The 115,343-nt window shown below is 61.8% G+C and carries 98 protein-coding genes, 1 tRNA gene, 1 other RNA gene and 2 pseudogenes (1 of these 102 only partly in view); 38 read left to right on the top strand and 64 right to left on the bottom strand.

Annotated features, from left to right (window positions below; all coding sequences use genetic code 11):
* Window positions 1–676: 676 nt before the first annotated feature.
* The 11 genes from ACZ5U1_RS02865 to ACZ5U1_RS02815 form a co-directional block, all read right to left on the bottom strand.
* Window positions 677–1,459, bottom strand: coding sequence for a DUF2569 domain-containing protein (locus tag ACZ5U1_RS02865; protein ID WP_464779285.1), 783 nt, complete (start codon window positions 1,457–1,459; stop codon window positions 677–679).
* 216 nt (window positions 1,460–1,675) lie between these two features.
* Entirely contained in the window at window positions 1,676–3,334 is a 1,659-nt protein-coding gene (locus ACZ5U1_RS02860; RefSeq protein WP_464779284.1) for a sensor histidine kinase, read from the bottom strand.
* Window positions 3,335–3,698: 364 nt separating this feature from the next.
* Window positions 3,699–5,615, bottom strand: coding sequence for an excinuclease ABC subunit UvrC (gene uvrC, locus ACZ5U1_RS02855; RefSeq protein WP_464779283.1), 1,917 nt, complete (start codon window positions 5,613–5,615; stop codon window positions 3,699–3,701).
* A gap of 476 nt (window positions 5,616–6,091) precedes the next feature.
* On the bottom strand, window positions 6,092–6,706 hold the full coding sequence (locus ACZ5U1_RS02850; RefSeq protein WP_464779282.1) for a F0F1 ATP synthase subunit B family protein: 615 nt from the start codon (window positions 6,704–6,706) through the stop codon (window positions 6,092–6,094).
* On the bottom strand, window positions 6,699–7,193 hold the full coding sequence (locus tag ACZ5U1_RS02845) for a F0F1 ATP synthase subunit B family protein (protein ID WP_464779281.1): 495 nt from the start codon (window positions 7,191–7,193) through the stop codon (window positions 6,699–6,701). The genes ACZ5U1_RS02850 and ACZ5U1_RS02845 overlap by 8 nt, the downstream gene beginning before the upstream one ends.
* 82 nt (window positions 7,194–7,275) lie before the next feature.
* The gene (locus tag ACZ5U1_RS02840) at window positions 7,276–7,503 is read right to left on the bottom strand and encodes a F0F1 ATP synthase subunit C (RefSeq protein ID WP_021240110.1); all 228 of its coding nucleotides are present in this window, start codon (window positions 7,501–7,503) and stop codon (window positions 7,276–7,278) included.
* A 54-nt stretch (window positions 7,504–7,557) separates the two neighbouring features.
* Window positions 7,558–8,343, bottom strand: a complete 786-nt coding sequence (locus ACZ5U1_RS02835; protein WP_196225809.1) for a F0F1 ATP synthase subunit A — start codon at window positions 8,341–8,343, stop codon at window positions 7,558–7,560.
* A 46-nt stretch (window positions 8,344–8,389) separates the two neighbouring features.
* Complete coding sequence (locus ACZ5U1_RS02830; protein WP_449473288.1) at window positions 8,390–8,713, bottom strand: AtpZ/AtpI family protein; 324 nt, start codon at window positions 8,711–8,713, stop codon at window positions 8,390–8,392.
* A 174-nt stretch (window positions 8,714–8,887) separates the two neighbouring features.
* The gene (locus tag ACZ5U1_RS02825; protein ID WP_449473290.1) at window positions 8,888–9,289 is read right to left on the bottom strand and encodes a DUF1318 domain-containing protein; all 402 of its coding nucleotides are present in this window, start codon (window positions 9,287–9,289) and stop codon (window positions 8,888–8,890) included.
* Window positions 9,286–9,474, bottom strand: coding sequence for a YnbE family lipoprotein (locus tag ACZ5U1_RS02820; RefSeq protein WP_196225806.1), 189 nt, complete (start codon window positions 9,472–9,474; stop codon window positions 9,286–9,288). The genes ACZ5U1_RS02825 and ACZ5U1_RS02820 overlap by 4 nt, the downstream gene beginning before the upstream one ends.
* Complete coding sequence (locus tag ACZ5U1_RS02815; RefSeq protein WP_464779280.1) at window positions 9,471–12,692, bottom strand: intermembrane phospholipid transport protein YdbH family protein; 3,222 nt, start codon at window positions 12,690–12,692, stop codon at window positions 9,471–9,473. The genes ACZ5U1_RS02820 and ACZ5U1_RS02815 overlap by 4 nt, the downstream gene beginning before the upstream one ends.
* A gap of 130 nt (window positions 12,693–12,822) precedes the next feature.
* On the opposite strand from ACZ5U1_RS02815, the gene radC reads away from it, so the two are divergent.
* Complete coding sequence (gene radC / locus ACZ5U1_RS02810; protein WP_464779279.1) at window positions 12,823–13,518, top strand: RadC family protein; 696 nt, start codon at window positions 12,823–12,825, stop codon at window positions 13,516–13,518.
* A 46-nt stretch (window positions 13,519–13,564) separates the two neighbouring features.
* Here the strand turns inward: radC and ACZ5U1_RS02805 are convergent, their stop codons facing one another.
* Both ACZ5U1_RS02805 and ACZ5U1_RS02800 read right to left on the bottom strand, forming a co-directional pair.
* Window positions 13,565–14,911, bottom strand: coding sequence for a DEAD/DEAH box helicase (locus tag ACZ5U1_RS02805; protein ID WP_464779278.1), 1,347 nt, complete (start codon window positions 14,909–14,911; stop codon window positions 13,565–13,567).
* Between the two features lie 122 nt (window positions 14,912–15,033).
* Complete coding sequence (locus ACZ5U1_RS02800; protein ID WP_449473298.1) at window positions 15,034–15,468, bottom strand: hypothetical protein; 435 nt, start codon at window positions 15,466–15,468, stop codon at window positions 15,034–15,036.
* A gap of 77 nt (window positions 15,469–15,545) precedes the next feature.
* Here ACZ5U1_RS02800 and ACZ5U1_RS02795 point away from each other — a divergent pair, with 77 nt between their 5' ends.
* From ACZ5U1_RS02795 to ACZ5U1_RS02775, 5 genes are all read left to right on the top strand, one after another.
* Window positions 15,546–16,985 carry an FAD-binding oxidoreductase gene (locus tag ACZ5U1_RS02795; RefSeq protein ID WP_464779277.1) on the top strand — a complete coding sequence of 480 codons (1,440 nt, stop codon included), beginning with the start codon at window positions 15,546–15,548 and terminating at the stop codon, window positions 16,983–16,985.
* A 127-nt stretch (window positions 16,986–17,112) separates the two neighbouring features.
* Window positions 17,113–17,901: a SapC family protein gene (locus ACZ5U1_RS02790; protein ID WP_449473299.1), complete on the top strand. Its 789-nt coding sequence runs from the start codon at window positions 17,113–17,115 to the stop codon at window positions 17,899–17,901.
* 287 nt (window positions 17,902–18,188) lie between these two features.
* Window positions 18,189–18,263 (top strand) — tRNA-Glu (locus tag ACZ5U1_RS02785).
* 92 nt (window positions 18,264–18,355) lie between these two features.
* On the top strand, window positions 18,356–19,375 hold the full coding sequence (locus ACZ5U1_RS02780) for a DUF6538 domain-containing protein (RefSeq protein WP_464779276.1): 1,020 nt from the start codon (window positions 18,356–18,358) through the stop codon (window positions 19,373–19,375).
* A gap of 60 nt (window positions 19,376–19,435) precedes the next feature.
* Complete coding sequence (locus ACZ5U1_RS02775; RefSeq protein WP_464779275.1) at window positions 19,436–20,032, top strand: TetR/AcrR family transcriptional regulator; 597 nt, start codon at window positions 19,436–19,438, stop codon at window positions 20,030–20,032.
* Between the two features lie 13 nt (window positions 20,033–20,045).
* Here the strand turns inward: ACZ5U1_RS02775 and ACZ5U1_RS02770 are convergent.
* A protein-coding gene (locus tag ACZ5U1_RS02770) for an IS5 family transposase (protein WP_464778136.1) occupies window positions 20,046–20,803 on the bottom strand; the annotation gives its coding sequence in 2 pieces (ribosomal slippage) (window positions 20,046–20,485 and window positions 20,485–20,803; 759 coding nt in all).
* Between the two features lie 382 nt (window positions 20,804–21,185).
* Between ACZ5U1_RS02770 and ACZ5U1_RS02765 the strand changes: the two genes are divergently transcribed.
* On the top strand, window positions 21,186–23,483 hold the full coding sequence (locus ACZ5U1_RS02765; protein WP_464779274.1) for a TonB-dependent receptor: 2,298 nt from the start codon (window positions 21,186–21,188) through the stop codon (window positions 23,481–23,483).
* Between the two features lie 23 nt (window positions 23,484–23,506).
* Entirely contained in the window at window positions 23,507–25,255 is a 1,749-nt protein-coding gene (locus ACZ5U1_RS02760) for a hypothetical protein (RefSeq protein WP_464779273.1), read from the top strand.
* A 9-nt stretch (window positions 25,256–25,264) separates the two neighbouring features.
* Here ACZ5U1_RS02760 and ACZ5U1_RS02755 read toward each other — a convergent pair.
* Window positions 25,265–25,513 (bottom strand): annotated as a pseudogene (locus ACZ5U1_RS02755) (site-specific integrase); the annotation flags it as partial.
* Window positions 25,514–26,565: 1,052 nt separating this feature from the next.
* On the opposite strand from ACZ5U1_RS02755, the gene ACZ5U1_RS02750 reads away from it, so the two are divergent.
* The 6 genes from ACZ5U1_RS02750 to ACZ5U1_RS02725 all read left to right on the top strand — a co-directional run bounded on the left by ACZ5U1_RS02750 (window position 26,566) and on the right by ACZ5U1_RS02725 (window position 31,490).
* Window positions 26,566–27,105, top strand: a complete 540-nt coding sequence (locus ACZ5U1_RS02750; RefSeq protein ID WP_464779272.1) for a VOC family protein — start codon at window positions 26,566–26,568, stop codon at window positions 27,103–27,105.
* 51 nt (window positions 27,106–27,156) lie between these two features.
* Complete coding sequence (locus ACZ5U1_RS02745) at window positions 27,157–27,948, top strand: glucose 1-dehydrogenase (protein ID WP_464779271.1); 792 nt, start codon at window positions 27,157–27,159, stop codon at window positions 27,946–27,948.
* A 68-nt stretch (window positions 27,949–28,016) separates the two neighbouring features.
* Complete coding sequence (locus tag ACZ5U1_RS02740; RefSeq protein ID WP_464779270.1) at window positions 28,017–29,417, top strand: aromatic ring-hydroxylating oxygenase subunit alpha; 1,401 nt, start codon at window positions 28,017–28,019, stop codon at window positions 29,415–29,417.
* Window positions 29,418–29,550: 133 nt separating this feature from the next.
* Window positions 29,551–30,024, top strand: a complete 474-nt coding sequence (locus ACZ5U1_RS02735; protein ID WP_464779269.1) for a TonB-dependent receptor domain-containing protein — start codon at window positions 29,551–29,553, stop codon at window positions 30,022–30,024.
* Window positions 30,025–30,038: 14 nt separating this feature from the next.
* Complete coding sequence (locus ACZ5U1_RS02730) at window positions 30,039–30,461, top strand: TonB-dependent receptor domain-containing protein (RefSeq protein WP_464779268.1); 423 nt, start codon at window positions 30,039–30,041, stop codon at window positions 30,459–30,461.
* Window positions 30,462–30,980: 519 nt separating this feature from the next.
* Window positions 30,981–31,490, top strand: coding sequence for a MarR family winged helix-turn-helix transcriptional regulator (locus tag ACZ5U1_RS02725; protein ID WP_464779267.1), 510 nt, complete (start codon window positions 30,981–30,983; stop codon window positions 31,488–31,490).
* 429 nt (window positions 31,491–31,919) lie between these two features.
* Here ACZ5U1_RS02725 and ACZ5U1_RS02720 read toward each other — a convergent pair whose 3' ends face one another.
* From ACZ5U1_RS02720 to ACZ5U1_RS02710, 3 genes are all read right to left on the bottom strand, one after another.
* Window positions 31,920–32,606 carry a glutathione S-transferase family protein gene (locus ACZ5U1_RS02720; protein ID WP_464779266.1) on the bottom strand — a complete coding sequence of 229 codons (687 nt, stop codon included), beginning with the start codon at window positions 32,604–32,606 and terminating at the stop codon, window positions 31,920–31,922.
* 587 nt (window positions 32,607–33,193) lie between these two features.
* Window positions 33,194–33,643, bottom strand: a complete 450-nt coding sequence (locus ACZ5U1_RS02715; RefSeq protein WP_464779265.1) for a nuclear transport factor 2 family protein — start codon at window positions 33,641–33,643, stop codon at window positions 33,194–33,196.
* 291 nt (window positions 33,644–33,934) lie between these two features.
* Window positions 33,935–34,462: a VOC family protein gene (locus ACZ5U1_RS02710; protein ID WP_464779264.1), complete on the bottom strand. Its 528-nt coding sequence runs from the start codon at window positions 34,460–34,462 to the stop codon at window positions 33,935–33,937.
* Window positions 34,463–34,832: 370 nt separating this feature from the next.
* Here ACZ5U1_RS02710 and ACZ5U1_RS02705 point away from each other — a divergent pair.
* Window positions 34,833–35,066 (top strand): annotated as a pseudogene (locus tag ACZ5U1_RS02705) (HAD hydrolase family protein); the annotation flags it as partial.
* Window positions 35,067–35,099: 33 nt separating this feature from the next.
* On the opposite strand, the gene ACZ5U1_RS02700 reads toward ACZ5U1_RS02705, so the two are convergent.
* The gene (locus tag ACZ5U1_RS02700; RefSeq protein WP_464779263.1) at window positions 35,100–36,314 is read right to left on the bottom strand and encodes a glycosyltransferase family 4 protein; all 1,215 of its coding nucleotides are present in this window, start codon (window positions 36,312–36,314) and stop codon (window positions 35,100–35,102) included.
* Between the two features lie 244 nt (window positions 36,315–36,558).
* Between ACZ5U1_RS02700 and ACZ5U1_RS02695 the strand changes: the two genes are divergently transcribed.
* The 5 genes from ACZ5U1_RS02695 to ACZ5U1_RS02675 all read left to right on the top strand — a co-directional run bounded on the left by ACZ5U1_RS02695 (window position 36,559) and on the right by ACZ5U1_RS02675 (window position 40,692).
* Window positions 36,559–37,332, top strand: coding sequence for a metallophosphoesterase family protein (locus ACZ5U1_RS02695; RefSeq protein WP_464779262.1), 774 nt, complete (start codon window positions 36,559–36,561; stop codon window positions 37,330–37,332).
* Window positions 37,329–38,312, top strand: coding sequence for an ATP-grasp domain-containing protein (locus tag ACZ5U1_RS02690; protein WP_464779261.1), 984 nt, complete (start codon window positions 37,329–37,331; stop codon window positions 38,310–38,312). The genes ACZ5U1_RS02695 and ACZ5U1_RS02690 overlap by 4 nt, the downstream gene beginning before the upstream one ends.
* Window positions 38,309–39,229, top strand: a complete 921-nt coding sequence (locus ACZ5U1_RS02685) for an NAD-dependent epimerase/dehydratase family protein (RefSeq protein ID WP_464779260.1) — start codon at window positions 38,309–38,311, stop codon at window positions 39,227–39,229. The genes ACZ5U1_RS02690 and ACZ5U1_RS02685 overlap by 4 nt, the downstream gene beginning before the upstream one ends.
* Window positions 39,230–39,616: 387 nt before the next feature.
* Entirely contained in the window at window positions 39,617–39,907 is a 291-nt protein-coding gene (locus ACZ5U1_RS02680; RefSeq protein WP_464779259.1) for a hypothetical protein, read from the top strand.
* A 407-nt stretch (window positions 39,908–40,314) separates the two neighbouring features.
* Window positions 40,315–40,692 (top strand): energy transducer TonB, encoded by a 378-nt coding sequence (locus ACZ5U1_RS02675; RefSeq protein ID WP_464779258.1) that lies wholly within the window; start codon window positions 40,315–40,317, stop codon window positions 40,690–40,692.
* 8 nt (window positions 40,693–40,700) lie between these two features.
* Here the strand turns inward: ACZ5U1_RS02675 and ACZ5U1_RS02670 are convergent, their stop codons facing one another.
* The 13 genes from ACZ5U1_RS02670 to ACZ5U1_RS02610 all read right to left on the bottom strand — a co-directional run bounded on the left by ACZ5U1_RS02670 (window position 40,701) and on the right by ACZ5U1_RS02610 (window position 52,687).
* A complete protein-coding gene (locus ACZ5U1_RS02670) occupies window positions 40,701–41,450 on the bottom strand; it encodes a prepilin peptidase (RefSeq protein ID WP_464779257.1) in 750 nt (249 codons plus the stop codon).
* A complete protein-coding gene (gene gspN / locus ACZ5U1_RS02665) occupies window positions 41,447–42,169 on the bottom strand; it encodes a type II secretion system protein N (RefSeq protein WP_464779256.1) in 723 nt (240 codons plus the stop codon). Before gspN ends, ACZ5U1_RS02670 begins: the two co-directional genes overlap by 4 nt.
* Window positions 42,166–42,654, bottom strand: coding sequence for a type II secretion system protein GspM (gene gspM / locus ACZ5U1_RS02660; protein WP_464779255.1), 489 nt, complete (start codon window positions 42,652–42,654; stop codon window positions 42,166–42,168). The genes gspN and gspM overlap by 4 nt, the downstream gene beginning before the upstream one ends.
* Window positions 42,651–43,760: a type II secretion system protein GspL gene (gene gspL, locus ACZ5U1_RS02655; RefSeq protein WP_464779254.1), complete on the bottom strand. Its 1,110-nt coding sequence runs from the start codon at window positions 43,758–43,760 to the stop codon at window positions 42,651–42,653. The genes gspM and gspL overlap by 4 nt, the downstream gene beginning before the upstream one ends.
* Window positions 43,757–44,746 carry a type II secretion system minor pseudopilin GspK gene (gene gspK / locus ACZ5U1_RS02650; RefSeq protein ID WP_464779253.1) on the bottom strand — a complete coding sequence of 330 codons (990 nt, stop codon included), beginning with the start codon at window positions 44,744–44,746 and terminating at the stop codon, window positions 43,757–43,759. Before gspK ends, gspL begins: the two co-directional genes overlap by 4 nt.
* The gene (gene gspJ, locus ACZ5U1_RS02645; protein WP_464779252.1) at window positions 44,739–45,386 is read right to left on the bottom strand and encodes a type II secretion system minor pseudopilin GspJ; all 648 of its coding nucleotides are present in this window, start codon (window positions 45,384–45,386) and stop codon (window positions 44,739–44,741) included. The genes gspK and gspJ overlap by 8 nt, the downstream gene beginning before the upstream one ends.
* Window positions 45,386–45,712: a type II secretion system minor pseudopilin GspI gene (gspI, locus tag ACZ5U1_RS02640; protein WP_464779946.1), complete on the bottom strand. Its 327-nt coding sequence runs from the start codon at window positions 45,710–45,712 to the stop codon at window positions 45,386–45,388. The genes gspJ and gspI overlap by 1 nt, the downstream gene beginning before the upstream one ends.
* A gap of 112 nt (window positions 45,713–45,824) precedes the next feature.
* Window positions 45,825–46,232 carry a GspH/FimT family pseudopilin gene (locus tag ACZ5U1_RS02635; protein WP_464779945.1) on the bottom strand — a complete coding sequence of 136 codons (408 nt, stop codon included), beginning with the start codon at window positions 46,230–46,232 and terminating at the stop codon, window positions 45,825–45,827.
* Between the two features lie 106 nt (window positions 46,233–46,338).
* Window positions 46,339–46,854 (bottom strand): type II secretion system major pseudopilin GspG, encoded by a 516-nt coding sequence (gspG, locus tag ACZ5U1_RS02630; protein WP_464779944.1) that lies wholly within the window; start codon window positions 46,852–46,854, stop codon window positions 46,339–46,341.
* Window positions 46,855–46,881: 27 nt separating this feature from the next.
* Window positions 46,882–48,099 (bottom strand): type II secretion system inner membrane protein GspF, encoded by a 1,218-nt coding sequence (gene gspF / locus ACZ5U1_RS02625; RefSeq protein ID WP_464779251.1) that lies wholly within the window; start codon window positions 48,097–48,099, stop codon window positions 46,882–46,884.
* Window positions 48,092–49,630 (bottom strand): type II secretion system ATPase GspE, encoded by a 1,539-nt coding sequence (gene gspE, locus ACZ5U1_RS02620; protein ID WP_464779250.1) that lies wholly within the window; start codon window positions 49,628–49,630, stop codon window positions 48,092–48,094. The genes gspF and gspE overlap by 8 nt, the downstream gene beginning before the upstream one ends.
* A gap of 52 nt (window positions 49,631–49,682) precedes the next feature.
* Complete coding sequence (gene gspD / locus ACZ5U1_RS02615) at window positions 49,683–51,860, bottom strand: type II secretion system secretin GspD (RefSeq protein WP_464779249.1); 2,178 nt, start codon at window positions 51,858–51,860, stop codon at window positions 49,683–49,685.
* Window positions 51,857–52,687, bottom strand: coding sequence for a type II secretion system protein N (locus tag ACZ5U1_RS02610; protein WP_464779248.1), 831 nt, complete (start codon window positions 52,685–52,687; stop codon window positions 51,857–51,859). Before ACZ5U1_RS02610 ends, gspD begins: the two co-directional genes overlap by 4 nt.
* A gap of 147 nt (window positions 52,688–52,834) precedes the next feature.
* Between ACZ5U1_RS02610 and ACZ5U1_RS02605 the strand changes: the two genes are divergently transcribed.
* Window positions 52,835–53,479, top strand: a complete 645-nt coding sequence (locus ACZ5U1_RS02605; RefSeq protein WP_464779247.1) for a prolyl hydroxylase family protein — start codon at window positions 52,835–52,837, stop codon at window positions 53,477–53,479.
* 3 nt (window positions 53,480–53,482) lie between these two features.
* Here the strand turns inward: ACZ5U1_RS02605 and ACZ5U1_RS02600 are convergent, their stop codons facing one another.
* The 7 genes from ACZ5U1_RS02600 to ACZ5U1_RS02570 all read right to left on the bottom strand — a co-directional run bounded on the left by ACZ5U1_RS02600 (window position 53,483) and on the right by ACZ5U1_RS02570 (window position 61,702).
* Window positions 53,483–54,937, bottom strand: coding sequence for a CYTH and CHAD domain-containing protein (locus ACZ5U1_RS02600; RefSeq protein ID WP_464779246.1), 1,455 nt, complete (start codon window positions 54,935–54,937; stop codon window positions 53,483–53,485).
* Window positions 54,938–55,059: 122 nt separating this feature from the next.
* The gene (locus ACZ5U1_RS02595) at window positions 55,060–57,738 is read right to left on the bottom strand and encodes a TonB-dependent receptor domain-containing protein (RefSeq protein WP_464779245.1); all 2,679 of its coding nucleotides are present in this window, start codon (window positions 57,736–57,738) and stop codon (window positions 55,060–55,062) included.
* Window positions 57,739–57,829: 91 nt separating this feature from the next.
* Window positions 57,830–59,422, bottom strand: coding sequence for a hypothetical protein (locus tag ACZ5U1_RS02590; RefSeq protein ID WP_464779244.1), 1,593 nt, complete (start codon window positions 59,420–59,422; stop codon window positions 57,830–57,832).
* A gap of 267 nt (window positions 59,423–59,689) precedes the next feature.
* A complete protein-coding gene (locus ACZ5U1_RS02585; RefSeq protein ID WP_464779243.1) occupies window positions 59,690–60,073 on the bottom strand; it encodes a tetratricopeptide repeat protein in 384 nt (127 codons plus the stop codon).
* A 297-nt stretch (window positions 60,074–60,370) separates the two neighbouring features.
* Window positions 60,371–60,715: a transfer-messenger RNA gene (ssrA, locus tag ACZ5U1_RS02580) on the bottom strand.
* A gap of 5 nt (window positions 60,716–60,720) precedes the next feature.
* Window positions 60,721–61,233: a hemerythrin domain-containing protein gene (locus ACZ5U1_RS02575; protein ID WP_464779242.1), complete on the bottom strand. Its 513-nt coding sequence runs from the start codon at window positions 61,231–61,233 to the stop codon at window positions 60,721–60,723.
* Window positions 61,234–61,300: 67 nt separating this feature from the next.
* Window positions 61,301–61,702: a DUF6766 family protein gene (locus tag ACZ5U1_RS02570; protein WP_464779241.1), complete on the bottom strand. Its 402-nt coding sequence runs from the start codon at window positions 61,700–61,702 to the stop codon at window positions 61,301–61,303.
* A gap of 118 nt (window positions 61,703–61,820) precedes the next feature.
* Here ACZ5U1_RS02570 and ACZ5U1_RS02565 point away from each other — a divergent pair, with 118 nt between their 5' ends.
* From ACZ5U1_RS02565 to ACZ5U1_RS02545, 5 genes are all read left to right on the top strand, one after another.
* A complete protein-coding gene (locus ACZ5U1_RS02565; RefSeq protein WP_464779943.1) occupies window positions 61,821–62,411 on the top strand; it encodes an anthranilate synthase component II in 591 nt (196 codons plus the stop codon).
* Between the two features lie 65 nt (window positions 62,412–62,476).
* A complete protein-coding gene (gene trpD / locus ACZ5U1_RS02560) occupies window positions 62,477–63,469 on the top strand; it encodes an anthranilate phosphoribosyltransferase (RefSeq protein ID WP_464779240.1) in 993 nt (330 codons plus the stop codon).
* Window positions 63,466–64,257 (top strand): indole-3-glycerol phosphate synthase TrpC, encoded by a 792-nt coding sequence (trpC, locus tag ACZ5U1_RS02555; RefSeq protein ID WP_464779239.1) that lies wholly within the window; start codon window positions 63,466–63,468, stop codon window positions 64,255–64,257. The genes trpD and trpC overlap by 4 nt, the downstream gene beginning before the upstream one ends.
* The gene (moaC, locus tag ACZ5U1_RS02550) at window positions 64,254–64,724 is read left to right on the top strand and encodes a cyclic pyranopterin monophosphate synthase MoaC (protein ID WP_464779238.1); all 471 of its coding nucleotides are present in this window, start codon (window positions 64,254–64,256) and stop codon (window positions 64,722–64,724) included. The genes trpC and moaC overlap by 4 nt, the downstream gene beginning before the upstream one ends.
* Entirely contained in the window at window positions 64,721–65,899 is a 1,179-nt protein-coding gene (locus tag ACZ5U1_RS02545; protein WP_464779237.1) for a molybdopterin molybdotransferase MoeA, read from the top strand. The genes moaC and ACZ5U1_RS02545 overlap by 4 nt, the downstream gene beginning before the upstream one ends.
* Window positions 65,900–65,953: 54 nt before the next feature.
* Here the strand turns inward: ACZ5U1_RS02545 and ACZ5U1_RS02540 are convergent, their stop codons facing one another.
* Window positions 65,954–66,106: a hypothetical protein gene (locus ACZ5U1_RS02540; RefSeq protein WP_196225777.1), complete on the bottom strand. Its 153-nt coding sequence runs from the start codon at window positions 66,104–66,106 to the stop codon at window positions 65,954–65,956.
* A gap of 151 nt (window positions 66,107–66,257) precedes the next feature.
* Here ACZ5U1_RS02540 and lexA point away from each other — a divergent pair, with 151 nt between their 5' ends.
* Window positions 66,258–66,929, top strand: a complete 672-nt coding sequence (gene lexA / locus ACZ5U1_RS02535; RefSeq protein WP_464772071.1) for a transcriptional repressor LexA — start codon at window positions 66,258–66,260, stop codon at window positions 66,927–66,929.
* Here the strand turns inward: lexA and ACZ5U1_RS02530 are convergent.
* A complete protein-coding gene (locus ACZ5U1_RS02530) occupies window positions 66,890–69,064 on the bottom strand; it encodes a ComEC/Rec2 family competence protein (RefSeq protein ID WP_464779236.1) in 2,175 nt (724 codons plus the stop codon). The genes lexA and ACZ5U1_RS02530 overlap by 40 nt on opposite strands.
* A gap of 36 nt (window positions 69,065–69,100) precedes the next feature.
* Between ACZ5U1_RS02530 and gltX the strand changes: the two genes are divergently transcribed.
* On the top strand, window positions 69,101–70,564 hold the full coding sequence (gltX, locus tag ACZ5U1_RS02525) for a glutamate--tRNA ligase (RefSeq protein WP_464779235.1): 1,464 nt from the start codon (window positions 69,101–69,103) through the stop codon (window positions 70,562–70,564).
* A gap of 10 nt (window positions 70,565–70,574) precedes the next feature.
* Complete coding sequence (locus tag ACZ5U1_RS02520) at window positions 70,575–71,861, top strand: citrate synthase (RefSeq protein ID WP_464779234.1); 1,287 nt, start codon at window positions 70,575–70,577, stop codon at window positions 71,859–71,861.
* A 52-nt stretch (window positions 71,862–71,913) separates the two neighbouring features.
* Here ACZ5U1_RS02520 and ACZ5U1_RS02515 read toward each other — a convergent pair whose 3' ends face one another.
* From ACZ5U1_RS02515 to ACZ5U1_RS02500, 4 genes are all read right to left on the bottom strand, one after another.
* Window positions 71,914–73,296 (bottom strand): sensor histidine kinase, encoded by a 1,383-nt coding sequence (locus tag ACZ5U1_RS02515; protein WP_464779233.1) that lies wholly within the window; start codon window positions 73,294–73,296, stop codon window positions 71,914–71,916.
* A complete protein-coding gene (locus tag ACZ5U1_RS02510; RefSeq protein WP_464779232.1) occupies window positions 73,296–74,387 on the bottom strand; it encodes a DUF2336 domain-containing protein in 1,092 nt (363 codons plus the stop codon). The genes ACZ5U1_RS02515 and ACZ5U1_RS02510 overlap by 1 nt, the downstream gene beginning before the upstream one ends.
* Window positions 74,388–74,432: 45 nt before the next feature.
* Window positions 74,433–75,599, bottom strand: a complete 1,167-nt coding sequence (locus tag ACZ5U1_RS02505) for a hypothetical protein (RefSeq protein WP_464779231.1) — start codon at window positions 75,597–75,599, stop codon at window positions 74,433–74,435.
* A gap of 78 nt (window positions 75,600–75,677) precedes the next feature.
* Complete coding sequence (locus ACZ5U1_RS02500) at window positions 75,678–75,980, bottom strand: Hpt domain-containing protein (RefSeq protein ID WP_464779230.1); 303 nt, start codon at window positions 75,978–75,980, stop codon at window positions 75,678–75,680.
* 79 nt (window positions 75,981–76,059) lie between these two features.
* Here ACZ5U1_RS02500 and ACZ5U1_RS02495 point away from each other — a divergent pair, with 79 nt between their 5' ends.
* Window positions 76,060–78,732 carry a coiled-coil domain-containing protein gene (locus tag ACZ5U1_RS02495; RefSeq protein ID WP_464779229.1) on the top strand — a complete coding sequence of 891 codons (2,673 nt, stop codon included), beginning with the start codon at window positions 76,060–76,062 and terminating at the stop codon, window positions 78,730–78,732.
* A 129-nt stretch (window positions 78,733–78,861) separates the two neighbouring features.
* On the opposite strand, the gene ACZ5U1_RS02490 is transcribed toward ACZ5U1_RS02495, so the two are convergent.
* From ACZ5U1_RS02490 to wecB, 4 genes are all read right to left on the bottom strand, one after another.
* Window positions 78,862–80,973: a GumC family protein gene (locus tag ACZ5U1_RS02490; protein ID WP_464779228.1), complete on the bottom strand. Its 2,112-nt coding sequence runs from the start codon at window positions 80,971–80,973 to the stop codon at window positions 78,862–78,864.
* Complete coding sequence (locus ACZ5U1_RS02485) at window positions 80,973–81,683, bottom strand: polysaccharide biosynthesis/export family protein (protein WP_464779227.1); 711 nt, start codon at window positions 81,681–81,683, stop codon at window positions 80,973–80,975. The genes ACZ5U1_RS02490 and ACZ5U1_RS02485 overlap by 1 nt, the downstream gene beginning before the upstream one ends.
* A gap of 122 nt (window positions 81,684–81,805) precedes the next feature.
* Window positions 81,806–83,101, bottom strand: coding sequence for a UDP-N-acetyl-D-mannosamine dehydrogenase (gene wecC, locus ACZ5U1_RS02480; RefSeq protein ID WP_464779226.1), 1,296 nt, complete (start codon window positions 83,099–83,101; stop codon window positions 81,806–81,808).
* A gap of 136 nt (window positions 83,102–83,237) precedes the next feature.
* Window positions 83,238–84,383, bottom strand: a complete 1,146-nt coding sequence (gene wecB / locus ACZ5U1_RS02475; RefSeq protein ID WP_464779225.1) for a non-hydrolyzing UDP-N-acetylglucosamine 2-epimerase — start codon at window positions 84,381–84,383, stop codon at window positions 83,238–83,240.
* A 160-nt stretch (window positions 84,384–84,543) separates the two neighbouring features.
* On the opposite strand from wecB, the gene ACZ5U1_RS02470 reads away from it, so the two are divergent.
* Together ACZ5U1_RS02470 and ACZ5U1_RS02465 are read left to right on the top strand one after the other, a co-directional pair.
* Window positions 84,544–85,860, top strand: coding sequence for a UDP-glucose dehydrogenase family protein (locus ACZ5U1_RS02470; RefSeq protein ID WP_464779224.1), 1,317 nt, complete (start codon window positions 84,544–84,546; stop codon window positions 85,858–85,860).
* A complete protein-coding gene (locus ACZ5U1_RS02465; RefSeq protein ID WP_464779223.1) occupies window positions 85,860–85,985 on the top strand; it encodes a hypothetical protein in 126 nt (41 codons plus the stop codon). The genes ACZ5U1_RS02470 and ACZ5U1_RS02465 overlap by 1 nt, the downstream gene beginning before the upstream one ends.
* 12 nt (window positions 85,986–85,997) lie before the next feature.
* Here ACZ5U1_RS02465 and ACZ5U1_RS02460 read toward each other — a convergent pair whose 3' ends face one another.
* On the bottom strand, window positions 85,998–86,846 hold the full coding sequence (locus tag ACZ5U1_RS02460) for an ABC transporter permease (protein WP_464779222.1): 849 nt from the start codon (window positions 86,844–86,846) through the stop codon (window positions 85,998–86,000).
* Window positions 86,847–86,961: 115 nt separating this feature from the next.
* Between ACZ5U1_RS02460 and ACZ5U1_RS02455 the strand changes: the two genes are divergently transcribed.
* The 3 genes from ACZ5U1_RS02455 to ACZ5U1_RS02445 all read left to right on the top strand — a co-directional run bounded on the left by ACZ5U1_RS02455 (window position 86,962) and on the right by ACZ5U1_RS02445 (window position 90,863).
* A complete protein-coding gene (locus ACZ5U1_RS02455; protein ID WP_464779221.1) occupies window positions 86,962–87,642 on the top strand; it encodes a GcrA family cell cycle regulator in 681 nt (226 codons plus the stop codon).
* 103 nt (window positions 87,643–87,745) lie between these two features.
* Window positions 87,746–89,719, top strand: coding sequence for a DNA topoisomerase IV subunit B (gene parE, locus ACZ5U1_RS02450; RefSeq protein ID WP_464779220.1), 1,974 nt, complete (start codon window positions 87,746–87,748; stop codon window positions 89,717–89,719).
* A 118-nt stretch (window positions 89,720–89,837) separates the two neighbouring features.
* Window positions 89,838–90,863 (top strand): transglutaminase-like cysteine peptidase, encoded by a 1,026-nt coding sequence (locus tag ACZ5U1_RS02445; RefSeq protein WP_464779219.1) that lies wholly within the window; start codon window positions 89,838–89,840, stop codon window positions 90,861–90,863.
* A 13-nt stretch (window positions 90,864–90,876) separates the two neighbouring features.
* Here the strand turns inward: ACZ5U1_RS02445 and ACZ5U1_RS02440 are convergent, their stop codons facing one another.
* The 12 genes from ACZ5U1_RS02440 to recO all read right to left on the bottom strand — a co-directional run bounded on the left by ACZ5U1_RS02440 (window position 90,877) and on the right by recO (window position 110,612).
* On the bottom strand, window positions 90,877–92,151 hold the full coding sequence (locus ACZ5U1_RS02440; RefSeq protein WP_464779218.1) for an HlyD family type I secretion periplasmic adaptor subunit: 1,275 nt from the start codon (window positions 92,149–92,151) through the stop codon (window positions 90,877–90,879).
* Entirely contained in the window at window positions 92,148–93,125 is a 978-nt protein-coding gene (locus ACZ5U1_RS02435) for a cell wall hydrolase (RefSeq protein ID WP_464779217.1), read from the bottom strand. The genes ACZ5U1_RS02440 and ACZ5U1_RS02435 overlap by 4 nt, the downstream gene beginning before the upstream one ends.
* Before the next feature lie 38 nt (window positions 93,126–93,163).
* Window positions 93,164–95,323: a type I secretion system permease/ATPase gene (locus tag ACZ5U1_RS02430; protein WP_464779216.1), complete on the bottom strand. Its 2,160-nt coding sequence runs from the start codon at window positions 95,321–95,323 to the stop codon at window positions 93,164–93,166.
* 54 nt (window positions 95,324–95,377) lie between these two features.
* Window positions 95,378–96,772 (bottom strand): TolC family protein, encoded by a 1,395-nt coding sequence (locus ACZ5U1_RS02425; RefSeq protein WP_464779215.1) that lies wholly within the window; start codon window positions 96,770–96,772, stop codon window positions 95,378–95,380.
* 13 nt (window positions 96,773–96,785) lie between these two features.
* On the bottom strand, window positions 96,786–97,493 hold the full coding sequence (locus ACZ5U1_RS02420) for an OmpA family protein (RefSeq protein WP_464779214.1): 708 nt from the start codon (window positions 97,491–97,493) through the stop codon (window positions 96,786–96,788).
* Window positions 97,494–97,540: 47 nt separating this feature from the next.
* Entirely contained in the window at window positions 97,541–104,995 is a 7,455-nt protein-coding gene (locus ACZ5U1_RS02415) for a beta strand repeat-containing protein (RefSeq protein ID WP_464779213.1), read from the bottom strand.
* 716 nt (window positions 104,996–105,711) lie between these two features.
* Window positions 105,712–106,275: a tetratricopeptide repeat protein gene (locus ACZ5U1_RS02410; protein WP_464779212.1), complete on the bottom strand. Its 564-nt coding sequence runs from the start codon at window positions 106,273–106,275 to the stop codon at window positions 105,712–105,714.
* A 64-nt stretch (window positions 106,276–106,339) separates the two neighbouring features.
* Window positions 106,340–107,131: a LysR family transcriptional regulator gene (locus ACZ5U1_RS02405; RefSeq protein WP_464779211.1), complete on the bottom strand. Its 792-nt coding sequence runs from the start codon at window positions 107,129–107,131 to the stop codon at window positions 106,340–106,342.
* On the bottom strand, window positions 107,128–107,526 hold the full coding sequence (apaG, locus tag ACZ5U1_RS02400) for a Co2+/Mg2+ efflux protein ApaG (RefSeq protein WP_196225748.1): 399 nt from the start codon (window positions 107,524–107,526) through the stop codon (window positions 107,128–107,130). Before apaG ends, ACZ5U1_RS02405 begins: the two co-directional genes overlap by 4 nt.
* A 33-nt stretch (window positions 107,527–107,559) precedes the next feature.
* Window positions 107,560–108,768 carry an O-succinylhomoserine sulfhydrylase gene (gene metZ / locus ACZ5U1_RS02395; RefSeq protein WP_464772054.1) on the bottom strand — a complete coding sequence of 403 codons (1,209 nt, stop codon included), beginning with the start codon at window positions 108,766–108,768 and terminating at the stop codon, window positions 107,560–107,562.
* A gap of 10 nt (window positions 108,769–108,778) precedes the next feature.
* Complete coding sequence (leuB, locus tag ACZ5U1_RS02390; protein WP_464779210.1) at window positions 108,779–109,825, bottom strand: 3-isopropylmalate dehydrogenase; 1,047 nt, start codon at window positions 109,823–109,825, stop codon at window positions 108,779–108,781.
* A gap of 52 nt (window positions 109,826–109,877) precedes the next feature.
* Window positions 109,878–110,612 (bottom strand): DNA repair protein RecO, encoded by a 735-nt coding sequence (gene recO / locus ACZ5U1_RS02385; RefSeq protein WP_460987708.1) that lies wholly within the window; start codon window positions 110,610–110,612, stop codon window positions 109,878–109,880.
* Window positions 110,613–110,775: 163 nt separating this feature from the next.
* On the opposite strand from recO, the gene ACZ5U1_RS02380 reads away from it, so the two are divergent.
* The 3 genes from ACZ5U1_RS02380 to ACZ5U1_RS02370 all read left to right on the top strand — a co-directional run bounded on the left by ACZ5U1_RS02380 (window position 110,776) and on the right by ACZ5U1_RS02370 (window position 113,998).
* Window positions 110,776–112,452, top strand: coding sequence for a sensor histidine kinase (locus ACZ5U1_RS02380; protein WP_464779209.1), 1,677 nt, complete (start codon window positions 110,776–110,778; stop codon window positions 112,450–112,452).
* Window positions 112,449–113,105: a response regulator gene (locus ACZ5U1_RS02375; RefSeq protein ID WP_464779208.1), complete on the top strand. Its 657-nt coding sequence runs from the start codon at window positions 112,449–112,451 to the stop codon at window positions 113,103–113,105. Before ACZ5U1_RS02380 ends, ACZ5U1_RS02375 begins: the two co-directional genes overlap by 4 nt.
* 135 nt (window positions 113,106–113,240) lie before the next feature.
* A protein-coding gene (locus tag ACZ5U1_RS02370) for an IS5 family transposase (RefSeq protein ID WP_464778136.1) occupies window positions 113,241–113,998 on the top strand; the annotation gives its coding sequence in 2 pieces (ribosomal slippage) (window positions 113,241–113,559 and window positions 113,559–113,998; 759 coding nt in all).
* Between the two features lie 66 nt (window positions 113,999–114,064).
* Here ACZ5U1_RS02370 and ACZ5U1_RS02365 read toward each other — a convergent pair.
* A complete protein-coding gene (locus ACZ5U1_RS02365; protein WP_464779207.1) occupies window positions 114,065–114,325 on the bottom strand; it encodes a DUF1467 family protein in 261 nt (86 codons plus the stop codon).
* Between the two features lie 11 nt (window positions 114,326–114,336).
* Window positions 114,337–115,343, bottom strand: the 3' portion of a protein-coding gene (locus ACZ5U1_RS02360; RefSeq protein ID WP_464779206.1) for a ribonuclease J. The gene runs 631 nt beyond the window's last position; 1,007 of the gene's 1,638 nt are visible here — the last part of the coding sequence; its start codon lies off the right edge, out of view — the gene reads right to left on this strand; it ends in the stop codon at window positions 114,337–114,339.

Here is a 115,343-nt window from a genome sequence, read left to right as displayed (position 1 = left end):
CGGAAACCATTTTCCCGGCTGCTCTCGCACAGTTCTGCGGAGGGGCCTTTGCCACCTGGCGACCCTAGCGGTGTTTCTCCACTCGCCAGGCAGTTGGGCAGTTTCCCGTAGAACTTGCCCCCAAATTGGCTCAAAGACGGGGCAAGTCAACATGGTAAAAAAAGACTATATTTTACAATATCTTACGCCAATTTTTTGTTAACCATTTTTGATTTCCATACCCATATCCGCAAGTAATGATACAGAATTATTTAGTATATCCTTGGTTATATATCGATTGAAATCAATAGAAATAGATCTATTTACTGTAGGACATTTTTTCGTTTCTACTAATATATCTTGTGAAACTAACAGTAAAACCACGAAAATCGGAAATCTATACTTTTGCTTCTTAACAGTATAAAGGTCTAATTAACGATATATATCCATGGCTCTTGGTGGTCCGCCTGGCCCCATGCTCGCCGCCAATAGCTCCACCGACCCTTCCGCCCTATCACCTTTTAAGGGTACAGTCTCACACCGTCACGCGGCGTCGCACCTCACGCTCCATCGCGAATCAGCAACAACCCGCCGCGCTTCATAGCCCGCGAATCGCCCGCATCTTTTTGGAAACGAATCAGCTTGGCTCGCCGCCTTGCCGAACCACGCGATCTGCTCGGCATCACCCCAAAGGCTTTCAGGCGCTCACCCGGTTGCGAAAAGTGATGTTCACCCGCTCCGACAGCAGCAGATAGGGCAGCCACAGCGCCGCGCTGATCAGCACCTTCTTGATATTGCCGGTCAGCAAGTCGACCAGCGCCAGCTCAACAGCATGGGGCACATCCCCGATGCGCGCCACCAACTGCGCAATGCCCAACTGCGCCATCAGGTCCACGCCCCACACCATCACCAGAAACCGGGGGAACAACGGCACCATGCGCAACGCCATGGCAAAGGCGAACATGTAAAGGCAGGACAGCAGCATCACGTCCGCCAGCATCACCGCATACAGGCTGACGAACCATGTCGGCGCATAGCTGCCCAACGCAGGCACCGCGCTCAAAAACTCCAGCGTCCGCACCGGCACGTTGAGCGCGATACCCAGCAGCAACGACGCCATCACGCCATACAAGCCGAATTGCGACATCTCGCGCGCCTTCAGGCAATCGATCTTGCGCCACCGGCCGACCTTGGCCAGCCGAATGCTCGGCTGCGCATGCATGCGCCCGGCCGGAAACAGCTTCAGGCCCAGCAGCAGCGTCGCCACCGGACCGCCGACGACCAGCAGGTAAGGCAACAGCCCCGCCTCGCTCGCCCAGGGAACGCTGGCATAGGGCGTCGCGGGAAAGGCCAGCCGCACCCCACAGGCAAAGGCCGCGATCACGACCCAAGCTGCAATGATGCGCTCCAGGTTCAACTGCAACGACAGCACCAGCGCCACGCTCTTGCGGTAAAGATGATCCTGAACCAATCGCACCATGGAAACCCGGACCTCCGCCCACCGCCAACTAGAAGGGCCGACTATCAACCATTCTGGTTAACCCCCGGTAAAACGCCCCGCCCCCAATTTAGTTCTGCCCTTAAATCCTCCCCATGCTTGCATGGGGAGGGGGACCAGCGAAGCTGGTGGAGGGGAAAACGCGCAACATCCCCCAAATGCCCACCCTAACCTCAACTCCCCCAACACCACCCCCCCTCACTTCCGCGGCACGGTAATCTGGATCATCGTCCGCCCGCCCAGATTGTGCAGATACACCTCGCCCCCCAATCCCTGTATCCGCCGCGTCAACGACCGCGATTGCACCGCGCCGGTCGATCCCAGCCTTGCCAGATTGGGCACGCCATCATCCGTCACATGCAACGCGATCCGGTTGCCCGCCGGTCGCAGGGAAAATTCCATCGTTCGCGCCCCGGCATGGCGCACGGCATTGGCGACGATCTCCCGCACGGCAAAGCTCAGTTCCCGGCCGATCATCGCGCTGGTGGCGCAATTACCCTCCTCCACGCGCAGGTCGCACTGGATTCCCCATTGCTGCGCCAGTGACCGGACGACCATCGACAGCGTTTCGGGCAGATAGGCCAAATCCTCCTCATCGCGCACCGGATTGATAATCCACCGGATGGTGCCGATCTGATCCTTCGCAATCTGATCAATAGTACGCAGCACGGGAATGGCGTCTTCCACCGATCCGTCCAGCACCGGCGCGGCCTGATAGCGAATGCTGGCCAGCGCCTGCAACACACTGTCATGCAATTCCCGCTGCAACCGTTCACGCTCCCGCGCGCCTGCGATGACATGGGCCAGGTCCAGGCTGTTGCGAACCGTCAGTTCCTCGCACGCGCTCTCGAACACCCGCTGCGCGATCGCCGCCACATCCTCATGCGTCGGGTCGTCCAGCTGAACCGCGCCCACCGCCTCGAACGTGCCCAGCGAAACGTGCAGCGTCATCACCGTTTCAGCATCCAGCAGGGCCGCCCAGGCCCGGCCACTCCGCGTCAGGGGCTCGATCTGGCTGACGCCGTCCTGCGACAGGCTGATCGACGCGCCACGGCGGCGGTCATGCCATCCCGTCTCAACCGCCAGCAATGCGTCGCTGCCCTCCGGCACCTTCTCCCCGGAACGGCTTGATGCAAAGCGATAGGCTTCCGTGCTGGCGGTACGGAACAGCAGCGCGCCATTTTCACCGCCCGTCGCGATCTTCAATGCCTGCAACAGAAAGGCGCCAGCGCTACCCTTCACCAGTTGCAGGCTGCCTTCCGTCAGCCTCCTTGCCCGCTCCTCCTGAAGCAGCTTTTCGCGGCGCGGGCCAAGCAGCATGCCCGTCACCGCTATCACCACCGCAAGGTATAGCACGCGCAACGCCACCCATTCCGCCTGTGGTTCCGATGGAACCGCGACCACATCATTTACCCATATGGTCAGCAGCGCGGTGCTCGTGGCGAACGCCCCGACCAACAGGTGGAAACGCCGCCGCACGATCAGCGCGATCTCGACCGCCACGAACAGGCTGCCCGGATAATAGGGGCTGGTCGACGCGTTGGTGACGACCAGCAGCCCCAGAAACAGCAGAGCATCCAGGCACACCACCGGCTTGCGGATACGCATTTCCGTGACCCATGACCGTCCGGACAGGATCAGTGCGCCCATGGCGAGCAGCAGCATCGCAGCGATGATGCCGTTCTCCGCCGCCTCGGCCCAGGACCGGGGCGTCGCGAAAACGAAGCTTGCAAAGCCATAGACGCTGGCGAGCAAAAGCCGCGTGACGTCCAGCATGCGCCATGGCCGAAGCGAGGACAGGGCGCACGAGCGCCGCCCGCCCAAGGTCCGCAGCAGTTCGGCATGTCTTCTGATCATGCTCTCACAACTCCGCCCGCCCATCCTATATGGATGGACATATGTCTTCGGATAAGTATCTGTTGATTTCACTCAATAATGATGAAGTGAACCTAAATGATATATCCGAACAAGAGCAATCATAGATTGCAACGGACGTAGTAAATTAGCAAAAATAGTTGGTGATGATGAACGAAAGCTCATCTTTCTTACGACCCTCTCTCCTGAACCCGCGCCATGATTGTCAGCGTCTGACCGAACCATCGCAGGCCCGCCTTCATTACGCAAGGGCAGGAGGAAAAATCAGGGGCAAAGTCAATCACATGCCCCCGATCATTGTTTCGACCCCGAAACAAAATTTCAGAAGTTCATTCTTCTCACCATCTCATCCATGAAAATAATCAAAAATCTGCTGCGCCACAGCCTTCGAAACGCCCGGCGCTTTCAGCAAATCCTCCAGCGCCGCACTTTTCACCGCCTTCGCCGTTCCAAAATGCATCAACAGCGCCCTTTTCCGCGACGGACCAATTCCCGGCACCTCATCCAGCGAACTGGTCGAAATCGCCTTGCTCCGCTTCTGCCGATGCGCCCCGATCGCAAAGCGGTGCGCCTCATCCCGCAATCGCTGCAGGTAGAACAGGACGGGATGATTGATCGGGAAACTAATCTCCCGACCATCGGGCATATGGAAGACTTCCCGGCCATCACGCCCATGATGCGGCCCCTTCGCGATGCCGATCATGCAGATATCCTCGATCCCCAAATCTTCCAGGATCGCCCGCGCCGCCGACAACTGCCCCTTACCACCGTCGATCAACACCAGGTCCGGCCATTCTCCGCTATCGCGATCAGGATCTTCCCGCGCCGCCCGGCCGAAACGCCGCTCAAACATCTCCCGCATCATCGCGAAGTCGTCGTTCGATATTTCGGGGTTCTTCATGTTGAACTTGCGATAGGCATTCTTGCGGAAACCTTCCGGCCCCGCGACCACCATCGCACCCAGCGCATGGCTTCCCTGGATATGGCTGTTGTCATAAATCTCGATGCGGTCGGGCACGCCATCCAGCCCGAATGTCTCGACCATCTCTTCCAGAATCTTAGCCTGCGTCGTCGTCTCCGCCAGCCGCCGGTCGAGCGCCTCAACCGCATTGCGCTGCGCCTGCTTGATCAGCCGTGTCCGCGCACCTCGCTGCGGCACCTCAATCCGCACCTTGCCCCCGGCTCGTTCTCCCAGCGCCTGCGCGATAAGTTCACATTCCTGCGGAGCACGATCCGACAGGATCAGCCGGGGCGGCGGCACTTCTTCATAAAATTGCGCCATGAAGCTCGCCAGCACCTCATCCTCCGCCACTTCAGCCGTGTGGACAGGGAAGAAGCTGCGATGTCCCCAATTCTGGCCGCCCCGAATGAAGAAGGCCTGGATGCACATCGACCCACCCTTCGTCGCCAGCGCGAAAATGTCCGCATCGCCCAGCCCTTCGGCGTTAATCGCCTGGCTACCCTGAATGAAGGTCAGCGCCTTCAGCCTGTCGCGCAGAACCGCAGCCTGTTCAAAATCCATCGCCTCCGAAGCGGCCTGCATCGCCTCGCCCAGCTTCTTCTGCACGGCGGTCGATTTGCCGCCCAGGAAATCCTGCGCATCCTTCACCAGCTCTGCATAACCCGCCTCATCGATCCGCTGGACACAAGGCGCCGAACAACGCTTGATCTGAAACAGAAGGCAGGGCCGCGACCGATTGGCAAAGAAGCTGTCCGTGCAACTGCGCAGCAGGAACAGCTTTTGCAGCGCATTGATCGTCCGCGTTACCGACCCCGCGCTGGCAAAGGGGCCATAATAGCGCCCCTTATACTTGCGCGCGCCACGATGTTTCTGGACCCGAGGAAAATCATGATCTTCCCGCAGCAGGATGAAGGGAAAGCTTTTGTCGTCCCGCAGCAGCACATTGTAAGGCGGCCGAAACCGTTTGATCAGTTGCGCTTCCAGCAGAAGCGCCTCGGCCTCGCTGTTAGTCGTCACGATCGTCATCGACCGCGTTTGCGCCACCATGCGCTGCAACCGCTTTGGCAAGCGATCCACCTGCGTATAATTCGCCACCCGGTTGCGCAGCGCCCGTGCCTTGCCGACATAGAGGACATCACCGCGAGCGTCCTGCATCCGGTAGACACCAGGCCGCGTCGGCAGGGTGTTCAGCGTGGTACGGATCGCCTCAACGCCTGCCTCGATATCCGGCGTACCTGCTCCGCGTACGGTGAAGCTGGCCTTGTCCTCATGAAAGCGGTCGGGAGATTGGGGATGCGACATTGGTGAAGAGATAGCGGTGACACAGACAAGCGCAATGGCTGGGCGCCGCTTCCTGAACCTTGGGGCCTAAATCAGCGCGAACCACCTTGACCATCTTCGGGGTTTTTCACGCGTGGTTTGGCGTCCGCGACATCCGGCCCCCTTTCCAACATCAGAGCGCGGATGGCTGGAAATAATCGTAGAGACTTTGATCCCCGGCAACCCGGAGATGCACGACATCCGCGCGGACAGGGAATCGTTTCCGAGATCGGGATCGTCGCCGTGCACGATATTCAAACTGCTTATAATCGGACGCAGAGGAGCACGCCAAATTCCGCTTCATCACCGACAACAGCAGGCATGCTGATCGATCTTCTCCGGCTCGCACATCGCGCGAAATATTACCTGGTAACAAACAAGGCCGATCCACATCCAGACATGAAAAAGGGCCGGTGCGACAAACCGCATCGACCCTTTTCGAGACGAAATCGTCAGCTTCAGACGCTGGGGCCAAGACCCTTGATTGCGCTATCCACCAACTGCCGATCCGCGCCCGCGTCATGGTTCTGCGCGATTAGCGTTGCAGCCGCGCTGGTGGCAGCGTTGACGGCCTTTGTACGGATGCCCGCAATGGCAGCGCGTTCTGCCGCACCGATCTTGTCCTCGGCCATCTTTTGGCGACGGGCAACCAGCGCCACCGCATTGGCCTTGGCATCTTCAAGCAGCGTTGCCGCTTCGCTCTCGGCCGACTTGCGCATCGCTTCGGCTTCACCAGCCGCATTGGCCAGCTTCGCCTCATATTCAGCCTTCAGCGCGTCAGCCTCGGCGCGCAGCTTGGCAGCTTCCGCCAGCTGTTCCTTGATCTGGGCGATCCGGCCATCGAGCACATTGCCGATCAGCGCGGGGACCTTCTTGATCAGGAGAATGAGGATGAAGACCGCCATCGCCAGGCTGACCCAGGCGGTCGCGTCCATGCCGACGGCCTTCGGATCAGTATGCGGCGCTACCCCTTCATGCGCGACGGTGCCTACCGGCTCCATCCCTTCGGAGTGAATTGCGTCGTCAAGATGCGGAGGCGTACCTTCGCTATGCTGTGCTGCTGCCTCAGCCATGGGCCAGTGCCGCCTTTACTGCGTTGCGGGCCGCTTCGTCCGACGCGTTCACGCCGGATATACGAGCCACCATGTCGCGCGCCGCTTCGGCGGCGACGGTTTCAATCTCTGCCATCGCTGCCTGGCTGGCCGCCTGGATGCGGGCTTCAGCAGCACCGATCCGCGTGGCGATTTCAGCGTCGGCGGCAGCAAGCTGTCCTTCGGAAGCCTTCGCAGCTTCCGCTTTGGCGCGGGCCAGCGTCGCCTGAGCAGCAGCTCGACTTTCGGCGTTACGGGTGCGATAATCCGCCTCTGCCTCATCGGCGCGGGCGAAGGCAGCCTTGGCCGCGTCCAGATCACCTGTGATCTTCGCGTCGCGCGCGTCGGCCGTCGCCTGAACCTTAGGGACCATACCCTGGCCAATGACGAAGAAGACAAAGCCGAACGTCAGCAGCATCCAGAAAATCTGCGATGCATAAGTTTCGGCAATTTGCGCGATTTGAGGCATTTTAGGTCCGTCCGATCAGGGCACCGTCAATTCATACGTGCGGACGGGACGGCGAAAGCCGCCCTGTCCGCTCGCCAAGCGGTTAGGCCACGAACACCAGGATCATGGCGATAACGAACGCCAGCAGACCCAGAAGTTCGGCCGCGGCGAAACCGATGAACAGGCGGCCCTGCTGGCCGTCAGCAGCACCCGGATTGCGCAGCGCGCCTTCCAGGAACGAAGCGAACACGTTGCCCACACCGAGCGAGGCGAGGCCCGCACCAATCGCGGCCAGGCCAGCACCGAGCAGCTTTGCGGCTTCTGCGTCCATGTCGTAAACTCCCTTTTCTAAACTCGAACAAATGGTTGGAAAAATAGTGGAAACTTAGTGCAGGTTCTCGGCGTCGTTCAGATAGACCGAAGTCAGCAGCGCGAACACATAGGCCTGGATCACCGCGACCAGCACTTCCAGGGCGCTGATGCCGATCATCAGGATGAAGCTGGCGGAACCAACGGTCAGGCCGTATCCGGCACCCGCGTTGGAGCTGTTGATGACGAACCCGGCCAGCACCTTGAGCAGAACGTGCCCAGCGGTCATCGCAACGAACAGTCGCAGGCCAAGGCTGAACGGCCGCACCATGAAGGACACCAGCTCGATCGGGAAGATCACCGGGATCATAGGCAGCGGCGTACCATGGGGCACGAACAGCGAGAAGAAGTGCAAGCCATGCTTCCAGAAGCCAACAATTAGCACGATCGAGAAGCTCAGGATCGCGAGAACGCCGGTAGCCGTGAAGTGGCTGGTAAAGGTGAACGGATGCAGGCCGATCAAACCAAGCGGGAGCAGGCCAAGCAGGTTCGCCAGCAGGATGAACATGAACAGCGAGAAGACGTAAGGAATATATTTCTTGCCGCCTTCACCCACATTGGCGATCAGCAGGCTCTTGATGAAGCCGGTCATATATTCGACCGCCATCTGCCAGCGGCCGGGCACCAGCTCACGCTTCATGCCGCCGATCACGAAGATCCACAGCACCACAGCAGCAGCCACCATGTAGAGCGCGCTGTTGGTGAAAGCGATGTTGAAGCCGCCAAGCGACAAGTGATCCGTACCGAACAGCGGTTCGATCGCAAACTGGTGCATCGGATCGATTTTGCCGGATTCTGCCACGTTGACCCCTGTAACGTCTGGTATTCGGACTAAGATAAAAGCGCCCCTATTCGCCGGGACGCTTCGTCGTCGTCAATCTGATGATGTTCCTGAAAGCAACCACGATCCCAAGACCGAGGAACGCCAGCAGGAGCCAAGGGGATGTCCGCAGAAAGTAGTCCAAAGTCCCACCAACAACGGCACCACCGGCAAGACCGCCGATCAGTTCTGCGAGAACCCTGTTGCCCAGGCGCGATCCATCATCGCCCTGTTGCTTAGTGGTCCCCTGCCTGACCTTTTCGGCTCGTTCGGCCTTCGCGATCCGCTCCTCAAGGGAAGTGATGCGCTCGTCCTCATTTGCCGGGTCTTGCCCGGGCACATCCTGCGTCATGGCCGTTCCTTTTCGTTCAGGCAGATAAGCCAACGTCAGGCGGCATGGCGCGTGCGGTTGCACCCGTCAAGGCGCGGCCCGTTTAGAAAGGGCTTTCGGGATAGTCAACCGTAGTTGGACAGGAGAATTGCGCTTCCGCCTGGCCCGGCGGCGAAACACCCCGCAGTCGCGTAATTACCCTGCGGTCGCGCAATAGCTCGGCAGGGCGATCGGCCCGGCGCCCTTGGTTTGCCAGGGTCCCGCGCCCACGCGATAAACCTGCCCCTGCTTCACGCGATTGCTCAATGTCTGGCAACCCGTGGCTGCCGCCATATCCTGAACCGTGACGCCTCGCTTGCTGGCAAGGTCGGTGTAGGCCGCACGCCGCTTGATGTTGATCGATTCGACTTCCGATCGCACCGCCGCGCTCACCGATCCAGCGATGCCCAGATAGCCGTCCGCCTGTTCGCCCACCGCGCCCTCCGCCATTGCAGCGGCAACCGCGCCCGACTGCGCGCGAGCGGGCGCGCTCGCGACAAGGCCCGTGGCCAGCACGACGGCGGCACCTGCGACGATCATCAAAAGCTTGCGTGTCATTGCGGGAACAACTCCGGGTTATTCTGGATGAGATCCTGTGCATCGCGCTGAAGGCGTACCACGACCTCCTGCTGCACCTTTACATTCAGGTTGATTTCGATCGGCTTGTCCGGTGCCTTCACCTGGATGCAGCCCGTCAGGGCCAAACCGGCGAAACCCGCCGCAAAGATAGCTTGTGTCTTCATTTCTGTTCCCTGTTTCTCACAGTGTCGCTTTCCGCAGGGTTAACTGCAATCCCTTCGCGAATCTTCTCCTGCATCTGATCCCCTATGCTGTTCTGGATAAGCGTTGTCGGATCGATGAAGGACTTTGCCGTGCCCAGCAGGCCGCGAAATGGCGCCGCAATCCGCACATTGAAGATGAAGGGCAATCCGGTCAGGTTGCGCGCCATACCCGCCGGAACGTCGCCCAGCTTCCCCCGGTTGACGCCGTTGAACACGACATTGGTCACCATCTCTCCATCCAGCGCTCCGTCCATCAGGATGGTGAGGCATTTATATTGCAGATTCTTGAGCGCATCGAAGGCCAGCTTGCCCATCACGCCCAATTGCTCGTTCGAAACTGGCCCGACATAGGACAGCGTCCCCGACTGGCGGTTGGGATCGCACGGTACCGTGGGCAGCACACCTTCGGGCATGATGAGCGGCGGCATGCCCTGCTGCCTTGCGGTCAGCACGCCCCCCGCGACGCGCCCGCCCTGGGCATTGAAGATCAGCGGCATGATCCCATCAAACGTGCCCGTAGCCGATATATTCTCAAGCTCCATCGTCTGGATGAAGGCACCGGCATCAATGCCGATAACGCGGAACGTCAGATAGCGGTCCACATCGGCACTGAAGTCCATGGTCGTCGGCAACAAAACCAGCTGCCCGCCGGAAAACGGCCAGCCGCCGCCCTCGACGCGGACCTTCTGCCCAGGCTCCAGCCTGTAGCGGACAAGGCCATCGCGCACTTCAACGCCAGGATTGACCATGCTCATCCGCACTTCCTGCCCCGGCGCGCTCACCAGCCCCAACAGATCGGTAAAGCGCAATTCGCCGGACATTCCCTCAACCGGGCCGAACGCCGCCGCTAGCTTGGCGTTGTCGGTGCGGAACACGCCATCGCTGGTCACCGCCGTCCCGTTCCAGCGGATATGCCCTTCGCCAGTTACCGTCGCATCGACGTTGGCCACGACTCCCAGCGCCAGGCGGCTCACATCCTCGGGCTGCAAATTGGGACCGAACACCAACCCCGGCACGGTCAGGTCAGCCTTGCCCCGGCCAGAGCCCAGATCATGCGCGATGTCCGCACGCGCCACCAGGGCATCGTTGCGCGGCGCCCGCAACGTTCCTGTCGCCAGGATTCGACCGTCCCGCAAGCTGAGAGCGAAGTCCGGCACCTTCAACGGCTCGAACCGTCCCGGCGTTTGGGCATCGCGCACCATCACCGCTGCGGTGAGCTTCAACGCTCCTTGGGCGAAGCTCCATTCGCCCGCGCCATCCTCCACGATCAGCGGAACGGAACCGATTCGCGCGTTGGTCCCTGCCAGCTTTCCGGTCAAACCCTGCGCCGTAGCCCCGCCTGTCAGCGTTTGCGCGACCAGCCGTACCGGAGATGCTTCAGGCCCGATCGCCAGTTCCGCCCGAGACAGCGAAAAGCCCTCCTGACCGATGGCGACCCTTGCCCGCTCTGCCGACAGCCGCATTGGACTTTGGCCGCTATGTCCTCGCAGGTCGAGATTGCGAATCTCGGCCCCCGCGCTCACCCCGCCCGGCCCCGTCGCCACCAGAGCGCCACCGCCGATTGGACACAGCGTCTGCCAGGTGCGCCCGACCGAAAAGCTGCCGTAGCGCGCCTCTTCCAACGCCAACGGCACGCAGCGTCGGTTGATAGCGATCGACCCATCAGCATTCAGCTGCCCCGCAACCGGCAGCACAAGCCCGCGCAGACGTCCGCCGGGCAGTGGGCCGTCCAGCCTTGCCACTGTTGAAAAGAGCGTATCTCCCCCAGGTCCGGCGGTGAAACGTACAGGATCGAGCGCCAGCCTGGCGTCACGAGCCGCATATGGGTCGATGAAAAGCTGTCCACCCAATCCGCCACCCTGACGCCGTGCCAGCCGCAGTGCAGCCTTCGGTAGCCCACCCCCGTCCGTCGTGAGCGCGCCATCCAGCGCCCAATCGACAGCCGCTCCCGCCTTGCCCGGCCAGGCAATGGTCACCCTGCCCTCGCCCGGAATCGCCACGCGCGCGCCGCTGCGTGATTCGAATCTACTGTTCGTCAGCACCACGCTTCCACCCTGGCCGCTTTGCGCCAAGGCCAGGCTGGTTCGCAGCACATTATCCTCCCCCGCGCGGCGCACCGCATCGGCCAACCGTTCGGCCAGCGGCGCCAAAGGCGTGCCCGCCGCAGACCGCTTCAACCCCGCCAGAGGATCACGTCCGGGAAAGCTCAGTTGATGCGCCGACAAACGCCCGCTGGCCTGTGACTTACCTTTTGCGACGCTCCAAGCCCCGACAATCTCCGACTGACCTGCCTTGAGGCCCGCCATACCCAGTGCCGCCGCGCCGATTCGCGCACGGCCAGCCGTCGCCGACGCATTGCCATCAAAGTCGATCCGTCCGACGGGCTTCGCCAGCACCATGCCAGAGGACTTCAACGCCTCCGCGCCCAGCACGACATGGCCGTTCCATCGATCCAGCGCCTTGCCGATCCAGACGTCCATGTCTACCCTCGGCTTCGCCGCGCCGGTCGCGCCGCTCCTGCATCCAAGAGCCGTCGCCTGCGCCGGTCCAACTAAGTGCGGTCGCTCATTCCTTATGGCGACATCCAGCAAGGCGGTCATACCGGCGAGCTTGCACCCCGCGAACGCCGCCCGTGGCATGGCAGCGGCAAGGCGCCCGTCGAAGCCCGATCTCAGATTGCCCTTGCCGTCGATCTGCATGCCGACCACTCCGGCGTCGGTATCAAGCCGCATGCGCGCATCGCGCAGCGCAAGGGCGATGTCCGGCAGACTGAACGGTGCTTTGGAGGCTGGATCGCGGAACTTGTCCAACTCTCCCAACCGTAACACCCCATCACGATAAGAACCGCGCAGCCGCACGCCGCCAGCCCTCACAGCCGCCACATGCGGGGACAGGCCTGTGAAGCCCAGATCCACTTCCACCCACCGGGCAGTCAGATCGGGATTCGCGGGATCGCCAAGGACGATATTCTCGATACGCTGGGTGCGCAGGCCGATCTCCCTGAGGTCATAGCTCGCCTGGACGCCGCGCCGGTTCATCTCCCGCCCGATGAAATTTTCTGCGATCGGGGCTCGTTGGGTCCACAACGCCACAAAGATCAGCGCCAGGGACCCCGTCCCTACGCCCAGCCAGCGTAACCAGCCACGGCGAGTTTCCACTTCGCCGTCCTCAACTTCCATGCTTATGGCCAACCCCGGCTTTCACACTTGATCCGTAACGCCTGCATAACGTCTGACGCTCCCTAAATATCCTTGCCCGATATTTGCGCAACGCATAGGTCATTTTCTCTGAACGGGGGATTATAAGGCATTGGCGGACAGGGATGTTGTGGTCAGCCATGACGGCGTGGGGCATCGCGCCCGGCTGCGGCAAAAGCTGGCGGAAAGCGGCGGCGATGCGCTGCACGATCATGAGCTTATCGAATATCTGCTAGCCCTCGCCATTCCGCGCCGCGACACCAAGCCGCTCGCCAAGGCGCTGCTGCGCGAATTTGGCGGCATCGGCGGCTTGATGACCGCCGATTGGCAGGCGATCGCGCGCGTCCCCGGCATGGGCGACACCAGCATCGCTGCCGTCAAGATCGTGCACGCCACCCTGCTGCGCATGCTCCGCAATGAGGTTGCACAACGCCCGGTCCTTGCAAGCTGGCAGGCCCTGCTCGACTATCTGCGTGCCGACATGGCCTATCTGCCGGTGGAGCGCGTGCGCGTGCTTCACCTGAACAGCCGCAACATGCTGATCCGCGACGAACATATGGGCGACGGCTCCATTGACCAGGCCGCTATCTATACGCGTGAAGTCATACGCCGCGCCATCGACCTTGGCTCATCAGCGCTGATCCTGGTCCACAACCACCCCAGCGGTTCGCCCGAACCCAGCCGTCAGGACATCGAAATCACGCGCCAGATCGCCGAAGCGGGCAAGCGCCTCAACATCGCGGTGCATGATCATATCATCATTGGATCGCAGGGGCACAGCAGCCTGCGCGCGATGGGGCTATTGTAGGATCGTCCTTCTTACCCACCGGCAGGAAGGATGTTCCACGGACGTCCTAACCCTCGAATCCCACCGAAAGAAATTCAGGCACAGGTCCGTTCCAGCCCTCATCCGGACCTTCGTCCCGAACATCGGGGCGACGTGACTTTGCGCCATTACCTTGCTGGCGGGCAGGACGAGGCTCTTCCCGCCGTTCGTCGTCCTTGCGCTTGGCGGGCTTGCGTTCCACCTTCCGCTCACTATCCCGGCGCGGCTCTTCGGCCGCATCCACCTTTGCAGAGGCACCCACAGGAGCTGCGATCGTTTCGATCTTCTGCCCGATCAGCTTCTGAATATTATCGATCGCCTCGGCATCTTCCGGGGTCACGAAGGTATAGGCGACACCCGATGCCCCCGCGCGCCCGGTCCGGCCAATGCGATGCACATAGTCATCGGGATGCCACGGCGCATCGAAGTTGAACACGTGGCTGACACCCTTGATATCCAGCCCGCGCGCAGCGACATCGGACGCTACCAGGATATTCACCGATCCCGCCCGGAATCGTTCCAGTTCGGCAATTCGCGAAGACTGATCAATGTCGCCATGAATCTCGCCCGACTTGAAACCGTAGCGCTGCAGGCTCTTGTTCAGTTCACGAACCGTCGTCTTGCGGTTGCAGAAGATCACCGCGCTCAGCACTTCCTCATGCTCCAGCATCGCGCGCAGGGCTTCGCGCTTCTTGCGCGAATCAACCTTCACCAGCCTCTGGGTGATGTTGGTGGAGGCAGTGGCGGGCCGCGCCACCTCGATCGACTTGGGATTGCTCAGGAACCGATCCGCCAGCTTCTTGATCGGCGCGGGCATGGTCGCTGAAAACAGCAGTGTCTGCCGCTGCGAGGGCAATTTGGTACAGATTTCCTCAATGTCCGGGATGAAACCCATATCCAGCATGCGGTCAGCTTCATCGATGACCAGCATTGAACAGCCGTTCAGCAATATCTTGCCGCGCTGGAACAGGTCCATCAGTCGGCCCGGCGTGGCGATCAGCACATCGACGCCCTTTTCCAGGGCTTTGAGCTGATCGCCCATCTGCACGCCGCCGATCAGCAGCGCCATGTTGAGCTTGTGATATTTTCCGTACTTCTCGAAATTCTCGGCAACTTGCGCCGCGAGTTCGCGCGTCGGCTCCAGAATGAGCGAGCGCGGCATCAACGCTCTGGCGCGGCCATGGGCCAGAATGTCGATCATCGGCAAAACGAAGCTGGCGGTCTTGCCCGTCCCCGTCTGCGCGATGCCGATAATGTCCTTCATCATCAGCACGGGGGGGATCGCCTGCGCCTGAATCGGCGTGGGCGTATCGTATCCGGCCTCGTTAACGGCCTTCAACAGTTCATCGGAAAGGCCGAGATCGGCAAAAGTCATTCAATTGTCCGGGACAGAGGCTCTCCGCAACGCGCTCATGCGTCACGGAAATCGCGCGCGCCTTGCGGAAATATTGGCATCTTGTCAAGAAAATCGCGCATCGGAGCGCGTTTCGACAGGGGTCAATCGTCCCCGTCCGCCTCTTCCAATCGCCGGAAACTGTCGATCACGCAACTAAGCCCACTGCGCGCCTGCAATTCATCGCGCCCGGAACAAAGCGACCCATCCTCATCCGGCTCGACATAAAATCCCGAGTAGAAGCCTGTCGAACTGCACCCCCGCTCCAGCCGAGCCCTATAGCGGTGATTATCGGCCAGCAGCAGATCGACGCCATTATCCACAATGACGCTGGCTGACCGGATCGACCGCAAGGCGATGCAGCGCGGCCCCTTCTTTTCCTTCCACGCACGCCCCGCCTGCGGAGCAATGCGCGCGGGCGCTCGTCCCTTTTTCGCCATTGGCACGCGAATGATGATCCGTTGCTCGATCGACATCTGCGCCAATTGCACGGGCTCACTCACGGGCGCGACAAGGAGCAACAGGACGGAATGAAGCAAATCGAACCCCTTTTGGGGCGGCACGCTATGGGCCGGTGGTTGAACCGTCGATGAATTCCGGGGCATAGCATTGCAGTATGATAGGGCAAGACATCATCGACAGGTTCATAGCCTTGCTGGGACCGAAGGGCGTCGTCACCGATGCGGACGACATCGCTCCCTGGCTCACTGATTGGCGGGGACGTTTTCACGGCGCCGCTGCCGCCATTCTCCAGCCTTCCAGTACGGAGGAAGTTGCCGCGACCGTCGCACTCGCAGCCGATCTTCACGTGCCCCTGGTTCCTCAGGGCGGCAATACCTCAATGGTCGGCGGCGCGACTCCTCCGGATGACGGGTCGGCACTTATCCTGTCTCCGCGCCGGATGAATCGCATCCGCTCCCTTTCTCCCGACGACAATCTCGCAATATGCGAAGCAGGCGTCATCCTCGAAACCCTGCACGATGCTGCGGAGCAAGCCGGGCGCCGCTTCCCGCTCAGCCTCGGCGCGAAGGGATCGGCGACGATCGGCGGCCTGATATCGACTAATGCCGGCGGCACTCAGGTGCTGCGCCATGGCACGATGCGCGCACTTGTCGAGGGGTTGGAGGCAGTCCTCCCCGACGGCGCCATCCTGCATGGCCTCGACGCGCTCAAAAAAGACAATCGCGGCTATGACCTCAAACAATTGCTGATCGGCGCGGAAGGTACGCTCGGCATCATCACCGCCGCCTCGCTCCGCCTCGTCCCTGCGATCGCGATCCGCGCAGTCGGCTGGGTCGGCGTCCGATCGCCCGCCGACGCGCTTGCCCTGCTCCGCCTGACCGAAAGGCAATTGGGCGACAGCGTCGAAGGGTTCGAGATTATCGCCGACGATGGCCTGGGCCATGTCCTGTCCCACATTCCCGGCACCCGCTGCCCGATCGAAACGCGCCCGCCCTGGCATGTGCTGATCGAAGTCGATCATGCCGACCTGTCCAGCCCATCTCCGGGCGAGCGCCTTGAAGGAGCGCTGGCGCAAGCGCTCGAACAAGGACTCGCTGTCGATGCCACGATCGCCGCCAATGATGCTCAGGCAGCGGCGTTCTGGCGCTTGCGCGAATCACTGTCCGAAGCGGAGAGGGCGCAAGGACCGGCGCTGCAATTTGACATCAGCGTGCCCGTGGCCCGCATGCCCTCCTTCATGATCGACATGGCCGCGGCGGCCGAACGCACCTTCGCGGGAACCACCGCCTCCTCCTTCGGTCATCTTGGCGATGGCAATGTCCACTTCCATGTCCGCGCGCCCAAGGGAACGACGGACGGCCCTGCCTGGATCGCGGCAGAAGGGAAGTCGATCAACGCCTTCGTCCATGATGCCGTCGTCGCGGCGGGCGGCTCCATTTCGGCGGAACATGGCATCGGCCAGATGAAACGGGCCGAACTCGGCCGCCTTGCCAGTCCTGCCCGGCTACATGCCCTGCGCGCGATCAAGGCTGCGCTTGATCCCCTTGGCCTCATGAACCCGGACAAGCTGATCCCCCGTCCCGAAGAGGGCTAGAGGGGGCTGGGCTGGCTCGACAAAGCAATTGCCTCCCACCCACAAGGTCTTTATCGCCCACACCCAGTTTTTAGGAAAGGTAGCGCAGCCAACATGCGCTGCTTCGATAGGATGGAAGAACAACATCATGGCTAGCGCGCCCGCCAACAATCTCCCCGTGTTTTACAACGACCTGCTGCCGCTCAGCAGCGTCGATCATGCGAGCTATCGCAGCCGCTCGGTGGAGTCCGCGCCCTTCCTCACGAAGCAGCATGCCGTTCCCCTGACCGTCGATGAATTCGTCGCGGCGCAACGGTTCGTGCCGATCATCTTCTCGGCCGGTGACGAAGCGGTGCCGCTGGCGCTGATGGGCCTTAATGAAGGCGTCAACACTTTCCTCGACGATGAAGGCAAGCTGCGCGGTCCCGCCTATGTCCCCGCCTATGTCCGCCGCTATCCCTGGATGCTGGCGAAGCTGCGCCCCGACACCGACGAACTGTCGCTCTGCTTTGATCCCACCAGCGAAGCGGTCGGCGAGTTTGAGGAAGGCCAGCCCCTTTTCGAAGATGGCAAGCCAACCGAACTCACCCAGGGCGTTCTCAAATTCTGCGAGGATTTCGAACAGGCTGCCGCGCGGACTGGCCAGTTCATGAAGGACCTGAAGGAACTGGACCTGCTGATGGACGGTGAAGTCGCCATCCAGGTCCCCGGCAACGATCAGCCTTTCGTCTATCGCGGCTTCCGCATGGTGAACGAGGAAAAGCTGCGTGACATGCGTGGCGATCAATTGCGGAAGATCAGCCAGAACGGCATGCTGCCCCTTATCTACGCGCATCTTTTCTCGCTGCAGCTGATCCGCGAAGTTTTCGAGTCGCAGATCACGCAGGGCAAAGGTCCCATTTCCGTCCCGGCAGCGCCCCAGACCGCCGACGCATGACGCTATAAATTAACCTGCATCAATAATGCGATAGAAAAGGTTTCTGCTCGCCACTTGAAAGTGAGCGGGACCTTCTTTATCTTCCAAACATACGGCGCACCTGCCCCCCTTTCGGGTGTGTCGTATGGGCGCCTCCCCCTTTTGGAGGCGTCTCCTCCCTGAACCTTGGCCACCCCATGTAATACATGGGGTGGTTTTTTATGGGCCGAACTGGGCAAGGGGTTTCACTTGACGGCGAACCCCTCTCCCCCTAAACGCCACCGCCTGCCAGCCGCCCATGCGGCCATGGCCCCTTCGTCTAGCGGTCAGGACGCGGCCCTCTCACGGCTGAAACACGGGTTCGATTCCCGTAGGGGTCACCATCTGCCCATTTGGGCGCGGAATGCTGCGATTCAGCCTTTCTTGACCTCTCGCTGGTACAGCGCCTTGGTACAGCGAGACGAGAATGGCACAGATGGCACAGCCGTGGCGGCACCCCAAGACAGGCGCATATTACCTCCGCAGACAGATCCCCGAGAACCTCCGCCCCGCTTTCGGCATGCGGGCGGTGCACAAGCAGTCGCTGCGCACGAAGGATTTCGTCCGGGCGGCCCAGTTGTTCATCGCCGTGAACGCGGAGTTCGAGCAGCAGCTCGAGATCGCGCGGCAACGGCTTGCCGCGACGGGAGACCCCCGCCCCTGCCAACGCGACCAAGCTGAGCAGCTCATCCAAGCCTATTTTGAAGGGGGCGCCCCTGACGGTGGGCTGGACGGGCATGAGCGGCTTCGTCTCGCCTTTCAGGAAGTCGATCGGGGCCTATTTGCGGAGGAGCTCTTCGCCTGCCTCAACATACCATTGGCCTCTGCCGACCGCTGGTGGGAGCTTTCGACCAACGCAGCCTTGTTTCGGGCCCATGAAACCAAGCTGCGAGAGAGGGGAGCCGGTCGCTCTTGGCCGAAGCAGGGGATGTGGCGGTCATCTGATCCCATCGCGCAACGGGATGCCCAGCTCGCCCAGGCAGATCGCCTCGTCGAACAGATCGCCCGCTATGCGAATCCTTGTCGCGCTGAAATGCCGGATGGCATCGGCGAGGTCGTTGCCGCCTATCTGGACCTGGCCCGGTTGGAGGAAGAAAGCTCCGCGCGCAAACCTGTCGGCGCGACGTCCCGGCTCCGGCCCGACATGCGGCTCCTCGAACTGTACGAGAAGTGGAAAGAGGGTATGAACCCTCGCCCCCAAACCGCCCGTGAGTATCGCCGCGCAGCTGAGGAATTCATCGATTATATCGGCGACATTCCGGCTATGGAGGTGACCGAGGACGACATCCACAACTGGCTCGATGCGGTGGTCAAGATGCCGTCCCGAATGCCTGCGGCGGACCGCGCCCTCACGTTCACCGCGCGTCTTGCGAAATTCGGCGAGGTCGAGGGAGGAAAAATCAGCGCTACGACCGTCAAGAAGCAGTTGGGCGCGCTTCAGGCAATCCTCGGATAATCATCAACGTTGCGCGCCTCGTGACCGGGCCATAATAGCAGGTCAGCGGGAGCAGCGGTTGTGAGACGGAAGACAGAGGCTAAGCGCACACAGATACTGGAAGGAGCCGCACGCGTCTTCCAACAGCGGGGATATCACGGCACCACGCTCAACGACGTCGCCCGTGAAGTCGGCTGCTCCAAAGTCACGATCTACAATTATTTTGAATCGCGTGAGGATTTGCTGAAAGCCATTATCGTGCAGGGTTCCCGCCCCACGATGGACTATCTCGCGGCCGCTCTTCGGGGCGAAGGCAGTTTGATCGATCGACTTAAGACATTCGCCCGCACTTACCTTATTCTCGTCATGAATGATTATTCCCTGGCGATGATGCGGCTCATGATCGCGGAGAGTGCGAACCATAAATTTGCCCAGATGTTCGCGGATGGGAGCGAGCATGACATCTGGCAGCATGTCAGACTTGCCATCGAGAGCGGGACACAGGGCCGATCATCCTCTGTCGATGCAGGTGAACTGTCCAGAAGCTTACGCTCGCTTCTGCACGGCGGATCGCATTTTCAATGCCTGATCGGCGCTCAGACAGCGCCGCAGATGGAGGCGCTGCTCGCCGAGGCCGACACCGCAGTCGACCTCATCTCGACCCAGCTGAACGTTTAGGCGCCGTCTGCATTCACCGTATCCAGATCATGGCGCATGCGAGATGGACGAAGCCCATGAAGGCTGAGATGGTTTTCTCGCATCGTAAGGCGATCCTACGGAAGCGTTTGAGTTTGTTGAAGAAGCATTCGACCTGATGGCGCTCCTTGTAGAGCCTCCAGTCAATGGGCGGCGCGACAGCGCGGCTGGGATTGGCCTTGATTTGAGCGGTTGCGCCGAGTTCACCGGCGATGAAGGCGCGTAGCGGATCGGCGTCATAGGCGGCATCGGCAATGACATGATCAACGTCCTTGAGCCCGGCCAGGAGGGACTGGGCCTGCGGGCAATCGCCATATTGCCCCGGCGTTGGATGGATGCGCAGCGGCAGGCCGATCGCATCGACCACGGCATGCAATTTGGTTGTCAGCCCGCCACGCGAACGACCGATGGCGGCACTTTGAGCCCCCCTTTTGCGCCCGCCGCGTCGGCGTGGACCTTTGAGATCGTGCTGTCGATCATGACATACTCAAAGTCGGGCGTATCGGCCATGGCATGGAAAAGCTCTTCCCACACGCCATTGTGAGACCAGCGGCGAAAGCGGGCATGCACCCCCGTCCACTTCCCGAAAACCTCAGGAAGATCCCGCCAATGCGCTGCGTTGCCCGCCATCCACAAGATCGCATCGACAAACAACCGGTTATCCACTCCGCTCCGGCCCGGCATGCCAGATCGCCCGGGAAGATGCCCTTTGATCCGCTCCCACTGGTCGTCCGTCAGTGCACGTCTGCTCAATGATCGTCTCCTTCGACAACCTTGAATCAGAACTTCAACTCAATGGGAATCCTGTGAATGCAGACAGCGCCTAGCGCGCGCTCCGTTTAATCGGACGCAGGTCGCGCGCTCCAGTTTTTCTGTTATCGCATCGTTTTAACCGCAAAACCGGTTCCCACTTTTGCGCACGATACTCTAATTCCTCCTACAAATAGCCTCTTGACCACGCCTCCTTAAACTGTACTCATGGGTTCATAATAGAACAGTTCAGAGAGGATGCGTTGGGATGATATTTTCACCGTAGCTGCACTCCCCAGCCAAATTTAGTTCTTTTGCAACGGTAAACACACCGGCGGACATCGACCGGTGATCGGGCCACTGCGCCCGAAACAGGGGGGATTATATGCGCTTTAATCGTATCTCGCTTCTTTGCTCGGCGGCCACCGGCGCCCTCATCTTGGCCTTGCCGGTGGCACCCGCCTCTGCGCAGTCCGAAAGTGGCGCCGCGGTGGCGACGGCCGATATCATCGTCACGGCGCAAAAGCGCGAAGAGCGGCTTACCGACGTGCCGCAGTCGATCAACGTAGTGACCGGGCAGGACATAGAGCGGTTCAATCTGACCAACTTCTCTGACATCCAAAAGCTTGTACCCGGCCTCGATGTCAGCGGTGGCACCGTTTCCCTGCGAGGCGTCAAGTTCAACACGTTGACGCTGACCCGACCGACCGTGGATGTCTACTTCAATGAGGTGGTATCCGAACGCGCCGCACAGATCCAGGCGCAATATGACGTCGGCCAGATCGAAGTCCTGCGCGGCCCGCAGGGGACTCTGCGGGCGGGCACAGGACCATCGGGTGCAATCCTTATCGCCTCCCGCCGCCCCCTGCTCGACCGCGCCGATGGCTATGCCATGGCAAGTTATACCGATCTTGATGCCCTGAACATCCAGGGTGCGGTATCGATGCCTATCGTCGAGGGTTCGCTCGCCCTGCGCGTCGCGGGCCTGTACGAAAAAGGGCGCGGCGCGGACATCCGCAACGTCGTAAACGGACAGCGCGACCGGTCCAGGACCAGCAGCGGGCGTGCCAGCCTGACGTGGCAGCCGAATCCCGACTTGCGCTTTGACCTCGTTCATCAGCGCCTGCGAAGCCGGGGCATATCTAGCGCCCAGGTCGAAGGATCAGGTGAATTTGGAACGTTCAGCGCCTCTGATCGCGCATCGGTCGCTGACCTTGCGGGCAGGATCGAGACCGACACGCAGATCACGACCCTCAACGCGGTCTGGGACTTTGCAGGCCACCGGCTAAGCTATACAGGCGGCCATTCCAAGGCGCGTTTCGGCACCACATCGGATAGCGACTCCGGGAACGCTTTGCTAACCACGCCCTTCGGCCGGATACCCATCGCACTGTACACGGACACGATATCAGATCAGCGCGACTGGACGCATGAGGTGCGTATCGAACGGACCGGCGACAACTTCTGGAACTATCGTCTGGGCATTTTCCGCCGAAGCGTCGAGCAGAACGTCAATGTCCTGATCGATTTCACCGGTGCCAATGGCGACTGCCGGACAACGCCGGGGCCACTCGCCGCTTTCGGGCTGCCCTGTACCTTTGTCGATACCTCGGGCTCTCCATCGCAAATCGAAATGGGCTATTTCATGACCCATACCTTCAACCTGTCGCATCGTGACAAGGTCGAAGTCGGAGTAAGGCGTGCAGTCACGGACTCGGCAAAGGCCTGGACCGGCAGCGCGAGCTATACGCATAAGTTCAACGAGAACCTGACGGCTTATGCGAATTGGGGGCGCGCTTTCCGGCCGGGCGGAGACGAGGAATATCTGGTCCTATCCAATCCCCAGATCCCTGCGACCGAGTTCGGATACAAGGCGGAAACGTCCAACTCCTTTGAAGTCGGTTTCAAGGGTCTGTTCTTCGATGAAAAACTCAGCATTGCCGCAGCAGCCTTCTATCAGAAGTTCAACGGCTACATTTCCAACGTCCAGGGCATCGTCTGCACCGGCAATCCCGCTGGCGTAGGACTGATCCCAGGAACGGTCTTCGCGACGCAGGACGGCCTGCCGCCAAATGGCACCAACCCTTGCGGGACGGGATCGCTTGGTCCGACCTTCAACGGCGATGCAAGCGCGCGCGGCGTCGAGTTCGATGCGCGCCTGGCGATGGCAAAGGGCTGGATGTCGCAACTGACTGTCAGCTACGCCAATGCCCATTTCGACGACGCAGAAATCCCATGCAACGATTTCAATGGTGATGGCGAGGCTGACTCCCAGGGGATTCCTGCGGTGCAGGCAGGCCGCTACTTCAGCCGTTGCACGTCACGCGCATCCTTGGGCGGTTTGCCGAAATGGCAAGTCAGCGCCAACACGGAATATACCGCTGCCCTGTCGGGCAGCCTGGATGGCTTCGTGCGGCTGCTGGCCGACTACTCGCCAGCCGCCCGCGAGCCTGCCGATGGACGCCGCGTTCCATCTTCCTTTCAGGTCGACATGTTCGCCGGTTTGCGTCTGGACAAGGCGAACGCCTCCATCGAACTCTTCGCCCGCAATCTCCTCAACGAACGGAAAAGGATGCCGGGCGGTGGCGAAATCTACAGCCTGTTCGGTGCGCCGACCGGATATTTTCCGGTGAGCATCGGACGCGGCCGCGAAGTCGGCGTACTTGGGCGGGTGTCCTTCTAATGGCCTTCATGGGACAACAAATAATGCGTGGTTCAATTTCGTCACTCGCCTTCTTGCTGATGATCGGCGGTGTCCAGCCCGGCCAAGCAGCCGCGAGCGTCGGGGCGGGCGCTACGCTGACCGTCAACGATGCCGATGGCCTTGGCCGGGTCGGCGACAAACGCCTCTCGCTGGCCGAAGCCATCCGCCTGGCGAATGGCAGCCTGACCCTTACGCAATTGAGCAAGGCCGAGCGGCGGCAGGTGCGGGGATCGCCTGGGCCTGCGGCTGCTGATCTCATCCGCTTTTCCGTGCGGGGCGATGCCGTTCGCCTTCCGGTTCAGATATTGGCCAAACCCGATCAGCCGTTCGCTCCTTTGATCGTCAACAGCCTGATGCCGATACTGCGGGACAATGATGGCGACACGATCGGCGGAAGGGGCGTGAGACTCACCAACGGCGCAGATGACATGCGCGACACGGTGAACGCTGCCCCCCTTTTCAAAGGCGCGCCGATCGGCGGACTTGGCCTTATCGTGGAAAGCGCCAATGTCACCATCAAGGACCTGGCGTTCGAGCGGTTTGCGACGCCGCTTTCCTTCAGGTCCGCTGATGGTAAAAAGGTGCTTTCCGGCATGCGCGTGACCGGCAACAAATTTCATAATGGAGGCGGCATCACCTTCAGCGCGGTCACTGCCGCCGGGGAGCGTGGCACACTCCGCGACCTTGTCATCAGCGACAATGATTTCCGCGGGCCGCGTCAGTTCGGCGAGGAATTTCCAAGCATGCTGCACAGCGCCATGTCGATCGTGGGCGTCGATAACGGCGTCAAGGACACCAGCGCCTCCGCTCCCGACGGCGTGGTCGAAGACGTGACGATTGCTCGCAACAGCGTCAAGGACTTTGCAGGCGGAGTGCATGTCATGCCGCTGCAAACGGTGTTCGCGCCCAATCGGGGCGCCCGGCTGTCGCGGCTGACCGTCGCTGGCAACGACATCGCGCTGCTCGACGAAGCGACGGACCCGGCCATCTACCTCTGGGGCGCGGTGGCCGTGAACGGCCATGCATCGGATGTATCCGTCTCTGATGTAGTGGTCGAAGGCAACAAGGTCGTCGGCAACGGCTTCATTGTCTTCATCGCGGGCGTGGAAGCGTTGATGGGGGGTAAGGAGCCTCCCCGCAACATCCACATGAAGGGCATCCGTGTGCGGGGCAACCAGATCAGCCCACGCAAAAGCTGCTCCGTCGGCATCGCCACCATCGGGGGGTTCCCAGAGATGAATGGGCCGCCGGTGACGGAAATTTCCGTCAGTGACGTCGAAGTGTCCGGCAACACGGTCGCAGGGTGCGCAACGGGGCTGCTGGCCTCTCCCGTGGTCAACGTCGGCGCGCCGGGGAAAAGTACCGGCAACATGGTTCGCAGCATCAAATATGACGGGAACACCATCACGGGCGCAAAGACCGGCATATTGGTGGCCGGTGGCGCACTGATCGCGGCTGGCGAAGTCAGCGGCTCGGCCGATATCGTGGGCAACCATGTCCACGACGTTCAGGTTACGCGCAACAGCATCGATGCCAACCAGGCTGGCATATTAATCGCTGGCGGCTATGTCGCCAGCAAAGTGAAGGGTCATGTGACCGACAATGAAGTCCAGATCACCCGGATTGCTGACAACAAAGGCACAGGCACTACTCCCTTGTGTCGGGTGGCCGACCAGTTCACCGACGGGGCCGCTCAAGCAGAGGTCCATGGCAATCACGTCATCGCGCAAGGAACCAGTTGTGGGCGGTAGGAACTCGCCCGCAGCCGGAAGCAGTTCGAACTGAACAGGTCGACCTGTTTTCTGCTGCATCACGATCGCGCGTGATCGGACATGCCCTCCGCTCACAATGTCACCAATTTTCATCCGTACCAAGTCACAGCCACGGAGCTTACTGTCGATCGCGCGGTCAAACAGTGCGCGATCGCGCAAAGGGCGGTGCTGATTGAGGTAGAAGCGAATCTCCCATATCTGCTTTGGCTTCAGCGCGCGTTTCGCACCGACGGTCAGACCTGACGCTTGGTCTCAGCGGGTTCTGTTTCAGACATCTCCATTTTTATTCTCCAAGGGCCAGATTAGCCATCTGAAGAACGTTCGCTCGCCTGAAAGGTAGGAATGCCACGAAACTCCAGTCGACCAAAACCTGTCATTCACTCCATCGCGGTGAAAGTCCGGTATTTGACGCAAGCTTTCGATCGCGCCGGTTGCAGCGGACGGTTCCAGCAGTCTGAACAACGCCGACTGGGCGCTCGCTTGGCCGATGTTGGGAGCACCGAGGCTGAGCCGGATTGCCGTCGGCGATATCCTTGTCGAATTCGCTTCGCCAACTTCGCGCCGAACTCCAGCAGCCGCAGGCGCCGGCCGCGGGGCTGCGTCCGGCGGGACGAAATCTGTCACCAGCCGACTTGGGGACGCGTCAACGGTCCTGCTAAGTACCCGGAACTGCTGCAAATCCTCCTGACCCGACCTTGACTGTATCGGACACGAGGAAATTGCCACCGCCGAGTGGTGGCAGCTACCAACAGTCCGGCCTGTACCGTATGAAGAAGGATGGGTTCATGCCCGTAACATTGCCGCTTGACGGGATAACGACCAATCTACTGAAGTAGCAGATCCCGCTTAGCGCAGCCGATCAGTTAGCTGCGGGTCCAACAAGTCGTAGGTGCACATAGGGCTTAAGTGATGGAGATCGGCTTATTCTTGGCGACGAGACACCGAAAGGGCTCGACCCGACCGAGGCCGGTTTGCGCGAGCTCTTCCTGAAGTCAGGCAACCTGTGCGTCTAGCCGGGTTGCCGCTCGGCACCGGTGTCGTTTGGCCAGCACCATCTTAACGACCACAGATTGATCAGCACCACAGGGCGATCAATCAGGCTAATATTATGTCGCCTAAATATATTGACGGGCGGACCATTGTCGAATTAGGATGCATGCTAACAATAATGAGGGGATCTATATGCGGCTTGATGGAAAGTGGCCATTGCGTCTGGCGCCGCCATGGTCGCAATATCGGCCAGGTGATCGCCCCTTCCCTGCCTGATCGTGTTTGCAGGAGTATCCCTAATGTTCACTAAGAGGTTCATGCGCTATCCGATCCGGCAGGTCGCATTTTATGTGCCCGACCTGCGCGAGGCTGCCCGTCAGCATGCGGAGGCTTTCGGTTCAGGCCCTTACTTCGTCATGGAGCATATTCCCATGAGCTTGGCGCGTTACCGGGGCAAGCCGGGCGTTTTTGATCATTCCTCCGCCTACGGACAATGGGGTGACGTCATGATCGAAATGGTTCAAGTTCATAGTTCCGAACCCTCGGTCTTTTCAGACCTGTTTCCGAATGGCGGGACCGGTTTCCATCACATCGCGCTGATCGTCGACGACTTACCCGCAGCCATGAAGGAATTCGAAGCCGCAGGATTTCCGGAGGGCTTTTACGGTGAAGTCCAACCGGGGGCCGGATTTGCGATGATGGATGCGACCAAACAATTCGGCCACTTCGTCGAATTGTACGAACCGTCGATACCGCTCCTGTCGGTTTATCACCGGGTCAAGAGCGCGTCCGTGAATTTCGACGGGACCGATCCGGTACGCGATTTCTCCCTCTTGTAGAAGCGATCGAAAACAAGTTGCCGACCGAGAAAATACGAGGATTTTGAGTATATGGCCGATTTGACCTATAATTTCGCGGGCAGGACAGCGTTGGTCACAGGAGCAGCCGGTGGTATCGGTCGGGCGACGGCAATCGCTTACGCTTCTTCTGGTGCGAATGTGGTTGTCACTGATATCCAAGCGGAAGGTGGTGAGGAAACGACACACGCCATCACGGCGGCTGGTGGCACGGCCATTTTCGTCCGCTCCAATGTGACGTCATCCGAAGACGTCGACTCACTGATCGACACTTGCATTGCCACCTACGGACGTCTCGATTTCGCCTGCAATAACGCGGCAGTGGAACTGGAGGATACTGCGCTTGCCGATGTGCAGGATGAGCAGGCCCGCCGCGTCGTCGATATCAACTTCATGGGCGTATTTTTGTGCATGAAACGCCAGATCTCCAAAATGCTCGATCAGGGTGGCGGCTCGATCGTGAATGTCGCCTCAATGAATGCACTGAGGCCGCGGCCCGATAGTGCCGTTTACGATGGCACAAAAGCCGCTGTTCTTGCCATGACGCGAAGCGCGGCTTTGGCTTACACGTCGCGCAAGATCCGCATCAACGCGGTATGCCCTGGCGTGACTGACACACCGATGTTGGCGTATAAAATGGACCTTGTGGGGGCGAAGCGGTCCATGATCGAACAGGTCGCCAATCTGGAAAAACGTCTCGGACGCCCCGACGAGTTGGCTGCTGCCATTCTTTGGTTGAGTTCGGACGCAGCTTCATTGGTCACCGGTCACGCGCTTCCTGTTGAAGGTGGTTATTTGCTGACGGGTGCGATTCCAGCGGGGTGATGCGGCCCGCGAAAGCTACGCTGGATAGCCAGCTTGGATTGACCCAGCCCACGATGGGAGATTGAACCATGACTCATTTCGATACCAACGGCGCACCCGATTACCGGGACAGCCCTGCTCCGACATATCAGCAAGTGATTGCGCGCGATCCCATTGAGGCACCCGCGAGCTTACGCCAAATCCATCCCACGCATATCGAAATGCCGCGCGTCCCTCGCGAGCGCTATACCAGCCAGACTTTCTTTGACTTGGAAAAGGAACGGATGTGGTCGCGGACGTGGCAAGTCGCCTGCCGTGTCGAAGAGGTAAGGGAAGTTGGCGATTGCGTATTGTATGAATCGCCCGGTGCGTCGCTGATCATCATGCGCAGTGCTCCGGACGTGATCAAAGCTTTCTATAATGGATGTCTGCATCGCGGCATGAAATTATGCGCGTCGGACACGAGCGTAAACAAAATACGCTGTCCCTATCATGGCATGACTTGGAACCTCGACGGCTCCCTTCAGAATTTACCTGCTCGCTGGGATTTCGATCCGGTCGAAGATTCCGAACTCGCTCTACCAGAAGCGCGCGTTGGCCTCTGGGGAGGTTTCGTATTCGTCAACCACGACCCCGCGTCACCATCGCTGGAAACATATTTGGGTCCGCTGATCGCGGAATTTGCCGACTGGTCGCGGGACGACGTCTATCTGGACACCCGCGTAACCAAGGTCATGGAGGCGAACTGGAAGTGTTGCATTGAAGGGTTTGTCGAAGCATTCCATGTCGCCGAACTTCACTCGCAAGCTCTTCCTTTTGGGGGCGACGCCAGCACGCAATATGACGTCTGGGCCGACAATGGTCATGTTAGTCGTTTCTGTGCTCCCACCGGAATTCCCAGCGACCAATACCCCCAGCCGATTACCGAAGCCGAGATATGGAAAGCGACGTTCGGCGCCGTCACTGGCGATACCGATAACGCTCCGCCGCTGCCGGAGGGCAAGACTGCGCGGGGCTATCTGGCAGATATGAACCGCACTGAACTGGGCAAGGTCTACGGACAGGACTTCAGCCATCTGACGGACGCAGAAGCATGTGATCCCATTCAATATTCGCTGTTCCCCAACTTTCTCCTATTCAAGGGATTGCCTTATCCATTCGCCTATCGGTTCGTTCCGATCGACAATAGTCCAGATCGTACACGCTTCGATTTCATGATCTTCCGGCCAAAGCCGCAAGACGGATCCGATTTTCCAGAAGTCAATCAAATCGACCTTGGCCCTGACGATACTTATGCGGCCAGTGGCGCTTTTCAGCCGTGGCACGGGCTAATCTATGATCAGGACTGCCAAAATCTGGCGCTGCAACAGCAAGGCCTGAAGGCAGGTGGGGTGAAGGACGTCATGTTAAGCCGTTATCAGGAAGTCCGCATTCGTTTCCTTCATAAAACTTTGATGGAATATCTGGACCGGGACTCTTGCCTAAAATAGCTGGAGACTCAGCGCGGTACGCAGCCAATAGATTGTGGAAGTGCGATGCACACCCCCCCATCGTTGACACCAACACACATTGACCAAAACCCGTGCGTCCACGACCTACGGGCCGGGTATACAGGCGCTGCTGGTGGACTCAATCAGCATCCGGGGTGAGCAGAACGTTAAATCCTATGCTGCCTTTGGCCAGCTTACCTATCCCATCACCGATAACACCAATGTGACGGGCGGCCTGCGTTACACGACCGACAGGGTTGCTGGCCGCAGGACGACCACGACATTATTCATTCCGGAGCTGCCGTTCCTGCTTCAGAATGTCCCTGCGGTCGCGGGTGTATTCGGTGCGCCGGCCGGAACCGTCTTCGACGCAGCGACAGCCAATGCAGTTGTGGCCGCCGCCCAGACGCCCGTGGACAATGTGCCGGGGGGCGGTGTGGCGCGCAAGACGTTCAAGAAATTGACGTGGAAGGCCTCAATCGATCATAAGTTCAACGACGACATGATGGTTTATACCAACTACAGCCGTGGCTACAAAGCAGGGACGTTCAACACGCTGCCCCTAGACCAGGCGGAGCCGCTATCCCCTGGAGTGGTTGATGCCTAGAAATCGGGTTCAAGATGGAACTGGCTGACCGTCGTATTCGCCTGAACGGCGCCCTGTTCTGGAACGACATCAGCAAACCGCAGGTGCAGGCGCAGCGCAATGGTTTGGTTTTCCTTAAAAATGCCGGTTCTGCGCGGACCAAGGGCGCCGAGTTGGACCTGACCGCCGTCGCGGCCGAAGGCCTAACGCTTCGATTGGCTGGGACATATTTGATCGCAAAGTTCCGTGACTTCCCGGATGCCCCTTCCTACTGCCCCAATCTTCAGGTGGATGCAGTCACATGTCAGGCGCTCACTCCTAAAATGCCGCTTGCTCCGGGTAATTTAGACAGCATTATGGTGGATGCTTTTGGCAATTATATGCCCTATGCATCAAAATGGAGCACCTTCTTTTGGAGGGCTCTGTTTCCTTCACGCCAACCGCTGCGGAGCAGCTGACCTTTCGCTTCTGGATGAAGAACATCACGGGTGAAAAGTTCAACATCAACTATTATGCTCAAGACTCCGGCTCGGCCTTTTCGAGCGCTCCGGGCACACCGCGCACCTATGGTGGTGAACTGATATTCAAGTTTTCAACTTCAGATATATGGTGACGGCGGCGATCGACAGTATCGGCCGCCCATATTTTGAAATATCCTGCAAGCGAACGGAACAAGCCGGTCGAAGCATGGCATTGTTTCGACTTACCATTACCTTCGTGTGCAGGTCTGATTCTGCCCCTTCTTATCCATAGGAAGTCGGTCGCTTGACGACCTTTGTGGCGCGCATGAGGAAGGTGATCTACCTATGGATGTGGATGACACCAAAGACTGGGAAAAGCAGGCCTCAAGCTTTGTGCCTCACGGCTTTAGACTAAACAGGAGAGCCGCAAGCGCCTGGCGGCGCCTCATTGTTGCTACGGAACGACAAATGCTGTTTTTATGTGGCTTTATCACGACTCTCCCATAAGGACAGCGGATGAAGCAATCACCCAGACATCGCGCGCGGCCCCCGGTTCGGACAGGATTCGACGAGAAGTGGGTTGCGCCCTCGGAATTCGACGCCAAGCTCACTACACCTTATCTCATCACGATGGTGGCTCGCCTCCAGTCTCATCTTTATGCCGTCAGGACCGCCGAAGCCGATGTGAGTCAGGCTGCGGCCTTTCTTCTCCTTGAACTGTATCAAGAAGAGCCTCTTTCGCATTCCGAACTGACCAAGCGGCTCTCGATAGCGCATGCGACGGTATCACAAACACTCAAGCGGTTGGAGCAGCGAGGTCTCGTTGAGCGAAGCGTTTTTGAGGTTGACGCGCGGCAGGTGCGCGTGAGGCTTACTGGTAAAGGCCGCGAAGTGTGCGCGCCGCTACGTGCGGAAGGTGATGTCCTAACTGACGAGATTCGGTCAGTTTTGGGTGCCGAGAGGGAAGAGGCATTGCGAAAGAGTTTAGCGGACCTTGCCGAACACTTCCGTTTTGGCCAGCGGTAGGCCGGGTCCGACCCGTCTTTCGCTCAACGTGCTTTTCTGACCCCATCATCGCATTCACGGACTCAACAAAGTCCTAGCGAAACACTCTCACCACTTAGGATAATGCAGACGAGGATGCCTGTGGGCACCTTGCACTTGGCTGCGAAGTCGGGCGATAGCGCATCCCCGGCATTCACGAGCACTGCGGAACCCCGAATCCCGCAGAAGATGCGAACGGGCGCTCCGGCCACCGGCTAACATATTGGAAGCGGGTCCGGCACTCAGAGATTGACCTTGGATGGTCTCGCCGGGCTGCCGCCCAATCGGCTTGCCCAGCGCCAGATTTCGTCCGGACCCATGAACAAAGGCACCAAGCGCTCTTACGGTGCCGCCGCCGAGGCCGGGGCCGGTCAACCCGCAACGTGATCGGTGACGACCCGTGGGCCGACATCAGTCCGGTTCAGTGCTGCGAAAGCTCGGCAATTTGGGTGTCGTCGTCGCCATCGCCTGAAGTGCTTCCAGTGTGTCGGCGGTAGCCGCCTGGAACGCGGGACGCATGGTCATCCGGCCGATATAGGCCTGGATCTTCGGCATATTCTCGAACCAATTATCAAGATTGGCGAGAAAGAGCGGGAAGCTCAGCATGAAATCGGCCCCGGTCAGTTCATCGCCAACGACCCAGCCGGTTTCGCGCAGGTGAGCTTCGAGCATCCGCGCATAGCGCACCGCCTGGCGCTTCCCCTCAAGACCGACGGCGGGAACCGTTTCGATCAGGCAGCCGGGTGGCGGTGCGCAATGGTCCCAGTAGATGCGCTGGTGCACAGCAAACAAGCCTTCCGCCCAGAACATCCATTCATCGACCAGCACGCGCTCATCGCTGCCTTCGGGAACGGCAAAGCGACCATCGCCGTAGCGGCGGAGGATGTGGTTGATCATTGCGCCAGATTCGGTGATCGCGAGAGCGCCATCCGTCATTGTCGGCACCGATCCCATGGGGTTGATCTGGCGATATGCGGGATCATGGCGGTCATAGCGATAGAAATCGAGCGTGACCGTCTCGTACGGGAGGCCCAACTCGTTCAGCAGCCACTTGATGCGGAGCGAGCGTGTGGTCGGAGCGTGGAATAGTTTCAGCATGGAGTTTACTTTCTCGAATCGGGCCGCCGCTAGTAGAGATCATGTAATTCAAGCTAAGTGTAGTTTTGGGCCTTCCTTGGGTGAAACCGGCTAGCGTGGCTGTGCATGCCGTGCCGGTGGCTCGATCTGGAATCTTCCCAAGCGAGCATTTACGCCAGCAAATAGGTGCACAGGCCACGGATGAGCTCTCCGCAAATTGGTTCTGCCTGGGCTTCCCTGAGGCGTTGTAGGGCCACTCGATCCGCATGGCCTGCGATGTACAGACAGGATTATTCGCAAAGCTGATCTGGCCGCGATCATGAATATTGATATGCACGGATATCGTATGTAGGCAAACGAATAGCAGCGCTTCGCTAACTCTGCAAGAAGCGAAATAGCATGACTCATCATCTTTTGTCGGAACGATGCAAGTTGACATCGATCCCCCATGAAATCGATGTGCTTCAGATCGCATTCTTGGTCGGCGTCGGTCCGCTCGTCGACGCCATGTGCAACAGGTTGGCGCGATTCGACCGTTCTATCGCCCCTATCGACCCTCGCGCTGATCAGGCTGCTGTGCCTATTCTACCGACCGTGGCTGTCGGGCGTCAGTATGTCTCCACCAGCAGTCGACTGATGCTGAGCGATGCAATCTTCCACGCGCCGTCGATGCGGCGATAGCGTTCATGGTAATGCCCGTATCCGTAGAAGCGTTCGAAAGGCGTGCCGGACGGCATCCGCAATATGTCCGCCAACGCCCAGATTCCAGTAGCGGCGTCCTCTGACAAGATATCGATTTCTGGCATGTGCCCGTAATGGGCACTGTTGATCGGGTCGATGCCGCTGCTGACATATTCAACAATCGCGGAACGGCCGATGATCGGCTCTTGATCCGGCCCAGGATTTTCGTCGAGCGCTCCACGCACGTCGAATATGGCATCCTCGGTAAATAACTCTGCAAACCCGTGCCAGTCCTTCGTATCCATTAGCCGGAAATAGCGCGCCTTCAGCCGCTTTATTTCCTCGATCGCGAGCAAAGTTTCGACTGTATTCGGCATTAGTCTCTCCGTCGGCAAACAGGTGATGCGCCAGCATTCGATACGCTAGAGTCTCTACCCAAGTAGAGCATGGCAATGAAGGAGCAAGTTGTCTGAGAGGTCCTTTGCGATATCGAAACTAGCGCGGACTTCGCCGTGAGCCTGCCCCATGATGTCAACATCGTTGACTCGATCGGGCTACGCCAAATCTTCGCCACCGATCCCGATGGCGTCCGTGTGGAGTTGAACTTCAGCGGCGACTGATATGCCGGATGGCTGACTCGCTTATCAGTGCCACCCGCCCAAAGATCTTCAGCCATCCGTCGGGCTGAAGATCTTTTCCTTGCCGTCCCAGTTAGCGCCAGCCTGCTGAATCATATCGAAAAGGTTCTGGACCCCGGGCTTCAACACGCCGATCTCCAAGATGCTGTTTTCCTCAGCGTCCATCGCGAAATAGGCGATCTGGGACCCGTCTGCGAATTCAGCTCCCTGCAGTCGCGTGCCGCCGTGTTCAGCGACCCAAGTTTCCGCATCTTCCATGCTGTCGGAGAAAGCGCATAGATGATGGACGCCTTTACGGCCAGCATCCAGAAACTCTTGGAAGATCGACGGGCCTCGCGGTTCGATAAGTTCGACCATCAGGTCCCCGGAAAATGCGATCGCCGCGCCGTACTGTGCGAAATACTCTTTACCGCGATAATCGCCTCGAACCATCTCGAAAGCAGGAAAGATGAAAAAGGGGCCCACGCCCATCACTGCGGTCCACCAATCGATCGCCTTGTTTAAGTCAGGCACCATATAGGCGATTTGGTTGAGCCGCCCCCAAGGCTTGTGCGCCATAATAATATTGACCTTCCATCTATGTTGATGCGCCAGATAATAATATGTAAGCATTCTATCGGGAAGCTCGGGATGAACCAACTTATAAAATATGGCAGATGAGCATGCATAGGACGAAAAGCCCCGGGCCGCCCGGCCGGATCGATCATCAACTGGTCTGGCTTGCCGCCTTTGCGCGGCGGTAGAGCGATTGGTTGAAGAAATTCGAGCTGATTGAACTCGAACTCAAAACGCGGGAAGCACGCGATGGCGTGGAGGTGATCGATGGCTATCTGACCAGCAGGCCAAGCGATTGGGTAGCATGGATCGGGCGATCGCCTATGAACTCGATCTCTTGTTTGCCGCTGCTGGAGCAGATCGATATCGCCCGGGCGGCGCGACCTCGATCGACATCACGCGCGAGGGCGTGGACAAGGCTTATGGCCTCAAGAAGCTGCGCGACGCGAGCAGGATTGCGCTGGATGACATGATGCTCATCGGCGACGCCCTCTTTCCGGGTGGCAATGACTACCCTGCGAAGGAAATGTGCCTCAACACAGTGCGGGTCCGCGATCCGGAAGAACCGCTGGCGGTCATCGCCGCGATCGTCGCCTGCCAGAAATGAATGTGCGGGGCGGCTGCGGTCGGCCCTTTCACGTCACGCCTTCGCTGCGGATCGCCTACCGGGCAGCGCATTCAACACCGGTGGGTCTGGCTCCGTGGTCCATGCAGCGACCGGGGCAGTCGCTGCATTGCTCAGTCCCAAAACCTCCATCAGCAAGCTATTCACCTTGTCGACGTCATAGATATGGACCGCCTTTTGTCGCGCCGCCTGCGCCATCGCGGCAAGAAGATCGGGATTGTCGAGCAGATGCGTCATGGCCGCAGCCAGTGCGGGCGCGTCACGCGGGGGAATCAGCAGGCCGTTCACCCCCTCCTCGATAGGCTCCCGGCATCCGGGCATATCGGTCGTGATGACGGGACGTCCCGTCGCCAGCGCTTCCAATATGGTGCGGGGCAAACCCTCACGATAGAAAGATGGCAGCACGAAGACATGTGCCGCCGCGATAAAGGGGCGTACGTCGCGTGTTTCCGGCACGAATTCGATCAATCCAGCCCGGCGCCATGCGTCAAGATCCTGTGCTGTATAACCGGTGGGATTTTCCGTCTCTGGCCGGGTGAGGAGCATGAAGCGCACGTCGGGGCGTGTTTCACGCACTATGCGCGCGGCTTCGACATATTCGCCCACGCCCTTGTCGCGCATCAGGCGGCCCATCATCAGGAAGGTCGGGGGGCCATCCGGCAAGGGTTGCTGGGCAAAGTGAGCGGTGTCGATGCCCGATCCGGGCACCTGCATGACAGGTTGGTCGGGCGCGACTATGCCGTTTTCGAGCATGAGCCGACGATCATCCCCGTTGAAGACAAAGATGCAGCCGGCGCGGCGCACCCCAAGCCGGTACAGCCGCGAAACTACCGATCGCAACAGCGGACGACTGTCCGCCTCGGTGCTGAACACATAACCCAGCCCGCTCATGATCGCATAGAAGCGCGCGCGCCCCAGCAGGCGGGTCGCAAGGCCGCCATAGATGATTGGCTTTTGCGTATAGGCCACCACCACGTCGGGACGCTCGGACCGAAGGAGCCGCCAATAGTGGAAGAAGGTCCATGCGTCGCGGAGCGGATTGGTCCCTGCACGCGCCATGGGCGTCAAGCGGAAACGCACCCCCATCTTAGACAGGGCGCCGATCACCTCTGGCTCGCCATCCGGCGCGCAGGCGACAACATCATGCCCGGCCTCGACCATCCGGGCGATCAGCGCGCCGCGAAAATTGATGAGCGACCAGGACAGGCTGGAAAGGATGACGACCTTCATTCCACAGGGTTCCCAAATATGGCGCTTCCTCTCGCCAGACGAAGAATGGCCTACCATGCATTGGCAACGCACTGCGGGCGCATCGGTAGATATCCGTTAGAGGCATCCGCGCCGCGTCGGCGGGGAACACGCCCCCAAAGAGAGGCCTGCTAATCCCATCGGATGGGGCCGGGATAAAGGGATAGTAGCGGATTGAACGCTAACGGCACGCGCCCTGCTTCGATAGCGTGCCGGACATGAAGCAATGCCTTTTCAGAACCCCGCCGACAATCGCTGGATCGCCGCGAGGATCGAGCCGGTGAGGATAGCTGCGCTGACGGACATTCATGCGGTCAGCAGCACGCTGGAGCAGGCGCTGTCCGCCGCCCGGCGGGAGGGTTTCGATGTGCTGCTGCTGATGGGCGATCTGCTGACCTATGGCGTCGCGCCGCTGGAAACGATCGCGCTGGTCCAGGATGCGGTCGCCCGTGACGGCGCGATCCTGATCACCGGCAACCATGACCAGATGTATCAACAGGTGAGCGACACCGGCAGCCGCTATCTGACCAGACTGCCCGACTGGATTCAGGAGACGGTGGCGTGGACAAACGAACAATTGCCTGCGGGCGTCATGGACGCGTTTGATTGGCAGCAACACTGGTCCGCTGGCCCCTTGTTCGTCGCACACGCAAACCCCTATGCTTTTGGTGACTGGCGCTACATCAATTCGGCTGAAGAGGCAGGGGCGGCCGCCGTCGCCCTTGCCGAGCGCGGCTTTCGCTATGGCCTGTTCGGGCATACGCATCGCACCCACCGGTTCGATTGCGCAGCGAGCACGATTTTCACGCTCGGTTCGCTAGGCCAACCAAGAGATGGCGGAGAAGGACATATGCAATGGGCGATGGTAGAGATACAAGGGGATGAGGTGATGGTGAGTCCCCGGCTCCTGCCCTTCGATCGTCATGCCCATCGCCAGGCGATCCGCGCCACCAGCCTGTCAGTGCCGACACAGGACCGGCTCTGCGGATTTTTCGCATGAAGGCGCTCGTTACCGGTGCGGGCGCGGTGCTGGGTCAGGGCATCATCAAGTCGCTGCGGCAATCGTCGCTCGACTGCACCATGGTCACCGCCGATCCCAACCCGCTATCCTCCGGCCTCTATTGGGGCGACGCGGCCTATCGCCTGCCCTTTGCGGACGATGCGGCATTCGGTGCACGGATCGCGGAATTGCTGGATCGCGAGCGGCCGGACATCGTGATGGTGGGGACCGATGTCGAATTGCCCTTCTTCGCGGCTCAACGGGCGCAGCTTGAAGCCGCGTTCGACACCAAGATATTGGTAAGCGACCCGCGCGTCATCGCCATCGCCGACGACAAGTTGGAAACCTGCCGCTTCTTCGAACAGGCGGGCCTCAATCCACCCGCGTCGGCGTCGGGCGACGATCCGGCGGCAATCGCGGCGCTGGTCGAAGCGGTCGGCTTCCCACTGATCGTGAAGCCCCGCATCGGCGCGCGATCCGTTGGCGTATCGGTCGCGAACAACAGAGCCGAACTTGACGACGCGCTCGCCGGTCGAACCGGATTGGTCGTGCAGGAATGTATCGGAGATCCAGACTGCGAATATACAGCCAGCGTCATTGTGTTCGACGGCGCGGTGCAAGCGTCCATCGTGATGCGCCGGGACTTGCGCGACGGGAACACCTATCGCGCCTACACTGGCGATTATGTGGAACTGAACGAAGCGGTTCGCGCGTTCGGCGCCGCGCTGCAACCCTATGGTCCCGCCAATTTCCAGTTCCGCCTCGATAAGCAGGGCGTTCCGCGTGTCTTCGAGGTTAACGGGCGCTTTTCTGGAACCACGCCGCTTCGTGCGATGGTGGGTTTCAATGAAGTCGAAATGTGCCTTCGCAAGCTGTTATATGGGACGCCGATCGTTCAACCACCCATCCGTTCGGGTGTGATTCTGCGCTTTCTGGACGAAATGTTCGTAGCCCAGGAGCGGATTGACGCCGTGCAGTGACGGGTCCGTCCTCAACCATTGCCCTAACGGGCGGCACGGGCTTCATCGGCAAACGCTTCGCCGCTGTCGCCAGGGCCAGCGGTTATCGCATCCGGCACCTGACGCGCCACGCGGTTGGAGACTTTGCCCCCGATGACGAGGCCCGTCCTTTCGATCTGGAGACGCCGGATCATGATGCGGTCAATCTTCGTGGTTGCGCCGCGCTTGTGCATCTGGCGGCCTATATCCCGCGCGACCATGATGACCCGGCGGCGGCGGAACGATGCTGGACGATCAACGCCCGTGGCACGCTCCGCCTGATAGAGGCCGCCGCCGCAGCAGGCATCAAACGCATCGTCCAGACGACAAGCGCGAACGCCTATGCAGGCGGTGTGGACGTGCCCGATGAAAACGCGCCGATGTTCCCGCGCAGCCGAAGCTATTATCTGGGATCGAAGATCCTTCAGGAAATCTATGCCACCGAATTTTGCCGGACCAGAGGTATCGCCTTGACGACGCTTCGGCTGGCGTCCGTCTATGGTCCAGGGCAGACCTCCGGGGCGCTAGGCATCATGGTGCGCGCGGCGCTTGAGGGGCGCCCCATAGAGATTATCAACGGTGGGCAATTCGGCGCGGATATGGTCCATCTGGACGATGTCGCGCAGGCGCTGATGCTGGCCGTGGAGCGCGGTTGCATCGGCCCGGTCAATGTGGGCAGCGGGGTTCGCACGACCATAGCGCAGTTGGCCCGGATGATTGCGGACCTGACCGGCGGGTCCATCATCGAAAAGCCGGGTCAGGGAGCAGCCAGCGACACCGGCTTCCCGCCGCTCGACATCACGCGGCTGCGATCAATGGGCTGCGATCCTGTGCCGTTACCGACTGGACTCGCGGCCATCCTCCATCAACGCGTCAGATCACCGGAAGGCCTCAGTTGACGGCGGGCACACCGCCCCCTGCCCCGTCCCCACCCGCATCAGAAGCTGGCCTAACGCGTGCTGATGCGCGCTCCTTCAGAAATTTTTCCAGATTGGAGTAGCCATCGCTGTCCGCATCGGCGGTGCCGCTGGTGATCCAGGGTTAGATCGCGCAGCAGAAAATGACAGTTTTTTGCCATTCCTTGGTTAAGCCAACCCCCTCCCGTAGGGGTCACCACTCTCTCATAGATAATGTGCACCGCGAATGTGTCGTACGCACCTTGGTTGTGGCCGCCACCCGCACATCGAACGCTCGTAATTCCAGTGCCGTTCGGCACGTTTGTGACACGGGGATCGAACTAACTTGCGTCTCTGTCGTTTGATGTTGGGCAATTGTGGAGACGAACCATGCGTAACACATTCTTATTGATGGCAGGATTGGCAGCCGCTGCCAGCGTTGGCGGCTGTTCTCGTGAAACGACGCGCGATGGACTGCGGGGTGCAGGCATCGGCGCGGTCGGTGGCGCGGTAGCAGGTGCGATCGTGCCCGGGCTTGGCGTTGCCGAAGGCGCGGCGATCGGCGCTGCTGGTGGTGCTGTCGTAGGTGCTGCTACATCCGACGGAGAACGCCGGTGGGAACGTGACCGTCGCGGCCGCGAATATTATATCGATCGCAACGGCAATCGCGTCTACCGCTGACGCCAGGTCGCCGCGTGTTGCACGCGGCACTCAGTGACATGACAGCATCTTGGGCGCAGCGATGGCAGGGCCGTGACAGAATCGTCCCCGCTATTGCGGCGCTCTTGGTCAACGTCGTCATCGGCTATGCTCTGATAATTGGTCTTAGAGCGCCTTCATTATTGCGGGTAGCAGATAGCGCGCCCTTGGCGCTCTTCGATCTTGAGTCGCCCCAAAGCGAGACCGAACCCGAACCGCCTCCGCGCGAAAAAGAACCCCCATCCGACCGGGAAGGTGGAGCGACAGCGGGCTCTCCTAGACGCGGCAAGAAGGCTGGGGATCAACCTCTGCGCCCTTCTAACCTCGTTGCCCCCGAATCTATAATACGCAGCCCGGCTCCAATCCTGCCAGCCGCACCGGCATCCTCGATGGACAGCGGCGCGGGTAGCGGCGCCGCGCCCGGCTCTGGCAGCGGGTCCGGAGGCAGCGGGACCGCCACTGGCCGTGGGAATGGCGAAGGAGGCAGTTTCTCGCAGGCGCGACAAACAAACGGCCGCTTCCGCAATTCGGATTTCCCAAGCTCTTTGCGCGGCGTCGGCCGCGTGACGATCGGCGTGCGATACGCCATCGGCCCTTCGGGACATGTCGATAAATGCGAAGTTATCGAAGGAAGCGGCTATCCGGAGATCGACGCGATGACTTGCCGCGTCATCATGGATCGATACCGCTTTCGCCCTGCCCGCGATCCCGACGGGTATGCCGTTACCGAGGTGCGGGAAGAGGATTATCGCTGGCGTGTGCGCTAGGCAGTTCCTTAACGGACCAGCATTGACACCCACCAACCGGGGAACGCCGCGATCGCCAGACATGTGCCCAGCGGCACTCGCGTTGCTGCCGTCACCTTCCGGCCCAACGCGACGCTTGCCAGCACGGCCACCAGGCCAAGGCCCACGGCCATCAGCAGGATGAAAGGCAGCGCCTGCCATCCGAACCAGGCTCCTAGCCCGCCCATCAGCTTCGCGTCGCCCAGACCCAATCCATCGCGCCCCCGCGCCATCCGATAGCTGACCGCCACCGCCAGCAGAACGCCATATCCTGCCACAGCTCCAATCACTCGGTCGGGCAGCGTCGCATCCGTCACCCACAGGCCCACTGTCAGTCCAAGGAACGCCAACGGCAACGTCAGCGCGTCAGGCAACCAGAAATGCCGCCAATCGAGGACAGCCAATGTCAGCAGCAGCCATCCCAGCAAAGCCCATCCAGCCCCCGCCAGCCCAGGCGCCAGCCCGCAGGCGAGCGCCCCGATCACCGCGCATCCCGCCTCCACGCGCCCGTGCAGCGGCGCGATCTTCCCCCCGCAGATGCGACACCTGCCGCGCAACAGCAGCGCGCTTATCATCGGGACTAGATCGACGGCGCTCAGCACCCGCCCGCAGCTATCGCAGGACGACCGTCCACGCATGACGCCGCGACCCTCGGGCCAGCGCAGCACCAGCGTCCCTAAAAAGCTGCCCGCGATCGCCCCTGCGATAGCGCCCAGCACCGCCCATAGCGGATCGATCACAGCGTCCCTTCGACCTTCAGCACCCGCGCGCCGCCTGTCCCGGCAAAGCCAGCCTTCGCCAGCGCATCGCCAAGCGCCGCGTCCGCCGTCTCCACCCGCATCTCCACGACATAGCGCCCCGACCGCCATATCCGCAGGTTGATCTTCTCCAGCCCGGATTGGCTCACCAGCGGCAACAGCAACGCCTCGCCATCGCAACTCGCCACGCCCGACAGCCCTTGCGTCAGGTTGAGGCCCGGGAATTGCCCCGCCATTTGCGCCCGCACCCGACCCTCGGCATGGCTGCAACGGTCGCCGGAAAAATAGGCCGTAACATCCTCCATCGCCAGACTGGCGATCGGCATCGGCGCAAAGCTTCGCCCCAGCGGCACCGTGCTCGTCACGTCATCAATACCCACGCGTCCGAAACCCACGGTCAGCGCGCCGCTCAGATCATCCGCCGCACCCTGTCGCCGCCATATGTCAAACCGCGCCCGCCCCATAAGCAGCGACACCGGCGACAAGGCGACGTTGACCGATCCGACCGGCATCGTGCCGAGCATCAGCTGGTCCATCCGCCCGCTCCAAAGCGTCCCCCGCACCTCCCGCGCAGCAACGCCCAGTCGCTCCAACCCGGACAGCCCCAGCGCAATCCGCATCGGCATGAACAGGACGAGCCCGAACGCAAAGAGCAGGACGATCGCAATCCGCGTCCGCCGCGACCAGCCAAGCCGCATCATTGCCCCGCCCCTCTTACCAGCACCGCCTGAACCGAAACGCTACCCGCCGTCGAGGAAGGCCGCGCGCTCATCGTCTCCACACGCACGCCCTGCGCCTCCAACGCCGCCAGCCAGGAAAACAGCGCCACCGGCCGCACCGAAGCCATCGCAATCTCGATCCGAGCGCCGCCCTGCGCCTCCGCCCGCTCCAGCGTCAGCCCGGCTTCGCCCGCGCTCTGGCTCACCAGTTGATCGATCGCCGCCGAAGCAGAACCCGCCGACGCTCCACGCGGCAATGTCTTAAGCAACTTCACCTTCGCCCGCATCGCCGCATTGCGATCCGTAGCCGCGATCAGCCCCTCACGCGCCGACCGCTGCGCCGAAGCCAGCGGCCCCACCACACCCAGCCACAGCAGCACCACCGCCAGCAGGGCGAACATCACGCCCAGCATCCATTGCTCGCGCGGCGATCTGTCGCCCCACATCGTCTTCATCGCGTCCATCATGATCGCACGGTAATATCGGCCAGCGCTCGCCCGCCGGGGTCTTGCGAAGGCGTCGCCGTGATGGTGAACCCCGCGCTCTGCAACACCAGCAACACCGTATTGATCTCTTCCACCTTCGCTGCCGCCAGCGTCGCCCGGATCATCCCGTCCGGGTCTCGCGACAGCGCCATCATCGACACGCCCGGCGCCTCTTGCAAGGCGGTCAGCAACCCCGCGACCGGCGCGGTAAAGGCATAAGCCCCCGCCCCCCGCGCCGCCAGCTGCCGCTCAATCTCGGCCTCAGCCTGGGTCAAGTCGTCCGCACCCAGCACCACCTGCCGCGCCAACGCCAGACTCTCCGCATCCAGATTGCTCGCCGCCACATGCTGCCGCACCAACACCGTCAGTGAGATCAAGAGGCTAATGAGCAGGATCAACCCACTCCACAACAGAATGCGACGCAGCACCGCCTTGTCGGCCACCCGGCGCACCCGCTTGGCAAAATCCCCCTGCCGCAGGTCCAGCGGCGGCCGCTCCAGCGCCTCGACGGCCCGCGCCTGCAACAGATCGGCGGGCACATCCTCGATCGCCGCATCAGCGGCCAGAACCGAAGCCAGATCGCCGCCAAAAGCAACGTCCTTCCCCCTCAGCACCACTTCGCCATCCAAAGAACCGCGCACAAAAGCCTCAACAGGCTCCGGCAGCAACAGCGGCGCAGGCACGATAATATCCGGGTCCAACCCATGATGCTGCGCCCAAAGCAGCCAATGCTGCATGTCGCTCCTGGCCGCGACCGCGACGACATGCGGCCGCGCCGGATCGTCATTCTCATCCGCCGCCGCAAACAGCTGGTCAGAAGGCACAATCCCGTCCGCCAGCGCAGCCAGCCGCGCCGCCGCCCTCCCCTGCCGGGGCGCCAGCTGAGGATAGGCCGCCCAACGCAAAGTCACCATCGCAGCAGGCGGCACCAACATCACCATCGCATCGGCGGGCAAGGCCGACAAGCCACAAGCGGCCAGCCAATTCACCCCCCTGCCGCTCTGCGCCACAGCGCCATCGACTACGCGCATCCACAGCGGCTCGCCCTCTTCAGGCAGCGCCACGATCAATCCATCACGCACGCTCACGCGCCGGTCCCCCAGCTACGGCGGATCAACCTCGCCGGGCTCTGCCGGGCATCGATCAGCGCCCGCTCCACCACCTGCGTTCCCCCAACATCCACCGTCACTTCCACCCCGAAAAATCCTGTCGTCAACTTGACCTGATTGGCCGCTTCCTCAAGCGGATTGATGCCTTGGGCCGCAAGTGGCGCCCAGAATTGCACCGTGCTGCCGTAACCCTCGGCGGGCCGCTGCGCCAGAAATTGCCGCGCCTGCGCCACGCTGACCTGCCCTTGCAGCAGCATGGCGAACAGTACCGCCTGATCGGGCAGCAGCGTGTTGACGTTGATCGGCGACAATTCCACCGTCGGCAACGCACAAACCCATGGCCGCGCCAAATCATAGATGGCGGGCGTCACGCCATGGACGGCGCGCAGCTCACTCGCATCCACCATGAAACGATTTGCCGTGCGATAGGGCCGCGATGCCTGCGCATAAACCTCGTCCTCGGCACCACCGGGCTGCGGCACACTGTCACTGTCGATCCAGTCGGCCAGCGACGCCGCCGCCACCTGCGCCCGCCGCGCGTCGACGCCCAGCGCCTGCAACAGCGCTTGAAATTGCGACACGCCAACCGGCCGGACCTTCAAATTGGACTCATTCTCGCCAGCCACCACGCTGTTGAGGTTGAAGCAGTTGCCCGCATCGCTCACCCGCGCACTCGCGACACCACCGGGAACAGCGACCGGCTGCGGCGTCCCCATCCAGTTTCCCGCCAGCGTCGTCTTGCCCGGATTGGCCGCGATCAGATCACCGATCCGCAATCGCGCCATCTCCACGCCTGCATCGGCAAAGGCGCGCGCCTGATCCACCGCACCGCCGTTGCCGGTCATCCGCGTCGCCAGCGCCAGCCGCTCCAGCGCCGTCGAAGCAACTACCGCCATCACCGCGACCAGTAGCAACACCGTCAGCAACGCCGCGCCGCGCTCGCCCTTCTTCCGGGGATCAGGCACCAGCCATCTCCCCTTCCAGCTTCTCGGCAGGCCCCGGCCCGACGAGAAAGCGCAAGGTGACAGGCGGCTCCCCCCTGCGCGTTACGACCATCTCGACGGCCTGCGGCATCAGGTCGGGCTGCGTAGGTATCCACTCATTGCGCCACTCACCTTGCCCATCCCGAAAGCGCAGCGCGACATCATCCACATGGTCCAGCAGCGTAGCTGGCTCGTCTCCGGCCGCGCCATCGACCTGCGCATAAGTGCGCCGCTCCAGCCGACCCTGCCGAACCCAATATTCGACCTTTTGTAGCGAAGGGCGCGGCAAATCGCCCAGATTGTCCCAACCGCTCCGCACGAACTGCATCACCGGCACGGCCTCGCCCTCGCGATGCGACCAGAATGCGGGCGCCAGCGTCCCCATCTCCGTGCGGCTGATACGCGGCACCGCCTGCCCAAGATCGGCCGCCAGCGCGCCGCCTGCCCTTTGCACCGCCGCCATGTCATCCAGCCGCGCCTTGATCTGCGCCTGCGCCGAAACGCTGTTCCCCAGCAGCAGCACGCCCGCCGCTGCCAGCATCGCAAAGATCATCAACGCGACGAGCAACTCGATTAGCGTAAAGCCCGCCTGCACATGTCTTTCCCCGCATGCGCGCGCCATCACTGCACCACCCGTACGAAACTCAACACGACCGGCGAAGACCCCGCCTGCCCATTCACCGTCAGATCAACCTGCAACAGCCGCTTGTCGTTGGTAGCCTTGACCGCCCGCACCCAATGCCATCGCCGCCCGCCATTATCGACATCACCCTCCTCGCTGCCCAGCGAGGGCGGCGCAGGATCGGTCTGCACCTCCACCATCAGGTTGCGCGCAACAATCTGCCCCAGCGCCTTGCTGTCTAGATCCGCCGCTGTCCGCAACGTCACTCCCTGCAACCGCACCAGCGCCAACGCAGCCAGGCTGAACACCGCCAACGCGACGAGCATCTCCGACAGCGTAAAGCCCGCCTCAGGGTTCCGGCCCACAAACCTCCCCGTTCGGGCTGAGCTTGTCGAAGCCCTTTTCTTTCTTCCAGCAAAGCTGTCGAGGATGCAGGGCCTACCCACCGACCATGACCTTCCCAGCCATGTCCACCGTGACAGAAACCCGCTCCGCCTCCCGCGCCAAAGTCACCGTCATGGCGTCAGTCGGCAGACCAGTCCCATCGAACCCAATCTGTTGCCGCCCATCCTTGCCAACCAGCGCCCGCGTCCCCGCCTTCCAGTTGGCCGTCGCAAACGGCTTCTCCTCCAACGGCACCCATTGCGCCCCATCGCGCCGCTGAAAGCCATAGCCCGACGCGGAAACCCACACCCCCATCGGCCGGGCGGTAACGACCGCTTCGTCGCGCGCGGCAGCAACGCGCGCGGCAAAGCGATCGGCATCCTCGACAACCCGCCCGCGCGGATCAGGCATGGCCAGCACCACCGCAGCCGAGATGAAGCCGATGATCGTCAACACGACCATCAGCTCGACCAAGGTGAAGCCGTTTACGACCGGACGACGAACCACTCCGTCCCGGTTCGGGCTGAGCCTGTCGAAGCCCAACCACGCAAACGGATGGCTAGCCCGATCAAAGCTCGCTGGAATAAATATCCGCATTCTCGCTCTCGCCGCCCGGCTGGCCGTCCGCGCCCAGCGAACTGATATCGAACGCGCCCTTCCGGCCCGGCACCGCATAATGATAGGCCCGGCCCCACGGATCATCTGGCAGCTTCTTGATATAGCCACCCCGGCGATAACGCTGCGGCTGCGCCAGCGATGCGGGCGGATTGATCAGCGCCTGCAACCCATCCGTCTGCGAAGGATAGCTCAGATTATCGAGCCGATATTGCTCCAGCGCCTGCTCGATCGTAGCGATATCCGCCTTCGCCTTCTCCACCCGCGCCGTGTCCGTGGCCGGAATGACGTTGATCGCCACGATCGTCGCCAGCAACCCGATGATGACGATCACCACCATCAGCTCGACCAGCGTGAAGCCGTGTTCGGCCGAACGCCTCGAGAAGGTAAAGCCATCCTCGCCTGCTTTTCGGCCTCCGTTCGCACTGAGCTTGTCGAAGTGCCACTCTTCTTTCTGGAAAAAGCGCATGGCTCTGGAAATAAACATAATCACTCCTCAGGCCCCCGTAAGGCTCTGCAATTGCAGGATAGGCAGCAGGATAGACAAGATAATCACCGCCACGATCCCGCCCATCAATATGATGATCACCGGCTCCAGCATCGCCAGCGCGGCGGAAGTGAAGCTGTCAAACTCCCGCTCCAGATAATCGGCCGCCCGCTCCAGCATCGTGTCCAGCCGCCCCGCACTCTCGCCGCTCGCTGCCAGATAGACCAGCAGCGGCGGAAACACCCCTGCCCGCCGCAGCGCCGCCGACAGGCTCCCGCCTCCGCGAATAGCCTCGACAATCTGCTCTGAAGCCTGCCGCAACACCCGATTGTGCACCGTCTGCGTCGTCAGCGTCAGCCCTTCCATCAGCGGCAGTCGGCTCGCCACCATCGTGGACAGCGTCCGCGCCATCCGCGCCGCATGCAGATCGCGGATCAACCGCCCCAGCAGCGGCAACCGCAGCATCGTCCCGTCGAACCGATATCGGAACGCCTCAACCTTCAGCGCCCGCCAGAAACCAACAGCGCCCAGCAAAATCAGGATCGCCAGCAACCACCAATAGCCTGCCAGAAAGGCCGAAATCCCCATCACCATGCGCGTCAGCAGCGGCAGGTCCTGCCCCACCGTATCGAACTGCTCGACCACCTTGGGCACCACAAAGATCATCAGCGCCGCCACAACGCAAACGGCAAAGGCCGCCAGCACGCTGGGATAAGCAATCGCCGTCAGCACCTTCGACCTTATCACCGCCTGCCGCTCCATCAGGTCGGACAGCCGCTCCATAATCGTCGGCAGGCTGCCGGAGCTTTCACCCGCCGAAATCATCGCCCGATACAGCGCCGGAAAGCTCTTAGGCTCGGCGCCCAGAGCATCCGCCAGCCGCCGCCCTTCCAGCACACCCGAATGCACCTTGCTGACGATCGCGCGCACATGCTCCTGCTCGCTCTGCCGCCCGATGGTGCGCAGCGATTCCTCCAGCGGACTGACCTGGATCAACGTGGACAACTGCCGCGTAAACAGCGTCAGTTCCTTGGCCGACAGCCTCGGTGCACGCAGTGACAATCCGGCGCGCTTGGCCGCCTTCTCCACCACACCGGGCTCGATCCGCACGATGAACAGCTTGCGCGCATCCAGCTTCGCCCGCGCATCCTCGACCGTCTCGGCCTTGATCTTGCCGCTGCGTTCCTTGCCCGCCGGATCGATGACCAGATAGTCGAACTCAGCCATCGGCGATGGTTTCCACCTCCGCCGCATCGCGCCGCGACACGCGGATGGCTTCTTCCGCCGTGGTCTGCCCGTCCCGTACCAGCGCCCGCGCCGCCGACCCCAGATTGGGCGCGTTCAGGAAAGCATGACGCGCGATCAGGGACTCATCGCCCCCGTCATTGATCAGGCGGCGGATCGTATCGTCCACGCGGATCGCCTCGAACACACCGATCCGGCCCTTATACCCCGTGCCGTTGCACTCCTCACACCCTCGCGCGCGGTAGATTATCGTTCCAGGATCGAAACCAAGCAGCGCGCTCGCCGACTTGTCCGCCTGCACCGGCTCCCGGCAATGCTGACAAAGCCGCCGCACCAGCCGCTGCGCGATAACCGCGCGCAGGGTCGAGGCAAGCAGGAACGGCTCCACCCGCATGTCCCGCATCCGCGTGATCGCCCCCACCGCATCATTGGTATGCACGGTCGACAGCACCAGATGGCCCGTCAGCGATGCCTGCACAGCGATCTCCGCCGTTTCCCGGTCACGGATTTCGCCGACCATCACCACGTCCGGATCCTGCCGCAGGATGGCCCTCAGCCCGGCTGCGAAGGTCAACCCGACCTTCGCATTCACCTGCGTCTGCCCAACCCCCTCGACCGCATATTCCACCGGGTCCTCCACGGTAAGAATATTGCGCGTCCCGTCATTCAACTGCCGCAAACCCGCATAGAGCGTAGTCGTCTTGCCCGACCCCGTCGGCCCGGTAACCAGGATAATCCCGTTCGGTTCATGCAATCCCTCACGAAAAATCCGGTCCGCCGCCCCCGCCATGCCCAGCAGGTCGAGGTTCATGCCCGCATTCTCCTTGTCGAGAATACGCAGCACCACCCGCTCCCCCGCCCGGCTCGGCAGCGTAGAAACACGCACGTCGAGCAGCTTCCCGCCCAGCGTCAGCCCGATGCGCCCATCCTGCGGCACTCGCCGCTCGGCAATGTCCAGCCGCGCCATCACTTTGATGCGGCTCACCACCACAGGCGCGACATGCGGCGGCATCCGCAAAGTCTCACGCAGCACCCCGTCGATGCGCATCCGCACGATCAGGCCCGTTTCGTAAGGCTCGATATGAATATCGGAAACGCCCTGCCGCGCCGCCTCCGCGATGATGCCGTTGATCAGCCGGATGGCGGGCGCGTCATCCGCACTGTCCAGCAGATCGTCCGCTGTCGGAATATCGGCAGCGAGGATGTCGAGTTCGTCCGCTCCCACTTCCAGCGAGCCCGCCATTGCCGCGGCGCTACCCTCCATCGCATAATGGTCCGACAGATGCCGATCGAACTGCGCGCCATCAACGAACCGCACATCGAAACTGCGCGCCAGATGCCGCCGCACCTCCAGCAATATGCGCGGATCGCTCCCCTCCCGAACTGCTATCGTGAGCCGGTCTCCGTCCAGCGGTAGCATGACGACGCCATGCTTGCGCGCAAAGACATAGGGAATATCGACGGCGCGGGGCGCATTGTGCGGCACATCGCAATCGGAGTGGGGCTCGCTCACCCTAACCTCCGTTCGGGCTGAGCCTGTCGAAGCCCTCCCTTGGAAAAACGGTTCACCGCCGATCTCCATTCGCCGTACCGTCCACAGGCCGCACCACGCCGCTCGATTGCCGCACTGTCGGTTCAATCACTTGCGCCGGAGCAGTGCTCGGCTGCACCACCGCATCCCCGGCCTGCATCGGCGCGGGCGGCTCCGCGCCCATATAGTCGCGCACCAGCTCGTCGATGCTCGGTTCCTGATCGGGGTTCCGCGCCAACTGCATGTCCCGCACATAACCATAGCGTTGCTGCGTCAGGCGCTGCGCATCCTCTTTCGACCGCAGGATTGTCGGACGGATGAAGACCATGAGGTTGGTCTTGCTCCGGCTCTTGCTGCGCGACTTGAACAGCTCGCCAATCCCCGGAATATCCGACAGCAGCGGAATACGCTCGATCGTCTTGCGCTCATTATCGTCCAGCAGGCCGCCCAGCGCCAAAATCTCGCCATCATCCACCGTGACCGTCGTCTCGATCTCGCGCTTGTTGATGATGAGGTCGCTATTATTGTTGGATACCGGCCCGGCGACGCTCGACACTTCCTGCTTCAGGAACAACTTGATCGCGCCGCCCGTGTTGATCTGCGGCTTCACCTCCAGCTTGATGCCGACATCCTGCCGTTGAACGGTGCGGAACTGATTGTCGAAATTCTGGCTGAGCGCCTCGCCGGTCGTGATCGGCACCTGCTGCCCGACAAGGATCGACGCCTTCTGATTGTCCAGCGTCATGACCGAGGGAGTCGAGAGGATATTGCTGTCCGTATCGGACCGCACCGCATTGATGATCGCGCCGAAGATGCCGTTACGCCCGATCTGCGTCGCCACCCCACCAAAGCCGCCGGTCGCGTTCATCAGGCTATCGACCGCCGCCTGCTGCAACGTGTTGGCCAGGTTGCTGTTCTCGGTCGTGGTGGTGGTCGTCACCACCCCGCCGTTCACTGTGGTCGTAGTCGTCTTGCCCAACTCATTCGCGCCGATCGCCCCCGCCAGCGTCAGCAGATTGGGGGAAGCATTGGAATAATTGGTCGCGGCAAAGCCCGTCTTGGTGCTGCCGATCAGGAACTGCACGCCCAGCTTCTTGGCGGCGGCATCGCTGATCTCGACGATAATCGCCTCGACCAGAACTTGCTCTCGCCTTGTATCAAGTTGCCGGACTGTCTCGCCAAGCATGCGTTGCACGTCGCTGTTGGCCGCAACGATGATCGCATTGGCCCCCTCATAGCGTGTCACGATCGCAGGACCCCGCGTCGAAATGCCGCTACCCGAAGAACCGGCCGAACTCACCGCGGGCGCCGCCGCAACCGGAGCAGCCCCATTGGCAGCAGGAACAGAGGCCGTCACGGCAGAGCTGGACGATTGTCCAACCAACTGCTGCAACACAGGCAGCAGCTTTTCCGCATCCGCATGTTCCAGCCAGTAGACGCGGATCTCCGTCCCGCTCGCCGCCTGCCGGTCAAGATCGCGCGCCATCTGCGCCAGTCGCGTCACCGTCCCCGCATCGCCCCGGATCGCGACCGAATTACTGCTGTCGATCGGCACGATAGTCGCCGCGCGCTGCGCCCCTTCGCCGCTGCTCTGCACCAGCGCCTGAAGCGACGTCGCGATTTCCCGCGCGCCAGCATTGCGCAGCATCACCGTCTGCGTGGCCGCCGTATCGCGATCGATCCGCGCCAGAACCTGACGGATGCGCCCGATATTGTCGGCATAGTCCGCCACCACCACACTATTGCCCGCGCGATTGGCCGTCACCGAACCATCCTTGCTGACCAGCGGCCGCAATGTCTCCAGCGCGCTGGCCGCATCGATCGATCGCAGCCGGAAGACCTCAGTCACGAACTGGTTGCGATTGGCGCCCCGTCCAACGACGCTAGGTTGCCCCGCCGCCCCATCGGCGGGCTGAATGCGATAAGCACCGCCCGGCGCTGGCACCGCCACCAGCCCGTTCGCCCGCAGCGTCGACAGGAAAATCTCGAAATATTCCGATCGCGACAGCGGCCGATCTGTCACGACCGAAACCTTCCCCTGCACACGATTGTCGATGATGAAGGTTCGCCCCGTCACCCGCGCGGCGTCCTGGATGAAGGCGCGAATATCGGCGTCGCGCACATTCAGCGTCTGCTGTGCCATGACAGGCGAACCGACAGGCGTAGCCAGAGCGAGGGCGGTCGCGGCGGAAAGAAGGAATTTTCTGGTCATTGGCCTTGCAGAGTAAGGTTGATCGTCGAAAGGCTGGCGCCCCGTTCAACGGTCAGAGAGATGCGCGCGCCGGGCATGATCTTGCCTTGCAGCACCTGGAGATCGCTGGGCGAGCCTACCGGCCGCCCATCGACCTGGGTGACGATATCGCCAGGCTGGAACCCGGCATTCTGGAAAGTCGGCCCCTTGGCGGTCAGGATCAGCCCCGTGATCCGGCCATTCTGCATACGCGGCGCAAAGCCGATATCGCGCTTCAGCCCGTCCGCCGTCGGATTGTCGATGCCGTCTGTCGGCGCTGGAACGACGCCACCCTCGCCCGGCGTAGTGGCAGCGGCAGGCGCGGGCTGCGACTGATCGAGGAATATCTGCTCTTCCGCGCCGCCGCGATCGATGGTGACATGGTCGAACGCCACGCCCTTCAACAGCACGCCCGGCAATATCTCGTCACCCACGGCAAAGCTGTTCTGCACGCCATCAGGCCCCGCGATGATGGCCGATCCAAGGCCGGACCCCTCATTCAACCGGATGCCGTAAACGGTCAGCGCCAGCGACGTGACCACCCCCCCGCCAGCCGCCTGCTGCGGACCGGCCCGATAAAAGGGATCGAAGCTTGAAAATAATGCCTGACGCGCGGCGAAATTGGGGAACTGCGCCTGCCGCCCTTCCCACGGTCCAAAGCTGCCAACCGGCGTCAGCACCGCCCAGATTAACCTCGTAATTTGCAGCGCCAGCAGGCCCAGCAACAGCTTTTCAGCCACCCGCATCCAGTCAATCGGCGCCAAACGGCTGCTAAGGCCCTGAAAATTACTGCGAAACGGCACGCGCATGGAACTTGGTGATCCCCCTTGACACCCGCGCTGCTAGGCAATTGTTTTTACTGCTGGATGACAGAATTGTGACCTATCCATGACAAGGGCAATCTGCAAGCGATGACCCTTGCATTTGGAGCGTCGGGCAGTAGCAAATGGCCCCTCATGCAGAGCCCTTCCATAGCAACAGCCGACGCCGATCCGATCTGGATCGCCTCCCATCCACGTGTGCAACGTGTGCCGAGCCTTGATCTGACGCTCTTCATCCAACGCGACTTCCTGACGGCGGAGGAATGCAAGGGCCTTGTCGATCGGATCGAAGCGCGCCGCCGTCCCTCGACCATCGCCGACGCCAATGGAGACGCAACCTTCCGCACCAGCGAGACTTGTGATCTCGACGGCGCCGATCCCTTCATCGCCGCCATCGACCGGAAACTCGCCGCCTTCGCTGGCATCGACCCCATCTTTGGCGAACCGATACAGGGGCAACGTTACGCCATGGGCCAGGAATTCAAGGCTCACACCGACTATTTCGATCCCGCTGGCCTCGACTTCGCCCGCTACTGCTCGGTATCGGGCAATCGCACATGGACGCTGATGGTCTATCTGAACCAGCCCCCCGCAGGCGGCGCGACCCGCTTCGTCAAGATCGGCAAGACGGTTCAGCCCGAACGCGGCAAGCTACTCGCATGGAACAATCGCCTTGAGCCCGGACGCTATAATGGGGCCAGCCTGCACCACGGCATGAAGGTACGCAGCGGCGTCAAGCACATCATCACCAAATGGTATCGCGAAAAACCCTGGGCCTGAGCTTCAGCGCCAGAAATGCTTGGCATCCGCCAACTCATCATAGGCTTTGCCAGCCGCCGCCAGTAGCTTCTTCTTGCTCCGGTCGCTCTTCACCAGATCGGCATCGACCGGCAGTCCATGCTGCGCCAACAGGGCACGCACGTTGACCAGATCATTGAGCGCGCCCAGTTCGTCCTGCATCCCCTCAAGCGCGTCAACGTAGCGCGCATGCCGCCGCCGCTGTTTCCTGGCGTCGAATAGACCCGCGAAAAATTCGGCCGCGTAGCGCAGCTTCTTCGCCTTCTTGCGCACTTCGTGGCGGTGCGCGTCATCCAGCTTTGCCAGATGCCGTGCATGCTTCATCTGCCAGCGATGGAAATGCTGCAAGCGGCCTGCGGCAAACGCCTCTGCAGCCTCATCGCGCAACCTGCGGCCCTCAGCATCCGGCTCGCCCATGCCAAGCGTCAGCCATTCGACCAGATCGATCATCAAGCCCCGTGCCCGCGCGGATTCCAGCGCATCGATCACCCTCGCATGGATCACCGCGCGGACGGCAGCTATTTGCTCGTGCAGTTCGCCCGGTTTCATCCGTTCGGTCAGCACATCCAAATCCCGCGCCTCTCCCAGCACATTCGCCAGCCATCGAAGCTCATCCTGAAATCGGGTCACGTCTTGCGCCGCCAGCATTGACCTGAACAGCGTCAGCGCCGAACGCAGCCGCCGCACGGCTACACGCGCCTGATGCACAGCCTGTGGATCATAATGGTCGAGTAGCAGATCTTCGTTCAGTCGGTATTGCCGCACACAGTTGCGTATGATCGCCTGGAACGCCGCCTGCGCGCTGACATCGGGCTTCAGCGCCAGCCTCTCCGCCTTGAAGCAGGCGGGCGCGGCAGCCAACAGCCGATAGCCTCGTTCCGACTTTGCCGCGACGCCCAGCCGCACCAGCACTGCCGCCTCTATCCGCCTTGCGAGCGCAAACAGGGTAGCGGGCTCTCCTGCCTTCAGCTCCAGTTCGATTTCACAGATGGGCGACTGCCGCTCTCCCGCACGGACCCATCCCCTGTCGAGCACCAATTCGATGTCCGCGCCACCCTCGGCAATCTGCCACGTGCGCCGATCGACCTCGACCTTGAACGCGGGCTCGATCATCTCCGCTGCATCACCCAGCACGCCCGCTATGGGTGTGCGGCTATCAATCACCGGCTCGTCCTCCCGGACCGGCATTTCCCATTCCGCCCGCGAGAAAAGGGCTCCGCCCCGATCTTCACTACCGGCCTTGACGGTCTGGACGCGCTCCTCCCCTGATCTGCGGATGCGCAGCGTATATCCTCGCGCCTCCAACTGCCTGTCGGGCGTATCGAAATAGACCGCCTGAAGATGCGTCCGACCTCCCTCAACGGGCAACAGCGCCAATTGCTCAAAGGCCTCCGCCGCCTGCTGCGACAGCTCCAGTTTCAGCTCGACTTCCTGCTTCACCGCCTGCCTCCGCTTCAGGCCAATCCCTAACACGACGCAGGAAAACGCGCGAATCACAGACGGCAAAGCGGCCGATCCGCGCGAAGCAGATCGGCCGCCAAGCCTCATCAGAGAAGGTTAAATCAGAGCGCCACGGTCAGCGAAGCCGCGAAGGTCGTGCCGATCTTGTAGCGGTTGTAGAACACCTTGTTGCCGCCCAGTTCCTGGAACTCCTGGAACTTGCGTCCCATAATGTTCCGCGCCTCGAACTTGAACTCGCTCTTCACCCCGCCCGGCAGCGTCACGCCCTGCCGCGCCACGAAGTCCAGCGTCAGGCCCGGCTTTTCCTTGATGTCGGGCTGAAGGTTGGGACCACGGCTAGTGACGCGCGGGCTGGCATAGGTCAACAGCAGCGTCTGCTGCGACAGCCTGTCCGTATCCTCAAGGCCCAGTTGCAGGTTCACGAGATGATCCGACTGGCCGGTCAGCGGCACCCCATCCTGGAAATAGTCGGACGCGGCGGGCAACGGGCCGGTCGTATAGCTGTAGGGCGTGGTCGTGTCGCCCGCGCTCACCTTCAGCTTCGACTGCGTATAGGTGTAATTGCCGATCAGCACGATCCTGCGGCTCTGGAAGAAAGGGCTGCTCCAGTTATCGAGCGGCAGATATTTCTGCACCTCAAACTCGACGCCATACAGCGTCGCTTCGGGCGCATTGGCGAAGCTGGTCGTCACGTCATATTTGTCGTTGATCGTCGTGTAGGTTTCGATCGGATTGTCGATCTTCTTCCAGAACGCCGCCGCCGTCAGCCGCTCATCCCGGCCCATATACCATTCCGCGCGCAGATCGGCGTTCCACAACTCACTATCCTGCAGGAAGGGATTGCCGCGATAAAAGCGGTTGGAATCGGTATCGATATAAGGCTGGGCGATCAGCTCGCGAAACTGCGGGCGAGCAATCGTCTTGGAACCGCTCATGCGGAACTGCAAACCCTTGGCCGCTTCGAAGGTGATGGTCGCGGCGGGCAGCCAATATTCCTTGTTGATGCCGTTCACCGGTTCAACGCCTGTATTATAGACGTCCACGCCGGTCACCGACTGGCGGCCCTTCTCATAACGTACGCCCGCGTCCACCGTCACGCCCGCGATCGGCTGCACCTTCACCTGCGCATATCCCGCATGTGTCCGCAGCGCCGCGTCATAGACGGGATAGTTGCCCGAAAAGTCCAGCAACGACATGTCGAACAACTGGATCGACGCGTCCGACAGAAGATAATCGGGCCGCAGCTGTTGCACCGCGATCGGCAGGTTGGTCGCGTCGAAATGCAGCTCATAGCGCGAGGATGTGCGCTTCGTATCGCTGAAGGCATAGCCGACCGTCGCGGTCAGATCCGGCGAGAATTTGTAGCTGAGGTCCCAGCCCGCCGACCACAAATCTTCGTTCAGATCGCTGAAGGTGATCGACGCATCGCCCCGCTGGCGGTTCAGCGCATTGACGAAGCGATCGCCGACCAGATCAACGGCTAGGTCGCGATTGGTCCGCACATATTCGAACTCCCGCTCATAGGGCGCTTCCCGCTGCGAATTGGCATAGCCGCCGCGCAGGTCGAGGCTCAGCCCCTCCATCAGCTTGAACTCGCCCACCATCTGGGTGTCGATTAGCTGCCGCTCATACCAGGCGGTATTCTGCTTCATATAATCCGCGCCCGCGATCGCACCGTCATTCTGGCCAAGCGTCAGGGCACCGCGCTTCAGCGTGTCGCGGATATAGACGTTGGTCCAGCGGATCTTCTGATCACCGAGTTCAAGGCCGACCCCGAACAGGCTGTTGAATGTCACCTCATTATCCGTCGATACCTGAACGCCGTTCTTGCCAGGCGCCTGCTCCAGATTGATCGACGCCTGCTGCAGCGAGGAGCGTGTCCGCCACTTGTTGCTGTAGGATGCGGTGAACAGCACGCCCAGACGCCCGTCGCTACCCACGTCCATGGCTGTTCCGGCGTTCAGCGATCCCGAAAAATTGAACGGCAGGCTATTGGTCCGCTGGAGCAGGGAAGTCCGCGCATTCAGGAACTGCATCGAAATAGCCTGCAGGTCGCCGCGCGGCATGTTGGAGAATGGCACCCCGCTGCCAAAAGCCCGCGCCAACAGAGGCGGAACGTCGCGGGAACCATCATCAAAGCCAGTCCAGTCCGACTTTGATCCATAATAGGTGTAGCCCATGTTGCCCGACGTCTCGGTATTGGCCGAACTTCCGATTCCCAGCTCAAGATAGCTTTCAACCGGAATGGCCTTGGTCGTCAGGTTGATGACGCCGCCGCCGAACTCAGCGGGGAAATTGGCCGAATAGCTTTTCTGCACCATCGTGGACGCGATGACGCTGGTCGGGAAGATGTCGAGCGGCACGACGCGCTTCAGCGGCTCCGGGCTCGGCAGCGGCGATCCGTTGAGCAGCGCCAGCGAATAGCGGTCGCCTAGCCCGCGCACATAGACATAACCGCCCGACACGACCGAAAGGCCCGTGACGCGCTGGAGCGATCCTGCGATGTCGCCTTCGCCCGTGCGCTTGATGTCGGCGGCCGACAACACGGTCACCACCTGCGGCGCGGCCTGGGATATGTTGCTGGTGCGGCGCCCCGTAACGATGATGTCCGATCCGGGCACGGACACATCGACATTGCCGGTCTGCGCATCGGCTTCCTCAGATGCGCTCGGCACGCCTGATGTGGGCGCGGTATCGGTCGTGGTCTGCGCCATCACCGCCGGAGCGGAAAGGGCGGTCGAAATCAGGAGCATGCGCGCCAGGCTGAGCGGCTTCGACATGGCTTGGAGTCCCCCTTGGGAAAATTCTTTTGCAAAGAGAGCGGGGAAGCGGCTGTGCACGCTCCCCCGCCCTGTTCAGGGTTCAGGTCGATCAGGTGGTCGGGATGGCGGTGCAGTTCTTGCTGCTGCTGCCGAAGCTCGCCGTGATCGAATTGCAGGTCCAGCCTGCGTACCAGCTGTCGTTGCTGTCCTTCACCGCGCCGATATAGTTGGTTGTGGTGAAGTTGCTGTCGATCGTCTTGGGGTCGATCGCGGTGCGGGCCGTTTCCGTCGCGCCGTTGATGAACAGGCTGGTCAGCGAAGGCGTGTAGGCAAAGCTGCTGTTCGGATCGGTCGCGAAGATCGACTGGACCGTCGCGGCATCGACGCCGCCGGTGCCCTTGAACGGGGTAGCGTTGCACTGCATCGCGACCGACAGGTAACGCGGCTTGCCCGCATCCTGCAGCGCCGTGTCGGCGTCACGCACCGTTGCCGCGCTGTTGATGCGCAGGCAGCTCTGGTCAGGGCTGACGATGATGCCGTTCACCATGGCCAGGTCAGCACCGCCGCGCAGCATCATGGTCGCGCCGTCATCGCCGGTATTCGACCGCTGGATGTGCGTGAAGTTCGCAACCTTCAGATACTGGCGAGGCAGCGCGTCTTCGGAGAAGCTGGTGCCGGTCGTCGAACCATTCGAGTCCGTCTCGGTGAAGGTATCGCCTATATTGTTGTTCGCGCGCTGGACCGAGATGACGAACTGCGCCGTACCGCGGAAGCCGACGTCCGTATCCAGATTGTCGTCCTCGTTGCCGGTCAGCACCAGATATTTCATGTGGGTCGAACCGCCGAAAGCCTCGATGCCGTCGTCCGAGCTGTTGTGGACCTGGATATGATCAAGCTGCGTGCCGGTACCGACGCCCGAAGGGGTCAGGCCCTGCAATTCCTTGCCGTTCGCCAGCACGAAACCGGAATAACGGATCTGGACATAGCTCATGCGGCCCGAATTGTCGGCATCATTGTCACCGCCATAGAGCGCGCCGGTCGTGCCTTCGGTGTCGCGCTGGCAGGCGGTGGTGCCCGGAGCCGCGTTAGGCGCCTGGTCGCAATCGGTGATCTTGGCGCGGCCGAGCAGCACGATGCCGCCCCACTGGCCTGACGACTGATCGGTGGCGGAACCGGTGACATTTTCGCGGCTGGTGAAAACGATCGGCTGTGCCGCCGTGCCCACGGCGTTGATCTTGTTGCCGCGATTGACGACCAGGAAGGCGCCGCCGGTGCCGGCAAATACGACCACGCCCGGATCAACCGTCAGCGTTACGTTGGAACCGGTACTTGCAGCGCCCTGATCGGTACCGACATCGACGCGGCCGGGGAGCGAATAGATGACGCCCGCCGTCTTTGCGATAGCGGTCGAGCTGTTGAAACGCGCGGGAAAGCCGCAATTGCGCCACGTATTGGTCCCGTCGCTGATGGTGCCAAGATTGGTCAGCTGATCCGCACCGGCAATGGTCGGACAGTCGGCTGCCGCGGTCACATTGCCCGGCGTAGGAGTAGGCGTCGGCGTTGGGCTCGGCGTCGGAGTCGGCGCGGGCAGGACCACCGTCCCCTCGCCCGGCGAGGCGATGTCATCTGCACCGCAAGCGCTCAGAGCAGCGCAGGCGCAGCCCGCCATCAAAATGGTAGTGATACGATTAGTCTTGACCATGTCGTCTCCGCTCCGGCCATGCCGGTCTTTGTTAGGATGCGGAGCGAAGGGGATTCACGAATCGGACAACGCCCCCTGCCGCCCTCAGTCGCCGCAGCTAGGCGCGCCAGATGACAGGGACATTTTGGTTTCGTGACGAAGGCGTGTCTTTGAAATGACAGTTCAAAGACTCTTGTTTCACTTTGATGATTGCGAAGGCCGCAAATGCAGAAAAAGGCGCCGTCCCACCGGACGACGCCCACTTTCTCCTGACTTGGCGCGCAGAAATCAGCGCATGGCGTAACTCGCTTCGAGACGGCCGAGCGCCCGGCGGGCAACAACCCGCGACGATGCCTCTTCACCATTTGCGAGCAGCAACGTCGATTCCGGAGCGAAACGGGCTGCACCATAGGCCTCTCGGGCATCCTTGATCCGCCCCAGGCCCGCATAGGCATTGCCCAGGTTGATCAATCGGGCCGGATCATTGGCTCCGTCTGGCCACATCGGCGCGAGGCGGCGAGCGGCCTTTTCATAATCCTTCGCCACCAATGCCGGAGCGGCCAATCGCCCATCGGGAACACCGACCACAACCACTTCATCGGATGCAGGTGCGGCCGCGCCCGACAAGCCCCCCGCCAGCACCAGCCCGACGATCGCCGCTACCTTCATCATCCAATTTCTCCCGAAAAAACCTTCTACAATAGCCGGGATTATTTCATCTTGATGACATCTGGACAAGCAGCGAACCGCGCCCAAAAAAGTATTTTTAACTCTTATAATTCAATGCATTATAAAGTTTTCTTTTAACTGTCATAAAAGTGTAATTGAACCGTCTTGGTTCATGATGGCCGATTCGCGGCAGATGTAGCCGACGCAGCCAATAGCCGTTGGCCATCCGCCACGCAGGGCAAAATCAATCGAATAAAGGAAGTCCGGAGGATTCTGTTGCCCGGCTCCTCCGGAAGCCGCTGAATTCCCTTCTGTTGCCCGGTGGGTTCAACCGCGTTCTTTTTGGGTAATGTCAGGCCGTGAGGCCATCAATTACGCAGCAAGAGCAAGAGCCTCGTTATCGTTGGCACTTACGTGTTTTGAACATTTTTACGGCTTACTCAGGCCGGGTGAAGACATCGCCTTTCAACACACGTCGATCCTAGTTCGGCCCCGTCAGACACCCCGTACAAGCCGGGATATGTGGTGGAGCCGCCGGGTACTGCCCCCGGGTCCGCTGCGCCTATTACACGACACGATTTATCACCATAGCCGGGCGAACCCGGCAAAACCCATATGGGACAGCGCGCCCCATTTATCAACCTTTTCGGTCAGGCCGGGACCAGATGAACGGCCTTGGGCTTGGCGACCGGCAGTCCGCTCGCCTTCGCTTGCGCCATCAGCTCCTGCTTGCGCGCCATCATCCTGTCACGAAGCTCCACCAGATCCACCTCTGTCTTGCGGCACTGGGCGAACATGCCGTCAGACTGCCTTTCCTCTTCCTTCACATGATGCTTGATCTCCTCGGACAGCACCTTGACCTTGGCATCATAGAAATCATCGTCCGGCGATCCGGCCTCGATATCATTTACCAGCACCTTCGCACCATCATGCTCGACATAGGCTTCGTCCAGCGTGTCGTCCTCGATCTTGCCACGGAATGCGGGGTAGAAAATCTCCTCCTCGATCATCGTATGGATCTTCAGTTCGGTGCAGATCTGATACGCGATGTCCTGCTTCCGGTTCGCGGCCCTTGCCTTCTCATACTGGTCGAACAACTCCTCGACCTTGCGGTGATCGGCTTTCAACAGGGCGATCGCATCGGTAAACTCAGCTTTGGCCATTTCCGTCCTCCTCACGAACACATATCGTCAAGAAGCGGCTGACAAGCTTCCGGGTTCCGTCCCGCCATCATTCATAGCCCAGATCATGACCGTGCGGCTTCGCATGACCACCGGCGCGCAGATAACGGCTATCGATTTCGCTGATCAACCGCTCGGCATCCTTGCCCCCGGCCATTTTCAGCAGTTCGTCCACCTTCACTTCCAACCGGTCGTCATTCTCCTTGGAAGCTGGCGAGCCGACATAGAGGAAATAGGCCAGGCCCACGACTTGCCAGATCAGCTGGAGAAATTCCGACTGCCAATTTTCGAATGTGTCCCGGCCCATCTCGATGGCATAGGCCGCCAGTTCAGGCGCCTGCCCGTGCGTTCGTGCCTCGTCCACATAGGCCCACCAGCCAAACACCCAATGACCCACGATCGACACCAGAAAGAACAGGGCCGTGATCCAACCATAGGCGTAGCGCTTCATACCATCCTCCCTCATGTCGCTCCGGAAGGACAACGCAGAAGCATGTAGCCGGTTCAGCCAGCTACATGCGCCGATTCCGATTGGCCCGGCGCGCTTCGCTCTCTATAGCCATGGTCCCATGATCCTCGTCATCGACAATTATGACAGCTTCACCTGGAATCTGGTCCATTACCTCATGGAACTGGGCGCAGAGGTGGAGGTTGTCCGCAACGACGCCATTTCGGCAGGCCAGGCCCTCTCCAGCGGCGCGAGCGCCTTCCTGCTTTCGCCCGGCCCCTGCACGCCTAATGAAGCGGGCGTCAGCCTTGACCTCGTCGCCGCAGCCGCCGACGCGGGCGCACCCCTGCTGGGCGTATGCCTCGGCCATCAGGCGATCGGCCAGCATTTCGGCGGTCAGGTCGTGCGCGGCGGCCTGATGCATGGCAAGACCTCCCCCGTTACCCATGACGGCACAGGGCTTTTCGCGGGCATTCCATCCCCCTTCACCGCGACCCGCTATCATTCGCTCATCGTCGATAACATTCCGCAGAGCCTCGTCGTGAATGCGACCAGCGAGGATGGCTCCGTCATGGCCTTCCGTCATCAGAGCCTTCCCATCCACTCGGTTCAGTTCCATCCGGAAAGCATCGCCACCGAATATGGGCATGAGATGCTGGCCAACTTCATGCGGATCGCCGGGATTCCGGTGAAGGAACGCGCGGCGGCCTGATTCCGTCGGACTTTCCCGCACCCCGCCCTCGACTCCTGCGGCCCGTCATGATTAAGGCAAAGGCGATGACCCGCCTGCCTGATCCCGCAGCGCCGCTGAGCGCTACCGAGGCCGCCGCCGCCTTCGATCTGCTGTTCGACGGCGACCTGCCAGAGGCGGAGATTGCCGCCTTCCTCGTCACCATGGCGCAACGTGGCGAAAGCGCGACGGAGATCGCCGCCGCCGCACGCGCCATGCGCGCGCGCATGATCCCCATCGCCGCCCCGGCTGGCGCGATCGACGTCTGCGGCACGGGTGGTGACGGCCATCACACGCTCAACGTCTCGACCGCCGTCAGCCTCGTGGTAGCCGCCGCCGGAGTGCCCGTCGCCAAGCATGGCAACCGCGCCGCCTCGTCCAAGGCCGGAGCCGCCGACACGCTCGAAGCACTCGGTCTCGATCTCGATCGCGTCGCCGATACGGCAGAGGCAACGCTGAGCGACCTCGGCATCTGCTTCCTGTTTGCGCAGAAACATCACCCCGCGCTCAAACGCTTCGGCCCCATTCGCAAGGCGATCGGCCAGCGCACCATCTTCAACCTGATGGGACCGCTCGCCAATCCGGCGGGCGTGCGCCGTCAACTGGTCGGCATCGCCCGCCCCGCCTATGTCCCCATCTATGCCGAGGCGCTGGCGGACCTTGGGGTCGACCGCGCGATGATCGTCTCGGGCGATGAAGGTCTCGACGAACTCTCCCTCGCGGGCGGCAACGACGTCGCGGAAGTCACTGCGCAGGGCATCGTCGCCATGCGCCGCCTGTCCGCTGCCGACGCTGGACTACCTACGCACCCGGTTGAGGCGATACGCGGCGGTGACCCTGCTCATAACGCCGCCGCCCTGCGCGCCCTGCTTCAGGGCGAGACGGGCGCCTATCGCGATGCGGTACTGCTGAACGCAGCCGCCGCCCTTGTCGTAGCTGATGCGGTTGCCGATCTGCGCGAAGGCGTCGAGGAAGCGGCCGAAACCATCGACCGCGGGCTTGCCAACGCGCTGCTCAATTGCTGGATTGCCTATAAATGACGAACAAGCTGATCGAAATCTGCGACACGAAACGTGAGGAAGTGGCCCGTCGCAAGGCCGCCATCACCGTCTCCTCCCTCCACGCCCGCGCCGCCGAACAGACGCCGCCGCGCGGCTTCCGTCAGGCGCTCGACAGCGCCGCCCGTTCCGGCTTCGGCCTGATCGCCGAGATCAAAAAGGCCAGCCCGTCGAAAGGCCTGATCCGCGAGAATTTCGATCCGCCTGCCCATGCGCAGGCCTATGCAGCCGCTGGCGCCGCCTGTCTCTCGGTCCTCACGGACGAACCCTATTTTCAGGGCCATGACGATTATCTCATGGCCGCCCGCTGCGCCTGCGCCCTGCCCGTCCTGCGCAAGGATTTCATGGTCGATCCCTGGCAGGTGCTGGAAAGCCGTTCGCTCGGCGCCGACGCCATCCTCATCATCGCCGCCGCGCTGGACGACAATCAGATGGCCGAGATTGAAGACGCCGCCATCGGCCTTGGCATGGATGCCCTCGTAGAGGTCCATGACGCCCATGAACTTGAACGCGCGCTGAAGCTCCGCTCGCGACTGATCGGCGTCAACAACCGCGACCTGCGCGACTTCAGCGTCGATTTCGCCCGCACCTATGAACTGGTCGGCCATGCTCCGGAAGGCTGCACCTTCGTCGCCGAAAGCGGCCTTGGCAGCCATGCCGATCTGGTCGCCATGTCCGAACATGGCGTCCGCTGCTTCCTGGTGGGCGAAAGCCTGATGCGCCAGCCCGATGTCGAAGCCGCCACCCACGCGCTACTGACCGGCGCATGAGCAAGCTCACCCATCTTGATGAGGATGGATCGGCCCATATGGTCGATGTTTCCGCCAAGGCCGTGACTGCCCGTGAAGCCATCGCCACCGGCTACATCGCAATGAGTGCCGAAGCTGCAACCGCCATCGGCCAGGGACTGGTGAAGAAAGGCGATGTCCTCGCGGTGGCACGCGTGGCGGGCATCATGGCGGCAAAGCGAACCGCCGACCTCATCCCGCTCTGTCATCCCATCGCCCTGACCTCCGTCATAATCGAGTTCGATCTAGAAGCAGAGGGCGTCACCGTCACCGCTACCGCCAGAAGCGCGGGCCAGACCGGCGTCGAGATGGAGGCGCTGACCGCCACCTCCGTTGCGCTGCTGACCATCTACGACATGGCAAAGGCGCTCGATAAGGGCATGATCATCGGCAATGTCCGGCTGCTCGCAAAGTCGGGCGGCAAGTCGGGCGACTGGCGGGCCGCATGAGCCTGCTCCCGGTCGCGGAGGCTCAGGCGCGCTTGCTTGCGCTGGGCGGCCGATTGCCGGAGGAGGACGTACCCGTTTCGGCCTGCGCAGGCCGCTGGCTCGCGCGTGACATCTTCGCCCTGCGCGATCAGCCTTGGGCAGATCTTTCGGCCATGGACGGCTATGCCATTCGCGCGGCAGAATGGCCCGGCCCGTGGCGCCTAACCGCTGAAAGCACAGCAGGCGGCTCCCTTCCCGCCCCTTTGGCTCCGGGGGAATGCTGTCGCATCTTCACCGGCGCACCACTGCCGCCCGGCGCCGATACGGTCCTGATCCAGGAAGATGCGCGGCTGGACGGCCAGCTCGTGCATCCCCTCGGCTCTCCACTACCCACAGGACGAAACGTGCGCCCGGCGGCAAGCGATTTTGGCGCAAATCATCTATTGCTCCCTGCCGGTGCCGCATTGGGGGCCGCGCAAATTGCTCTTGCCGTTCTTGGGGGCCACGGAACGCTCTCGGTCGGCGGCCGTCCGCGCGTTGCCCTGATCTCTACCGGCAATGAACTCGTTCCCCCTGGAGCGCCCACGCCATCCGGCTGCCTGCCGTCCTCGAATGCGCCCATGCTCGCCGCCATGCTCGGCCAGGCAGGCGCGGAGGTGATCGACATCGGCATCGTTCCCGACGATCTGGACGCAACGGTCCGGGCGCTCAAAGAAGCCGCTACGGCCGACATCATCGTTTCGACCGGAGGCGCCTCGGTCGGTGATCATGACTTGGTGCGGCCAGCTTTCCAGGCGGCGGGCGGCACTCTGGATTTCTGGAAGATTCGCATGCGCCCCGGCAAGCCGCTCATGGCGGGAAAGCTGGGTGACACCCTATTCCTCGGCCTCCCCGGCAACCCCGTGTCCGCCTTCGTGACAGCAACGCTGTTCCTGCTGCCGCTCGTCCGGCACATCGCCGGAGCCGCCAACCCGCTACCGCGCACGACGATCGCGGAACTCGCCGCGCCACTTCCTGCGACAGGATCGCGCGACGACTATCTTCGCGCCTATCTCACTGATGCTGGTTTGGTCTCGGTTACTTCGCAGGACAGCGCCGCTACCGCGGCCCTGGCTCAAGCGGGGTGCCTGATCCTTCGACCGGCCGACTCACCCCCGGCCGCCGCAGGTGACAAAGTAACCATCGTTCCGCTTTGACAATGAGAAAGGGGCCGCAAAGCGGCCCCTCCCCGTGATCCAACCGAACGTAGATCAGCGCTGCTGCTTGCTGTGATCGCTCTTGTCCTTGCGGCTTTCGCCCATTTGACCTTGGCGATTTTCCTGCTGCTGCTGACGCCCGCCCTGGCTTGAGCGGTCACCACCTTGCTGGCGGCGCTGTTTGTCCTGATCGTTCTGGTTCGCCATCTTACTCTCCTATTCACCCTCTTTGGGAAGGCCGCTATTCAACGGCTGTGACGCAGGTCCGTTCCTTTCGTTACGCTTGGCGCAACCTGCTTGACTTGCCTCCTTACGTTTCCTATGCGTTCTCCATCCGTTCCATGGAGGATAAGTCGGCATGCTGACGCCCAAGCAACAGGAATTGCTCAGCTTCATTCAAACTCGGCTCGAGGAAGGCGGGGTTTCGCCTTCGTTCGAGGAGATGAAGGAAGCGCTCGATCTGCGGTCGAAATCCGGGATTCACCGATTGATTAATGCGCTGGAAGAACGCGGGTTCATCCGTCGCCTGCCGAACCGGGCGCGCGCGCTGGAGGTTCTGAAACTTCCTGAAGCAATGCATCGCGCCCCCAAGGTCGCATCGACACCCAAACCGCAACTGTCGGCCAAGCCCCCGGTCGCAGCCAACGACGTGATCGACATCCCCCTTCACGGTCGGATTGCCGCAGGCGTCCCAATCGAAGCCATGGAAGGACAGAATATGCTGTCCGTTCCTGCGGCTCTACTGGGTGCCGGAGATCATTATGCTCTTGAGGTTTCTGGCGATTCGATGATCGATGCGGGCATCCTCGACGGCGACTTCGCACTGATCCAGCGCACTGAAGTAGCGCGCGAGGGGCAAATCGTGGTTGCACTGATTGAGGATAGCGAGGCGACGCTGAAATATTATCATCGCCAGGGGCCTAAGGTCAGGCTCGATCCGGCCAACAATGCTTATGAGCCGCAAATCTACGATTCGCAGCAGGTGCGCATTCAAGGAAAGCTCGCTGGTCTGCTGCGACGGTACAACTGACCGGATCGGCGGCGCGCCGGTAAATAGGAAGGCCGGGCGACCCACGGATGTGCGTCGCCCACTGTTTTCCCGGTTCGCACGGTTCCTCCATCAAGATCGATCGCCAGCCCGCCGGTATGTGCCAACAGCCGCCGATCCGCTTTAAGCCAACGAGGTTTGCACCATGAAGGCAAGCGACGGTCGGCGATAACTATATCCGCGCGCGCACAATCCCGTATCAGGGTATCCTTGGGCACGACAACGCCGCTTCTTGTTACCAACAGCTGCCATATGCGCTCTCCCCCGCTCAGCGCCACCATGCACAAGTCCAAGGAACAGCGGGCCTCGGGCAAGTCTGCAAGGGCACCCAGCGCACCTTCATAGCCTGCACTTTCCGCGATCATATCGCGGACATAATCTCCGGCCCGTTCGCGCAGGATATGCATGCCGCCGTCCTGCCCGCGCACGGCCACATGACGCCCATCCGCCGTTACAAGAATCTCCGGAGGCGAACTCATCATAATGATCGTCATGCCCAGCACCACGGGAGCCAGTCCCGCCCATCGCCAAGCGCTTCGCCAGAGCAGGCACCAAAGTCCGCCCAGCACGATAATCCCGAAGATCATGTTGGAGATGGAAGGCGCAGTAACGACCGCCCAGGGACTTGCCGCCACCCCATGCGCGATCAACAGCAGCAGATCGAGCGCGCGGGAAGTCAACCACCAGGCAGGAGCCCCCAGACCGGCAACATCCAACAGTAAAGCCAGCGCTTCCAATGGCATCACGACAAAGGTCGTCAGGGGAATAGCCACAAGGTTTGCGAAAGCGCCTATCATGCCCGCCTTGTGAAAGTGGAACAGCGCGATCGGCGCCAGGGCCAGTTCAACCGCAAAGCCCGTGAAAAGCAGGACAGCAAGTTGCCGCAACAATCGGCGATGGGCCAACTCCTCCCGGGCCGCCGCAAACGCGCGAAAACGGGGATGCTCCCCTAGAGCGACAATGGCGATCACGGCGGCGAAGCTCATCTGGAAGCTTGGCCCCGACAGCGCCTCAGGCCACACCAACAGAACCACCAGTGCACCGGCGGCTATTAGCCGCAAGGTGATGGCTTCGCGCCCAAGCGCAAGCCCCCCCAGCACCAGCAATGCAGCGATACAGGATCGAACCGTTGGCACTTCCGCGCCAGTCAACAAAGTATATCCAATGCCCGCCAGCGCGCCACCCGCCGCAGCGATCAGCATCAACGGCCAGTCCAGTGCTGCGCGCCGACTGAGCGCCATGATCCGCATCAGCAGAAAAATGACCGCGCCGATGAGGGCGGTGACGTGCAGCCCGCTGATCGAAAGCAAATGGGCAAGGCCACTGCGACGCATCGCGTCCGCGTCCGCCTCGCTGATGGCGCCCTGATCCCCCGTCGCCAGCGCCGCGGCTATGCCCGCTCCCTCTCCATTCGCATTCTTCAATATGTGCGCGAAAAGACGATTGTGCAGAGGCGGCGCCTCCGTTGATGGGCGCAGCACGACGATAGGCTTGAGCGCGCGTCCTGTTGCCCCAATCCCCTGAAAATAAGCGCGACGCGAAAAATCATAGCTACCCGGCAGGCTCGCTTCGGCAGGAGGCATCAACCGGGTGCGAAAGCGAATGATGGCGCCTTTGCCAACCCCTTCGGGTAGATCCGCCGCCGCTATGTTCACCCGGATCAGGGAAGGCAGCATAGGCATGTTTATCGGACGTATAGATACGCGACTCATCTGCTGCGCAGGCACCGTATCGGCTGACCTGACTTCGCCAGTTACTTCTACAAATGCCGCACGCGGCAATGGCGCCGTGCCGACAATCAGGGCTTTCCCCCATATCAACAGGCAGCCGGACGCCGCGAGCAGACCGCCCCATATAAGCGCATGGCGTATCCGGCCGCCCTCCGGTAGCATCAATCCGCCGCTCGCGATCGCAATCGCGCAACAGCAAAAAGACAACCATGTCAGCTGGTTAGGCAGAAATAACCAGCCCGCTATGCCCAGCCCAAGGCCCACCGGCACCCAAAGCGCGAGTTGCTCACGCTCAGCCTCCAATGCCTGTTCGAGCCGCACGAAAAGCTGATCGCCGCTGCGCCTTATTATCGGGGCAACGGAGGTTTGTCGTGGCTCAAAAGCCATGCTAGGGGGCGTCGCGTTCATGAATGAGCAAGGCGGATGTCGAGGAATAAATCGGTGAGTGCAACGGGTTTGAACAAGCAGGTGGTAACCCGTTTCGCGCCATCGCCCACGGGATTTCTTCATATCGGCGGCGCACGCACCGCGTTGTTCAACTGGTTATTCGCCCGGCACCATGGCGGCAAGTTCCTGTTGCGTATCGAAGATACCGATCGCGCCCGTTCGACCGAGGAAGCTGTCGCCGCGATCTTCGACGGCCTTGAATGGCTCGGCCTTGCAGGCGACGAGCCCGCCGTCTTTCAGTTTGAGCGATCGCAGCGGCACGCGGAGGTCGCTAACCAGTTGCTCGCGGCTGGCCATGCCTATCGCTGCTACGCGACCCCCGAAGAATTGGCTGAACTGCGCGAACAGCAGCGCGCCGCAAAGCAGCCGATGCGTTATGATGGCCGCTGGCGGGGCCGTGATCCGTCGGAAGCTCCGGCCGATGCTCCGTTCGTCATCCGGCTCAAGGCGCCGCGCGAAGGCGAGACGGTCATCGAGGATGCGGTCCAGGGCCGGGTAGTCGTGCAGAATGCGGAACTGGATGACATGATCCTGCTCCGCTCCGACGGGACGCCAACCTATATGCTCGCCGTCGTTGTCGATGATAACGACATGGGCGTCACACATGTAATCCGCGGCGACGACCATCTGAACAATGCGTTTCGCCAGCTCGGCATTATTAAGGCGATGGGCTGGGAAGAGCCGGTCTATGCCCATATCCCGTTGATCCACGGATCGGACGGCGCAAAGCTATCGAAGCGGCATGGCGCGCTGGGTGTCGATGCCTATCGCGATGAGATGGGCATGCTGCCCGAAGCCGTGCTCAATTATCTTCTGCGCCTCGGCTGGGGCTATGGCGATGAAGAAACCATCTCGCGAGATCGCGCGATCGAGCTGTTCGACATAAGCGGCGTGGGCCGGTCCCCCTCCCGCTTCGACATCAAGAAGCTCGAAAATCTCAACGCATTCTACCTGCGCGAGGCCGACGACCAGCGCCTGGCGGAACTGGTCCTGCCGCGCGTGGCGCAACGGCTTGGCACAACCCCGTCGGCTGAGGCGATGGCGCTCCTCGCGCAAGCCATGCCTTCGCTCAAACCGCGCGCGAAGACGCTTAACGAGATTGCCGAGGGCGCCGAGTTCCTATTCAAGGCAAGCCCGCTGGATTTTGACGACAAGGCTATTGCTCTGCTAGCCGACTCGGCGCGCGAACTGCTTGGGAAGACCGCCGACGCTCTTGATTCCGTCCCGTCCTGGACGATCGAAGCGATCGAGGAAGCGATCCGCCGCGTGGCAGAGGAAGTCGGATTGGGGTTGGGCAAAGTGGCTCAACCGCTACGCGCGGCGCTAACCGGTCGGACGGTTTCGCCGGGGATATTTGATGTCCTTTTCCTTCTTGGAAAAGACAGGAGCTTGGAGCGGCTCGCGGATGCCAGGCAGGCATCGCGCGCTGATGGCAATTAAGGAGAACGAGATGTCGGACAATAATGCCACTTTGACAGTCGGCGGCGATACCAAGGACTATGGCATCCTGAGCGGTTCCGTCGGCCCCAAGGTCATCGACGTCCGCAAGCTCTATGCCAACACCGGCATGTTCACCTATGATCCAGGCTTCACCTCGACCGCCAGCTGCGATTCCGGCCTGACCTACATCGATGGCGACGCCGGCGTCCTGCTGCATCGTGGCTACCCAATCGATCAGCTTGCAGAACAATCAAGCTTCATGGAAGTCAGCTACCTCCTGCTGAATGGCGAACTGCCCTCGAAGGCGGATCTGGAAGACTTCACCCGCACAATCACGCGCCACACCATGGTGCACGAACAGCTCACCACCTTCTATCGCGGTTTCCGCCGCGACGCGCACCCCATGGCGATCATGTGCGGCGTGGTCGGCGCTCTGTCCGCATTCTACCATGACTCGACGGACATCAATGATCCGGAACAGCGCAAGATCGCGAGCCACCGCCTGATCGCGAAGATGCCGACAATCGCGGCCATGGCGTACAAATATTCGGTGGGACAGCCTTTCGTCTATCCCCGCAACGACCTCAGCTACACCGCCAATTTCCTACGGATGACCTTCTCGGTTCCGGCCGAGGAATATGAGCCCGATCCGGTCATCGTGGACGCGATGGACAAGATCTTCATCCTGCATGCTGACCACGAGCAAAACGCATCGACGTCAACCGTCCGTCTCGCTGGCTCGTCCGGCGCCAACCCCTTCGCTTGCATCGCCGCTGGCATCGCCTGCCTCTGGGGTCCTGCGCATGGCGGCGCGAACGAAGCCGCGCTCAACATGCTGCGCGAGATCGGTACTGTTGACCGCATTCCGGAATATATCGCCCGCGCCAAGAACAAGGATGATCCGTTCCGCCTGATGGGCTTTGGCCATCGCGTGTACAAGAACTACGATCCGCGCGCGACCGTCATGCAGAAGACGGCAAAGGACGTCCTGGCAAAGCTGGGCGTCAACGATCCCGTCTTTGACGTCGCCAAGGAACTGGAGCAGATCGCGCTCAACGATCCTTACTTCATCGAAAAGAAGCTCTACCCGAATGTGGACTTCTATTCGGGCGTGATCCTGTCGGCGATCGGCTTCCCGACCGAGATGTTCACGGTGCTCTTCGCCCTCGCCCGCACGGTTGGCTGGGTCGCGCAGTGGAATGAAATGATTTCTGACCCAGCGCAGAAGATTGGCCGTCCCCGCCAGCTCTACACCGGCCCGGCAGAGCGCGACTATGTCCCGGTAAGCCAGCGCTAATCGCGGCCAACCCGGAAAAAAGAACGGCGCCAAATCGGCGCCGTTTTTTATTCTAGCTGCTTGCCGGTAGCGTCAGCGTAAATCGCGCACCCCCACCAGGGGCATCGCCGATCTGAATGTCTCCACCCATGGCCAGCGCAAGTCGGCGGGAGATATAGAGGCCAAGACCGCTACCGCCAGGATCACTCCGGCCGAGCCGTTCGAACTTTTGGAAGATGCGCTCTCGACTATCTTCCGGGACACCTGCTCCTTGGTCCATGACAGCGATCCAGGCCCGTCCGTCATCGACGCCAGTCTCTATCCGCACTTCGCTATCCTCAGGCGCGTAGCGCACAGCGTTGCCGACGAGGTTCATCAGGATTTGCAGCGCGCGCCGGAATTCACCCGTGGCGACGGTCTTATGTTCCGCTTCTGGTGGGAAAAGCCTAATCTTGCGGCCCATTGCCTTGACCACGAACAACCCCGCAGCCCGTCGCCCGATATCCGCCAGGTCCACATTCTCGGTCGCCACGGTAAAGTCCAACCTGTCGATCGCCTGCAAGTCGGCCAGATCATCGATCAGCGCCATCAAATGACGTCCCGCAGCCGCGATGTCGGAAGCATAACCCGCATAGTCCGGGCGTAGCGGCCCATCGAACTGCGCGTTGATCGAATCCGCATTGGCGATGATCCGACCCAGCGGCTGGCGCAGGGAACGGTCGAGGCGCCGCCCGAACTCTGCCGGATATATGACAACGGCGGGCGCAGGCGGCACATGCGGGGCCAGAATGGCTCGATCCAATGGAAATGCCTTGCCCCGGTATCCGAGTAGCTGCCCCGCCAGATCGAACATCGGGAACCCCGAAAGCCGGAAGCATTGCTCAGGTTCGGCAATCAAGGTCGCGATCTGGTCCCGAAAGGCGCGACGCTGCGCAAATCCGCGCAGAATGGCGAGGTCGCCCTCTTCATCCGGCCGCAGTTCAAAATAGCTGGTCAGACGGCTACCGGGTATCGGGGGCTCCTGGGGCAAAGCACTTTCCGGCCCAGCCCCTTCCAACACCATCTGGAACAGCAGTTGCGTGTCAATTTGCCAGGTCCAGCCTTCCGAGACGGCCGCAATATCTGCTTCACGGCGCATCATGTCGACAGGGGCAGCCGTCGCAGGCCGCTCATTCCATTCGATCACGGATATCTGCACGCCGTCAGCTTCGGGCTTTGCCCGCACCCACATGTCGATGTCGCCGCGCTCCGCCGCTGCGGTAACAGACCGCGAAACGGTAACAGAAAGGCGCGACGCGAGCCGCGCCAGTGCTGCCAATTGAGGAATAGCCAGCACCGCGCCAAGATCGGAGCCCGCCTCACGCTGCAAGGCCAGCAAAGGCGCATCCGCGCTCAACAGCAATCCATTCGCCGCTACAGTCGCGCGGATAATGGCAGGATGCACCGGCATATTCATCAGACAGTGATCCGCCGCAGATGATCGATTTTCGCACGCAGTGCCCGAGGCGCGCGTAATGCGTTCACCAAACCGTCCGCCTGCGCCTCTGTCAACGCCTGATACCGTTCCGCCTCCACGATGATTGCGGCGTCCGTGAGCGAGGGCCGGACGGGCCGCAATGCCATCAGCAGATGACGATAGTCGGCATCCGATCCCCCTAACGATCGGCAAAGCGCAGCCAGTTCAGGAACCGGCCCCATCACCAATATGTCAGCTACATGCGCGCTATCCATGCGCAATCGCCGAGCCGCGAGGGACGCAAATAGCAGGAACCGCCGCTGGCCCAGAGCAGCGCCCAGCAATTCGGGCACGTCGGCACGTTCACCCAGGCGGCGTACCAGCCTGTCTGCCGCGGCGATCGGGCTCCGGCTCTCATCATGTTCAGCCAATAAGGCCCACCCCGCTTTTTCGACCGCAGGCAGGATTTCTCCAGCATCCAATAACGACGTCCGCTGAACGACAGCCATCAGGCACGCGGCAGCGGTCCATAAGAGTTCCGCATAATGTTCGGCAGGAATATCCGGCTGCATCGGCTCGTCTTCCCCGCCCAGCGTCAGCCAACGTCCCTCCGCCATGGCAAGGGCGGCAAGCGCTTCCGTCACGGCTGGATCATCGGTGGGAAAGATGATCTCTGCTTCTGTCTCGTCCAATCGATCATCGGGCTGACCAAATTGCCGCAGCAATAGCGTAACACCTGCACGCATCTGCATGTGAGAGAGCAACGCCGGGCCTAGCAATGTTGGCTGAGCGCAAATGGTCGGCCAGCAAATCGCTTCGGGCTGCTGCGCCAGCAGGCTCGTCACGTCTGGCCGATCGAGAGCGAATCGCAGGGCCTGTTCGATGCCAGCGACGCAGCCGCCCAGATGGCGCCGCGTTTCGGCCATCAGCGCATCGTGACGTTCCCGCCCTTCATTGGGAAAGAAAAATGCCAGATCAATGGCATGACCTACGGGCACGGCGGACATGCCGACCAGGACGGGTGCCGCAGGCCAGCTGTCCGCCGCCGTTGGTCCGGTAAGGAACGAAAAGGCGCTCATGGCGGCCAACATAGCCGCACGTCCTTAAAATGCACTAAACCCTATGCGTGAAATATATCAGGCGGGCTTGCGCAGGATGATCGCGCCTGCGGATGCTATGGCGGCCAGCATTGCAACTTCAAAACCCATCATCGCCGCGCCCAGCGAAGTCGTCAGCAACAGAAGGATCTCTGCGCTTGCGGGTGTGAAGATCATCCAGGCCCTCGCTCCCCCCGTCCTGTTCCAGCGGTCAGCAAATTGGATGATGGCAAGCAGCAGCGCGAGGCATGTCGCCAGCACGCTCCCTCCTGCGAGGGATATCCCGCCAACCGCGAAGAAGGGGACGACGAATGCGGTCCATCCTGCGGGTGGCGATCGGAGGGCCAGCTCATCCAGCCGATCCGCGATTTCCGCAAGCCCCAATGCCAGCAATAACAAAAGGAACCCGGTCGCGGGCCAAAGCAACTCGATCGGCACTAGGGCAATCGCTCCCAATGCCATGGCCGCAATGCGCACCTGTGCCGCCGGGACTTGGGTGCGCATCAGGGCGGGACTGAACAATCGAGCGGCAGGGCACAAAATATAATGTTCAGCCAAGCCGCGCATTCTCTTCGCCGACGAACCAGCGGACATCACCGCTTGAGCGACCAGATCCGCCTGCGCCTGCCCATCGACCAGCGCTACGCGCCCGGTCAGCAGATCATCCTGTGGCACCGTGATTCGGCGAGCGCCATTCTGCACGGCCGCGCGAACGAGTGTCAGCGACAGGTCCCAGTCACCGATCATGTCGAGCGTGCCAAAAAGCAGGTCTGGACTGATCCGGGCTAGGCCAGCCCATCGCTGACCTGCATCGATCCGTTCCAACGGAGCGCTGGCATGACTGTCATCCGTGACCAGAAGGGCGTTGCCCTCGCGCTCGGCTATGGCATCGAGATGACCCTGTGCAATGACGACCCCGTCAGCAACCAGAACCACATCGGCATCACGCGGTGCGTCCCGGACCATGGACACCATATCGCGCACCAGGGCGACGGAAATCCCGTCGGCACTCAACCTGTCCACAGCCTGTGAAAGGGCAGGCGTTATGACACTCACGAGTATCATGATGCGATCTGCCCCAGCCCGGGCAGCTTGGCGCGCCTGATATTCAACCAGCGTCTGCCCCGCAAAATGCAGGCTGGCGCGAAGGACCGCCGAAGAATCGCTGGACGCCCGGCTGGCGCTGAGAATGGCCGCAAAAGTCATGCTGAGATGGAACTGACCCGTTCTTGTGTGAACCTGCCTTTTCGCAAGGCTGCCGCCATCACGCAAGCATGCTGCGATTCAACTCTGTTGAAGTCGGTCAATCGCCATTCGCAACTGACGAAGAATGCGCGGGTCGCCCCTTGCACAATCCGCTGCTTCGTCCGCCAGTGCCATAAGGTGCGTAAGACCAAAACTCGCCGCCAATCCCTTCAGCCGCCATGATGCGACTTCCCAATTCGCGTCGGACTGCGCATTGCGGAGGAGGTCCAGCTGGCGTTCGGCACTTTCCATAAATGCCACCCGCAGGTCCGCGATCAGCGCGAAATCTTCGCCGACAGCGGCAGCAAGAGCAGCATTCAGGGCGCCAGGATCGTATGACATGGGCCGAACGCTATCGGGCTTGCGTTAAGTTTTGGTAACAGGGCATTTTGTTGCGCTGAAAAGATGATAGGATGGGGTCATGACCGGGGGCAGCACCATCGTCGAATTTTGGCGAGACAAAAGCATCGCGACTTCTGACGAGTCGCGGAAGGACGATACACTGCTGTTGGAGCAGGTCGTCCATGACAGCGATGAAGACGGCGAGGGGGAGGAGCACCGCGATCCTTTCAGTCGGCGGACGCAGGCCATATTCGGCTTTGCAGCTCTGCTGTGGCTCGGCTTTGCTGGATGGGCGACAGTCTCGACGAACCAATGGCAGGCAGGCCCTGCCGTTTGGCCTGGCCTGATCACGACCATGTTGCTTCCGGTCGTGGGGCTCGGCGTCTGCTATCTGCTGCTCGCTCGCACCAGCCGAGCCGAGTCGCGCCGCTATCTCGACACGGCGCGCGCGCTACACGCGGAGGCGGAGCAGCTGGAAGCCCGGCTCAGCCGCATTAACAGTCAGCTGGCTAGCGCCCGCGAAGCTATGCAGGACCAGGCCGAACTGCTCGACAGCTACGGCGCGGCGGCCAGCAGCAATATGGAGGCCTCTGCCGAATTGATAGCCAGTCGCGCCCACAGCACGACCGAAAAGGCGGAAGCGGCCGAGCGCGCAGGAGCCGCCCTCGTCACGCGCATGGATGCCCTGATCGCCGCCATGCCGGAACTGGAGGATCGGGCCGGTCGCATGGCAGCGCAGATCATCGATAACGGCCATGCGCTAGCGGAACGGATCGACACGCTGGAGGCTCGGCTTCATGCCCTTGGTGAATTGTCGGACGACGCCCGCGCCCGCACACTGACTGCCACGAAGAGTCTGTCGAGCCAGCTCACCCAGTTGCAGGAGGCTACCCGCTCCGCGACCGAGGAAGTGAACGGCATGGCCGACATTGCGGCTGGGCGGATAGACGCCACAGCGCAAAGCGCCCGCCTGACGATGCAGGAAGGAGCAGCTGAACTGGATCGGCAAGCGAGCACCCTCGCCAGCCTGCTGGAACGCGCACGCGCTGGCATAACCAACAGTGCTGAAGCGACGATCGAATTGCTCACGCAGAACCTTGACCGGGTTGAAGGTGACGTGCGGCAGCGCCTTGAAACGACTGTGGCGCATGCACAGCAGAGCATGGCGGCGGCCGATCGTGATCTGACGGCGCAAGCTGAGGCGCTCCGCGCGCTGGTTGAAACAGCACAGGCGGGCATTGCCGCGACGAGCCAGAGCGCTCTCGCTGCCCTGTCACATGACTCCGAACAGATCGAAGCTCAACTTCGTGAACGCACCGAAGCTGCCTTCGCGCGCGCGAAGGATGGCGTAACCTTCACTGAGGAAGGCCTCGCGCGGCAAGCTGAGGCTCTCGACGCGCTGGTGGCGCGCTCACGCGGCGATATCCAGAGCATCGGTGACGAAACCGTCTCAGCCATTTCCGACCACATGAGCGAGGTCGAAAGCCGCCTCCACCAGATCAATGATCTGGTCGAAGGGCAACGCGCACTCGTGTCCGGTCTGCATGACACGCTTGGCGAGGCCATCGAAAGCGCGCAGTCGCGATTTGCCGCGCTGGAAGAAAGCGCCTTGTCCCGCAACGATCGGCTTACCGAGGCACTTTCCCGCCTTACTGTCGAAACACAGCGGATCGATGACGCGCTCGCCGCCGGTGGTGTGACGGCAGAAAAGCTGATCAGCTGTGCGGAAACCCTACTTGTCGCTCTTGATTCGAGCGTCCGGGAACTGGACGAAACCTTCCCCGCCGCATTGCAGCGCTTCGACACGCGCATTTCCACGAGCCGCGAACTGCTTGATAGCGCGGCACCGGAAATGGAACGGCTGGAGGCCATTTCCGAAGCGCTGGTCGGCCGCACCCAAGAGGCTGAAGAACTGCTGCGCGGTCAGGGCCGCCGCCTTACCGAATGGCTGGAAAGCACGCAAAGCGGCGTCGAGGCGAACCGCGAACTGGTTGAGAAGCTGCGCACCGCACTCGATCACGCTCATCAGGACGCGACACGGATCACCGAAGGCGCTGGCCCATTGCTGGTCACCGCATTGCTGCGCGTCAAGGATACCGCCGATCAAGCGGCCGAGCGCGCACGTCAGGCACTAGGCCGTGCCATCCCTGACGCGGCGCAGTCTCTCGCCGAAGCAAGCGAGGCCGCCCTTCAGCAGGCAGTCGATGACAAGGTAACAGCCCAGATCGAAAAGCTCGCTCAGGTCGCGGAGGAGGCTGTTCGCGCTGCGCATCAGGCGTCCGATCGCCTTACCCGGCAGCTGCTGACGATTGCCGACACAAGTGCGAGCGTTCAATCCCGGATCGAGGAAGCGGAACGGGCCGCCGAAGACCGCGACCGCGATCATTTTGCGCGCCGATCGGCCCTGCTTATCGAATCGCTCAACAGCACCTCGATCGACGTCGCCAAAATCCTGTCGAACGACGTGACGGACTCCGCCTGGGCCTCCTATCTCAAGGGCGATCGCGGCGTTTTCACCCGCCGGGCGGTCAAATTGCTGGATGCGGGCGAATCACGCGAGATCGCCTTGCATTATGACAATGACGCCGAGTTCCAGGAGCATGTGAACCGCTACATCCACGACTTCGAATCCATGCTGCGGATCATCCTTTCCGCGCGGGATGGCAATGCACTCGGCGTGGCGGTGCTGTCCTCCGACATGGGCAAGCTCTACGTCGCACTGGCTCAAGCGATCGAGCGGCTCCGTCAGTAAAGTTCACGCGAAAGCTGACACATCGCGACCAAGCACGGAGCCGGGTCGCGTCTTCGGCTACCAAATCAACTCGCGTCGGGCAGGCCGCGCCTTCCCTGAGTAACGAGCGGTGGAGACGGTCAAGAGCCCCTACCCGTTCCTATGATACTCATATTCAAACGCGCGGCCCTGTTGCTTGGTCAGCACCGCGCCAATGATGGCGCCGCCCGCCCGGCGCAAGCGGTCTACAGCCACTCTCAGGCCACCATGATGGTTGCGCCCCCACTCCACGATCAACACCGTCGCCTCCGCCTTCGACGCGAGTAGCGATGTGTCCGGAACACCCAGGATCGGGGGCGCATCGATCAGCACCGTGTCATAGCGTCCCTGAACGGCCGCGAGCAGCACGTCCAAAGCGGAAGTGGATAGAAGTTCAGCGGGATTAGGAGGAATCGCGCCGCTAGGTAGAAGCGATACCCCAGGGACATCGCTACCGACGATCACATCCTCCGCCCTGGCCTGCCCCGTCATGACTTCACTGAGGCCGCGTTCGGGCGTTACATCGAACAGGCCATGCTGTCGCGGCCTACGCATGTCAGCGTCGATCACCAGCACTCGGCGATCGAGCTTGGCAAGGGCGAGAGCCAGTGCGTGGACGGTCGAAGACTTCCCCTCACCTTCCTGCGCACTGGTGATCAGGATGGAGGCCGGCAGCCCCGCCGAGGATGCAAGCAACAGCGAGGATGCAATCGGCACATAGGTTTCCGCAGCCGGCTTGTCGGTAACCGGAACCGTCCCTAGCAGCGGCATATTGGCACGCTCCGCCAGCGTATCGGCGGAGGTCACGGCATCGTCGAATACATGGCGTCCCGCGACCATCAGCAAACCCAGCAACAGACCGCCAAGCGAAGCCATCAGCATCGTGATGCCGATATTGGGCGATGATGGCCGCGAAGGAACGGCGGCACGGTCCAACGGCTGTATGCGTCCCGCCTGAAAACCAGCCTGCGATGCCATGTCACGGTAACGCTGAAACAGGCTGTCATGCAGCAGCCGATATGTATCGACCGAGCGCTCGAGGATGCTCATCTGCACGCCCCGTCCACGCTCTGCCTGCGCCTGGCGCTCCACGCCTGCGATCTCAGCCTCGATCTGCTTCTCACCATGTACGGCAACTTCGAACTGCTCGCGAAGGGAAGCCCGGATGCTGTTCGCCATCACGGTCGCCTGATCGTCCAGCGCGGCCAGCCGCGCCCGGGCCTCCCGCATTTCGGGATGGGCGTCCTTGCGAAACTGCCGCTCTTCCACCACCGCTGCCCGCGCTTGTGCCCGCTGCGTCATCAGCTGCTGCATCGCGCCGTTGTTCAGCACTTCGGGCAGCGTCTCGACACTGGAAAGGCGGGCACTTTCCCAACGCTTCTGCGCTGCGATCCGATCTGCGGTCGCCTGAGCCCGAAAGGCATTCAACTGCGCAAGCCGCGTCGCGGTCGTGCCGGCAGACTCGGCCGACCTGTCGCCTCCATCCACATCCGTCGCTGAAGGCGCCCCGGTCTGAGCCGCATAGGCGGCAAGGTCCCGTTCGGCGCGCTCCAGATCCCGTCGCGCACTGTCAAGCTCCCCCAACAGGAAGCGTCGCGCCTGAACACCGGATTCAAATCCACGCTTCAGATCCGCTCTGATCAGACTGTCGGCATAGCTGTTCGCGACCCGGGCCGATAAGATGGGATCAGCACTTGTGAAGCTGATGCGGATGACGCGGCTCTTGCCCGGCAACTCCACTTCCAGGTTGTCGCGCAGAAGGCCGATAACGGCTTCGGTTTCGACCTGCCGCTGGCTGAGCGATCCGGACCCGCGCTCGGGGCGCCGCTCATCCATGCCATCAAAAAAGGTTCGGCTTCCGACCAGCGCCAGATCACGGGCCACATCTTCAGCCAAGGCACGACTGCGGAGTACCTCCAACTCGGTCTGCATCAGCGCTTCATTGTCAGCGGGCGCGGCGGGGCGCTGGATTGCTCCTGCTCCCGCCGCTCCTGCGGGTACGTCCTCAACCTCGACCGAAGCTGTAGCGCGGTAATCAGGCGTCGAAAGAAGTATGAAGATGATGCCCGCCAGCACACAAAGCGCCATGGTGACCAACAGGATGATACGATGGCGCCATATCGCCGTCCAGGCAGCGCGGGCGGCCGTCACAATGCGAGCGCTGCGTCCCTCCGGCCCGAAGGGCGCATGGTCGTTATCGATGCGGATCGTGCGGCCTGCCATCAATGCTCTCCGTCGAGAGAGACAAATGCCGCCCCCAACACAGGTAGCGCCAGCAACGTCCCGCCCAAGATGGCCTTCGCTCGTGATAACCCAACTATGATCGTATCGCCCGGCAGAATTTCAGGGTCCAGCGCCTCGCCCCGGCGGATCGCATTCAAGTCGAACATCGCTGCTTTGCGTTCGCCTTCCACATGACGAACGACGATGATCTGCTTCAGGCTGGCAAGGCGGCTCGGCCCCCTCGCCAACGCGACAGCTTGCAGCAACCCGATGCGCCCTTCGATCGGATAAAGCCCTGGCTCCCTCACCTCGCCATCCACCGTGATGCGACGACCGACGGCCTTTTTGACGAAGACGGTAACTTGGGGCGAAACCAGATAACGCTCGCCGAGCTTTCCAGCGATCACGTCTGAGGCCTCTCTGGCGGACAAGCCTGCGACCGGCACATCGCCAATCAACGGCAGACGCACCATACCTGCCGCCGTGACCTCCGCATCCTCCAGCGACAGGCCGGGTTCATGATATACCTGCACCCGCAGCACATCATCAGGAACGATGTGATAGTCCAGGCCGACAGCCTGCGGGGCGGGTATCACCGCATAGGCGGCCGCTTCTCGGGGGGCGTCTTCAACCGTTGCACAGCCGCCAAGCGAGGCAGAGGCCAGAATGATGGCCAGAGCCCGATGCTTCCTGTTGGTCGGCCAGCCCATTGGTGAAAATTCCCCACGCCTTTCAAACAGTCCGCCGAGGGGCGAAACGCTTGGGCGGGGTTAGCGAGGCTAAATGGCCATGGCAACTGCGGCCATGGTACTCTGGGCCAAGCAGCTCTCGGTCAACCCGCCATACGCCCCGGCTGATCGTGCGGCAGGCGACGCGGCTGGTCCGGCCATACGCCGCGCGTATCGTAAACCGCCTTGCCGAAGCGCTCGTCCACCGGGACTGATTTGAACATATCATGATCAACCAGAATGACGAAAACGCCGCATTGTTCCAGAGCCGTATCGAGATCGATGAGTTCCGCCCCAGTGCCGACGAATTCCATGGGCAAAGCCTGCGCGTAAGGCTCAACCAACTTGATGCGGCGGCCGTAACGACGGGCCAGACGGCTCGCCACTTTCACGGCGGGGCTTTCGCGGAAATCGTCGATATTTGCCTTGAAGGCCAGGCCGAGACAGGCGACGTCCTCGCCCGGAAACTCGTCGATCAGGTCCGATACCTTGGCAACGACATGGTCGGTCTTTGCATCATTCACCTCGCGTGCGGCGCGTATCAGGCGGCTATTCTCCGGATCGCCGTGAACGATGAACCAGGGGTCCACCGCGATGCAGTGCCCGCCCACTCCCGGTCCGGGTTGAAGGATGTTTACGCGCGGGTGACGGTTGGCGAGGCGGATCACTTCCCACACGTCGATGTCCATGCCCTCCGCAATGACGGACAGTTCGTTAGCGAAGGCGATATTGACGTCGCGGAAGCTGTTTTCGACGAGCTTCACCATCTCGGCGGCACGCGCGCTGGTCGTGATGCAGGCTCCGCGTACGAATTGACGGTAAAATGCCAATGCCTTGCGCGCGCATCGCGGCGTTATGCCGCCGATGCAACGGTCATTGTCGATCAATTCGACAAGAATGCGACCCGGCAGAACGCGCTCTGGGCAATAGGCGATTGCGACGTCCCCGGCCGTGCCCGGTCCCGGCATTTTTAGGTCAGGGCGAATCTTCGCGAACAGGTCCCGCATCGCCTCGGTCGTGCCAACCGGCGAGGTGGATTCCAATATGACCGTGTCGCCCCCTTTCAATACCTCAGCCACAGTCCGCGCCGCGTTCAGCACATAGGAAATGTCCGGCGCACGATCTTCCGCTACCGGCGTGGGCACGGCGATGATGAAAACGTCGCTCGGTTCGACGATCAGGCTGGCCCTTAGATTCCCGCGTGCGACCACGCCTTGCACCAAGCCGTCAAGATCGACTTCCTCAATGTGCACGCGGCCCGAATTGACGGTTTCAACGACATGAGCGCTGACATCGACGCCCACGACATGCGCTCCCCCCCGGGCAATCAGGGCCGCAGTCGGCAGCCCGATATAACCCAGCCCGATGACGGAAACCTTCTGCTGCTTGTCGATAGGCATGCAATAATCCCGGAAGATCTATCAGTTGCCGCTGTTTTTGAAGGCAAATGCTGAAGATTCCGGTAACGAATGATCCCCGGACGACCAGGTCGGAAACTGTTAGCGAACGCAGGATCAGTAGACGAGCGCGGCCAAGCTATGCCGCCTCTTCCAAACCTTCAGCCTCGACGCTTCCCGACGCGATGACGGCCGCGATCCGTTGCGCCGCGCGCCCATCGCCGAAGGGATTATGCGCCCGTGCCATCGCCCGATAAGCCTCGTCATCGTCGAGCAACGCCAACACCTCACCAACAATACGGGCGCGGTCGGCGCCCACCAGCTTGGCCGTCCCTGCCGCGACGCCTTCAGGCCGTTCAGTGGTTTCGCGCATCACCAGCACCGGCTTGCCAAGCGACGGCGCCTCCTCCTGCACGCCGCCGCTGTCGGTCAGGACCAGATGGCACATGTCGAGCAAACGCACGAAATGTGGATAATCGAGCGGTTCGATCATCGCAACGTTCGGCAGCTTCCCAAGGACCGCCTCCATGATCGGGCGCACATTGGGATTGGGATGGACCGGAAAGATCACCGCCACATCCGGACGAGCAGCGATGTCGGCGATGGATCGGGCAATCGCTTCCATGCCTCCGCCGAAATTTTCCCGTCGATGGCTGGTGACGGCGATGATGCGCTTCCCTGCAAAGCGCGACGCCAGTTCATCAAGGCCCGCCGCGAGCGCAGGCATGCCCGCAATCCGCTCGCGCGTCGCGAGCAGCGCGTCGATCACCGTGTTGCCGGTGATGTGGATGCTGGCCGCATCACGATTTTCCAGCATCAGGGCATCGGCTGCCGCCCCGGTGGGCGCAAAGTTCATGTCGGCCACGCAAGCGACAACGCGCCGATTCACCTCTTCAGGCCAGGGATGATAAATATCCCCACTGCGTAATCCCGCTTCCACATGCGCGACCGGAATTTGCCGATAATAGGCGGCGAGGCTCGCGACCATGGTCGTCAGCGTGTCACCATGCACGACGATCCGATCCGGCTTTTCCGCATCGAACGCCTTGCCCAGATCGACGATCAGCTTCGCCGTAAGACCATCCAGTGTCTGGTTCGGCGTCATCACGTCAAGGTCGATGTCCGGCTTGATACCCGCAATGTCGAGTACCTGATCCAGCAAACCCCTGTGCTGCGCAGTCACGATCACGCGCACATCGACATGATCCCGCGCGCGCAACGCGTGAATGACGGGAAACAGTTTGATCGCTTCGGGGCGGGTCCCGAATACCACCGCAATTTTCATCTTTGCCCCCTGATGCGAGCCTTTAAGGCTACCCCCTGCCAGCAAATCGTAACCATCCCCTGAACAAGGGGTAATTCCGACGCGTGCTTTCGCAGGTGCGATGACCTATGCTAGGGCGCAGTCAATCCTTCATTTTTTCGAACGAGGCAGCGGGTAGTTTATGAAGATCACGATGATCGGCACGGGATATGTCGGCCTGGTATCGGGCGCCTGTTTCGCCGATTTCGGCCATGACGTCGTGTGCGTCGATAAGGACGCTGGCAAGATCGATGCGATCTTGTCCGGCCGTATGCCGATCTATGAACCCGGCCTTGATCAGCTCGTCGCCAACAATGCTGCGGCCGACCGACTGACCTTCACCACCGACCTTGCTGCGGGCGTCAAGGGCGCGGACGCGATCTTCATCGCCGTGGGTACGCCCTCACGCCGCGGCGATGGCCATGCGGACCTCAGCTACGTCTATGCCGCCGCACGCGAAATTGCCGAAGCCGTGGACGGCCCGACGGTTATCGTCACCAAATCGACCGTGCCGGTTGGCACGGGTGACGAGGTTGAGCGCATCGTCCAGGAAGTACGCCCGGACCTTGATATCCAAGTGGTCTCCAACCCCGAATTCCTCCGTGAAGGCGCCGCGATCAGCGATTTCAAGCGGCCGGATCGCGTCGTCGTCGGCACCACCGGCAACGAACGGGCCATGACCGTCATGGCGCAGATCTACCGGCCGCTGAACCTCAACCAGGCGCCCGTCATGTTCACTGGACGGCGCACGGCGGAATTGATCAAATATGCCGCCAATGCCTTCCTCGCGACCAAGATCACCTTCATCAACGAAATGGCGGACTTGTGCGAAGCCGTCGGCGCCGAGGTGCAGGACGTGTCTCGCGGCATCGGCCTCGACAACCGGATCGGCAGCAAGTTCCTTCATGCCGGACCCGGCTATGGCGGCTCCTGCTTCCCGAAGGACACGCTCGCGCTGGTGAAAACCGGCCAGGACTACGACACGCCGATCCGCATCGTGGAAACGGTGGTGCAGGTCAACGACCTGCGCAAGCGCGCGATGGGCCGCAAGATCGTGAAAGCGCTGGGCGGCGAAGCACGCGGCAAGACGGTTGCTCTGCTCGGCCTCACCTTCAAGCCCAACACTGACGACATGCGCGATGCGCCCAGCCTCGCCATCGTGCAGGCGCTGGAAGATGCTGGCGCTCGCATCGTTGCCTATGATCCCGAAGGCATGGAGGTCGCCCGACCGATGATGTCAGGCGTCACCATGGCGAAAGACGCCTACGAGGCCGCGACTGGCGCCGACGCACTCGTGCTGGTCACGGAATGGGATATTTTCCGCGCTCTCGATCTCAAGCGCCTTGCCGCTTCGATGAACAAGCCTCTGCTCATTGACCTGCGCAACATCTATCCCCGCAGCGAAGCCGAAGCAGCAGGCTTTGCTCTCACCCGGGTGGGCGGCAAGGGCGTCATCTGATGAATGTTCAGCCGGAGGGGGGCCGGGATGATCTCGGTCTTCCCCGTCTCCATCATTGGCTGATCGCGGCAGCGGGTCTGTTCGTCGTGACCCTGACCGTCCCCGTGATAGCGGGCTTCGTCTAAAGCCACTCGCAATCAAGCCTTAAGCTTCCACCCGCGCTTGAGCAGGACATAGCACAGCAGTGCCAGAGCGACGTTGAGCACCAGCAGAACGATGCTTCCCACGACCACATCCCCGTCCGCCGCCGCAACGAACCCATAGCGAAAGCCCGATATCGCGTAGAAAAACGGGTTGGCATGGCTGATCGCCTGGAACACTGGCGCCAGCCGGTCAATGGAATAGAAGGTGCCCGACAGCAGCGTCATCGGCCCGATCACGAAATTGGTGATCGCGGCGGCATGATCGAACTTTTCCGCCCAGATCGATGTCAGTACCCCGATGAACGCTGTCAGCGCCGCCCCCATCAGGCCAAACCAGACGATCGCCCAGGGATGCGCCGGTGTAACATGCACACCCGGCCACAGCGCCATCGCCCCCCACAGCGCCAGCCCCACACAAAACGCCCGCGTCACCGCCGCACCGACCAGCGCCAACAGCAGTTCGCTATTGGACAACGGCGGCATTAGATAGTCGATCAGCGTACCCTGCATCTTCCCCGCCAGCAGAGAGAAGCTGCTGTTGGCAAAGGCATTGTTCATCATGCCCATGATCATGAGCCCCGGCGCGATGAAATCCGCAAAGGGGACGCCCAGCACCAGCCGGTTGGCGCCGCCCAACGCGATCGAGAAAATAATGAGGAACATCAGCGTGGTGACGGCAGGCGCCCAGATGGTCTGGAGCTGCACCTTCATGAAGCGGCGCACCTCTTTCTGGTAGAGCGCTCGGGTGCCCGCCCAGTTGACGTTGCGGATGACAAGCTCACCCGGCTCGTGAAAAGGAGGAGGCGAAGAGGCGGATACGGAAAATTGGGGCTGTTCGTTCATGCTTCGATCGACTATCGGCTGGTCTGTTGTGCCGCAAGGGCGTTGTGCACGGGCTTTAACCTGTGCAGGCGCGTCCCATATAGGGCGCTAGCCAGAGAATTTGAGGAGTCATTCATTGTCCTGGACCGACGAGCGTATCGACCAGCTCAAGGGAATGTGGGAAAAAGGCCTGACCGCCAGCCAGATTGCGGACGAACTGGGCGGTGTCAGCCGCAACGCCGTGATCGGCAAGGCGCATCGCCTTGGCCTGCAATCGCGCCCTTCGCCCGTAAAGCCGAACGAGGCGCCCAAAAAGGCTGCTCCCGTCCGCAAGCCCGCGCCCGAAGCCGAAGCGCCCAAACCCGCCGCGCCCGTGCAGCATAGCGCGCCTGTTCCCGCACGCCCAGCCCCATCTGTTGCGTCTGCGCCCGCACAATCTGCCGCAGCTCCTGCCGCGGACGCACCTGTGCCCGCGCCGCAGCCTCGCATCATATCGGTTGGTCCGGGCGGTTTCCTTCGCCAGGGTCCCGGCGACCAGCAGGCGCCGATTCCGCCCGCCCCTCCCCGCCGCCTGGTCCCTGCCAAGCCTAGCCCGGAAATCGCAGGCAAGACGTCGCTGCTCGACCTGACCGAGCGGATCTGCAAGTGGCCGATGGGCCATCCGGGCGAACCGGACTTCCATTTCTGTGGTGAGGCCGTGAACCCCGGCTTCCCTTATTGCGTGGAACATTGCGGCCGTGCGTATCAGGCTCAGCTGCCGCGCGGTACGCGCCGTCCGCCTCCGCCGCTGCCTTTCGGCGGTCCGCGCGTTCGCTGACCCTTCGTTAGCTGTGAAATTCGAAGGGGCCGGTCGATGAGACCGGCCCCTTCTTCATAGCTCCTGCTTGCGCCCGCCGCCGACCCGCTTATAGCTTGTGCGCATGTCCGATCTGTTCACGAGCCAGCCGCTTTCCTCCTCCGGTTACGATGCATCCTCCATCGAAGTGCTCGAAGGACTGGAGCCCGTTCGCCGCCGTCCGGGCATGTATATCGGCGGGACCGACGAACGCGCGCTGCATCATCTAGCCAGCGAAGTGCTCGACAACAGCATGGACGAAGCGGTTGCGGGGCACGCCACCCGCATCGAGGTCACGCTGGAACCCGGCAACAAGCTGACCATCACCGACAATGGCCGGGGCATTCCCGTCGGCATGCACCCCAAATTTCCCGGCAAATCGGCGCTGGAGGTGATTCTCACTACGCTTCACTCCGGCGGCAAGTTCACCGACAAGGCTTATGCGACCTCCGGCGGCCTGCATGGCGTAGGCATCAGCGTCGTGAACGCGCTTTCGATCGTGACCGTCGTGGAAGTTGCCCTCAACAAGGAATTGTTCCGTCAAAGCTTCGCGCAGGGCTTACCTACCAGCGGTCTCCAGAAGATCGGCGCGGCACCTAACCGGCGAGGCACATCGGTCAGCTTCATCCCCGACCATGAAATTTTCGGCGAGCAAAAGTTCAAGCCGGCCCGCCTTTACCGGCTCGCCCGTTCCAAGGCCTATCTATTCGCAGGCGTCGAGATCCGCTGGAAATGCGCGCCCGAACTCATAAGCGACGATACGCCCGCCGAAGCCGTGTTCCAGTTCCCCGGTGGCCTTGCCGATCATCTAAAGGAACAGGTTGGCACACGCGAATGCGCCACCAGCGCCTTCTTCTCTGGCAGCCAGGATTTTCCTGACACTGCGGGCCGCGTGGAATGGGCGATCGCCTGGCCGCTTTGGTCGGACGGCAGCTACAGCTGGTATTGCAACACCATCCCGACACCCGACGGCGGCACACACGAAACAGGGGTGCGCGCCGCTTTGGTAAAGGGCATCCGCGCCTTCGCCGAACTGGTCGGCAACAAAAAGGCGAAGGACATCACTGCAGACGACATCGTGACCTCTTCGGAAATCATGCTGTCCGTCTTCATCCGCGATCCGCAATTCCAGAGCCAGACCAAGGATCGCCTGACCAGCCCGGAAGCCGCCCGCCTCGTCGAGAACGCGGTGCGCGATCATTTCGACCATTTCCTTTCCGACCATATGGAACGCGGCAAAGCGCTGCTCGCCTATGTCATCGACCGCATGGACGAGCGGCTGAAGCGCAAGGCCGAGAAAGAAGTCAAGCGCAAGACCGCCACCTCCGCCCGCAAGCTGCGCCTGCCTGGCAAGCTCACCGATTGCTCGACCGACGATCCCGAAGGCACGGAAATTTTCCTGGTCGAAGGCGATTCGGCAGGCGGGTCGGCCAAACAGGCGCGGGACCGCAAGACGCAGGCGATCCTGCCCCTACGCGGCAAAATCCTGAACGTCGCTTCCGCCAATAACGCAAAGATCCTGGCGAACCAGGAAATCGCGGACATGATCCTGGCGTTCGGTTGCGGCACGCGGAAGGACTGTAATCCCGACAATCTGCGCTACGAACGCGTCGTCATCATGACCGACGCTGACGTCGATGGCGCGCATATCGCGACGCTGCTCATGACCTTCTTCTTCCAGGAAATGCCGGAACTGGTACGGCGCGGGCACCTCTATCTCGCTCAGCCTCCGCTCTACCGCCTCGTCGCCGGGGGCAAGAGCCTCTACGCCCGTGACGACGCCCATCGCGAAGAGTTGCTCCGCACCGAGTTCAAGGGCAAGAAGGTCGAAGTCAGCCGCTTCAAGGGATTGGGCGAAATGAATCCCGGCCAGCTGCGCGAAACCACCATGGACCCCAAGACCCGCAGCCTCATCCGCATCACCCTGCCCGACGATATCGAGGATCGCCAGCAAGTGCGGGAATTGGTCGAGCGCCTGATGGGAACCAACCCCGCCCACCGCTTCGCCTTCATTCAGGAAAATGCGGCCACGGTGGACGAAGAAGCAATCGACGCCTGATCCTCTCGCAGGCAAGCATCGCCGCGCGACAGTGCTCCCCATCCGGATTTCGTGGCTACCGCAGCATTAACCACTGCGGGCGACGGGATGTTCAATCTTCCGCGCGATACGGGCAAGCATGTCAGGCTTCGCCCAGATCCTTCGCATCGCACCGCTTGCCGCACCGGCTCTGCTGCTGTCGGTTCAGAGCGGCACCGCGCTTGCGCAAACCCTTACGCCGACCGGCATCACCAGCGACGCGTTGAAGGGCGCGGACTATGGACAGGCCGATCGCCTGGCGTCCACCTTGCTCGCAGGCGGCATGAGCCGCCTCGCCGCCATCAGCGCTCAGCAGGGCAGCACGTCATCCTTCAACTGGGCGCCGCCAGTCGCGGAACCGCAGGCTATCGTCAACGACAGCCGCGTTGACCGGACGTTGTCTCGGTTGCCCGGATGGGAATTGCAAGGCATCCGCCTGACGCTCAGCCAGCCTGCACTCAGCTATAAGCAGCCCGATCTCGTGCCCACCTTCATGCGCGACCTCATCACAGCGCCTGCGGCCACCTTCGCCATGCCCAGGCCCACCCCGCTGCCATCTGCTCCAGCGCCGCGCCCCGGACAGCCAGACATCTTCGGATCGGTGGCGATGGCGGTCAGCCGTACGCCGCTCGACGACAAATGGGCCGCCGCTGCCCGCTCCGCTCCGACTACGGTCCTGTCGGCCAGCCTCTTGCGGTCGGCGCGCGCCGCCGCCGGACTACGGCAGGTGGAGATGGTGAATAGCTGGGTCAACAGCCGCCTGCGCTTCGCTGACGATCGGCAGGGCCGCGACAGCTGGGCTTCAGCCAGCCAGTCGCTCCAGCGCGGGGCTGGCGATTGCGAAGATTACGCCATCGCCAAGATGCAGCTTCTGGAAGCGGCTGGCTTTGATCGCCACGCGATGTTCCTCGTCATCGCACGCGATCTGGTGAGGCAGGCCGATCACGCGGTGCTGGCAGTGCGCGTTGGCAGCGAGCTGATGGTCCTCGACAATATGACGGATCAGGTGCTGCCTTCCTCAGAGGTCAGCGACTATCGGCCGATCATGAGCTTCAACTCTTACGGACGCTGGACCCACGGCTATCGCGTAACGAAGCCGCAGCCAGTCCAGTTCGCCGCTCGCTGAGCACGCTCACTGCTTACCGCTCCCGCAGAGCCTCCGACCGCGCCTTCATGATGGGCTTGAGCAGATAGGCCAACACCGACTTGCGGCCCGTCAATATCTCCACATCGCACACCATGCCCGGCGTAATGGGCAGCTTGTGCGCGCCCGTGCCTAGCCATGCGCGGTCGGTTTCCACAACCACCGTGAAATAGGCCTCCCGCGTCGCTTCGTCATAAACGCTGTCAGCCGAAACCTGCTGCACGGTGCCGCTCAGGCCCCCATAGATGGAAAAGTCATAGGCGGTGACCTTCACGACCGCGCGGTCGCCGGTCTTGATGAAGGCGATGTCGTTCGGCTTCACCCGAGTTTCCACCAGCAGCTTGTCGCCGATGGGGACGATCTGCATGATCTTCTGCCCCGCGGTCACGAAGCCGCCGATGGTCGTCACCTGCACATCGTTGACCACGCCATCGACGGGCGAACGGATTTCCGCGCGTTGCGCGCGGCCCTTCGCACCGCGCAGGGACTCGCTATTGACCGCGATCTTGGCCTCCAGCTGGCTGCGTTCGTTCAACGCATCCTGCTTGAACTGAAAATTCGCCTCGGACAATTGCGCCTGCGCCTCGCGGATCGCGGCCGATGCACGCGACGCCTGCTGCTGCGCCGCGTTGAGCCGTCCCTGCGCGTCCACCAGATCACGCCGGGCGTCGAGCAGTTCGGTCTGCGGGATGATGGACTTCGCCGCTAGCGGCTCCAACATCGCCACGCGCTGCCGCGCCAGCTGGACGCTGCCACCCAGGCTGTCGATCGTGGCCTGCGCCTCGCCCAGTTCGCGCCGCCGCTGTTCCACCTGAGCGGAAAGCCCATCCTGCTTGCTGCGGAGCGCCGATTGACGGACTGCGGCCAGCGCCTGCTCCTGCTGACATTCGGGGCCGCCCGTGGCGCAGTTGGCGCCCGTACCGGTGCCTTCCTTCTCCAGCCGTCCCGCCCGCGCCGTCAGAGATCGCGTCTCGGCCTGCAACTGTCCCAGTTCGGACGCCAGCATCGCGTCGTCCAGACGCACCAGCAACTGGCCCTTGCTGACCTTCTGCCCCGACCGAACCAATATCTCCTCGATCGTGGTCGGCTCGGCGGACTGGATGACCTGCGCCTTGCTCGACGGAATCACCCGACCCTGCCCGTGCGTCACCTCATCCACCGGAGCAAGGCTGGCCCACAACAGGAACGCCAGCATGCCTCCGCCGCTATACAGGATGACCTGCTTGTTGCCCGGCTGCCCCCGCAGCCAGTTGATCCAGCGCCCCATCATGGTTTTGCCTCTTGCATCACATGTTCATCGGCAGCGAGCGCCACCCCCTTCGCCTTTTCCTGCGCGGCCAGCATGTTGGTGAGAGCGCCGCCGCCTTGCGAAGGATCAGGAATGGACAGCTTCCATCCCTTGGTCGGGTCCATCCGCCCGCCCACATCATTGGCCGCCCGGCGTTCGGGCAGCGCCGCAACCGGAGGATAATCGATCTCCGGCTCCTTCATCGCCACCATCTGCGATGGATCGAAGGCAGGGATATATTCACCCCCGGCATAGCGCCTCGTAAAAGCGCGCGGCAGCCCCCACGCGCCCGGCCAGCGATAAAAGATGTGCGCGCCGATCTGCGCAAGCTTCGCCAAATGCGGAGCCCACCCGGGAAACACATAGTCGGCATGATAATGGGTCGCGGTGCCAACGCTCGGTTCAACCTGCCCCGCCAGCGCCGCGGCCGCGATCCGCTGTGCCCTATTCCAGAGGACGGCCATAGGTCGCCGCGCAAGTGACCCATCGCATACGAAACTGAACTGGCACACTGACGCGTTAAAGCGCTGATACACCACACCGCACACCGTCTTGGCGAAGGCGGGATGACGCACACGGTTGAGAACGACCTGTGCCACCGCGCGCTGTCCGCTTTCCGGTTCAGCCGCTGCTTCATAATAGATCGCCTGCGTCAGGCATTGCAGCGCGCGGCTCCTGTCCTCGCCTGCGGATTGAAGTGCGTGGAAAGGCGATGCTGCGGCGATGGCTCCGGCCGCAAACCTGAGCCTGCCATTCTGTGCCTCCGCCTCCTGCCCGATCGTCAAGGGCGCGGCTTCGCTCTCTGTGATCTCCACCAGCGCGCGATATTGGCGGGGGATGGCGGGCGCACCGTCGATGATCCTCGTTTGGACCGCAGCCTTGGGAGCGTCGTGCCCGCGCCAGCCAACCGTTCCCGCCGCCAAGACTATAACAAGCGCGCCCCCAAGGCCGAGCATGCAAGTCTCAGACGCTGGTAACCTCCCTGCCCGCCCGATCATTGAACCGCTCCTTTTTGAAGCTGTCCAATAACCTCGTCGCGCGGCCCGTCCGCCAGAACCACACCCTGGTCTATCACGATCAGTCGGTCCACGATCCGCAGCAGCGCATGGCGGTGCGTCGATACGATCAGCGTCTGTTCGGGCTCCAGCGCCTTTGCCAGATGGTCGACAAACAGATTTTCCGTCTGATTATCCATCGCCCCGGTCGGCTCATCGAGGAAGAGCAGCCTGGTCGGCTCCACCAACGCCCGCGCCAACACCAGGAAGCTCCGCTGCCCGCCCGATAGGCGACTACCGCGCTCACCGATGTGCAGGTCGAACCCGGCGGCATCCCGCCCGAAGAAGCGCGAGGCCCCGGAACGCTCCAGCGCGTCCAGCAGCTTCTCATCGTCGGCGTCCCGCGCGCCCAGCAGCAGGTTTTCACGCACCGATCCGCTGAACAGCTCCGCATCCTGCCCGACATAGCGGAAGGCAGCGCGCAATTCGTGCGGATGATATTGGCGGCTATCCACATCATCGATGGTCAACATGCCGCCGCCCGGAGGATAAAGGCCGCACAGCACCCGCCCCAGCGTCGATTTGCCCGACGCCACGCGCCCGATGATGCCGATTCGTTCGCCCGGTTCGATGCGCAGGTCGATGCTCTTCAGGCTTGGCTGCGACGCGCCCGGATAGCTGAACTCGAGCCCCTTGGCGACGATCGCGCCCTTGCGCACCTTCGGGATGATGCCGCGCGCTCCGTCCAGCCGCTCGTCCGGCTGATCGATCAGCGTCTGGAGGCTGCTCAGCGTCGTTATCGCCTGCCGCGCTCGCACGATGACGAAGGCAAGCTGTCCCACAGGCGCCAGTGACCGGCCAGCCAGCATGACGATCGCAATGATCGCGCCCATCGTGATCTCGCCCGCCGCGAACATGTAAAATCCGCCGATCACCAACGCGATGCTCGTCACCTGCTGGCAAAGCGACGCCAGTGTCACGCTGGTCGAGCTCAGCCGCCGCAGTTTTTCCTGCGTCGATGCGCTCATCCGGGCATAACGGCGCCACCGGTCAAGCATCCGCCCTTCGGCGCGGCATGCCTTCAGCGTCTCCATGCCCCCGATCGCCTCCACCAGCGCGGCGCTTTGCAGGCTCGCATCGGCTTGCGCATCACGTGACAGGGTGGCCATGGAGCGCTGAAGGAAGAAGCCGGCCGTGGCCATGATGCCGATCATGACGACGGGCACGACTGCGAGCCAACCGCCCAACAGCGCGATGATGGCGACAAACAGAAAGAGGAAGCTGATATCGACCACCAGCACCACGGTGGTCGATGTGAAAAATTCGCGGACGCTCTCAAATTCCGACACGCGCCGAGCCAGCGCCCCAGTGCTGCCCGCACGGCTGGCGAGCGGCACGTTCATCACCTTTTCGAACAGCCGCTGCGAGAGCCGCTCGTCGATTTCCCGGCCAGCCTCATCGACCAGCCGCGCCCGGGCGAGCCGCAAAGCAAAATCCAGCCCAAAGGCCAGCATGACACCCGCACCTAGCACCCAAAGGCTGGAAGCGGCCTTGTTCGGAATGATCCGGTCATAGACGTTCATCGTGAACAGCGGCAGCGCGAAAGCGAGAAGGTTGATGATCCCCGCCGCCAGCATGACATAACCAAAGGACCCACGCGCCCGCCAGACTTCGCGCCAGAACCAATGCTGCCGCGCCCGTTCGTCCCACGGCCTATCCTCGGCCCGTTCGCGGCCATGATCGGCCATGACGGCCAGCGCTTCACCCGTGAAATAAGGCTCCAGATCGGATAGCCGCGCCCATACCGGTTCGCTCGCATGGGGCAGTTGAACCAGCGCGTCGCCCTGCTTGATGTCCAGCAGGAGGAGAAAGCGCTCACCCCTCAGCGGGAGGATGGCTGGCAGGTTGGCGGGCCGCCATTTGTCCAGCCGTCCGCGAACATGGTCGCTCAGCAGGCCAATCTGATCCAGCGCGGACTCCGCCTGATGAAAAGGCAGGCGCCCTGATTCATCGACGGCAAGGCCTGCGCGCAAAGCCACGATACCCGGCGATCGATCGAAATGCCGCGCCACATGGCCGATGCATTCAATCAGTTCGTCACCGGGCGAGCCCTGATGGTCCAGCCATTCGGCCAGACTTAATGTGCTTCGTTCCAACATTGTTTACCCCGCGCCACCCCAGCCGAAGCCGGGGTGACCCCAAAGATGGAAACTTCAGCCCGGATAGCGCCGCCGCTGCAATTCGGCGGGCGGCAGGTCCGGAACATCATATTTCTTGCGCGCATAGGGATTGGCGCCCGAAGGCTGGGCTATCCCCAGAGTGTCGAGCAGCTGATTGGTCGCCGCCAGAATCTGATATTGCGCGAAGATTTCGGAGAAGCGGGCCGTTTCCGTCCGCACCTGCGTATTGAAGCGGGTGTTCTGGCTGTCGAGCACGTCGAGCAGCGAACGGCGTCCCACGTTGAACTGCTCGCGATAGGAAACCAGCAGCGAGTCCGAAACCGTCGCCTGCCGCGACAGGTCGGTCAGCCGCTTCTTTTCTGTGTCCCAACGGTTCCAGGCGGTTCGGACATCCTCTTCCGCCTCACGCTGACGTTGGCTGAGGCGGAAACGCGCCTCGCTGGCGCGGCGGGTCATTTCCTGGACCTTCGCCCGGTTGATGCCGCCATCGAACAGCTGCCAGCGCAGGACGACGCGCCCCTGCACATCGTTGGTGCTGCCACGGAAGCCATCCACATCCTCACCGACGCGGCCGCGCCCTTCCAGCACAACCTTCGGCCCGAGATCCGACTCTGCCTCATCCACGACTGCATGCGCCGCCTGGATGTCAGCCTCCGCTTCCCGGATCAGCGGGTTGTTGGTGCGCGCGCCTGCGATCGCTTCGTCCAGCGTCGGCGGCACGGCGCTCGTCACCGCATCGGGCATCGACACCTGGTCGATCGAAAGACCGGTCAACGTGCGGAAACTGATAGCCGCATTGGTCAGGTCTTGCTCTGCCTCGCTCTTGCGGACCAGCGCGGACTGCAGCCGCTCTTCGGCCTGCTGCTGGTCAGCGATGCTGATCGACCCCTTCGACACGCCCTCGCCCAGATCGCCGAGCAACTTGCGGTGGAAAGCGATATTGTCCTCCGCCGCAGCGACGACACGCTGCTGGAGCATATAGTCCAGATATTGCCGCGTGACGTTCAGCGCGACGAACTGCGACCGTTCGCCCACGCGCAGAGCCGCGCCATCGATCCGGGCAGCCTGGCGCCGTTTTTCCGCGCTGCGATAGCCCGAATCGAACAGCGTCTGTTCCGCCAGAACGCTCGCTTCCAGCGGATAAAGCGTCTGGTCGCCGATACCGAGCGTCCGCCGCGTGTTATTCTCCAACCGGCGAATGCCAGCCGATCCTTCCACGCTGACCCGGGGCAGATACAGCCCCTTGGCCTGTTCGCGTTCGAACTCGATGGCTTCCTTGTTCTGCACCGCCTGGTTGATTTCCGGATGGCTGTCGATCGCGGCCGCGATGGCGCTCTTCAGGTCCGTGGTCTGTGCCCAACCGCTCGTTACCATTGTCGCGGCGCACAGCGCCATCAGGCTGCCGCATGTCTTGCGCAGGATTGTCATGATTGCGCTCCCCTCAATTCGTGCTGGCAGTGACTTCGACCCGACGGTTCATCGGTTCGCGCACATTGTCGGCAGTTTCGATTTTCAGCTGGGTTTCGCCCAGCCCGGTGACGGTCATCGCGTCCATCGCGATGCCGCCCTGGCTCATCAGCCCGGCGACATTCTGCGCCCGGCGCAGCGACAGGCCGTCATTGTAGCGTGTTCCGCCCGACGTATCGGTGTAGCCGGTGACGCCAAACCGCGTCCAACCGCACTGGGCAGCCGATTGCGTGATCTGGTTGATCGTCGCCGCGCCCTCGGGCAGCGGTGTGTCCATGTTCCAGTCGAAGAAAATGGACACCGCCGGTGCCGTGCAGTCCAGCGCGGGTGGGGCTGAAGCTGCGGTCGGCACCGGCGGCGGTGGCGGCGCCGAAAGGCGTGCCACAAAGTCGTCGCACTTATTGATGCTGTCCGCATCCTTAGTGCCGGATTTCATGAAGCCCAGCGCAATGCCGCACTGGTTCTTGGCCTCCACGGCCCAGGTCCAGCGGCTGTCCTGCGCTGCCCGTAGGCTTGCGTCTCCCGCCGCCGCAACCGCCGTGTCATAACGGCTATTGAGCGCGCCCTTGAGCTCCGAATTGCCCATCTGCAGCAGGGGCGAGGCGGGCGCCGCCAAGGCCCCCGTCGACATCATCCCCGCCGCTAGGCCGAAGGAAGCGATGCTTCTCAACCTGTTCCGCATAATCATTCTCCCCCAAATATTCCCGCGAGAAATCCGAACCATGACGATCACCCGTGAGCGACCGCCATCGCCTCATGCGCGACCATCGCCGCATCGAAGACACTGGCCGCCATCGCCATCAGATGGCCTGCATCGGCAACCTCACCAGCGAGGGGATTGAGCAGCACAGGCGCATGCTCGCCCCCCGGCAATGCGGCCAGCAGTGCATCGATGTCCGGCGCTCCTGCATCGCCTAGCGCTTCGGCCACCACCTGCGCAGCCTGGGCATTCGAAGCCGCCTCATGCACTGCGGCAAGCGCCGCAGCATTGGCGTCGAAGGTCGGCAGATCGACGGTTTGGGCGAGCAAGCCCTGATGATCGTCCAGCGCGGGCTGCGCCTGGCCATCATCATTGGCGGCATGAACCGATGCATCATCGCCGCCCAAAAGCGTCGAATCGGCCGGAGCGGTATCGTCGCTGCCACTGTGGCTCGTCTGCTCAACCGGCTGGTCATCGACTTGGCCGTCCTGGGTTTCGCTCGACGCCGACATGCTTATGTCATCGTCGTTCGCAACGGGCTCCGAGACGCTGTCCGTCGCGGCCTCCGAGGCGGCACCCGTGGTCGTCTCATTTCCGGCAACGACCGGAGCAGGCTCCTGCTCCATCGTCTCGGCAGCGCCAGCCACCGCGACCAGGCTTGCCGCGATGAGTGCCTGATTGAAGCTGCTGGTGGTGCTTTCCACGGTCTTGCTGGCGTCGCCGTCTTTGGAACCCGTCGCAAACATCACGTCGCCCACGGTGCCCTTGGTGCCATCCGTGCGGGTAAAGGTCGTTTCGCCCAGCACCGTCACGTCACCGTCGGCCGCCTCATAGCCCGGGCCATGCGGCGTGAGGTTGATCGAAGCGATGCCCATGTCGGCCAGCGACTTGAACTCGCCGCCATCGACCACGCCGTTGCTGTTCAGATCCTGCCAGACGCCGAATTCCGCAAAGGCCGCGTCGTCAGCGTCAAACACACGGTCGCCATTGCTGTCATAGGCAAGGCGCAGACCCTCCAGATCGCTCGTGGCCCCCGGCGCATCGTCGGCAAAGACGATGTCGTAGGAACCGCCAACCGCATGAGCGAGCAGGCCGTCGTCGGAAGAGACCCAGGCCGTGCTGACCAGACCGCTGCCATAATCATGGGTGACGTCTGCAGAGCGCGAGAGGAACTCAAGGCCGTCACCGTCGAGGTCGAGGGCGACCGGTGGAACACTGGTGGCGTCCACTAGGACCCCGATTGTGATCGGCGTCATCGGATCGCCGTCGCCGTCCGTGCCGTTGACCTGGAAGTTGAGATTCTGGTCGGTCGGAAGAACCAGCCGAGTGACGGATACAGCGGTTGCGAAACGGACCCCGCCATTAGCGTCGACATTGTCAATCCGCAGCTCGCTAAACTCGATCGAAGGATCGATCGTCACGACGCCCGCTGCCGTCACCTGGAAATTGCCGCTCTCCGTGGCCGCCAGCGAACCGTCGGCATTGTAGCGGTAGGCGGTCCAGGTGAAATCGACCGGACCCTGCTGAACCTGCTGGACGGTCAGCGACAGTGAGTCGAGCAGGTCCGCATTCACCCACGGATTGTCGTTTCCGACCGCCCCCGGATTGTGGAATTCCATGCTGAACCACTCACCGGGATCAGTCCACTGATTGCTGACGCCAAAGCCCGGCGTGCTGGCGTTGACACCGTTGCCGTTGGATTCGAATTCGACCCGGCCGGTTTCGTTAACCGCCGTGTCGGGATCGTCCTCCAGTTCACGGAAGCTTGGGCCACCTGCGCTCAGCGAAGCGAACGAGATTTCCTCCGTCGTCACCTGTTCTGCGTTGATCAGGTCGAAACGGTAGGTGCCATCGGCGTTGACCGTCAGCTTGAAAAGGTCGTCCGTTGTTCCCGCCGTATGGGTCGTTCCCACCTCGGCCAGCAATTCAGTGCGGAGGAACTGTCCGGTCTGCGGATCGAAGACATCGGTTTCGGTGTAGTGAACGCCGGTGATCGCAGGGCCAGTGATGTTGAAGCCGCTGGATGAAGCACCATCCGATCCAAACTTCATCGAGAATTGGCCAGTCGCGAAGTCGCCGGCGACGTTGTCGACTGTGATCAACTCCGCGCCGCGCTCTTCGCCTACGGTAAGCGCCGAAACAGGGCCGTCGTCATGGAAGCTGATAAGTCCGGAAATATCGACCGGTGATGCTGTCGTGACGCTGTCACCATCGGCATCGACACGGGTCACGTTTACGCCGACATGGCCTGCCAACATTGACACAGCCTCATCAACGCTGGCGGCGTTGGGATGCTGCAGCGACAGATATTGCTCAACCTTGACGACGCCAGACGCGTCGATGGAGATCGCAAAGGCTGCCTGATTGGCGAACGTGCCGCTCGCGACCCGGCCAACGATCAGGCCATTTTCCAAAACGAGCGTGATTGCGGAACCGTCGGTAACCTTCAGACCTGACGCTGCATTGCTGACGACCAGGCTGTAGGTCAGCGAACCCTGTCCATCAGCGCCGTAGCCGCCGCCGACCGTCACGACCGACTGGCCGCTGGTTGCCGTGCTGAGCAGCAGGCCGCCGCTGACGTCGAGATCATTACCGATATTGCTGACCGCCAGCGTCGGCGTACCACCCGCGACGGCTACCGTTTCGTCGAGCTGCGCGATGGCCGCTGCATTCAGCGTAGCCGAAACGGTTGGGCTGTCATCATCGATCGTGATCGTGATGGAGCCGCTGGCGCTCTCATTTTCAGCGTCCGTGACCGTCACGCCAATCGTCAGTGTGGCGTCATTCTCGAAGCTGGTGTTCGGTGCAGGCGCTGCATGCTTGACGGGAGCCAGCAGTTCGAACTGATAGGCTCCTGTCGCAACATTGGTGATCGTCAGCTTGAACACATCAGCGCCGGTGACCGAATCCTCGCCGGTGAGGATGTGATTGACGGGGTCCCACACCGTGCGGATGACGTTACCCGCCAGGCTGACCAGGCCAGTATTGGCAACTGCGGCGAGCGTGATGCTGCCAGGGCCGTCATTACCGTAGCTGAAGCCGGAGAGAGCTCCCGTCACGAGGACGTCGGCGCCCGCGACATCACCCGGCTGCGCAGTTGTGATGCCATTGGCCAGACCGTCTTCGTCGACAGTGATCGACGCTGCGGCCAAACTGATCGATGGACCGGTGTCGGTCAGGCGAACAGTGAAGGTGGCCGTAGCCGTATCTCCGTCGCCATCCTTGATAGTGTAGGTGAAGCTTTCATCCACCGACGCATAGGGCGAAGTGATGTTATGATTGGACGTGTAGAGCAGCGTGCCGCCCGCACCGATCGCGATGGTGCCGCCAAGGCTGCCGGTCGCGATGGTGATTGCAGGCGTGCCTTGCCCGTCCGCTCCATAGCTGTCGTTGACCAGTAGTCCGGCCACCGTACCGATATTCACGGCCGCCGCGTCGTCATCGACCGTTGCCAGCAGGCCGTCATTAGCGGCGGTCGGCACGTCGTCCGACACTGACAGATTGACGGTGACCGTCGCGCTGTCACCATCCTGATCGGAGGCCACGACGCCGACATTACCGAGCTGGACAAGATCATCGAGCGACACGTCGGGATGGCTGTCGTAGTTGTCGAGCAACGTCGCCGTCACGGTCACGGTTCCGGATGCGTTCACCCCGATGGAAGCAGGCGGAGTCAGCGTCAGGGAGACGATCTTCGTGCCGGTGCCGACCGGACCATCCCACCCTTCGATCAATGTGCCGCTGACCCGGTTCCAGGTCAGGCCGCCCCCCAGCCCAGAGATATTCTGGGTAAAGGCAAAGCTGATCAGCGCATCGGATCCCGCCGTGAAGCTGGCATTGGCCGACACGAAATCCGGGTTGCTCGCCGTAGTTCCGCCAGTCAGATTCTGATCGTCCATCTGCAGGTTCAGCGGGCTACCGCCCGTCGGGACAGCGCCATCATCGATGGTGATGGTCTGCACGTCCTGCGCCACGTCATTGTCGGCGTCAGTCACCTTGACGGTGAAGCTGATCGACTGCGCCACGCTCTGGTTCAGGTTCCCCGCAGCAGCAAAGCTCCAGGTGCCATTGGCGTTGACCGTCAGGGTGCCCTTGCCCGTGTCGATCGGCGTGCCGAGCGCGTAGGGCGTGCCGTTGAACACCACCTGCGTCACATTGCCGGGCTGATCCGCGCCAACCACCTGCGACCAGGTGCCGTTGACGCTCGCCCCTTCGACGACGCTCGTCGGGCCGGTTACGTCCAGCGTCGGCACATCGTCCGACACCGCCACATTGACCGTCGCCGTCGCGCTGTCGCCGTCCTGGTCGGATGCGACGACGCCAATCTGGCCGAGCTGCGCGGTGTCATCCTGCGTGAACAGCGGATGGCTGTCATAATTGTTGAGCAGGGTCGCGGTGACCTGCGCCGTGCCGTTGCTGTTCGCGCCGATCGAAGCGGGCGGCGTCAGCGTCAGTTGCACGATCTTGGTCCCGGTGCCCACGGCGCCGTCCCAACCTTCGATCAGCGTGGCGCTGACCCGGTTCCAGGTCAGGCCGCCGCCCAAGCCGCTCAGATCCTGCGAGAAGGCAAAGCTGGTGAGTGCATCAGAACCCGCCGTGAAGCTGACATTGCCCGATTGGAAGTCCGGGCCTGCCGACGTGCTGCCATCCGACAGATTCTGGTCATCGACCAGCAGGTTCAGCGCCGAGCCAGCGGTCGGGTCCGCGCCATCACCAATGGTGATGGTCTGCACGTCCTGCGCCACGTCATTGTCGGCGTCGGTCACCTTGACGGTGAAGCTGATCGACTGCGCCATGCTCTGGTTCAGGTTGTTGGCAGCGGCAAAGGTCCAGGTGCCGTTGGCATTGACCGTCAGGGTGCCCTTGCCCGTATCAATCGCCTGACCCAGCGCGTAGGGCGTGCCATTGAACACCACCTGCGTGACGCCCGGCTGATCCGCGCCAACCACCTGCGACCAGGTGCCGTTGACGCTCACACCCTCGACCACGCTGGTGGGGCCGGCCACGTCCAGTGTCGGCGCGTCGTCCTGGACCGTCACGTCGATGCTGGTGACGGTCGACACGTCGCCATCGCTGTCAGTCGCGCGGACGGCGAAGCTGTCGCCCGGTTGCGCATCGGCCGCGCCACTGATGCCGTCGCCATCATTGGGATTGAAGTCCGGATGGGTCGGATCGTTGACCGCCAGCGTATAGCTGTAGCTGTAATGGCCCAGGCCATCGGACGTCACCGTCAGTGTGCCCGCATCGCCCTGCACGACGACCGGCGAACCAACCGTCGCGCCAGTCACGTCGATCCAGGCGCCGTTCTTGTCCTGCACCTCGACCGTGTCCAGCGTATCGCCGCCGGTCGTGATCGTCATCGATCCCGTTGCGGTTTCACTATTCCCCGCAGCCGCCGACCCGTTCGGCAGCCCCGCTTCCGAAACGACGAGGTCACCGACAGTGACGGTCGGCACGGAGTCGCCCGCCAGCTGGATGGTCACCGTCGCGGTCGAGCTGTCCCCGTCCCCATCGGTGATGGTGTAGGTGAAGCTGTCCTGCCCCTCTGCACCCGCATTGGCGGTGTAGAGGAACACGCCGTTGCCTTGATAGACCGCCGTGCCCAGGCTCGGCCCACTAGTCAGGACCAGCTTTCCGCCAGCGACGGTCAGGTCGACCCCATCTGCCCCCAGCGTGTCGGCGCCCCCCGCTCCGCTCAGCGTGCCCGCGCCTGTCACAACATTGATCTGAACGGTCTCATTTTCCGAAGCCTGCGCAGCGACATCATACCGCGCGATCGGCAGGTCATCGACGACCTGAACGTCGATCGAACCCGACGCCGTCGATCCGTTCCGATCCGTCGCCACGATGGCGAAGTTCTGGAACAGGCTGTCAGCGCCCGCCACGTCATGGTTCAGGCTGTTGTCGGTCAGGACAAAGCTGTAGGTGAAGGTGCCAGCCGTCGGCGTCCCGCCCTGCTGCGCCGTCGCGGTGAAGCCGGTGATCGTCAGCGTGCCGAGCGGCGTCGTCACCACTTGTCCCGGCACGAATGCGCCGTTGTTCAGCACTGTCACGCCACCCACGGTCACGGAGGTCAGACCGTCCGCGCCAGACACCCCGAAGGACCCAGTCCGCGTCAGAGCCGCCGCATCGGGCGAACTGCCGTCAGACAGGTCATTTTCCAAAACGACCAGCTCAGCGCCCTCAGCGCCCGGCTCGCCGTTCACGCCGGTGATGGTCACGCCGTCGTCCGCGCCGTTGATGGTTATGGTCAGCGTCGCGCTGGATGTGTCGCCATCCGCGTCCGTGATTGTATAGGCAAAGCTTTCGGTCAGCGTCTGACCCGGCGTCAGGAACTGAACCGTCGGGTTGTCATTCGCCAGCGTATAGCTGTAGCCGCCGCCCGCGCTGATCGTCAGCACGCCATAGGTGCCCTGGAAGGTCCCAGTAGTGGTCACGCTCGCGCCGTCGGCGCCCTGCACGTCGGCGACGCCGTCGGTCGTGTTGGCGTCAGCCCCGCCGCTGCCGGTGAAGAGATTGCCGTCGGCCACGACCTGGCCGTCCTCGGTCACGCTGTCGGCGTCGTTCGTTGCGGACGGTGCATCGTCGGCGATGGAGATGGTCAGCGTGGCGGTCGCCTGGTCGCCGTCGCTATCGGTCACCACGACGGTGAAGATTTCGACAGGCGGCGGGCCTACGACATTATCCGCCAACACGTAGCGATAGCCGATCTGCCCATTCTCGATCGAGGTAATGATCAGGGTGCCTATCGGTGTTTCGAAGGACTGGTCGACAGCGGTCACCGCCACGCCGTTGATCGTAACAAGAGACGGGCCATCGTCAGCTGAAAAGATGATGGTGCCGCTGGTCTGCTCACCATCACCAGCAGCGGCCGATCCGGCGGGCTCGCCATCGCGCGCGGGCAAGCCCGCTTCGCTGACGCCAGCCGTGGCGTCGGTCGCACCGGCCGGCTGGTCTGGCGTGACGATCAAGACTTCCGGCGTGTCATCCTCATCCGGCGCGATGGGGAGGATTTCCCGCTCTTCAGGCTGCGTAAAGGCCAATTCGGTCGGTGGGAGCAAATCGCCCAGCGCGAAAGGATCACCGATCGCACCATCATCCGCCAGGAAATTCCCCCCAGAGCTGCGGGCTGGCCCGGCGGCGGGCTGCGGTTCATCGCCGATCAACAGCGCAGCGAGGTTAACCGAAGGGATTTCGACGTCGCCGACAACGATGTGCGGCATTACGACCGCGCCGTCCAGGATCACCATCTGCGTGCCGTCCGGCAACGTGACGATCAGGTTGCGGCCATCGACCTCTATTTGATTGATGTCGGTTCCGGCAGGAAGGACGACAACGCCATCCGGGCCAGCGGCCACCGTGCGCATTGTGCCTGGCTGGATATGGTGCCCCTTCACCCGAGCGGCGAGTGCATCCAGGACCGGGTCATGCGCCTGCTGACGGTCAGCGGCGGCATCGGCATTCCATTCGCGCTCGAAATCCATCTTTCCATCCCACCTGTCGTCATGGGACGGTTCAAAGAAGTGCGCAGAAGACCACTTCCTCAACGCGCATGCATTGAGAAATTCCATCTTCATCGACTCATGGCATTAGCGGATCAGCTATTGCCCATTGTCTGCGATCTTCCGTTGGCAAGGCCTTATTGGCCCTCCCCGCCCCGGATTAATCCTATCGTCTTATAGTTCTGACCCGATGAGTGATCATATTAGGCGGGGATAAATAGAGTCACCAAAAATCAACTTTTGTTAACCATTTAAATACGATAGCGGCCGAAAAATAACCCATGCTCTATTACTTGAGATATATGTATTTCACATGCAGTATATCGTTGGTCTTATACCCTGCATTTAATGCAGGCTAATGATCGGAGTGCTGTCCGGCAACGACTCGGAACGCATCGCCGAAGCTATGGAGCTACTGTCGGGTCTCTTGGTGACCACGAACGTCTCGGAAACGATAAGCGGACGGCCAGCCCTTCGGCCAGCCGCCCACTCATTTTTGCGACCCAACGGAATTATGTCCCGTGCCGACGCCCACTCCCCCCAACTCGCACCAATGCATGCACTGGCCAAACATCAGGAGAAAATGAACGCCGCCGTCCGATGGTGCAGTGGGGATAGCAGCGCCGGATCGTTTAGCAATTCACCCTAAGGGCTATAATCATCGATATAGTCGGCGAATGGAGGCGGAAACGCGATCGTCAGTTCACCGGGATAACTGGATCGGGCTTGGACATTTGCGCCGCTATTTTTTCCATGCGCTGCGTGCGCTCGCTGGCGGCGCCTGTTGTCCGGTGAAAGAGATCCAGTGCATAGCCCACCAACGGCCCAGCCGCGTCCGTCCGTTTGCGCGCCAGATAGAAATCGATCAGGTTTTCCAGCGCCATCTGGCAATTGGGGTCATCTTCGCCCCGCGTACGCAAATAGCTGTCGAATACTCGGCGGAGCAATTGTTCAGCCTCGCGATGATTGCCTATTCCTTCCAGCAATAGAGCCAGATCATTTGCGGAAATCAGCGTGCGTGGATCATCAGGTCCGAACAGTTCGTCGGCTAACGCCAGCGCCTTGCGCGCCGCTTCTGTGCCTTCAGACAGTCGCCCGCCGGTGTAAGCGGTCTGCGCTTCCGCCACCAATGATCGCCATTGCTTCTCGCGCGCCTCGGTGACATCGGCAACATAGGGTGCTTGTCCCCATGCGGGAGGCGCCAGGCAAAGCAGCAGCAGCGCACATGCTCGTCCGCTATGGTTGAAGCCGCGAAAGGTCATCCGCCTACTCCTCGATGCGGCGACGGCCTCGCCCCAGCAAAAGGCCGGAAGCGAAAGCCCGGGTTCAGGAGAGAAGCGCCTCGATCAGCGCCTTCACCTTTTTCTGCCGCCATTGGGGCAGCGGCGCGATCAACCAATAGGCCAGTGCAGACGCCTGCGGCTCCCCCACTTGCCGCACCCGCCCCGCCTCGATATCGGCCTGTGCGAGCAGCAGCGGCACGGTTGCTCGTCCAAAGCCGTTGATCGCGGCTTCAATGGCGAGCCCGGCGTCAGCAACCCGGATCGCTGCCGGTTCACTCGCTGCGGGACAGCCGGGCCAATCGACGCGATGCTCCGGACCTCCCCCAGCCGCTTCGACGGTAACGAAGCTCGCCTCGCCCAGCTTCACCCCTTCATGTTCACCCGGCCCGTCGGCCAGCCGCAAGGCAAGGTCCAGATTGGCCTCTGTAAAGTCCAGCGTCTCGTCCGCTGCCACCAGAGCGAATTTGAGATCGGGCTGGCTCGCCGCATAACTGGCGAGGCGCGGTTGCAGCCATTTTGCCGTGACGTCTCGCGGCGCGGCGATGGTCAGCGAAGAACTGGACTGCCCCGCCTGCATCGCTCGCACGGCTTCTTCAAACTCCAGAAAGCCGGCGCGCAATGCTTCAAGGCCCGCTTCGGTTTCCGGGGTCAGTTCCAGACCTTTCGGCGTCCGGCGGAACAGGACAACGCCCAGCAAATCCTCCAGCGCACGGATCTGCTGGCCAACGGCTGCCGGTGTCACCGCCAGTTCATCGGCTGCCCGGGTAAAGGAAAGGTGGCGCGCGGCCGCATCCAGGACGCGCAGGCCGTTCAACGGCAAATGCGTACGCTTCATTCGGCAACCGCCGGGGCTACGAGCGCGAAATGAGGGATAGCGATGTCGAACGTCTCCCCGCTGGCGCCGATCATATGATAATGTCCGCGCATCGATCCTGTCGGCGTATTGAGCGGGCAACCCGAAACATAGTCATAGCTTTTTCCCGGCTGCACCACCGGCTGTTCGCCTACGACGCCATCCCCATCTACACGATGCTGGGCGCCACGCCCATCAGTGATCACCCAATGGCGCGTCAGCAACTGCACGGGCTGATCACCGCTATTCTCGATACGAATATGATAGGCCCAAAACCAGCGCCCGCGGTCAGGCTCTGACTGCTCCGGCAGGAACGTAACGGCAACATGCACGTTGATATCACGTGTGGTCGCATGAAAGGGAAAGAGCGCGTTCACGTTAAAAGAAATGCGCCTTTCCCCCTGCTTTCGTCAACGGCCTATCGACTTCAGAGCGCGATCAAGATCCTCGATCACATCGTCCGCATCTTCAAGCCCGACATTCAGCCGCAGCATATCCTCGGTGATGCCGACTTCCAGCCGCGCCTCTTCGGCCATGCCGAAATGCGTCGTCGATGCGGGATGGGTCATCAGTGACCGGGAGTCCCCGATATTATTGCTGATATCGACCAGCTCCAGCCCGTTCAGCAGGCCATGGGCCTCTTTCCGTCCGCCACCGACATAGAGCGAGAAGATAGGCCCTGCCATCTCCATCTGCTTTGCGGCCAGAGCATATTGCGGATGGCTTTCCAGCCCCGGATAAAGGACCTTCGCCACCCGGCCCTCCAGAAACTTCGCTACCTTAAGGGCGTTCTCGCTCTGGCGGCGGATGCGCAGATCCAGCGTCTCCAACCCCTTCAGCACCACCCAGGCATTGAAAGCACTCAGCGTCGGGCCCGTATTGCGGTGGAACGGCAGCAGTGTGTTGATGATGAAATCCTCGGTGCCGCATATCGCACCGGCCAGGACACGGCCCTGCCCGTCCATCATCTTGGTCGCGCTATAGGCGACCACATCCGCACCGAATTCCATCGGTCGCTGAAGTGCTGGTGTCGCAAAGGCATTGTCGACGACGCTGGTGATCCCATGCTTCTTCGCGATGCCGCACACCGCCTCCAGGTCCACGACATCCATCGTGGGGTTGGCGGGCGTCTCGAAGAAGAACACCTTCGTGTTGGGCCGGACAGCCGCTTCCCAGGCAGCATTGTCGGTCGCATCGACGGTGGTCGTCTCGATCCCGAACTTGGGCAGCAGCGTGTCCGTCAGCCAGCGGCAGGATCCGAACAGCGCCTTGCCAGCCACCACATGGTCGCCCGCCGACAACTGACACAGCAGTGCCGCCGTCATCGCCGCCATGCCGGTGGCGGTCGCACGGCACGCTTCGGCGCCTTCCAGCAGCGCGATGCGCTTTTCCAGCATCTCGACGGTCGGGTTCTGCAGGCGGCTGTATGTCATGCCCTGCTGCTCGCCCGCGAAGCGCGCCGCTGCGTCTTCAGCGCGATCGTAGCAATAGCCGCTGGTCAGAAACAGCGCCTCGGACGTTTCGCCCCACTCGCTGCGCGCGCTGCCGCCCCGCACCGCAAGCGTAGCAGGCCGCCAGTTCTTGGTGATCGCCGGGTCCTGCCCGCTCCTGCGCTTCATCGCTTCTTCCTTACTTCAGAGCCGCCAATACCGCGTCGCCCATCTCGACCGTAGTCATGCTTCCGCCAAGATCAGGGCTCCGCGCGCCATTGGCAAGCGCCTTGGCAACCGCAGCCTCAATCCGGTCAGCCTGTTCCGGCATGCCCAGCGAGTAGCGCAGCATCATCCCCGCCGACAGGACCGTTGCCAGCGGATTGGCCTTGCCCTGCCCGGCGATGTCGGGAGCGGAGCCATGGATCGGCTCATACAGACCCTGCTTGCTGTCGTTGAGTGTGGCCGAAGCCAGCATGCCGATCGATCCGACGCACATGCTCGCCTGATCCGACAGGATATCGCCGAACATGTTGCCAGTAACGATCACGTCGAACTGGCCCGGATCGCGCACCAGCTGCATCGCGGCATTGTCCACATACATGTGGGACAGGGCAACGTCGGGATATTCGGCCGAAACCTCGATCATCACGTCGCGCCACAGCTGGCTGGTTTCCAGAACATTGGCCTTGTCCACCGAGCAGAGCTTGCCCCGGCGGGCACGCGCAGCCTGGAAGCCCTGATGCGCAATCTTGCGCACCTCCTCTTCATTATAGGACATGACGTCATAGCCTTCGCGCAGCCCTTGGGCCGTCTTGCGCATGCCCTTCTCGCCGAAATAGACGTCGCCATTGGTCTCGCGCACGATCAACAGGTCGATGGCGCTCGCCACCTCCTTCTTCAGGGCAGACGCGTCCGCCAGCTCCGGAAAGACCTTCGCGGGACGCAGGTTGGAGAACAGCCCCAATGCCTTGCGCAGGCCAAGGATCGCCTGCTCAGGCCGTAAATGCCGCTCCAGCGAGTCGCAATCGGGATCGCCGACAGCGCCAAACAGGATGGCGTCCGCGCGGCGTGCGATATCCAGCGTTTCGGGCGGCAGAGGATGTCCCACCGCCTTGTAGGCAGCACCGCCAACCAGCCCTTCCTCATAGGTCAGGCCATCAATCGCCAAGGCGTCGAGCACGCGCCGTGCCTGCGCAATGATCTCGGGGCCGATACCATCTCCGGGAAACAGGGCGATCAACATGGCGCGAAAACTCCTTCAATGTCGTGGCCGCCCCTTATGAAGCCGCCGCGCCTCACGCAACCGCTCTTTTCAACCTGTCGACCAGCCTTTCGCGCGCGGCCAGCGTGTCGGCCCGCCAATCGGTCAGCACCGACCGTTCCAGAAAAAAGCCGGTCAGCCGTAATCCGTCCAATATGCCGGGCCAGTCGCCGCTGCCTCCCTCCAGCAGAAAAGACGGCAGCGGCAGCAACCGACTTTCATATCCCGCGGCCCCCGCCCTGCTCACCGCCGCCGCGCTGCGCGGGCTGACAAAGGCCAGATCTTCGGCACCACCTGTCGCTGCGCACCGACCAAAATCGAGACCAAAGCCGAGTTCCGCCAACAACAACAATTCGTAGCGCACCAGCGCCGCCGCCCATCCCCGCGCGGCGGGCGCCGCGTCGATCGCGCCCAGCACGCCATCCAAGGCCTGATAGAGTGTCGGATATGGCGTCCCTTCCGGTAGAGCCGCCGCCGTCAGCGCGCAGACCCAATCGATCGCCGCGGCAGGCAAGGGCTCGGATAGCAAAGGAGCGCGGCTATGCTCCATTTCGACGGTCAGCCCGGCAAGCTGCTCTTCAGTGCGGGCACGGAACTCCGCCTTCACGCTGTTTCCGGGCAGCAGAACCGGGCGCAAGGCGCGGGATCGGCCTCCACGCACATAGCCCGCCAACAGTCCATGATCCGGCGTCAGAAGGCGCGCAATGGCTCCATGTTCACCATGGGAACGGACCCCGCAAACCAGGGCAGGAGTGATCAGCACCGCCATGCATCATCCTTAACCGTGCAGAACCCTTCGCGCCACTGCTGGGGAGGCACCAGATGCCGGGTCGATATAGGTTGTTTCTGTTGCCCGCCTGTGGTGAAACATAGGTGTGGGAGTCGGGGGACAAGCCACCATGTTGAATATGCGCAAGGCGTCATCTTCCGTAATGGAGCGCCTGGTGCTCTGGTTGGGTCGATCACCGACGCTGGGTTTTGCCGTATCCCGCGTCGCCTTTGCCGTTGCCGCCACTTGGCAGATCGGCGCGATGTTCAACAACGAACCTGACTTCGCCCGCACCATCACACTTTTGCACGGTGGCGTCTGGCTCTGGACCCTGTTCGGCATTGTGCAGCATATGCTGGCGCCGCCGCTTGGCTTGCTGGTCCGGCCTCTGTCACTGATCCTCGACGCGATCATCTTCCTGACGGTAATCGCCCTATGCCAGCCTTTGCAGATCGCAGCCCTCGCCTGCCTGTTCTTCGTCGCCTGGTCAGCCTCAGAGCGCTTTGGCCGTGGCTCGATAATCGTCCTTGCGCTTTGCCTCGTTCTCGCATTCCTGGCGCGGGGTTCCTACGAAAGCTGGGCCGCCGAACGCCATGTGGCAGAGGTGGATCGAGCGATCGACGGGATCACGGTGATCATCGGCTGCACTATCGCCGCGGCGATGCTCAGCATGTCGATCCTGGAAAGACGGCTGATCGATTGGTCGGAACGATTGCAGGCCGTCGGGCTGTCTTTCCAAAAATCTCTTCCGCGCTTCGTGGTGGAGCAGGTATCGGAACTGATGGCGGCCCGCTATTGCGCCCTCGTCTGGCAGATGGACGATGGCCCCATCAACTGTGAGCTTATCAATGGCGATGGCGTCCATGCCATCAGTCTGCCGCAGCCGCAGGTGGAAGCATTGCTGGGCATCGCACCGCCGGAAGCGCCCTTTCTCTATTCCGGTCAATCGAGCCGCCTGTTGCTGCGCAACCGCCTCGGCATCACGCGAAATGAAAAGGCTTCTCACCTGACGGAAGCGATAACCGACCTGCTGGGCGTAGGTCAGGGTTTGAGCTTTCAGGTTCAGGCCGGTGACCTGCGCGGTCGCATTTTCGTCGGCACGCGCCACGGCTGGTCGCCCGCCGCCCTCTTGCGCGCACTGCGCATCCAGGAAGGGCTTGAGCTATTCCTCGATCGGCATTTCTTCCTGCTCGCCTGGCGCGATCGAACCTTTGCCGAAGCACGTCTCGCGCTCAGCCGCGATCTGCACGACAGCGTTCTTCAGACCCTTGCCGCTCTTCGCGTCCGCCTCGTGACCGCGCAACATGGGCTTGCCGCCATCGATGCCCCGCATCACCTGGCCGAATTGCATGCAATGGAAGAGCTTGTCACCGCCGAACAGGCCCATCTGCGTCGCCTGCTCAATGTGACCGGCACCAGACCGGACGATGTCGATCTGGTCCGCGATGTCGAAAGCTGCTGCCGCTTCATTGCCCTGCAATGGGGAATTGAGTGTCGGCTGAACCCGGTAGACCATCCCATGATGGTCACGTCCGAAACTGCCTCAGAAGTGGAATTCCTGCTCCGGGAGGCTACCGCCAATGCCGTAAAGCACGCCGCCGCCCAGCATATTACCATCTCACTTGCTCAGGCCGACGACGAGATAATGATCGCGCTCAAGGACAATCCGGGCGACCGGGGGATCGAGCAGCAAAGCTATACCGGCGACTTCGAATTGCAATCGCAGTCCATAATGAAACGGTTGGGCAAGATCGGCGGCACCGCCTATTTCCACAACTTAAGCATGAATTCATTAATTTCCATTAGATTACCTTCATCCTTACCGAGGTCCGCAATATGATGGCTCAGATAGCGATAGTCGACGACCACCCCATCTTCCTCGATGGCATGGCGCAGTTTCTGAGCTCGCACGGGCACGACGTCGTCTTCTGCGCGCGTTCTGTCGGCGAAGCCGTTTCGCGCCTTCAGGAGGAGCAGCCGGACCTGCTGATCCTGGATGTGAGCATGAAGGACGGTGGCGGCCTCGCGATCCTGTCTGCCATCCGCGACAGCGGCAGCAATGTTCCCGTGATCTTCATGACCGTCCACATCCGCCCTGACCAGACGCTGGAGGCGATAAAGCTGGGCGTGGATGGCGTGGTCCTGAAGGATAGCGACCCCAATGAACTGCTCTCCTGCATCACGCAGGTGCTGGGCGGCAACAAAAGCATTGCGCCCGCCGTGATGGAACAGGCCCTTGTGCACAGCATCTCGGCCCCGCCCAACGACAACAACGCGCTTTCCAGCCTGACGGACAGGGAAATGGAGATCGCCGGATTTATTCGGGCCGGCCTCCGCAATCGCGAAATCGCCGCACGGTGCGGCCTGACCGAAGGAACGGTCAAGGTGCACCTGCACAGCATCTTTCAGAAGCTCGGCATCAAGTCCCGGTCGGAACTGATCATCATGATGTTGTCGATGGACAGCGCTATACCGGCGGTGGGCCTACACTGAGGCGACCGTCTATCGCCGCCAGAGTATCAAGTCAGTTATCCGGACAACTCACGCGTTCGGGCTAGGCGCTGTCTGCATTCACAGGATTCCCATTGAGTTGAAGTTCTGATTCAAGGTTGTCGAAGGAGACGATCATTGAGCAGACGTGCACTGACGGACGACCAGTGGGAGCGGATCAAAGGGCATCTTCCCGGGCGATCTGGCATGCCGGGCCGGAGCGGAGTGGATAACCGGTTGTTTGTCGATGCGATCTTGTGGATGGCGGGCAACGCAGCGCATTGGCGGGATCTTCCTGAGGTTTTCGGGAAGTGGACGGGGGTGCATGCCCGCTTTCGCCGCTGGTCTCACAATGGCGTGTGGGAAGAGCTTTTCCATGCCATGGCCGATACGCCCGACTTTGAGTATGTCATGATCGACAGCACGATCTCAAAGGTCCACGCCGACGCGGCGGGCGCAAAAGGGGGGCTCAAAGTGCCGCCATCGGTCGTTCGCGTGGCGGGCTGACAACCAAATTGCATGCCGTGGTCGATGCGATCGGCCTGCCGCTGCGCATCCATCCAACGCCGGGGCAATATGGCGATTGCCCGCAGGCCCAGTCCCTCCTGGCCGGGCTCAAGGACGTTGATCATGTCATTGCCGATGCCGCCTATGACGCCGATCCGCTACGCGCCTTCATCGCCGGTGAACTCGGCGCAACCGCTCAAATCAAGGCCAATCCCAGCCGCGCTGTCGCGCCGCCCATTGACTGGAGGCTCTACAAGGAGCGCCATCAGGTCGAATGCTTCTTCAACAAACTCAAACGCTTCCGTAGGATCGCCTTACGATGCGAGAAAACCATCTCAGCCTTCATGGGCTTCGTCCATCTCGCATGCGCCATGATCTGGATACGGTGAATGCAGACGGCGCCTAAGCTTGTTAAAGCCCGCGACGGTCACTGAGCGAACGCTATTTCACGGCCATCAGGAAGGATGCGTCAGCCGCTCCAGCGTGACCCAGCCCTCGACATAATTGGCATAATATAGCCCGAACAACAGCGCCGACAGGACCGTCGCACGTAACGCAACGACACCTGGCCGGAAGTTGCTGGGCGCGCTGTCAGCCTGCCCTTTCAGCATCACCTCACCCGTTTCGTCGGGCGTCCGGATGCCGAAAGGCAGAACGATGAACGCGCTGATCACCCAGAACAGCACATAAATAGCCAGGATTGCGTACCAGTTCATGATGCGGAGCCTTAGGCGCGAATGAGCAGAACGTCCACCACCGGCTTCTTGCCCGTCCAGCGCGTGGCCGTCCGCCGCACCGCCAGCCGTACACGCTCGCGCAACGCTTCCTCTTCCTGAGACCCCTTGGCCACGGCCGCCGCCGCTTCCTCCGCTGCTTCTGCCAGGAAAGCTTCCTTGTCCTCTTCCACCGGCACGCCTTGGGTCCGCAATGCCGGATCGCCCACCACCTTGCCCTTGCGGTCGAGCGCGACTGCCACGCTGATCTGCCCGTGCAGCGCGATCTTGCGCCGCTCGTTCATCGTGGAACCGTCTGCTGGCAGGATTACGTCGCCGTCCAGCACCAGCCGCCCCGTGGCCTCATGCCCGATGATCTCGGGACCATTGGGCGCCAATCGCAACATATCGCCATTGGACTGCACGATGGCGCTGGGGACGCCACTTGCCAGACCAAGCCGCGCCTGCTCCGCCATGTGCCGCCGCTCGCCATGGACGGGCAGCAATATCTGCGGCCGGACCCAGCGATACATGGCTTCAAGTTCGGGTCGCCCCGGGTGGCCCGAAACATGGACCTCGGCCTGGCGATCCGTCACCATCAGCACGCCCTTGGTCGCCAAAGCATTCTGGATACGCCCAATCGCGATCTCATTACCCGGTATCTGCTTGGACGAGAAAACCACCAGATCCCCGGTGTCCAGCTTGATCGGATGACTGTCGAAAGCAACGCGAGACAAGGCCGCACGCGCTTCACCCTGCCCGCCCGTGGCGATGATCATCACCTCGTTACGGGGCAGCGCCATCGCGTCATCCCAATCGACCGTCGGCGGGAAATCCTTGAGATATCCTGCTGCCTTAGCGGTTGAGATGATCCGGTCCAGCGATCGCCCGGCCACGCACAGCTTGCGTCCGACCGCATTCGCCACTTCGCCGAGCGTCTGCAAACGCGCCGCGTTGGAGGCGAAAGTGGTAACCAGCACCCGCCCCTTCGCGCCGGTGATCGTCTGCATCAGCCCTTCGC

Source organism: Sphingobium sp. TomTYG72, assembly GCF_055394715.1.
This window is presented reverse-complemented; position numbering and strand designations above follow the sequence as displayed.

What these genes read in the sequence shown, in the direction of transcription:
- ACZ5U1_RS02865 (WP_464779285.1), bottom strand. Translation starts at nt 1,459, where the DNA reads ATGGTGCGATTGGTTCAGGATCATCTTTACCGCAAGAGCGTGGCGCTG.
- ACZ5U1_RS02860 (WP_464779284.1), bottom strand. Translation starts at nt 3,334, where the DNA reads ATGATCAGAAGACATGCCGAACTGCTGCGGACCTTGGGCGGGCGGCGC.
- uvrC (WP_464779283.1), bottom strand. Translation starts at nt 5,615, where the DNA reads ATGTCGCATCCCCAATCTCCCGACCGCTTTCATGAGGACAAGGCCAGC.
- ACZ5U1_RS02850 (WP_464779282.1), bottom strand. Translation starts at nt 6,706, where the DNA reads ATGGCTGAGGCAGCAGCACAGCATAGCGAAGGTACGCCTCCGCATCTT.
- ACZ5U1_RS02845 (WP_464779281.1), bottom strand. Translation starts at nt 7,193, where the DNA reads ATGCCTCAAATCGCGCAAATTGCCGAAACTTATGCATCGCAGATTTTC.
- ACZ5U1_RS02840 (WP_021240110.1), bottom strand. Translation starts at nt 7,503, where the DNA reads ATGGACGCAGAAGCCGCAAAGCTGCTCGGTGCTGGCCTGGCCGCGATT.
- ACZ5U1_RS02830 (WP_449473288.1), bottom strand. Translation starts at nt 8,713, where the DNA reads ATGACGCAGGATGTGCCCGGGCAAGACCCGGCAAATGAGGACGAGCGC.
- ACZ5U1_RS02825 (WP_449473290.1), bottom strand. Translation starts at nt 9,289, where the DNA reads ATGACACGCAAGCTTTTGATGATCGTCGCAGGTGCCGCCGTCGTGCTG.
- ACZ5U1_RS02820 (WP_196225806.1), bottom strand. Translation starts at nt 9,474, where the DNA reads ATGAAGACACAAGCTATCTTTGCGGCGGGTTTCGCCGGTTTGGCCCTG.
- ACZ5U1_RS02815 (WP_464779280.1), bottom strand. Translation starts at nt 12,692, where the DNA reads ATGGAAGTTGAGGACGGCGAAGTGGAAACTCGCCGTGGCTGGTTACGC.
- ACZ5U1_RS02805 (WP_464779278.1), bottom strand. Translation starts at nt 14,911, where the DNA reads ATGACTTTTGCCGATCTCGGCCTTTCCGATGAACTGTTGAAGGCCGTT.
- ACZ5U1_RS02795 (WP_464779277.1), top strand. Translation starts at nt 15,546, where the DNA reads ATGATAGGGCAAGACATCATCGACAGGTTCATAGCCTTGCTGGGACCG.
- ACZ5U1_RS02790 (WP_449473299.1), top strand. Translation starts at nt 17,113, where the DNA reads ATGGCTAGCGCGCCCGCCAACAATCTCCCCGTGTTTTACAACGACCTG.
- ACZ5U1_RS02780 (WP_464779276.1), top strand. Translation starts at nt 18,356, where the DNA reads ATGGCACAGCCGTGGCGGCACCCCAAGACAGGCGCATATTACCTCCGC.
- ACZ5U1_RS02765 (WP_464779274.1), top strand. Translation starts at nt 21,186, where the DNA reads ATGCGCTTTAATCGTATCTCGCTTCTTTGCTCGGCGGCCACCGGCGCC.
- ACZ5U1_RS02760 (WP_464779273.1), top strand. Translation starts at nt 23,507, where the DNA reads ATGCGTGGTTCAATTTCGTCACTCGCCTTCTTGCTGATGATCGGCGGT.
- ACZ5U1_RS02750 (WP_464779272.1), top strand. Translation starts at nt 26,566, where the DNA reads ATGTTCACTAAGAGGTTCATGCGCTATCCGATCCGGCAGGTCGCATTT.
- ACZ5U1_RS02745 (WP_464779271.1), top strand. Translation starts at nt 27,157, where the DNA reads ATGGCCGATTTGACCTATAATTTCGCGGGCAGGACAGCGTTGGTCACA.
- ACZ5U1_RS02740 (WP_464779270.1), top strand. Translation starts at nt 28,017, where the DNA reads ATGACTCATTTCGATACCAACGGCGCACCCGATTACCGGGACAGCCCT.
- ACZ5U1_RS02730 (WP_464779268.1), top strand. Translation starts at nt 30,039, where the DNA reads ATGGAACTGGCTGACCGTCGTATTCGCCTGAACGGCGCCCTGTTCTGG.
- ACZ5U1_RS02725 (WP_464779267.1), top strand. Translation starts at nt 30,981, where the DNA reads ATGAAGCAATCACCCAGACATCGCGCGCGGCCCCCGGTTCGGACAGGA.
- ACZ5U1_RS02720 (WP_464779266.1), bottom strand. Translation starts at nt 32,606, where the DNA reads ATGCTGAAACTATTCCACGCTCCGACCACACGCTCGCTCCGCATCAAG.
- ACZ5U1_RS02715 (WP_464779265.1), bottom strand. Translation starts at nt 33,643, where the DNA reads ATGCCGAATACAGTCGAAACTTTGCTCGCGATCGAGGAAATAAAGCGG.
- ACZ5U1_RS02710 (WP_464779264.1), bottom strand. Translation starts at nt 34,462, where the DNA reads ATGGCGCACAAGCCTTGGGGGCGGCTCAACCAAATCGCCTATATGGTG.
- ACZ5U1_RS02700 (WP_464779263.1), bottom strand. Translation starts at nt 36,314, where the DNA reads ATGAAGGTCGTCATCCTTTCCAGCCTGTCCTGGTCGCTCATCAATTTT.
- ACZ5U1_RS02695 (WP_464779262.1), top strand. Translation starts at nt 36,559, where the DNA reads ATGCCTTTTCAGAACCCCGCCGACAATCGCTGGATCGCCGCGAGGATC.
- ACZ5U1_RS02690 (WP_464779261.1), top strand. Translation starts at nt 37,329, where the DNA reads ATGAAGGCGCTCGTTACCGGTGCGGGCGCGGTGCTGGGTCAGGGCATC.
- ACZ5U1_RS02680 (WP_464779259.1), top strand. Translation starts at nt 39,617, where the DNA reads ATGCGTAACACATTCTTATTGATGGCAGGATTGGCAGCCGCTGCCAGC.
- ACZ5U1_RS02675 (WP_464779258.1), top strand. Translation starts at nt 40,315, where the DNA reads ATGGACAGCGGCGCGGGTAGCGGCGCCGCGCCCGGCTCTGGCAGCGGG.
- gspN (WP_464779256.1), bottom strand. Translation starts at nt 42,169, where the DNA reads ATGATGCGGCTTGGCTGGTCGCGGCGGACGCGGATTGCGATCGTCCTG.
- gspM (WP_464779255.1), bottom strand. Translation starts at nt 42,654, where the DNA reads ATGATGGACGCGATGAAGACGATGTGGGGCGACAGATCGCCGCGCGAG.
- gspJ (WP_464779252.1), bottom strand. Translation starts at nt 45,386, where the DNA reads ATGGCGCGCGCATGCGGGGAAAGACATGTGCAGGCGGGCTTTACGCTA.
- gspI (WP_464779946.1), bottom strand. Translation starts at nt 45,712, where the DNA reads ATGCTCGTCGCGTTGGCGGTGTTCAGCCTGGCTGCGTTGGCGCTGGTG.
- ACZ5U1_RS02635 (WP_464779945.1), bottom strand. Translation starts at nt 46,232, where the DNA reads ATGGTCGTGTTGACGATCATCGGCTTCATCTCGGCTGCGGTGGTGCTG.
- gspG (WP_464779944.1), bottom strand. Translation starts at nt 46,854, where the DNA reads ATGCGCTTTTTCCAGAAAGAAGAGTGGCACTTCGACAAGCTCAGTGCG.
- gspF (WP_464779251.1), bottom strand. Translation starts at nt 48,099, where the DNA reads ATGGCTGAGTTCGACTATCTGGTCATCGATCCGGCGGGCAAGGAACGC.
- gspD (WP_464779249.1), bottom strand. Translation starts at nt 51,860, where the DNA reads ATGACCAGAAAATTCCTTCTTTCCGCCGCGACCGCCCTCGCTCTGGCT.
- ACZ5U1_RS02610 (WP_464779248.1), bottom strand. Translation starts at nt 52,687, where the DNA reads ATGCGCGTGCCGTTTCGCAGTAATTTTCAGGGCCTTAGCAGCCGTTTG.
- ACZ5U1_RS02605 (WP_464779247.1), top strand. Translation starts at nt 52,835, where the DNA reads ATGCAGAGCCCTTCCATAGCAACAGCCGACGCCGATCCGATCTGGATC.
- ACZ5U1_RS02595 (WP_464779245.1), bottom strand. Translation starts at nt 57,738, where the DNA reads ATGTCGAAGCCGCTCAGCCTGGCGCGCATGCTCCTGATTTCGACCGCC.
- ACZ5U1_RS02590 (WP_464779244.1), bottom strand. Translation starts at nt 59,422, where the DNA reads ATGGTCAAGACTAATCGTATCACTACCATTTTGATGGCGGGCTGCGCC.
- ACZ5U1_RS02585 (WP_464779243.1), bottom strand. Translation starts at nt 60,073, where the DNA reads ATGATGAAGGTAGCGGCGATCGTCGGGCTGGTGCTGGCGGGGGGCTTG.
- ACZ5U1_RS02575 (WP_464779242.1), bottom strand. Translation starts at nt 61,233, where the DNA reads ATGGCCAAAGCTGAGTTTACCGATGCGATCGCCCTGTTGAAAGCCGAT.
- ACZ5U1_RS02570 (WP_464779241.1), bottom strand. Translation starts at nt 61,702, where the DNA reads ATGAAGCGCTACGCCTATGGTTGGATCACGGCCCTGTTCTTTCTGGTG.
- ACZ5U1_RS02565 (WP_464779943.1), top strand. Translation starts at nt 61,821, where the DNA reads ATGATCCTCGTCATCGACAATTATGACAGCTTCACCTGGAATCTGGTC.
- trpD (WP_464779240.1), top strand. Translation starts at nt 62,477, where the DNA reads ATGACCCGCCTGCCTGATCCCGCAGCGCCGCTGAGCGCTACCGAGGCC.
- trpC (WP_464779239.1), top strand. Translation starts at nt 63,466, where the DNA reads ATGACGAACAAGCTGATCGAAATCTGCGACACGAAACGTGAGGAAGTG.
- moaC (WP_464779238.1), top strand. Translation starts at nt 64,254, where the DNA reads ATGAGCAAGCTCACCCATCTTGATGAGGATGGATCGGCCCATATGGTC.
- ACZ5U1_RS02545 (WP_464779237.1), top strand. Translation starts at nt 64,721, where the DNA reads ATGAGCCTGCTCCCGGTCGCGGAGGCTCAGGCGCGCTTGCTTGCGCTG.
- ACZ5U1_RS02540 (WP_196225777.1), bottom strand. Translation starts at nt 66,106, where the DNA reads ATGGCGAACCAGAACGATCAGGACAAACAGCGCCGCCAGCAAGGTGGT.
- lexA (WP_464772071.1), top strand. Translation starts at nt 66,258, where the DNA reads ATGCTGACGCCCAAGCAACAGGAATTGCTCAGCTTCATTCAAACTCGG.
- ACZ5U1_RS02530 (WP_464779236.1), bottom strand. Translation starts at nt 69,064, where the DNA reads ATGGCTTTTGAGCCACGACAAACCTCCGTTGCCCCGATAATAAGGCGC.
- gltX (WP_464779235.1), top strand. Translation starts at nt 69,101, where the DNA reads ATGTCGAGGAATAAATCGGTGAGTGCAACGGGTTTGAACAAGCAGGTG.
- ACZ5U1_RS02520 (WP_464779234.1), top strand. Translation starts at nt 70,575, where the DNA reads ATGTCGGACAATAATGCCACTTTGACAGTCGGCGGCGATACCAAGGAC.
- ACZ5U1_RS02515 (WP_464779233.1), bottom strand. Translation starts at nt 73,296, where the DNA reads ATGAATATGCCGGTGCATCCTGCCATTATCCGCGCGACTGTAGCGGCG.
- ACZ5U1_RS02510 (WP_464779232.1), bottom strand. Translation starts at nt 74,387, where the DNA reads ATGTTGGCCGCCATGAGCGCCTTTTCGTTCCTTACCGGACCAACGGCG.
- ACZ5U1_RS02505 (WP_464779231.1), bottom strand. Translation starts at nt 75,599, where the DNA reads ATGACTTTTGCGGCCATTCTCAGCGCCAGCCGGGCGTCCAGCGATTCT.
- ACZ5U1_RS02500 (WP_464779230.1), bottom strand. Translation starts at nt 75,980, where the DNA reads ATGTCATACGATCCTGGCGCCCTGAATGCTGCTCTTGCTGCCGCTGTC.
- ACZ5U1_RS02495 (WP_464779229.1), top strand. Translation starts at nt 76,060, where the DNA reads ATGACCGGGGGCAGCACCATCGTCGAATTTTGGCGAGACAAAAGCATC.
- ACZ5U1_RS02490 (WP_464779228.1), bottom strand. Translation starts at nt 80,973, where the DNA reads ATGGCAGGCCGCACGATCCGCATCGATAACGACCATGCGCCCTTCGGG.
- ACZ5U1_RS02485 (WP_464779227.1), bottom strand. Translation starts at nt 81,683, where the DNA reads ATGGGCTGGCCGACCAACAGGAAGCATCGGGCTCTGGCCATCATTCTG.
- wecC (WP_464779226.1), bottom strand. Translation starts at nt 83,101, where the DNA reads ATGCCTATCGACAAGCAGCAGAAGGTTTCCGTCATCGGGCTGGGTTAT.
- wecB (WP_464779225.1), bottom strand. Translation starts at nt 84,383, where the DNA reads ATGAAAATTGCGGTGGTATTCGGGACCCGCCCCGAAGCGATCAAACTG.
- ACZ5U1_RS02470 (WP_464779224.1), top strand. Translation starts at nt 84,544, where the DNA reads ATGAAGATCACGATGATCGGCACGGGATATGTCGGCCTGGTATCGGGC.
- ACZ5U1_RS02465 (WP_464779223.1), top strand. Translation starts at nt 85,860, where the DNA reads ATGAATGTTCAGCCGGAGGGGGGCCGGGATGATCTCGGTCTTCCCCGT.
- ACZ5U1_RS02460 (WP_464779222.1), bottom strand. Translation starts at nt 86,846, where the DNA reads ATGAACGAACAGCCCCAATTTTCCGTATCCGCCTCTTCGCCTCCTCCT.
- parE (WP_464779220.1), top strand. Translation starts at nt 87,746, where the DNA reads ATGTCCGATCTGTTCACGAGCCAGCCGCTTTCCTCCTCCGGTTACGAT.
- ACZ5U1_RS02445 (WP_464779219.1), top strand. Translation starts at nt 89,838, where the DNA reads ATGTCAGGCTTCGCCCAGATCCTTCGCATCGCACCGCTTGCCGCACCG.
- ACZ5U1_RS02440 (WP_464779218.1), bottom strand. Translation starts at nt 92,151, where the DNA reads ATGATGGGGCGCTGGATCAACTGGCTGCGGGGGCAGCCGGGCAACAAG.
- ACZ5U1_RS02435 (WP_464779217.1), bottom strand. Translation starts at nt 93,125, where the DNA reads ATGCTCGGCCTTGGGGGCGCGCTTGTTATAGTCTTGGCGGCGGGAACG.
- ACZ5U1_RS02430 (WP_464779216.1), bottom strand. Translation starts at nt 95,323, where the DNA reads ATGTTGGAACGAAGCACATTAAGTCTGGCCGAATGGCTGGACCATCAG.
- ACZ5U1_RS02425 (WP_464779215.1), bottom strand. Translation starts at nt 96,772, where the DNA reads ATGACAATCCTGCGCAAGACATGCGGCAGCCTGATGGCGCTGTGCGCC.
- ACZ5U1_RS02420 (WP_464779214.1), bottom strand. Translation starts at nt 97,493, where the DNA reads ATGCGGAACAGGTTGAGAAGCATCGCTTCCTTCGGCCTAGCGGCGGGG.
- ACZ5U1_RS02415 (WP_464779213.1), bottom strand. Translation starts at nt 104,995, where the DNA reads ATGGATTTCGAGCGCGAATGGAATGCCGATGCCGCCGCTGACCGTCAG.
- ACZ5U1_RS02410 (WP_464779212.1), bottom strand. Translation starts at nt 106,275, where the DNA reads ATGACCTTTCGCGGCTTCAACCATAGCGGACGAGCATGTGCGCTGCTG.
- ACZ5U1_RS02405 (WP_464779211.1), bottom strand. Translation starts at nt 107,131, where the DNA reads ATGAAGCGTACGCATTTGCCGTTGAACGGCCTGCGCGTCCTGGATGCG.
- metZ (WP_464772054.1), bottom strand. Translation starts at nt 108,768, where the DNA reads ATGAAGCGCAGGAGCGGGCAGGACCCGGCGATCACCAAGAACTGGCGG.
- leuB (WP_464779210.1), bottom strand. Translation starts at nt 109,825, where the DNA reads ATGTTGATCGCCCTGTTTCCCGGAGATGGTATCGGCCCCGAGATCATT.
- recO (WP_460987708.1), bottom strand. Translation starts at nt 110,612, where the DNA reads ATGGCGGTGCTGATCACTCCTGCCCTGGTTTGCGGGGTCCGTTCCCAT.
- ACZ5U1_RS02380 (WP_464779209.1), top strand. Translation starts at nt 110,776, where the DNA reads ATGGAGCGCCTGGTGCTCTGGTTGGGTCGATCACCGACGCTGGGTTTT.
- ACZ5U1_RS02375 (WP_464779208.1), top strand. Translation starts at nt 112,449, where the DNA reads ATGATGGCTCAGATAGCGATAGTCGACGACCACCCCATCTTCCTCGAT.
- ACZ5U1_RS02365 (WP_464779207.1), bottom strand. Translation starts at nt 114,325, where the DNA reads ATGAACTGGTACGCAATCCTGGCTATTTATGTGCTGTTCTGGGTGATC.